This window comes from Rahnella sp. ATs2 (assembly GCF_051851855.1).
Lineage (GTDB): Bacteria > Pseudomonadota > Gammaproteobacteria > Enterobacterales > Enterobacteriaceae > Rahnella > Rahnella variigena.
Map to the genome: position 1 here is coordinate 57672 of NZ_JBLYPL010000004.1, position 113994 is coordinate 171665.

Consider the following 113994-nt stretch of genomic DNA (forward strand, 5'->3'; position numbering starts at 1 on the left):
AGAGCCAAACGCGCGAAGAAAAAGTCAGCAGAAAGCTAAGTCAGACGGGCTGGTATTCTACCCGAAAGCATTCAGGTTGCAGGAAGGCGGCAAACGAAGGAATCCCGATGAGCTTACTCAGGTAAGTGATTCGGGTGACTGAGTGCCGCCAACGCATCTGCAGCATGAATGATGAAGGGTATGATAGAATCGCCCGCAATCCCTGTTAACTTGCAGACAGCTTGCTGTCCGCAAGTCTATTTTAAAGAGCATCATGAGCGAAATTATCTACGGTATCCATTCCGTTAAAGCCTTACTCGATAACGATCCGCAACGCTTTCTGGAAGTCTTCATCCTGAAAGGTCGCGACGATAAACGCCTGAAACCGCTGATCGACGAGCTGGAAGCCAGCGGTATTGTGATCCAGGTGGCGAGCCGTCAGTGGCTGGATGATAAATCCGAAGGCGCCGTGCATCAGGGCATTATTGCGCGCGTGCGTGAAGGTCGTCAGTATCAGGAAAACGACCTGCCTGCATTGCTGGAAAGCCTCGATTGTCCGTTCCTGCTGGTTCTGGACGGCGTCACCGATCCGCATAACCTGGGCGCTTGTCTGCGTACTGCGGATGCAGCCGGTGTTCACGCGGTGATCGTCCCGCGCGACCGTTCTGCCAAACTGAATGCGACCGCCAAAAAAGTCGCCAGCGGCGCAGCTGAAAACGTGCCGTTGATCAACGTGACCAATCTGGCGCGTACCTTGCGCGTGTTGCAGGAACACAATGTCTGGATCGTCGGTACCGCCGGTGAAGCCGATCACGATCTGTTCCAGAGCAAAATGACCGGCCCGATGGCGCTGGTGATGGGCGCAGAGGGCGAAGGTATGCGCCGTCTGACCCGCGAACATTGCGACGAGCTGATCAGCATCCCGATGGCGGGCAGCGTCTCTTCCCTGAACGTTTCCGTCGCGACCGGCGTTTGCCTGTTTGAAGCGGTACGCCAGCGTGGTCTGAAGAAAAGCTGATTTCTGCTTTCTCAGCTGTTGATTAAACGGGAGCCTTTGGGCTCCCGTTTGCATTTCTGCCTTTGTGATCTGTCTGCCTGTTAATTCCCCGATTTTTACCATACTTAGGCCATATCCTTTTAACAGGGAGCAGGCGATGAACTGGGAAACACATCGGGTTTTTAATCAACCCAAGCCACTGAGTAACAGTAACTTATTCCTTTCCGATACACCGCTGCGCGAAGCGGTTTCCCGTCAGCAGGCGGGATGGGATGCTGACGTGCTGGCGTCGCTCGGGCAGCAGTTAGGCTCTGCGGAATCGCTGGAGCTGGGGAGGCTGGCGAATACCAATCCACCGGAGCTTTTACGTTATGACTCCTGCGGTGAGCGTCTGGACGACGTTCGTTTTCATCCCGCCTGGCATCTGCTGATGCAGGGGATGATCGCCAACCGTGTGCATAATTTGCCGTGGCAGGAAGATGCGCGTATCGGTTCGGCAGTAGCCCGAGCAGCGCGATTTATTCTTCACGGTCAGGTTGAAGCGGGAACGTTATGCCCGGTGACCATGACATTCGGCGCGATCCCGTTGCTGCAAAAAACGCTGCCGCCGGAATTCAGCGGCTGGCTGAAACCGCTGTTATCCGATCGTTATGATCCGCATCTGCAATCCGGCGACCAGAAGAAAGGCGTGCTGATCGGCATGGGCATGACCGAGAAGCAGGGCGGCTCTGATGTCCTCAGCAATACCACGCGGGCGATGGCGCTCGAGGGGCGCGGCGGCGGAAAGCCTTATCATCTGGTCGGCCATAAATGGTTTTTCTCTGTGCCGCAAAGCGACGCGCATCTGGTGCTGGCGCAGACTGATGGCGGACTTTCCTGTTTCTTTATGCCGAGAGTTTTGCCAGACGGAACACGCAATGCGATCCGCATTGAGCGGCTGAAAGACAAACTGGGTAACCGTTCGAACGCCAGCAGCGAAGTGGAGTTTCAGAATGCCACCGGCTGGCTGCTGGGCGAAGAGGGCGAGGGCATCCGCCATATCCTGAAAATGGGCGGTCATACGCGCTTTGACTGCGCGCTGGGCAGCCACGCCATGATGCGCCGGGCGTTGTCGGTAGCGCTGTACCACGCCTTCCAGCGGCAGGTTTTTGGTAAACCTCTTATCGAACAACCGCTGATGCGTCAGACGCTGAGCCGGATGGCGCTGCTGCTGGAAGGGCAGACGATGTTGCTGATGCGTCTGGCTGCGGCGTCTGGCGCGCAGGATAATCCGGCAGAACAGTTGCTGTGCCGGTTGATGACACCTGCCGCCAAATTTGAAGTGTGCCGTCAGGGAATGCCGTTTGTGTCTGAGGCGATGGAAGTGCTGGGCGGGATTGGATATTGCGAAGACAGCGAGCTGCCGCGTTTGTATCGTGAAATGCCCGTCAACAGCATCTGGGAAGGCTCGGGGAATGTGATGTGTCTGGATGTGCTGCGCACGTTCAAAAAACTGCCCGCCAGCGGAGAAATGCTGCAACAGATTTTGTATCAGGCGCGCGGCCAAAACCGCATATTCGACCGCGCTTCCCGTCAGTTTTTACAACGTCTGCGTACAGCGGAAGAAGCGCACGGACGCTGGCTGACAGGTCAGTTGTTCAACCTGATGACGGCAACACAAATGCTGGAATTTGCTTCGCCACCGGTGGCAGACGCCTGGTGCAGAATGGTGCTCGATCCGCGCGGCGAAACGCTGTTGCCGGAACGTTTGTGCCAGCTGTTGCTTAACCGCGCGATCGGCGCTGAATAATCAGCGGTAGAGTGTGGCCAGCGAGTACCAGCGGCCGGGAATAATGGTTTCGCTGTTAAACATGATCACGTAGTAATGCGCCCCTGCAGCATCAGCGCGGCGCTGAACTTCTGCTTCTGCATCCATCGGGCTGCCAATCACATCGACCGTGATACTGCCAATTTTCGTGAGTGTTGACGTCTGCGCACGGGTAATTTCCTGCGCTTTGGCTGTCACGGCGGGCGGAGGAACCGGCGTGGTATGCATCAGATTACTGCAACCGCTTAACGCAACGAGTAACAGCAACGCAGCGGAGATTCGGAGGGATTTCATCGTGATATCCGGTAAAAGGGCGATACCCTGAAGTGTAGCCCTTTCACCGGTCTGCTGGCGAGTCCGCGCGGTGTTTATTGACGCGCGAACCGCATTCTATCGTTCGGAAATTTTAAAGACGCTGACCAGTTTTGAGAGATGTCGCCCTTGTTCGCTGAGCGCCGCTGCAGTCTGCTGTGAGTTTTCGACCAGATTGGCGTTTTCCTGCGTTGCTTTGCCAATCTGCATAATGGCGATATTCACCTGCGAAATACCGGAAGATTGTTCGTGCGACGCCACATCAATATCGCTCATCAGCACTTTCACCTGACGGATCCCCTGCAATATATTGCTCATATTCGCCTGCGTTTTAGCAGCACTCTGATGCCCGTCTTCGACTTTGCTCAGGGAATCGGCGACCAGATTTTCAATCTCTTTAACCGCATTAGAACTGCGCTGCGCCAGTGCCCGGACTTCCGAGGCGACTACCGCAAAACCACGGCCATGTTCACCGGCTCTGGCGGCTTCTACGGCGGCGTTAAGTGCCAGAATATTGGTCTGGAAGGCGATGCCTTCGATAACGGTGGTGATATCCGCAATGCGCGTTGAGGCGTGTTTAATGGCCTCCATGCTTTCAACCGACTGATTCACCGCATCAGCGCCAACGGTGGCGGCTTGGTCGGTCTGCTGCACCAGCTGAGTCGCCTGCGTGGCGTTATCCGCCGTATTCTGCACAGTAGCGGTGATCTGCTCCATGCTGGCGGACGTTTCTTCCAGACTGCTGGCCTGCGTGCCGATCTGCTGATTGATCTGCTCGCTGTCGTGCGCCAGTCCTTGCGTGTTGAGCATGATTTCAGACGAAACCTGCCGTACCTCGCCGACAATTTTTTCCAGGCCGTGGCCGATGCCGTCGATGGCGTGCATCAGCGCGCCAATTTCATCCACGCGTTGCGTTTGTGCCCGCGCGCGCAGGTCGCCGCTGGCATATTGCTGCGCGATACTCACGACGTCGCTGAGCGGGCGGCTGACCAGTTTGCGCGTCAGCCAGATAAACAGCGCGGCGAAACAGGCCAGCGCCAGCAGGCTGATCAGCAGGAAGTGATTACGCGTACTGTTCACCTGCTCCATCAGGCTGTCTTTATCCGTGCTGCCGACCACGACCCAGTGCCACGCGGGAACATTCGCGTAGACCATAAATTGCTGGTGATGAGTGGCCGTGTCTGTGTACTCACGCTGGCCTTTCGGCTGCGCCATCACCTGTTGCAGTTCGCCCTCAGGCCACGCTGGCGTTTTTCCTTCATCAGTGGAATGCACCAGATATTTACCGAGATCTTTACCGGGTGCGCTGTTGAGCACAAAGAAATAGCCTTTCTCGCCAATGCGTTTGGACAGGATTTTCTGGCGCATGTCGGCGTATTCCTGCGTGATATCCACACCCACGAACAAAATCCCAATGACGCTGCCCTGCGCATCGCGCACCGGCTCATATTTGGTGATGTATTTTTTGCCGAACAGCGTTGCCAGCCCGCTGAAAGGTTGCCCTGCCATAATTTGCGCATAAGCGGGACTGGTATTGTCGAGCAGGGTGCCGATAGCGCGGTTGCCGTCTTGTTTTTTCAGCGAAGTCGTCACGCGGATAAAGTCATCGCCGCGGCGTGCAAACACGGTGGAAATTGCGCCGGTGCGGGCCAGAAAGTCATCGGGAATTTTGCTGTCGAGATTCAGCGGCAACCCGCCGGCTTTAATGACCGGCGCAGATTGTTCACCGACCATTACCGGATTGGTGGTATCCAGCTCGAAATCTGACGGCAGGAAATGGCGGAACAACCGTGTGTAGCTGTCCACTTCGGCATTCAGGCTGGCGTTGTACATTTCAATCATGTCCACCACACCGGTGACCTGCTCAGAAATGGCGTTGACGGCAAGTGTATTCACCTGCCTTCCGGCGGAGTGAGTCAGTGACAAAGTGAAAATAATAAATAACGAGCCGACCAGTAAAGAGGCGATGCTGGCCAGTTTTGCGCCAATGCTCCAGCGGCGAAAGGCGCGTTTTGATGACGTTTTCATTAAATTTTTCCGTTAGCTTCTGATAGCGCACTAACGGCGAAAAACAGGAAAGGATTAATGATCAAATGTAACTGATTATTTCAATAAAAATTGATCTGAATCAATGAAATAATATTGAATCTATGAATTTGAATTAAGGCCAGTGGTCCTGAAAATCAGAATTAAACATAACGGGTTATAAATTATACGAAAAAGGGAGTGGTTGCCGGTTTGCAGACCCGTAGAATGTCAGAGCACAGTAACGCCATATATTTTTCTAAATGCGCAGGGGAATTCACGATGGTAGAGATGTACGAAGAAACTGTTGAGGGGATCCAGGTGATCCACGCAGTACCCGCCGGGCAGTATCAGCAACAGCTCCCGACGATTTTTTTCTATCACGGTTTTTTGTCATCCAAAGAAATTTATTCCTATTTCGGTTACACGCTGGCAAAAGCGGGTTTTCGCGTGATCTTGCCTGATGCCTTAATGCATGGTGCCCGCGCAGAAAAAGATGAGGCCAGAACCGTGGCGAATTTCTGGGGCATTTTGCAAAACAACATCGATGAGCTGGCAATACTGAAAGATGTGTTTGTCGGACGCGGTCTGGCAGATCCGCAGCGTTTAGGCGTCGGCGGTGTCTCGATGGGCGGAATGACCACCATGGCGGCGCTGGTGAAATTCCCGTGGGTGAAAGTGGCGGCGAACCTGATGGGCTCAGGTTATTTCGCCCGTCTATCGCACTATCTTTTCCCTGCTTACAACGCCGGGGACATCGTATCGCGCGACGTGTTTGAACGCGAAGTCGCCCCTTTACTCAGTCTGGATATCGGCGGAAAAGCGGCGTTAATCGCCGATGTTCCGTTATTTGTCTGGCATGGCGAAGAAGATGATGTCGTCCCCTTTGCTGAAAGCCAGCGGTTGCGGCAGGAACTGTCAGAAAGCGGCGCTGATGCCAATCTGACCTTTATTTCTGAAGCGGGCGCGAAGCATAAAGTCTCGGTTTATGCGCTGGCAGAAGCTACGGCATTCTTCGCGGCGAAGCTGTAGAGAAATTAATCTGCCTTTCTCCTTGAGTTTCCCACAGGCTGTACATATAATTGCGCGTCATTTTTTCGACCGCACACAAACACGTTCCTTGCTTCCATGGGCCGCGGTTGACCCTGACAGGAGGCTGAATAATCCGTAAGGAGCAATTCGATGCGTCATTACGAAATCGTTTTTATGGTTCACCCTGACCAAAGCGAACAGGTTCCGGGCATGATCGAGCGTTACAGTGCAGTAATCACTAACGCTGCTGGTCAGATTCACCGTCTGGAAGACTGGGGCCGCCGTCAACTGGCTTACCCGATCAACAAACTGCACAAAGCTCACTACGTTCTGCTGAACGTTGAAGCTCCGCAGGAAGCGATCGATGAGCTGGAAACTAACTTCCGCTTCAACGACGCCGTTATCCGTAGCATGGTTATGCGTACTAAACACGCGGTAACTGAAGCATCTCCAATGGTTAAAGCTAAAGACGAGCGCCGTGATCGCCGCGAAGATTTTGCTGAAGCTAACGATGATGCTGAAGCTGGGGATTCTGAAGAGTAATTGCCGTGACGGCGAATCGTCTGGTGTTGTCCGGCACAGTGTGCAAGACCCCCATTCGTAAAGTCAGTCCTTCGGGCATTCCACACTGCCAGTTTGTGCTAGAACACAAATCCTCGCAGCAGGAAGCCGGATTTAACCGACAAGCATGGTGCAGAATGCCCGTGGTTGTCAGTGGACAAGCGTCACAAGCATTAACTCACAGTTTAACGGTCGGCACGCAACTCACTGTTACCGGATTCATTAGCTGCCATCAAGGGCGCAATGGACTGAATAAAGTGGTGTTACATGCCGAGCAGATTGATTTGATAGATACTGGAGACTAGCCTAATGGCACGTTATTTCCGTCGTCGCAAGTTCTGCCGTTTCACCGCGGAAGGCGTTGTAGAGATTGATTACAAAGACATCGCTACACTGAAAAACTACATTACCGAAAGCGGTAAAATTGTCCCGAGCCGTATTACCGGTACTCGTGCAAAATACCAGCGTCAGCTCGCTCGTTGCATCAAGCGCGCTCGCTACCTTTCATTGTTGCCATACACTGATCGTCATCAGTAATCGGCACTGTCTATTAACGACTTTGAGAGGATAAAGTAATGCAAGTTATTCTGCTTGATAAAGTAGCAAACCTGGGCAGCCTGGGTGATCAAGTTAACGTTAAAGCGGGCTACGCTCGTAACTTCCTGGTACCACAGGGCAAAGCTGTTCCTGCTACCAAGAAAAACGTTGAGTTCTTCGAAGCACGTCGTGCAGAACTGGAAGCCAAACTGGCTGACGTTCTGAACGCTGCTGAAGCTCGCGCAACTAAAATCAACGAACTGGGTTCAGTAACCATCGCGTCTAAATCAGGCGACGAAGGCAAACTGTTCGGCTCTATCGGTACTCGCGATATCGCTGATGCAGTAACTGCTGCTGGCGTTGAAGTTGCTAAAAGCGAAGTTCGTTTGCCGAATGGCGTTCTGCGTACCACTGGTGAACACGAAGTTGAGTTCCAGGTACACAGCGACGTATTCGCTAAACTGAACGTAGTTGTGGTTGCTGAAGCGTAATAGCGCTGAAGTTAACCTGTGAAACGCCGGCCATGCGCCGGCGTTTTGCTTTTCTGCGTTTGGGAAAGCGGAAAGGTATCGTCTGAAAATCGGGATCAGTTACTGCGCTGGAAACTGCCGTCCGGCTGACGGGTAAATGTCACCGTAACATTCTGATCTGTCGTCACCTGCAAAGCAGTGACAACCCCTTGCGCATCACGTTGAATTTTCACTTCCTGCCCGGTCTTCAGGGTACTCAGCGGTTTTTCTGCGCCTTCAACCCTTGCCATCGAGAACACATCATTGACCGCCATATTGTTATCGCGGAATAACTGCGCCAGCGTCTGACCGGATTGCACCTGATAACTGCGCCATGCGCCGCTGTTGTCATTACTTTGCGGCGAAACAGGATCCGGCTGTGCCATCTGGGTGGTGCGACCCTGATCGTTACGCAAATCAGCCTGCATCGGAATGCTGGTCGGTTGTTGCGGCTGCGCAGGCGCATAGGTATTTTCAGGCGTATAAGGCCACAGCAGTGCCAGAAGGATCACCAGTACCGCAAGAATAATGCCGCGGCGATGCGCATAAGGCAGTGGCGACATCCAGTGGAAATCGTCGCTCAGATGCCAGATTTTATTGAGCAGTGTTTTGCCCCGGCTGACCGCCGGCTTTTCAGTTTCAGCGGTGACGCCGTCCTGAATGTCGCTTTCACTTTCGCTCTGTGCTGACGTGTCTCGCAATGGCCTTTTCATAATGGCAATCCAGGATCTCAACATGGGTTGATAAATACGGATGGCTTTCCTTCTCCTGGGCGGGATTCTGCCCATGACGACCTCTCTTGTTAACTGTCGCAATTTCTACTGGCTGTTGCTGCCTAGTATAGCTGTTTAACTGCTTGATGCGGAAAGGGACAAAGCACAAATATCACCCAAACGATGTGCTAAATGGCGTCAAATGCGAAAAATTTCCCGAAAAGAGGAAGGAACTGCGCCTGCCGTCATGTTGCCTCACAGAGGATTTTACCCAAAAGCCTTGCGCTGCTATGCTGCGCCTTCGACATTTTTAAGAGCTAAGGAAATTTCATGACTACCCCTTCATTTGACAGCGTAGAAGCGCAGGCAAGTTACGGTATCGGCCTGCAGGTCGGTCAACAGTTGCAGGAATCAGGTTTGCAGGGCTTAGAGCCTGACGCACTGCTGGCAGGCTTACGCGACGCGCTGGAAGGGAATACGCCAGCCGTTCCTGTTGATGTGGTTCACCGCGCACTGCGTGAAGTCCACGAACGTGCTGATGCTGTCCGTCGTGAACGTCAGGAAGCTCTGGCTGTTCAGGGTCAGGAATTCCTGGCTGCAAATGCACAGCGCGAAGGCGTGAGCAGCACCGAGTCTGGTCTGCAATTCTCTGTTATCACTCAGGGCGAAGGCACCATCCCGGGCCGTCAGGACCGTGTACGCGTTCACTACACCGGTAAACTGATCGACGGTACTGTGTTCGACAGTTCAGTTCAACGTGGCGAACCGGCTGAATTCCCGGTTAACGGCGTGATCGCAGGCTGGATCGAAGCACTGACCCTGATGCCAGTCGGTTCTAAATGGGAGTTGTACATCCCTCATAACCTGGCTTACGGCGAACGTGGTGCGGGTGCTTCCATCCCTCCATACAGCGCGCTTATCTTTGAAGTTGAGCTGCTGGAAATTCTGTAATTCTTCTCAGAATACAGAAACAAGAAAGGGCGCATATGCGCCCTTTTTTACGTCTGAATCTCAGATTATTTTTGTAAATCGACCTGATAAATCTCGAAACCCACAGCGTCCGGACCTTTAGCCGTCATCGGATACTGGGCGTGAGTTTTGATGAAGTTTGCCGCTTTCTCGCCAGGCGATGTTTCGAAACGAATGTCCAGAGGCTGCGATGCTTTAATCGGTGCCAGCTTCCAGTTGTTATCAGCGGTTGGCGTGACTGCACCCGCTTTTTTCGTTTCGGCACTGATATAGGCCGCGACCACGGAACGGTTTTCATCCGGTGAAGCAAAGGCGATGTGCTTATCGCCGGTACCCGCGAATTTTCCACCGTACGCACGGTAGTTATTCGTGGCGACCAGGAAGGTCGCTTCCAGGTCAATCGGCTTACCGTTGTAGGTCAGGTTTTTGATGCGTTCCGCGTCTTTATTAATCAGCGTACATTCACCGTCGAATTTCGCAGGCTGGCTGACATCAATCTGATAATTCACGCCGTCGATGACGTCAAAATTATAAGTACGGAAACCATCCCAGTTAATCAGTGACTGCGGTTTGGTGCTGTTAACGTCAATCTGATTAAACTGGCCGGCGGAGCATTCCAGCCAGTCTTTGACTTCCTGACCGGTGACTTTCATCACCACCAGCGTATTCGGATACAGATATAAATCCGCCGCGTTACGGAAAGTCAGTTCGCCTTTTTCTACTTCCACAAAGCTGGCCGGATCGTTTTTACGACCGCCGACTTTAAACGGCGCGGCCGCTGAAAGCACCGGCAGATCGGCTAAATCCGGATCACCCTGAATGAAATGCTCGGTATAGGCTTTCTGGGCGTTATTGACGATTTGCACCGTCGGGTCATCCTGAACCAGCGCCAGATAGCTGTACATGTTGTCGTTAGATTTACCGATCGGCTTACTGACAAACTCGCGAGTGGCGTCATGTGACGGCGCCAGAACCTTGACTAAATCCTGATCTTCCGCCGCCAGTGATTTCTTCTGCTCTTTGTCGTAAATCGGGCGCGCTTCGGCTTTGGCTGTCTCGACTTTCCAGTGCCCATCGTCGTTACTGAGCACCATATCGACGACGCCCAGATGGTCGCCCCACATGCCCGGCATCACGGCAGGAACGCCATTCAGCGTACCTTGTTTGATGTCCGCCCCTTTGATACTGGCGAATTCCTCACTCGGGAAAACGGCGTGGGCATGGCCGAACATAATGGCGTCAATGCCTTTTACCTGGCTCAGGTAATAGACCGAGTTTTCCGCCATGGTTTTGTACGGATCGCCCGACAGGCCGGAGTGCGGAATGGCGACAATAATGTCGGCGCCTTGTTTGCGCATTTCCGGTATCCACTTTTTAGCCGTCTCGGTGATATCCGCGACGGTCACTTTGCCCTGCAAATTGGCTTTGTCCCAGACCATGATTTGCGGCGGCACAAAACCGATATAGCCGATGCGCAGATTATGGGATTTACCGTCGCGGTCTTTGACTGCGTTATCGGTGATCAGGAACGGCGTGAACAGCGGCTTCCCGGTTTTATCATCAATCACGTTGGCGTTCACGTAAGGGAATTTCGCCCCGGCCAGTGCTTTTTTCAGGTAATCCAGGCCGTAGTTAAATTCGTGATTGCCCAGGTTACCGACCGCGTAATTCAGCGTATTCATCGCCAGATACACCGGATGAACGTCGCCCTGTTTCAGGCCTTTCGCCGCCATGTAATCGCCCAGCGGGCTGCCCTGAATGATGTCGCCGTTATCGACTAACACTGAGTTGGTGACTTCGCTACGCGCCGCGTGGATCAGGCTGGCGGTGCGCACCAGACCGAATTTATCGGTCGGTTTATCTTTGTAGTAATCGAAGTCCATCATGTTGCTGTGAAGATCCGTGGTTTCCATGATGCGCAGATCCACCTGTGACGCCTGAACGGATGCTGCCGTCAGTGTCGCCAGCAGGGATAACGTCAGATGACGCTTATTCATTGCCTTGCCTCCAGAGAAAGGGATGATGCCCGGAAAAGAAAAACCGGATATGTATCTCAAAATTTGGTGAGAATGTAATCAGTTGTCATAAATAAATGTGAGATGTAACGGCTTTATGACGCGTTAACATGACGGGATGGCTATTCGCGGCAAAAAAAACTAGGCTTGAGGAATGAGAATCAAAGCACTGAGGTAAAAGATGTTAGAGCAAATTTGTCAGTTAGCGCGCGACGCAGGCGATGCGATCATGGCTGTATACGATGGCGAACAGCCGCTGGATGCGCGTCATAAACAGGATGACTCGCCGGTGACCGCCGCCGATATCGCGGCACATAACGTGATTAAAGCAGGTCTGAAAGCACTGGATCCACAAACGCCGATACTGTCGGAAGAAGATCCGCAAAGCTGGAGCGAACGCCAGAACTGGACGCGTTACTGGCTGGTCGATCCGCTGGATGGCACCAAAGAATTCCTCAAGCGTAATGGTGAATTCACGGTAAATATCGCGCTGATCGAAGACGGTGTTCCGGTGCTGGGCGTGGTGTACGTGCCGGTGACCAAAGTGATGTACAGCGCGGCAGAAGGCAAAGCCTGGAAGGAAGAGCAGGGCGCGCGTCAGCAGATTGAAGTGAAAGAAGCGCATCCGCCGCTGGTAGTGGTCAGCCGTTCGCATTTCAGCAATGACCCTGAATTGCAGGATTACCTCGCACAGCTGGGCGAGCATCAGACGGTAGCGATTGGTTCATCGCTGAAATTCTGTCTGGTCGCAGAAGGCGCGGCGCAACTTTATCCGCGCTTCGGGCCAACCAACATCTGGGATACCGGAGCAGGGCACGCGGTTGCGCTGGCCGCCGGCGCACAGGTGCATGACTGGAAAGGTCAGACGCTGACCTACACCCCGCGTGAATCCTTCCTCAATCCGGGCTTCCGGGTCTCTTTATTCTGATGTCATCCCCGGTTTTGCGACCGGGGTTTTCGCGTTTTATTCTTTGACCAGCTTATCTACCAGCGTAATCACCTGCTGAACTTCCTGCGGTGACAACTGGCCATCTTTGGCGAATTTAATTACCCCGTTTTTATCCAGCACCACCACCGCTGAACTTTCCGGTTGCAGTTCCCAGGCCTTTTTTACCGTGCCGTTGCTGTCGATAATTATCTGCGACCACGGGAATTCACGTTTGCCGCTTTCAATGCTTTTACGCACAAACATGCCGGTGCCGATAATGGCGTCGTCGGTATTAACGATGGTGGTCGTCTGATAACGATCATGCGGCAAATTTGCGGCTCTGATGGCGGTGATCAGCGGTTCGTTCAACGCCTTGGCGCTGCTTCTGCCCGCCATGTGCTGCACGATACGCACTTTTCCCGGCAGCTTCGCGCTGTTCCATTTGTTGTAACTGAAGGTGTCATTAACGTCATTCAGTTCGCCTTTGTCGTCTACGCCAACCGGAGCCAGGCGCTGGCCGACGGTAAAATTGTGGGCGGAAGCGAAAAACGAAAATGTCACAAAAGTGATCACAAAAAGACTTCTTAAAAGCATAGATTCTCCGGGGCACAAATGAACGGTTCAGCCAATCATAGGATCGCTGAAGTGGTCTGTCCTGTTGGGATGTTAAAATTGTGTTGCTGGTTACAAAATTGCCACATAAAGCAGGGTTATACTGCTACAGAACGTCAAGACTTAAGACAATACTGAAAAGCAATGTAAAAGCAGTTAAATCCACTGGCAATACCTGACTGCCCTGCTATGTTATAAGTCTCTTCACTGCACTACACTTTTTGGTCCCGGTATCTGTCGCCTTGCGACGTGGCCGGCACATGCAGTGATTTAACGGAGTAAAAGAGAAAAATGAGAATCTTCCAGCGTTACAATCCGATGAAAGTCGCAAAGTACGTTAAGACACTGTTTCGTGGACGTTTGTATATCAAGGACGTCGGCGCATTCGAATTCGACCAAGGCAAGATCCTGTTGCCAAAGGTACGCGATAAGCGCCACTTTAGCGTGATGTCTGAAGTTAACCGGCAGGTTACGCATTTACAGGCAGAAATGGGTTAAACGCCCCGCGCGTTGTCGCTGCCACTTTGCAGCTTGCGCAAAAAAAAACGGCCCCGATGGGGCCGTTAGTGTTTTCAGAATCCGGAACTTTTTACTGAAGGTCTGTTTACCGGGGGGCCGTTTACTGAGCCTGAGCCTTCTGTTCATCTTTAATTTCCTGCGGCGTTTTAGGCAGCAGCGGTGTCGCTGGCTGATCGACAATTCGCGTGACCAGTAGCTGATCAATCTTATAGCTGTCGATATCCACCACTTCAAATTTGTAGCCGGAGAATTTCACGAAGTCCGTACGTTTCGGGATTTTACGCAACATAAACATCATAAAGCCGCCGATGGTTTCGTAGTTGCCGGACTGCGGGAATTCTTCGATATGCAGCACACGCATCACGTCTTCGATGGGTGTACCGCCTTCAATCAGCCAGGAATGCTCGTCACGGGCCACAATCTGTTCTTCCATACCCTGACCGACCAGGTCGCCCATCAGCGTCGTCATCACGTCATTGAGCGTGATAATACCGACCACCAGCGCATATTCGTTCAGGATAACGGCAAAGTCTTCGCCCGCGGCTTTGAAGCTTTCCAGCGCTTCAGAAAGCGTCAGCGTATCCGGCACGATCAGCGCGTTGCGGATTTGCACGCCGCTGCTCAGCATTAAACTCTGATTGCCCAGCACGCGGTTCAGTAAGTCTTTGGAATCGACATACCCGACCACCTGGTCAATATGACCGTCACACACCAGGAATTTCGAATGCGGATGGGTAGCGATTTTCTCTTTGATACTTTCTTCGCTTTCCCGCAGATCAAAATAAATCACGCTTTCACGCGAGGTCATGGAAGAGGGGACGGTACGCGATTCGAGTTCGAATACGTTTTCAATCAGTTCATGTTCCTGCTTACGCAGTACACCCGCCAGAGCGCCGGCTTCAAACACGGCGTAGATGTCGTCAGACGTAATGTCGTCATTACGCACCATCGGCAGTTTAAACAGGCGGAAAATCATGTTCGCCATACCGTTGAAGAACCACACCATCGGGCGGCAAATCATCAGGCAGAAACGCATCGGGTTGACTATACGAACGGCAACCGTCTCAGGTGAAATCATACCGATGCGCTTCGGTGTGAGGTCAGCAAACAGAATGAACAGGCTGGTGACCAGAACGAAGGAACAGATAAAGCTGACTTGATCCGCCATTTCAGGCGACATAAAGCGAATAAAGAACGTCTGGAACGCAGGGGAGAATGCGGCATCACCTACGATACCCCCGAGGATGGCGACGGCATTCAGGCCAATCTGCACCACGGTAAAGAACAGGCCAGGCGTTTCCTGTAATTTCATTACGCGGGAGGCATTGACGTTTCCTTCGTCTGCCAACTGTTTAAGCTTTATTTTGCGGGAAGCGGCCAGCGATATCTCAGACAGCGAGAAAAAGGCACTGATCGCGATAAGTAGAAGAATCAGTAAAATACTGTTTAACATAATCTATCCGTTTAACACCGGGCTGAACCGGCAGGGAAAGGCACTCATTATTTTTGTTGCTTAAATGAACATCATTTTATTAGAACGACTAAAAAGCTGTTCAGAAGAAAAAAGCGTAAGGATGAAAAACAAAGATAATTGCCAGAAAATAGTTTTAAAGGGTCACATTTGTGACCCGCATAGTATAGCAGCAGCACTGAGACCGCCGCCAGCGCTTAAAAATCCCGCATTATTGAGGTGGCAGACAGACGCCAATCCCGCCTAAACCGCAGTAACCTTCCGGGTTTTTAAACAGGTATTGCTGATGTTCGTCCTCAGCATAATAGAACGGCAGGGCTTCGGTGATTTCCGTGGTGATGGTGCGCTTATCGTTCGCTTCGTCCATCGCCTGCTGGAAACTCGCCAGACTGGCCAGCGCCTGATCTTGCTGCTCTGCGCTCAGTACGTACAACCCTGAGCGATATTGCGTGCCGATATCCCCGCCCTGGCGCATGCCCTGAGCCGGATCGTGGTTTTCCCAAAAAATCTGCAACAGCTTCGCATAACTGATCACCGCCGGATCAAACACCACGCGCACCACTTCCGCATGACCGGTCTGGCCGGTACACACTTCGCGGTAGGTCGGATTAGGGGTGAAACCGCCGCTGTAACCGGCTGCTGTGCTGTAAACCCCTTCCTGTTGCCAGAACAAACGCTCTACGCCCCAGAAGCAGCCCATCGCAAAAATCGCGACTTCCATGTTGTCAGGAACATGCGTCATTGAATGTTCATTTACTGCATGAATAGTTGCCACTGGCATCGGGGTTGTACGGCCAGGTAACGCGTCTGCCTGCGTGACAGGCTGCGTTTTATCGGAAAGTTGCACCACGGAAAACTCCAGTTGTTGCTTAAATGAACAAGGTTTGTAACAAAGCGGCCTTAAGAATAACCATGACCAACAGGCCAGTGTTAGTTGTATCTGATTGCGTCTTTGCACACAATACGGGGAACGTTGCTTCGTCGTTGAACATTTTCAGGGGATTAGCACTAAACTGCTTTCATCTGAGCTTCTGAAGATGAATCTGCCAAAGACGAGCAGATATTCTCCGGCGGGCATCTGATATTTTAACAGGACAGTAAAATTAGCAGGAGTGCGTGTGCCACGATATCGTGAACTGGGTTTGTTATTAGTACTGCTGGCCCCCTCACTTTCCATGGCAGCGAAGGTGCGTTTGCAGCTGGAAGGCCTGGATGGCGATTTGGAAAAGAACGTCCGCGTTCGTTTATCTTCGATTCAAAGCGATGAAGTCGGCGCTAATGGCCGGTTCCGTGCGCGTGTCAGTGCGGCGATCCAGCAAGGATTACGGCCGCTGGGCTATTATTCCCCGACGATCGATTTTGATTATCGCGAGACACCCCCGCCGGGGCGTCCGGTTCTGATTGCCAAAGTCACGCCGGGAACACCGGTGAAAATCGCCGGTACCAGCGTGGTGATTGAAGGGCAGGCGGATAAAGATAATGAATTCGAACAGCTTAAAAAGCGTGATGTGCCTGCGGTCGGGACGATTTTAAACCACGGGACTTACGACAATTTTAAAAGCTCGCTGACCGGGATTGCGCTGCGTAAAGGCTATTTTGATGCCAACATGCGCAAGAGCCAGCTGGGCGTGATTGAAGATGAACATAAAGCGTTCTGGGATATTCAGTTCGACAGCGGCGAGCGTTACCACTTCGGCGACGTCCATTATCAGGGATCACAGATCCGCGACGAGTATCTGCAAAATCTGGTGCCATTCCATAAGGGTGATTATTACACCACGGCGCAACTGGCTGAGCTTAACCGCCGCCTGTCCGCAACTGGCTGGTTTAACTCTGTGGTCGTGTCTCCAGATTTTACTGATGCCAAAGCCACCAAAACCTTGCCGCTCAACGCGGTGGTGTCGCCGCGTACCGAAAATACCATTGAAACCGGTGTCGGTTACTCCACGGATATTGGCCCGCGCGTAACGGCCAACTGGAAAAAGCCATGGGTGAACGATCGGGGTCAGAGTTTTGAAACCTCGACCACGCTGTCTGGTCCTGAGCAGTCTTTAGATCTCAGTTATAAAATTCCGCTGCTTAAATCGCCGCTGGAGCAATATTACCTGGTGCAGGGCGGCTTCAAACGCGAAGATCTCAACGATACCAACTCGGATTCTACTACGGTGAATGTGGCGCGTTATTGGGATCTCTCAAGCGGCTGGCAGCATGCAGTGAACCTGCGCTGGAGCCTCGACCACTTTACGCAGGGTAGCGTGACCAACACCACCATGCTGATTTATCCGGGTGTGAGCCTCAACCGTACGCGTCAGCGCGGTGGCCTGATGCCGACCTGGGGCGATTCCCAGCGTTATTCTCTCGATGTGTCTGATACCACGTGGGGATCTGACGTCGATTTCGCCGTGATTCAGGCGCAAAACGTTTGGATCCGCACACTGGCGGATAAACACCGCTTTGTGTTCCGCGGCAATCTCGGCTGGATTGAAACCAATGACTTCGAGCGCGTGCCGCCATCCCTGCGTTTCTTCGCCGGGGGTGACCGCAGTATTCGCGGCTACAAATACAAATCCATTTCCCCGCGTGATGATGAAGGCAAGCTGACCGGTGCGTCCTATCTGGGTACCGGTTCGGTGGAATACCAATACAACGTGACCGGAAAATGGTGGGGCGCGGTGTTTGTCGATTCCGGCGAAGCAGTTAACGACATCACACAAAACGATTTCAAAACCGGCGCGGGTGTGGGTGTGCGCTGGGCTTCACCGATAGGCCCGGTGAAATTAGATGTTGCCGCACCTGTCGGCGACAAAGATGAGCATGGATTGCAGTTTTACATCGGCTTGGGTCCGGAATTATGAGTTTATTTAAGAAAATCTGTCTGGGTTTCCTGATCTTCCTGGTGCTGTTAATCAGCCTGGTGGCTTTCCTTGTCGGGACGCAAACCGGTCTGCATCTGATGATCAACGGCGCGAACCGCTTTGTGCCAGGGCTGAACATCGCCAGCACGGAAGGCGGCTGGCGTGATCTGACGCTCAAAGGCGTACATTACGAAATGCCGGGCGTGGATGTGAAAGCCGGAGAGTTCCACCTTTCCCTCGATTTCTCGTGTCTCAAAAACAGTGCGCTGTGCGTCAATGCGTTGCGGGTAAAAGACGTCAACGTGGTGGTGAACACCAAAGAGATGACGCCAGCTGCGGCTCAACCGGAGCCGGAAACCAGCGAGCCACTGACCAATCTCAGCACACCGTATCCCATCACTCTCCGTCTGCTGACGCTGGATAATATTAATATCACGCTGGATGATCGGGCGATTTCGCTGGCGTCATTCCGCACCGGCGCGCACTGGGAAGGCCGTGCCATTCAGCTGATGCCAACACGTATCGGCGGATTACTGATTGCGTTGCCAAAAACGCCGGTCAATCCGCTGCCGGAAGTGGTGCAGGCCGCGCAGGACAAAGCCGTGGAGAAAGCGACGGGCAAACCGGCTGAGCCGCCGGTGGTGCCGGAGAAACCGCTGGGTGAAACATTGCAGGAGATGTTTGCCAAACCGCTGCTGCCTGATTTACCCGATTTCCGTTTGCCGGTCGATCTGGATATTCAGCAAATCCTCGGTGAAAACTTGCGGCTGACCGGTGATACCGATGTGCTGATCACCCGTTTTGAACTGAAGGCCAGCACGCAGGATCAGCTGGTTAAGCTGGATAAACTGATGGTGCGCTCTGCTCAGGGTTCTGTCGATGGCACGGGGCAGGCGACGCTCAATCAAAACTGGCCGGTGGATCTGACGATTAACACCGCAGTGAATATCGACCCGCTGAAGGGTGAGAAGATCAAACTGAAAGTGGGTGGCGGATTACGCGACAAACTGGATGTCGGCCTGAATCTTTCCGGCCCGGTGCGTGCGCAGCTGGCGCTGGAAACGCAACTGGCAGAAGCCGGTCTGCCGCTGGATCTGAAACTCACCAGCGACGCACTGCAATGGCCGCTGACCGGCACACCGCAGTATCAGGTTAAAGGCTTCAAACTTAATTTCAGCGGTAAAGCGACCGATTATGCGCTTTCGCTGCGTTCAGATTTCAAAGGTGATCAGATCCCACCCGCCACACTGACACTCGACGGTAAAGGCAATGTGGAGCAGTTCAAACTGACGCTGCTGCGCCTTGCAGCGCTGGAAGGGAATACCGATCTGACCGGTGTGGTGGACTGGAGTAAAGCCATCAGCTGGAACAGTGAACTGAAGCTGACCGGCATCAATACCGCGAAACAGTATCCGGACTGGCCTGCGAAGTTGCAGGGCAAGATCACCACACGCGGCAGTCTGTATGGCGGCACGTGGCAGATGCAGGTGCCGGTGCTGGATCTGACCGGGAACGTCAAGCAAAACGCCGTCAAAGCACAAGGTAACGTGCGCGGAAACAGCTACGGGCAGTGGGATATTCCGCAACTGCACCTTGAACTGGGGCGCAATAATCTGGATGTGAAGGGCACGCTCGGCGACACCTGGAACCTCGACGCCAAAGTGGATGCGCCACATCTTGACGGCGCACTGCCGGGACTGGGCGGCGTGGTGAAAGGGATGTTGCAGCTGCGCGGTGATTTTAAAGCACCGAAGCTGCTGGCGGATCTGACCGCCACCGGCCTGAAGTGGCAGGCACTGACGGTGCGTCGCGTGGATATCAAAGGCGACGTCAGCTCAACCGATCAGATCCAGGGCAATCTTGCCGTTCGCGTTCAGCAACTTAAACAGGATGCGCTGGATATCACCGATATTAATCTCGATGCCAAAGGTAACGAGAAGCAGCATCAGCTGACGCTGAAAGTCGATGGTAAACCGGTGTCCGGTCGCCTGGCGTTAAGCGGCAGTTTTGACCGTGCAACCGAAGAGTGGAAAGGCAGTATCACCAATACGTTATTTGATACGCCGGTCGGGCAGTGGCGCCTCAACCGTTCTATTGCGCTGGATTACTTCAACAAAGAACAACGCATCACTGTCGGCCCTCATTGCTGGCAAAACCCGAATGCGGATTTGTGTGTGCCGAAAACCATTGATGCCGGTGCCAGCGGGCAGGCGAGCGTTGTGCTCAACCGCTTTGATCTGGCGATGGTCAAACCTTTCCTCACCGATGATACGCAGCTGAACGGTGTGTTCAGCGGTAAAGCGGATGTGAGCTGGAAAGCCGAGGGCGGTCTGCCACAGGCCAGCGTCTCACTGGTGGGTAAAGGCGTGAAGGTTCAGCAACTGGTGCAGGGCAGTCCGCTGCCTGTCGCCTTCGACACGCTGAACCTGAGTGCCGGGCTGAATAATGGCCGTGCGAATCTCGACTGGTTAATCAGGATAACCAATAACGGCCAGCTGGATGGCAGCATTCAGATTGCCGATCCCCAGGGCAAACGTAATCTTAGCGGCAATGTGAATATCGCCCGCATTTCCATGGCCTTGCTACAACCGGCGCTGATGGACGGCGAAAAAGCGTCGGGTATTCTGAATGCCAATCTGCGGCTCGGCGGGAATGCACAGAAACCGCTGGTGTTCGGCAAGCTGGCGCTGACCGGTGTCGATTTCGACGCGCAGTTTATGCCGTTTGATATCACTGACGCCAATATCGGCATTAATTTCAACGGCATGTCATCCATCATGGAAGGGGTGATTAAAACCGCGCAGGGCCAGCTGGAACTGAACGGTAACGCCGACTGGAGTGAGCTTAATGCCTGGCGGGCGCGTATTGCGGCGCGGGGCAACAAAGTACGTGTTTCGGTGCCGCCGATGGTGCGTCTGGACGTTTCACCGGATTTAGTGTTTGATGCCACACCGCAGCTGTTCTCGCTTAACGGAACCGTTGATATTCCGTGGGCGCGCATTACGGTGCAGGAATTGCCGGAAAGCGCGGTCGGGGTTTCATCGGATGAAGTGATGCTTAACGATCAGCGTCAGCCGATTGCGCCAAAGTCAGCCTCTATTCCGATCAACAGCAACCTGATGGTGAACATTGGGAAAGATGTTCGCCTCGATGCATTCGGTCTGAAAGCGCGTCTTGAAGGCGCACTTAAAGTGGCGCAGGACAGTCGCGGTCTGGGGCTGAACGGACAAATTAATATTCCGTCCGGGCGCTTCCACGCTTACGGGCAAGACTTGATTGTGCGTAAAGGCCAGATGCTGTTCTCCGGACCGGCGGATCAACCGTTGCTGAATCTGGAGGCGATCCGTAACCCGGAAGCGACAGAGAACGACGTGGTGGCGGGGTTGAGGGTTACAGGTGAGGCTGATGCGCCTAAACTTGAAATATTCTCAGATCCGGCGATGTCGCAGCAGGAAGCCTTGTCCTACCTGCTTCGCGGGCAGGGATTAGACAATTCTGGCGGTGACAGTGGCGCAATGACCTCCGCTCTTATCGGGTTAGGGGTTGCGCAAAGTGGTAAACTTGTGGGTAAAATCGGCGAGGCATTCGGTGTGAGCAATCTGGCGCTGGATACTCAGGGCGTAGGAGACAGTTCTCAGGTCGTGGTCAGTGGTTATGTTTTACCAGGATTACAGGTGAAATATGGTGTTGGAATATTCGACTCACTGGCGACTCTGACTCTGCGCTACCGGTTGATGCCAAAGCTTTACCTGCAGGCTGTATCAGGCATCGATCAGGCATTGGATTTGCTCTATCAGTTTGAGTTTTAATTCATGTGACTTTTACTATACGAATATAAACATGCGAATAATTGTTTACGGTAGTCTGCGACGCAAGCAAGGCAACAGTCATTGGATGACGAATGCTCAATGGTTGGGTGACCATGAGCTGGAAGGGTATGCCCTGTATAATCTGGGCCACTATCCTGCTGTTATACCAGGGGAAGGCAAAGTCTATTGCGAAGTTTACCGCATTACCTCGTCAATACTGGCGGAGTTGGATGAGCTTAAAAGTAACACCAAGGATTACCGTCGTGAGCTGATCTCGACACCGTATGGCAGCGCCTGGATTTACCTCTACATTCGCTCACTGGATGGTGTGCCGAGAATAGCAGGTGGAGACTGGGTGAAGCGTAACGAAGTGGTCAGTGAATGATCTGAGCAAGGTCGTTTAAAAAATAATCGTTGTCTGACAACGTTTACTACATAAAAAAACACCGCCATCTGGCGGTGTTTTTTCTTTTAAACGGCAGTTATTCAAACAGCTGAAAGCTTATTTGTTTTTAGCGCGTTCGAAAGAAGTCACGATTTCAGCTTTTGCTGCAGCAGCGTCAGCCCAACCGTCAACTTTTACCCATTTGCCTTTTTCCAGCGCTTTGTATTGCTCGAAGAAGTGGGTGATCTGGCCGCGCAGCAGTTCTGGCAGGTCGTTCACATCTTTGATGTGATCGTATTCTTTACTCAGTTTGGTGTGCGGAACAGCAACCAGTTTCGCATCTTCACCAGCTTCGTCGGTCATTTTCAGCATACCGACAGGGCGGCAGCGGATCACAGAACCTGGTTGCAGCGGGTATGGCGTTGGAACCAGAACGTCAACCGGGTCGCCATCCAGAGACAGAGTGTGGTTGATGTAACCGTAGTTGCACGGATAGAACATCGCAGTCGACATGAAACGGTCTACAAACAGCGCGCCGGTATCTTTATCCACTTCGTACTTGATTGGATCTGCGTTTGCAGGGATTTCGATAACGACATAGATATCTTCTGGCAGTTCTTTGCCCGCCGGGACATTCAGTAAGCTCATTGTTGGTTTCCTTCGTTGAACCAGGAATAGAGTGCCGCACATTATAGCCAACTCTCCCGCGATTTCCCGCCCTTTTCGTCAGAACCTCTTAGCGCTTTTTCCGGCACGACCTGCTGCTGAAGGTCGTCAAAATCCTCAGCGGTGGCAGTAAAATTTACTCATCCGACGCTTTACCGTGTAACTGCCTGTTTTTACTTTTCTTATCAAGAAATTCAGTCCGTTGCCGATAACAATATTCAAACAAAAAATCAGGAATCACCTGATCCCTACCTCACCGGAAGTATCTCTTTTCACCTGAATGGCTGGATAACATCGTATGTTGAATAAGTTGAGCGTAAAAGCCGGTCTGATCGGTTTGCTGGTATTTATGACGTTGATTTTACTGCTGGTTAGCGTGCTGGGTGCCAATGCTATCAGGCAGAGTGCGACTTCCCTGCAAAAGATTAATCAGCTTCAGGGTGATGAACTTGGTTCACTGGCCGACAGCTACAGTTTCTCACTGCGCACGCGCGTCGCCAGCGGTGTGGCCGTACGCCAGCTGGAAATCGGCATGATGGATGATGCCAAAACGACTGCCGATCGCATTGCCGGTTATATCAAACAGGCTGATACCGATCTGGCAAAATTTGTCAGCATTCAGGATGAAACTCAGCAGGGCAGAGATTTATCCGACGCCGTGAAGAAAACCTACGACGCGTATAAAGCTAACGGTTTAGTCCCGATTCTGGCCGCGCTTCAGGCGCAAAGCGCAGACGGTTATTATGATGTGCTGGAAAATAAAATCACGCCTTACAGCAATGCTTACGACAAAGCGCTGGCAGATTTTCGTGCTTATGCGGTCGATAACACCAGCAAGCGCATCGAACAGGCTCGTGCCAATGCACGTATCCAGCTGACGGTGATCGTTGCGGCTTTCGTCATTGCGCTAACGATCGCGGTGCTGGCGTGGTTTGCCTTGCAGAAAATCATCATGCATCCGCTGAATTTCTCTATCGCTCAGCTGGAATTTATCGCCAAAGGCGACCTGACTCATGAGATTGATGATTCCCGCAATAATGAGATGGGGCGTTTGCTGAAAGCGATGAAACAAATGCAGGACTCTCTGGTTGAGTCGGTCGGTCGCGTGCGCGATGCCGGAAATCAGATTGATGTTGGTTCCCGCGAACTGGCTGCCGGTAACGTGCATCTGGCGCAGCGCACGGAAGAATCCGCTGCATCGCTGGAGGAAACCGCAGCAAGTATGGAACAGCTGACATCTACCGTGCGTATGAATGCCGCGAATTCCGAACAGGCGAATCAGCTGGCGCAAAGCGTTTCGGTTATTGCCGGTAAGGGCAGCGAAGTCGTGCATCAGGTCATGGATAAAATGCAGGGCATTACCGACAGCTCGAAACGCATTGGCGATATTATTACTGTTATTGACGGCATCGCATTCCAGACCAATATTCTGGCGCTGAATGCCGCGGTCGAAGCGGCGCGTGCGGGTGAACAGGGGCGTGGTTTTGCCGTGGTAGCCGGTGAAGTGCGCAGCCTGGCGCAACGCAGTGCGCAATCTGCCAAAGAAATTAAAGAGCTGATTGTTGACTCTGAAAGTCGCGTTTCTGAGGGTTCGGATATGGTGAAATCAGCCGCCGATACGATGCTGGAAATTTCCAGCGAAGTGACGCGCGTGACCAGTCTGATGCGCGAAATATCTATCGCAACCACCGAGCAGACTCATGGCATCGAACAGGTGAACGTGGCGATTACCCAAATGGATCAGGTGGCGCAGCAGAATGCGGCACTGGTAGAGCAGGCGACAGCGGCCACGCGTTCTCTGGAAGAACAGGCGCAGTTGCTGGCTGAAAGCATGGCGGTATTTAAGCTGAACCGGGCAGATCAGTTCTGATTTCTGGCCGTCGGGCTGAATAAAGAAAAGGTGGCTGAAAAGCCACCTTTTTACGTTCTGGAGTATTACTAAGTTACAGAGGTATCACGTTCATTCTTTGATGATTTTATTGAGGCAAGTTTGATTATTCATCCGGGAACTGCGCGATAAAGCGTTCTGCATCTTCGACCATTGAACTGTTACCGACAAAGAACGGCGCACGTTCATGCAGTTTTTGCGGAACGATATCCAGAATACGATTTTTACCGTCACTGGCTTTACCACCGGCCTGCTCCGCAAGGAAAGCCATCGGGTTACATTCATACAGCAAACGCAGTTTTCCGTTCGGATGACTGGCGGTGCTTGGGTAAATATAAATGCCGCCTTTCAGCAGGTTACGATGGAAGTCTGCGACCAGCGAGCCGATATAACGTGAAGTGTAAGGACGCTGCGTGGCTTCATCCTGCTCCTGGCAATACTTGATGTATTTTTTAACGCCAAGAGGGAACTTGATGTAATTACCTTCGTTGATCGAGTACATGTTGCCCTTTTTAGGGAAACAGACTTTTTCGTGAGAAAGGCAGAACACACCGAGAGAAGGATCGTAAGTAAAGGCATGAACGCCAGCACCAGTGGTGTACACCAGCATGGTTGAAGAACCATACACGACGTAACCTGCGGCAACCTGACGATTCCCCGGTTGCAGGAAATCAGCTTCAGTAACCGGCTGGCCCAGCTGGGTGGTACGACGGTAAATGGAGAAGATCGTGCCGACGGAGACGTTTACGTCGATGTTGGAGGAGCCATCCAGCGGATCCATCAAAATGACGTATTTTGCATTTTCAGCGCGTTCGCCCTCGAAAATGACGATTTCATCTTCTTCTTCAGATGCGATACCGGCAATTTCACCGCGCGCCTTCATGGCTGCTTTTAGTTTTTCATTTGCGTACAGATCGAGTTTCATCTGCACTTCACCCTGCACATTCTCAGCACCACTGGTGCCCAGAATATCAACCAGACCCGCTTTGTTGATGTCGCGGTGAATGATTTTGGCGCCGAGTTTTATCGCTGAAAGCAACGCTGTCAGTTCACCGGTTGCATGTGGAAAATCCTGCTGCTTTTCAACAATAAATTCGCCTAACGTTTTCATGACACTTTCCCTGAATCGAGGATAGATAACGGTACGTTAATAAAAATTTCACAAGAGCGAAGGCAGTTTAGCCCAAATATATGGACGAATCATAGGCAAATCCATTTCTTCTGGAGGAATCTGAGCGGTAGAATAGCGGCTGACTTAAAGGCATCAATGGAAAATATATGCGCATTCATATTCTTGGGATTTGCGGCACGTTTATGGGCGGGCTGGCGATGCTGGCTCGTGCTCAGGGGCATCAGGTCACCGGTTCGGACGACAACGTTTATCCACCGATGAGTACGCTTCTGGAAAATCAGGGGATCAACCTGATCCAGGGCTACGATCCTGCACAGCTCGATCCGCACCCTGATCTGGTGATTATCGGCAACGCGATGACGCGCGGTAATCCTTGCGTCGAGGCCGTACTGGAGCAGGGGATCCCTTATGTTTCAGGGCCACAATGGTTGCATGACCACGTCCTTCCGGGACGCTGGGTTATTGCGGTGGCGGGTACGCACGGCAAAACGACGACGGCGGGAATGGTCACGTGGATCCTCGAGGCCTGCGGCTATGAGCCGGGTTGTGTCATTGGCGGCGTGCCGGGCAATTTTGAGGTCTCTGCGCGTCTTGGCAACAGTCCGTTTATGGTGCTGGAAGCCGACGAATACGACTGCGCGTTCTTTGATAAACGATCCAAGTTCGTTCATTACAGCCCGCGTACACTGGTGCTCAATAACCTCGAGTTCGATCACGCTGATATCTTCGACGATCTCAAGGCCATTCAGAAACAGTTCCACCATCTGGTGCGTCTGGTGCCGGGCAAAGGCAAAATTATTTTGCCAGAGCACGACACACCACTGAAACAGGTCATGGCGATGGGATGCTGGAGTGAGCAGGAATTTGCCGGTGAAGCTGAAAATTGTGCATGGGATGCGAAAAAACTGACGCCAGACGCCAGCACTTTTGAAGTCTATCTGCACGGCGAAGTGGTCGGTCAGGTTAACTGGAATCTGGTCGGCGAACACAACATGCATAACGGACTGATGGCGATCGCCGCTGCCCGTCATGTTGGCGTTAAGCCGGAAGATGCCTGCAAAGCGCTGGGAGAATTTATCAATGCCCGCCGCCGTCTGGAGCTTCGCGGTGTGGAAAACGGTGTCAGCGTGTACGACGATTTCGCTCACCATCCGACAGCCATTTTGGCCACGCTTTCTGCGTTGCGCAGCAAAGTTGGCGGGACTGCGCGCATTCTTGCGGTTCTCGAACCTCGCTCTAATACCATGAAAATGGGGATGAGTAAGAATGAACTGGCACCGTCCCTGGGTCGTGCTGACGAAGTCTTCCTGTTACAACCGCAGCATATTCCATGGCAGGTGGCTGAAGTGGCTGAACATTGTATTCAGCCAGCGCACTGGAGCGCAGATGTCGATTCGCTGGTTGATATGGTGATCAAGGCTTCCCAGCCGGGCGACCATATTCTGGTGATGAGCAACGGCGGCTTCGGCGGCATTCACGGCAAACTGCTGGCGGCTCTGGTAGCCAAGGCGCAGGCTGTGCAAGAGCTGTAAAACCGTAAATTGATGGAACCAGGCACAGCTCCGGCTGTGCTTTTTTTTGCCTTTTACCGACGGACAGGACTCTTTGAGGCAAAAATTTTGACAAAAAAAAGCCCTCAAAAATTGAGGGCCAAAGGGTGTCGTCGGACAGGACGACGAGGGTATCGTTAGCCGGAGAGCAAGGCAGTGGCAGTGTCAGCTCTCCTTCCAGCCTCAACAGCGCAGTGTATTTTCGCTGTATTTCTTCGAACAGTGGCTGTTGAAACCCGGTAACGCTAATTCAAAATACTCAAACAGTGGCTTTGTATCAGGGACTTACTCAGAGATCTTACTGATAGATTTCTGCGGTTGCATGATAAGCGCCGTCGTTATGGGCTTCTATCACGCGGAAAGATTTAGCGCCTTTACTGTCGGCTTTATCAGACAGTTGCTGGCGGATATCGGTCGGAACACCATCGACGCCGCTGACGCTGATTGTTCCCATAGGCTGTAAATTTTCTGCCTGCTGATTAGTCACCAGCTGAGCGGCGGATGCACCAAAAGAAACAGCAGATAACAGGCTAAGGGCGGCAATAGTAGTAATGATTTTCATGATAATTTCCTGAATTCACTGACGTTGTTAGATTATTTCGAGAGCAACGTCGATTGATGTCTGGATTCATCAGAACTGTGATATCGGGTTCAGGAGTGCGTAAAGCCTACGGGAACGCAGATGATGCAGTGACAAATCCGTCTAGATGCGCATTGCGCGGGCCCGATTCATTCAGGCCCCTTCGCTACGTTTACCCGAACTTATTGGTAAATTTCAGCGGTCGCGTGGTAGTTACCTTCTTCACGAACTTCAATAACACGGAATGCTTTAGCGCCTTTGGCATCGGCTTTGTCTGACAATGCCTGACGGATATCAGAAGGTGCGCCGGCAACGCCGCTCACGCTGATCATGCCAGTTGATTGCAGATTTAAAGCCTGTTTCTGTGTTACAGGTTGTGCTGCAAAAACGCCAAATGACAGGGCAGATAGAATGCTTAATGTTGCGATTGTAGTTTTAACTTTCATGATTTTGACCTCGTCGATTTTATTATGTTTTCAATATCCGGTGCTTCACACCACGGAAATGAGTATACATCTAATAACTGTAAATATTAATAGTTTGCTAATAGTTATTTAGGTTTCTATGTGTGTCCTATGTGTATTTTTAATAACTAAAAAGAATAAAAAACGCGTGAAAAATAGACTTTTTGTGTTAATTTTTCGTAAAATCAATAAATTGGGTGAATGTAGCTATTTGTGCTTATTTTTGCAGTGAATCACATCGTTGAAATCTTTCTGTGACGTGGTTGTGGTGCTTGTTAAGGGATTTAACAGGAATGACTGCGGGTGCTCTTGAAAGGGAACAGTGATTTAGAAAGGAGGTAGTTAAGAGGAGGCCAGAAAGCGTGTTCTTCTGACCTCTGGCACAGAAAAGGTGCTGCAGCAGGTTCAAAATGAGGCGGATTTACAGTTCCTGCTCGAACAGACTGAGTATCGCGTCATGGAGTTGCTTAACGCTAAAGCCGCGGGCGGGTGTCGTGAAGATGGTGTCATCGCCGGCAATCGTGCCGAGGATCCCTTCTGATTTACCCAGGGAGTCAAGTAAACGCGCGATCAGTTGTGCCGCGCCCGGACTGGTGCGGATCACGACAACCGCGTCATTATGATCTATATCCAATACCAGATTTTTCAGCGGGCTGGTGGTGGTGGGCACCCCAATCTCAGCAGGAAGGCAGTACACCATTTCCATCTTCGCATTACGGGTTCTGACAGCACCAAACTTGGTCAGCATCCGTGAGACTTTTGACTGATTGATATTTTCGAAACCGTCATCCTGAAGTGCGGCAACAATTTCCCCCTGAGAACTGAATTTCTCTTCCTTCAACAATGCTTTGAAGGCTTTGATTAAATCTTCCTGTTTAGCAGGATTACGCATTTTGCACCCTGGTCTCTGTATCATAGTTGTGTTGATTATGCAGATAATTGCATTTTTATGCAACAGCGCGAAGAGATGCAGATCCCGAATTATGCATCCGGCAAGGAACACAGGCGTTATGGATAAAAAGGAGAGGTAATGGATATGCCAAAATTGTGCATTACAGCGAGATCAGGCCTTCAATCCTTCCTTAATCTGATGATCTCGATTCAGCTCTCAACATTGGAGCGAATTTAACCATTTATTAACCTGGTGTGTTTTGTGCTGCTACTTTTAATAATGTCGCTTTCCGATAAAAAGTCATAAAAGACCGGAAAAGGTCGTCGTAAAGGTTTTTTTTTACTTTCTAAACGACCAACCTCAGTTTCTCTGCAGGTGAGCAATTGTTTTTAACAGCGTAAGTGATTAAGGTCACACTAAAATAATTCCACGACACTTATAAGTTAATGATAAAAAAGGAGTATAGGATGAAAGTTGCAGTTCTCGGTGCTGCGGGCGGTATCGGTCAAGCCCTCGCGCTTCTGCTCAAGACCCAGCTACCTTCCGGTTCCGAACTCTCATTGTATGATATCGCTCCGGTTACTCCGGGTGTCGCTGTCGATCTCAGTCATATCCCCACCGCAGTCAAAATCAAAGGTTTTTGCGGTGAAGATGCGAAGCCGGCTCTGGTTGGCGCGGACATCGTCCTGATCTCTGCCGGTGTCGCCCGTAAACCCGGCATGGATCGGTCTGATTTGTTCAACGTGAATGCGGGTATTGTTCGCAATCTGATCCAGCAAGTGGCCAGTACATGCCCGAAAGCCTGCATCGGTATCATCACCAATCCTGTTAATACGACCGTTGCGATTGCGGCTGAAGTGTTGAAAAACGCAGGTGTATACGACAAAAACAAACTGTTTGGTGTGACAACGCTAGATGCTATTCGCTCTAACACTTTCGTTGCTGAACTCAAAGGTAAGCAGCCAGAAGACGTTGAAGTGCCGGTCATTGGCGGGCACTCAGGGGTGACTATCCTTCCTCTGTTATCTCAGCTTTCTGAAATCACGTTCAGTGACAGCGAAGTTGAAGCGCTGACAAAGCGTATTCAGAACGCCGGTACGGAAGTTGTAGAAGCTAAAGCGGGTGGCGGTTCCGCCACGCTTTCTATGGGACAAGCCGCCGCACGCTTCGGGCTTTCTCTGGTCCGGGCCTTACAAGGTGAAAGCAATGTGGTTGAATGTGCTTATGTTGAAGGAAAAGGCGAGCATGCCCGTTTCTTTGCGCAGCCTGTTATTCTGGGTAAAGAAGGGGTATCTGAGCTTATCAGTATCGGCAAGCTCAGCCCATTTGAGCAGCAATCCCTGAACTCAATGTTAGATATCCTGCGTAAAGATATCGAGTTAGGCGAGCAGTTCATTAATAAGTAAGTCCTCGTTAAGTCAGACATCAACAAGCAGGCCGTTGAGTCAAAGAGCCGCCAGAGAAATCTGGCGGTTTTTTTCTGAATATTTGATTTTATACGCGCGTATCGGGAGTTGGCCGGCAACGACGTTCGATGATCTTTAATGTTTTTGCATCAAAGTAACGGCTGGGCCAGATGAGCGACGGATGAATACCCAACGCACTGGCAATCAGCAATTCCCCCTTTGGCCACGGTCTTGATAATGCGTTTGAAAGCGTGGAGGAACTCAGCCCTGCAGAGCGCGAAACCGCAGCCAGTGTTGTTCCTTTTTTACGAAGCGCTGCAATGATATCCGCCTGGTGCCAGTCTTTATTATTTGCCGTCATGATCTTTCCTTATGGGTTAAACAGATTATAAGAAGCTATAAGAGGCTATTGCCAAAAATATATATTCCTCGAGTGCTTGTTGTAATTTTAGTTAGTCTCATCAATGTTTCCGAATAATAAGCTATTCTCTTATTTCGAAAATACATTCTTATTATCATTAAAACAAACAAGTAATTTAAATTTGCTTTTTGTGATTTGTCTCGATTTTTAGTGAATTTGTTGAATACATTTTATTAGGATGCGTTATTGGAATGTTGTTATTTTTAGCAATTACATTGGTGTTGGTAATGTATGAATAAATTTTTAAGGGGAAAAGTGATTGATTGCGGGAGGTTAGTATCAGGTCAGGAAAGATTTTTTCTGTAAAGTTATGTTATTAATGATATTTATTGTGGTGATTGCGTTTCTGAAAGAGATTGCTTTCATAACTTTCTGAAAAAGTCCTTTTTATTGGGTTCAACAACTCTTGATGAATATAATTCATGGAAACTTTTTAAAGCAGCAGTAGACGCATTCTGAAAAATTGAATATCTTCTTTTCTTTAAATACCTGTATTCCTAAATGACACGTGTTAATACCATCTTTAAAAAAAACGCTCACCAGCCAGGAAGGACATCATGATTAATTGCATGTCATGAATCTATAACAACAAGCTTTCTTATTCTTATATAAGAAATACAAGGAATGTTATGAAAAAAGAGTGGTTTGCTGCAAAGGAATTGACCGGAAAAGAAGGCCTTCCCACATCCACACAGGGTGTGCATGGAATGGCCCGCCGATTAGGCTGGGTAAAGCGTCGCAGGCGAGGCGTACAGGGGCGGGCGGTGGAATATCACATCGACAGTTTACCGGGCAGTGCGGTGGCGAGTCTGGCCATGAACGAACACTCAGCGGAATATGTGTATACATCTCATCAGGACCCTCTGGCGATTTGGATAGAAAGTTATAAACAACTCAGGGAGCCGGAACGGGAAACGATGATTTCTTTTATCGTGCGGGAAGGTGTGGCGGAAATGCTTAACAGGTTGCGCAAACCGGGAGAGGCTTAATCGCACAAGACCGTCGTACCCGCCTGCTTGCGGGTACGACGGAGTATGTTCAGAAATCGCGTTTTACAGACATATGAGCCAGACCTTCGAGCGCGGCCCGATATTCAGACTCAGGAAGAACCTGCAGTGCCTGAATGGCTTTATCGGCTTCTTCTTCAGCACGCTGACGGGTATACGTCAGTGAGCCCCATTGATGCATCGCGGCAAGAACAGGTTCCAGTAAATGACGTCCGTTTCCTTCTTCGATAGCTTTTCGAATCATGGCCGATTGTTCAGCATTGCCGTGCTTCATTGCATGCAGAAGCGGCAACGTCGGTTTCCCTTCATCAAGATCATCACCAGTGTTTTTGCCCAGTGTTTCACCGTCAGCATCATAATCGAGCAAATCGTCAATCAGCTGAAATGCAGTACCGAGATAACGGCCGTAATCCTGCAACGCTTTAATCTGCTCATCATTCCCGCCAGCCAGCATGGCAGAGGATTGAGATGCCGCTTCAAACAGGCGCGCAGTTTTGCTGTAGATAACCTGCATATAGCTTTCTTCAGTGATGTCGGGATCATTGCAGTTGATCAATTGCTGAACTTCACCTTCTGCAATCACATTCACGGCTTTTGCCATCAGCGCAAGAACAGGGAGCGATTCCAGATCAGTCATCATTTGAAATGCCCGGGTGTAGATAAAATCACCGACAAGCACGCTGGCTGCGTTACCAAATGCGGCATTAGCCGTCGCTTTACCTCGACGCATATCAGACTCATCAACGACGTCGTCATGCAACAGCGTGGCTGTGTGGATAAACTCAATCAGAGCGGCGACTTTTACGTGTTTGTCGCCCTCATAGGATAGTGCTTTGGCTGCCAGTACTGCTATCATCGGGCGGATACGTTTGCCGCCGCCACTGATGATGTAATATCCCAGTTGATTGATGAGAGAAACCTCTGAATTCAACTGTTCAAGGATGGATGCGTTGACTGCAGCCATGTCGTCCTGGGTAAGATCAATAATCTGTTCTAGGTTCATTGTGTTTTTTCGGCTGTTGTTCTCTTCACCGCAATGAGATCTGGCTCACATTGGCACATGGCGCTAACTGTAAAGGGGATTGTACTTGAAAAACAGTGTAGATAAATGCTATCGAAAGAACTGCGCTTTTTTTCTTCTTTTGTAGGCATTGTGCTCTTGTCTTATGCTGATTTTTTGCGTAGAATTCGCGCCCTATTGTGAATATTTATAGCGCCCTCTGGACTATACAAAGTTGAGTGCGCGGAAAGCGGAGTTTTATATGTACGCGGTTTTCCAAAGTGGTGGTAAACAACACCGTGTCAGCGAAGGCCAGACTATTCGTCTGGAGAAGCTGGACGTTGCAACTGGCGAAGCTATCGAATTCGATCAGGTTCTGATGATTGCAAACGGTGAAGAAATCAACATCGGCCTGCCTTTAGTTGCTGGCGGTGTAATTAAAGCTGAAGTCGTTGCTCACGGTCGTGGCGAAAAGGTCAAAATCGTTAAGTTTCGTCGTCGTAAACACTATCGTAAGCAGCAGGGCCACCGTCAGTGGTTCACTGACGTTAAAATCACCGGCATCAGCGCTTAAGATTAGGAGAGCGGAACAATGGCACACAAAAAGGCTGGCGGCTCCACACGTAACGGTCGCGATTCAGAAGCTAAACGTCTGGGCGTAAAACGCTTTGGCGGCGAAGCAGTACTGGCAGGCAGCATCATCGTTCGTCAGCGCGGCACCAAATTCCACGCTGGTATCAACGTGGGTTGCGGCAAGGACCACACTCTGTTTGCTTTGGCTGACGGTAAAGTCAAGTTCGAAGTTAAAGGCCCGAAAAACCGTAAGTACATCAGCATCGAAGCTGAATAAGTTTTTCGCGTCTTAGTAAATAGATGTAAGCCCCGCAATTCGTTGCGGGGCTTTTTACATTCTGGTTAGCCCATTCTGGCGGGATATGGACACGAAATCGCAGGCCCCGGTTGGGATTATGTTGGCGCTGATCACTGCTATGAGTTGGGGATCTTTGCCCATCGCCATGAAGCAGGTTTTAGTGGTGATGGATCCCTTCACGGTAGTCTGGTATCGGTTTTCGATGGCTGCCATTGTGTTGGGTTGTATTCTTGCTGCCAGACGCAGATTGCCGTCGAAAGCGATTTTTAGCCGGCCACGCTGGCTGGTTTTAGTCCTGATTGCCACCTGCGGATTGCTGGGGAACTTTGTTCTTTTTAGTTCTTCCCTGCAATTTCTCAGCCCGACGGCCTCGCAGGTAATCGGTCAGCTTTCTCCTGTCGGTATGATGGTGGCAAGCGTGATCATCCTGAAAGAAAGGATGCGTGTTACGCAGGTCATTGGTGCCAGTATGTTAATCTTCGGGCTAATATTATTTTTTAATACCAGCCTGATTGAGATTTTTACCCGTCTGACGGATTACACCCTGGGTGTGATTTTTGGCGTCGGGGCAGCAACGGTTTGGGTGATATACGGCGTGGCGCAAAAGGTATTGTTGCGTCAACTGGCTTCACCGCAAACCCTGTTTTTGCTGTACACTTTATGTTCTATCGCATTGCTCCCGCTGGCCAGCCCGGCGGTGCTTTCACAGCTCAGCGGCTGGCAGTTTGCCTGTCTGTTGTTTTGCGGCGCGAATACCTTAGTAGGATATGGCGCCTTAGCGGAAGCGATGGCGAGATGGCAGGCTGCTCAGGTCAGTGCTCTTGTGACACTGACCCCGCTGTTTACCCTGCTATTTTCAGATTTATTGGCACTTGCCTGGCCTGACTTTTTTGCTGCACCAGTGCTTAATTTCATTGGTTATCTTGGGGCATTTGTGGTGGTGGCGGGTGCAATGTTTTCCGCAATTGGCCATCGTTGGTGGCCACGTCGGACAGAGCAAAACCTGGTAGCTAAACTTTAGCTGCCCGGCGAATGATTTACGGAGACGGTACAAATGAAGTTTGTTGATGAAGCCACGATTCTGGTTGTGGCCGGTGATGGCGGTAACGGGTGCGTCAGCTTCCGCCGCGAAAAATACATTCCACGTGGCGGCCCTGACGGCGGCGACGGTGGTGATGGCGGCGATGTTTACCTGGTTGCTGATGAGAACCTCAATACGCTGATCGATTTCCGCTTTGTGAAATCTTATCGTGCTGAGCGCGGTACTAACGGTCAGAGCAGCGACTGTACCGGTAAGCGCGGTAAAGATATCACCATTAAAGTGCCTGTCGGAACGCGCGTTCTCGACCAAAGCACGGGTGAAGTCCTGGCCGACATGACCCAAAATGGTCAGGTTAATATGGTCGCGAAAGGTGGTTTCCACGGGCTGGGTAACACCCGCTTTAAATCTTCCGTGAACCGTTCACCGCGTCAGAAAACCATGGGCACCAAAGGTGAAGAGCGCGATATCGCACTCGAACTGATGCTTCTGGCTGATGTTGGTATGCTGGGTCTGCCAAATGCGGGTAAATCTACATTTATCCGTTCAGTGTCTGCGGCGAAACCTAAAGTTGCTGATTATCCGTTTACCACGCTGGTTCCGAGCCTGGGCGTTGTCCGTATGGATCATGAGCAGAGCTTTGTGGTTGCAGATATCCCGGGTCTGATTGAAGGGGCATCTGAAGGCGCCGGTCTGGGTATTCGCTTCCTGAAGCACCTTGAGCGTTGCCGTGTTCTTTTGCATCTGATCGACATCGCACCGATTGATGAATCTGATCCGATCGAAAATGCGAAAGTCATCATCAACGAGTTGAAGCAATACAATGCCAAGCTGGCTGAAAAGCCGCGCTGGTTAGTATTCAACAAAGTTGACCTGATCGAAAAAGAAGAAGCGGAAGCACGTGCAAAAACAATCGCCGATGCTTTGGGTTGGGAAGGTAATTACTATCTGATTTCCGCCGCAAACCGCGAAGGCGTGAATGCGTTGTGCTGGGACGTGATGAAATTCATCAATGAAAATCCTAAGCACATGGCAATCGAAGAAGCTGCGCCAGAGAAAGTTGAGTTCATGTGGGATGACTATCACCGTGAACAACTGGCTGAAGTGGAAGCTGAAGCTGACGACGACTGGGATGATGACTGGGATGAAGATGACGACGAAGGCGTAGAAATCATCTATGAACGTTAATTCCCGTGTATTAGCGTCACATCTCTGAAAGAAAGGCTGCCATTGGCAGCCTTTTTCTTTTTGATCGCGTGTTAATAAGAGCGTGTATTAGCGGGCGTCTGGTGAAAGTGTCAGAGAGCTTTGTAATGCGACATCAGGTAACCAGCATTGCGCGCTGAGGCCAGTGTTGCCAGTGCGGTTTAGCAATGTCAGCCTACCGGCATGCAGGTGCGCTATTCGAACTACAATATTTAATCCCAGACCGCTGCCACCATACCGCTGGTCGCTGCGTTTAAATGCCTGTGTCAGTTCGCTGGCTTTGGTCTCATCAATGCCTGGGCCCGCATCATCTATCTGTATCAGGAAGCCGTTATCTTTTGACGCAATCGTAATTATGATGTCGCTATTTTCCGGACTGTAACGGTAGGCGTTCTCGACCAGATTCCTCACCATCAACCGCAGCAGCACGGCATCTCCCTGAATTTCAGCAAGCGGCGGTAAGTGAATTTTCAGCTTCTGCCCGCGTTCATCGAGCATTTCGCGTAACTCTTCTTCGAGTGGCATCATGACGTTACTGATCAGATCAACTTGCTGATATTCGCCTTTCGCGAAATTTTGTCCGGCGCGGGCCAGCATGAGCAATTGCTCTATGGTGTGCATCAGCAGGTCGATACGACTTATCAACGTATCACTGCCTTCTACGCCATTTTTCTGCATGATTTCCAGGTGCAAGCGTACGCCAGCAAGAGGGGTGCGTAGCTCATGCGCGGCATCGGCAGTGAACAATCGTTCCTGCTGAATAGTGCTGGAGAGACGGGAAAATAGCTGGTTCAGCGCATTGGTGACGGCAACAACTTCCCTGATTTCGCTGTTAAGCGGCAGGGGCGAAAGGTTATCAGCAGAACGGGTTTCAAGACGTTTCTGCAACTGATTGAGCGGGCGGATAATCCAGCTGATCGCCCAGAAGGACAGAACCAGTGTAATACTCATCATCAGCAGCGAAGGCGCAATGAGCGAAGCAATCGCCTCTGCGATTTCTCTCTCAACATGCGCGTTCCGTACTTTTGCAGAAAGCGTGTCATTAACCAGTAAATTAATCTGTTCCTGACTTTCATGCCAGAGCCAGAAAACACTGGTGAGCTGAGTGACGAATAAAATCAATGCCAGCATGACCAGCAGGCGGCGACGCATACTGGTCATTGCAGGATTTCCAGCCGGTAGCCAATGCCACGTACGGTGCGGATGACTTCTTTACCGAGCTTACGACGCAGATTATGAACATGGACTTCGAGCGTGTTGGAACCCAGATCATCCTGCCAGGTGTAGAGATCCTGCTGAAGTAATTCCCGGTTCACGGTTTGCCCCGCACGCATCATCAGGCGCGACAAAATCGCGAACTCTTTGGGAGTGACTTCCACCGGATTGTTGTCGAGATAAGCCTGTTGCGAGGATAAATTGATTTTCAGATTACCCACTGAAATTTGATTGTCGCTTTGTCCCTGATAACGGCGGATAAGCGCCCTCACGCGGGCCTGTAATTCGACCAGTGCAAAAGGTTTGATCAGGTAATCATCAGCGCCGGCATCAAGACCATCGACGCGGTCTTCTAACGCATCCCGGGCGGTAAGGATAAGAACGGGGAGAGCGATATTCTGGCGTCGCCACTCGCGCAGCAACGTTGCCCCGTCTTTGTCTGGCAATCCTAAATCCAGGATCACCAGACTGTACTGGCTGGTTTGAATCAGGCTGTGCGCCTCGGCCGCCGTTGAAGCGCAGTCGCAGGCATAATTTTCACTGGTAAGTGCCAGCATCAACCCCTGCCGTAAGAGTTCATCATCTTCAACGATCAGTAGTTTCATCTTCTGGCACTTCTCCGTGGTTAATTATTTTGGTAGATATCCTTGTAGAGACGGCTTTCAAAGCGTACGAGCGGAGCCCGTCGTGTGCGTTGATCTTCAGGCGGAACCGCATAACCTGAAAGGAACTGGACGAAGGCCATGCGCTGTCCGCTGGCTGTCGTAATAAAGCCTGCAAGGTTGTAGACACCAGACAGCGAGCCGGTTTTCGCAGATACTTTGCCGTCAACGCCTGCTTCATGCAGACCGCCGCGATATTGCAAGGTACCGTCGTGACCCGCTAATGGCAGCATTGAGATAAAGTCTAACTCTTTATCATGCTGCGCGATGTATTGAAGTACCTGCATCATGGTGGCCGGTGACAGCAAGTCATGACGAGAAAGACCGGAACCATCAACCTGAATAGAGTTACCTAAATCCACGCCTGCTTTCTGACGCAAAATCTGACGGACAGCATCCGAACCGGCACGCCACGTTCCCGGCACGCCAAAACGCTGATGGCCAATAGTACGAAATACCGTATCGGCGATCATGTTATCTGATTTCTTCAGCATCTGATGCAACAGGTCATGCAACGGCGCCGACTGGGTTTGTGCCAGAACGGTACCCGCCGGTGTTGGTTGAGTCTGACGCTTCAGCGTGCCATCGATCTGAATATCAGCCTGCAACAGCTCATCTTTTAAAATCGCACCGGCATAACTCGCGCCATCCTGAATAGCGAATGCCAGCGGCAAAGGTTCGCTGCGTTGGGTCAGACAGCCGGTGAGGGTATAGCGGTTGAATTCACCAGGTACGACGTCCAGCTCACAATATTGTGCATCCGGAGAACCTTTTGCCAGAGTGCGTACTTCGCTGAACATATGCACCGGATAGTAAGATGCTACGCGGATAAACGCGTTTTCGTCGGGTTTCGGGGCACTGTACAGTGAGACTGAGAAACAGTTTCTGTCGACAATAGCGGCAGCCGGCGGTGCGCTAAAGCATTGGGTGATGTCGTTCCACGGCCATCCGGGCGCTTTATCATGGCTGGCAAAAACCGAAGTGTTGATAACCACATCGCCGGTAATTTCTTTGACGCCCTGTTTTTTCAACACAGCGACCATATTCCGAATATTCTGACGTTTTAATGTCGGATCGCCGGAAAAACGAGCGACCAAATCACCCTTTAATACGCCATCAGAAACGGAACCCGGTGTTTCAAGTGTGGTGGTGAAACGAAAATCAGGCCCAAGCTGCAGCAAAGCCGCCAGCGCGGTCAGAATCTTCATGGTACTGGCGGGTAGCGCCATTTGAGTACCGTGATAGTCTATAGCCGGCGCAGGCGCGCCAATTTTCTGTACCAGCACAGCCAGATTCGTGCCGTCAGGCAGATATTCTGTGTAATTTTCGATCTGAGCCGCATTTGTATTCAGTACAAACGCGCATGCTAATCCACTGACAATTCGTAAAAAACGCATTATTTTGAGTAAAGGCTCTGGGTAACGGCGGGATAATGTGGTGCCATACTACGATGCTACGAACCTAGGCGCAACGTGGCTGAAACTAAACGATGATCCTCAAGGAACTCTACGTTAAAATACGAATCAAAATGCAAAATGAATCCTGGCCTGGTGGCAACTCCGGGTGAGTTTTTTTTTGCTTTTCGCCAGAGAGTCGGTCAGAAGCGCTGGCTTAATTTCTTACCTGATTCAATCAGGACGGTGTTTACCGAAAGGACCAAGTTAGAGGTAATAAATATATGAAACCGATTCCGATGACATTGCGTGGCGCAGAAAGATTACGTGAAGAACTGGACCATCTGAAAGGTGTCCGTCGCCCGAAAATCATTGCTGATATCGCGACCGCACGTGAACACGGCGATTTGAAAGAGAATGCTGAATACCATGCTGCGCGTGAGCAGCAGGGTTTTTGTGAAGGTCGTATCCAGGAAATCGAAGCCAAGCTGTCGAATGCTCAGGTTATTGATGTGACTAAAATGCCTGCTACTGGCCGCGTGATTTTTGGCGCCACAGTGACAGTGCTGAATCTGGATACTGAAGAAGAGCAGAAATACCGCATTGTCGGCGATGACGAAGCTGATTTTAAACAGAACCTCATTTCTGTTAACTCACCGATTGCACGTGGTTTAATCGGCAAAGAACAGGATGATGTCGTTGTTATCAAAACACCTGGCGGTGATGTTGAGTTTGAAGTATTGAAGGTCGAATACCTCTAAAATCTGCATTAAAAAGGGCGAAACGTGATGTTTCGCCCTGTAATTCTCACATTCATGCAGTGAATTGCTTCACAGTAAATTGAAAACTAAAGTAAAAAGGCCCGCTGAGACCTTCCCCTGAACGTGATTTCGTGGCACCTTTCCGAAAATCTACAGCGCTTTTCGTTAAACCTTAATGGATTAACGCGGTAAGATAATTTTGCGGTCTTCGGTGGAAGGGCGATAAAGTACCAGCATATTGCCGATGACTTGCACATTACACGCCTTGGTTTCACGCACAATCGCGTCTACGATCAAGGTCTTCGTCTCACGTTCTTCTGCCGCGACTTTTACCTTGATCAGTTCGTGATGTTGCAGTGCCTGTTCGATTTCGGCTAACACACCTTCTGTCAGGCCGTTGTTGCCCAGCATAACAACCGGTTTCAGTGGATGTGCCAGACCTTTCAGGTACTGTTTTTGTTTATTGTTAAGATTCATCGTCTTTTTTGCTTAAGTTGGGATTGAAAACGGGTCATTCTACCGCCATCTCATGTATATGACCAACCCGGACTGCTTCGGGAGGTCAATTATACTGACTTAGCCATAGACGCCATGATGCTAACGGCTTGTTCCAAAGGCTCTAACTCAGGGTGGTTGGAAAACTATATGGTTACTAAATAATGTCTAATAAAAAGCGTTCTGCAAGTTCCAGTCGCTGGTTGCAGGAACACTTTAGCGATAAATATGTGCTACAAGCACAGAAAAAAGGGCTGCGCTCCCGTGCCTGGTTTAAACTTGATGAAATACAGCAAAGCGATAAGCTGTTTAAACAAGGTATGACGGTGGTTGATTTAGGTGCAGCGCCTGGCGGTTGGTCACAGTATGTGGCCTCGCAGATCGGTAACAAAGGGCGAATTATTGCTCTTGACCTTTTACCTATGGATCCTATTGTTGGAGTCGACTTCCTTCAGGGGGATTTTCGTGATGAATTAGTTCTCAAAGCGCTGCTCGAACGCGTGGGAGAAAGCAAAGTTCAGGTGGTCATGTCTGACATGGCGCCTAATATGAGCGGTACTCCGGCAGTCGATATTCCAAAATCGATGTATCTGGTTGAATTAGCATTGGATATGTGTCGGGATGTATTAGCACCAGGCGGAAGTTTCCTGGTGAAGGTGTTTCAGGGAGATGGCTTTGATGAATACCTGCGGGAAATTCGCTCCCTGTTTACGAAGGTGAAGATTCGTAAGCCAGACGCTTCCCGAGCACGTTCGCGAGAAGTGTACATCGTAGCGACAGGGCGGAAACTGTAGTTCCCTAACGCTGTTTGTTAACACAGTTGTAATATGAGGTTAATCCCTTGAGTGACATGGCGAAGAACCTGATCCTCTGGTTAGTCATCGCAGTTGTATTGATGTCTGTATTTCAGAGTTTTGGTCCCAGCGAATCTAATGGCAGTAAGGTAGATTACACTACCTTTACAACCGAAGTGGCCCAAGACCAGGTCCGTGAAGTACGTATCAATGGACGTGCGATTGACGTTATCAAAAAAGACAGCAGCAAATACACAACCTATATTCCGGTTAATGATCCTAAATTACTGGATACGCTGCTGAGCAAAAACGTGAAAGTTGTTGGTGAACCGCCTGAACAGCAGAGTTTCCTGGCGACTATCTTCATTTCATGGTTCCCGATGCTGCTTCTGATTGGCGTCTGGATATTCTTTATGCGGCAGATGCAGGGTGGCGGGGGCAAAGGCGCAATGTCCTTTGGTAAAAGCAAAGCCCGCATGCTGACGGAAGACCAAATCAAAACGACGTTTGCTGACGTTGCAGGTTGTGACGAAGCGAAGGAAGAGGTGAGCGAGCTGGTAGATTACCTGCGCGAGCCAAGCCGTTTCCAGAAACTGGGCGGTAAGATTCCTAAAGGCGTTCTGATGGTTGGTCCTCCGGGTACCGGTAAAACCTTGCTGGCGAAAGCCATTGCCGGCGAAGCCAAAGTGCCATTCTTTACGATTTCCGGTTCTGACTTCGTAGAAATGTTCGTGGGTGTCGGTGCATCTCGTGTGCGTGACATGTTTGAACAGGCGAAGAAAGCCGCTCCATGTATCATCTTTATCGATGAGATCGACGCCGTTGGCCGTCAGCGTGGTGCAGGTTTAGGTGGCGGTCACGATGAACGTGAACAGACACTGAACCAGATGTTGGTTGAGATGGATGGCTTTGAAGGTAACGAAGGTATCATCGTAATTGCAGCAACTAACCGTCCTGACGTTCTTGACCCGGCATTACTGCGTCCGGGTCGTTTCGACCGTCAGGTTGTTGTAGGCTTGCCAGACGTACGTGGCCGTGAACAGATCCTGAAAGTTCACATGCGTCGCGTTCCGCTGGCAACTGACGTTGATGCGTCTGTGATTGCCCGTGGTACCCCTGGTTTCTCCGGTGCGGACCTGGCTAACCTGGTGAACGAAGCTGCATTGTTCTCTGCACGTGGTAACAAACGTGTGGTGTCTATGGTTGAGTTCGAAAAAGCCAAAGACAAAATCATGATGGGTGCTGAGCGTCGTTCCATGGTGATGACTGAATCGCAGAAAGAGTCCACTGCCTATCATGAAGCAGGCCACGCCATCATTGGTCGTCTGGTTCCTGAACATGACCCGGTGCATAAAGTGACCATTATTCCTCGTGGCCGTGCATTAGGTGTGACCTTCTTCCTGCCTGAAGGCGATGCTATCAGTGCCAGCCGTCAGAAACTGGAAAGCCAGATTTCTACCTTGTACGGTGGTCGTCTTGCTGAAGAGATCATTTACGGCGTGGAAAAAGTGTCTACCGGTGCGTCGAACGACATTAAGGTTGCCACCTCTATTGCCCGTAACATGGTTACGCAGTGGGGCTTCTCAGAGAAATTAGGTCCGTTACTGTATGCGGAAGAAGAAGGCGAAGTCTTCCTCGGTCGTTCAGTTGCGAAAGCTAAACATATGTCTGATGAAACTGCCCGTATCATCGATCAGGAAGTGAAATCTCTGGTTGAGCGTAACTACATTCGTGCGCGTACGTTGCTGATGGAAAACATGGATATCCTTCATTCAATGAAAGATGCCCTGATGAAATACGAAACCATCGATGCGCCGCAAATTGATGACCTGATGAACCGTACGGAAGTTCGCCCGCCTGCTGGCTGGGATGATGCTAACGGTAAAAACGGCAACAATAATTCTAACGACGGCGGTGCTCCAAAAGCGCCAACGCCAGTTGACGAACCTCGCACGCCAAATCCTGGCAATACGATGTTTGAGCAATTCAGCGGCAAATAAGCAGCTGGTTGGAAAATAACGCAGATAACACTCAACCCCGGGCTTGCCCGGGGTTTTTTATGCGTGCATTCTTTGTGTCGGAATTTGAAACTGCCTCAACGAATGACCAGAAGGGACATGATTTATGCACCTCACAGCCAGAGACTCGATACTGGATCTCACTTTTCCCCAGGTGATGGGGATCCTGAATGTTACCCCGGATTCCTTTTCTGATGGCGGACGACACAACACGCTTGATCTTGCGCTTCGCCACGCTCAGGCGATGGTCGATGCCGGCGCGACAATCCTTGATATTGGCGGCGAATCAACGCGTCCGGGCGCTGCTGAAGTCAGCGAAGAGGAAGAGCTGACCCGTGTGGTACCGGTCGTAGAAGCCATCGCCCGACGTTTTGATGTCTGGATCTCGGTGGATACTTCGAAGGCTTCTGTTATCCGTGAAGCGTCAAATGCCGGTATGCATCTGATTAACGATATTCGCTCGCTTCAGGAGCCAGGGGCATTGCAGGCTGCGGCAGAAACGGGTTTGCCCGTTTGTCTGATGCACATGCAAGGTGACCCGAAAACGATGCAACATGCCCCACATTACGACAACGTCGTTGCGCAGGTAGACCAGTATTTTGTCGAGCAAATTGCACGTTGTGTGAATGCCGGCATTCCGAAAAGCAAATTGTTGCTCGACCCGGGCTTCGGTTTCGGTAAAAATTTAGAGCATAACTACCAGTTACTCGCCAGACTGGCTGAGTTCCATCACTTCGGTTTACCACTTCTTGTGGGGATGTCGAGGAAATCTATGGTAGGGCAGCTACTGCATGTGTCACCGGAGAAACGCGTGACGGGCAGCGTTGCCTGCGCTGTGATTGCTGCCATGCAGGGAGCTCAGATAGTTCGCGTACATGATGTTAAAGAAACCGTCGAAGCGATGCGTATCGTGGAAGCGACACTTTCTGTAAGGGATAAAAAATAATTATGAGCAACCGTAAATACTTTGGTACTGATGGCATACGTGGAAAAGTAGGCGACAGCCCGATCACCCCTGATTTCGTTCTCAAACTGGGCTGGGCTGCAGGCAAAGTATTAGCGCGTCATGGTTCGGGTAAAGTGATTATCGGCAAAGATACCCGTATTTCCGGCTATATGCTGGAATCTGCACTTGAAGCCGGTCTGGCTGCTGCGGGGCTGTCGGCTTCCTTTACCGGCCCGATGCCAACACCCGCGGTTGCGTATCTGACCCGTACATTCCGTGCTGAAGCCGGGATTGTGATTTCTGCATCGCATAACCCGTTCTACGATAACGGCATAAAATTCTTCACTATTGACGGTACAAAGCTGCCGGACGAAGTGGAAGAAGCCATCGAAGCTGAGCTGGAAAAACCTCTTACTTGCGTGGAATCCGCTGCGTTGGGTAAAGCCAGCCGTATTGTGGATGCTGCCGGTCGCTATATCGAATTCTGCAAAGGGACGTTCCCGAGCGAACTGAGCCTGAACGGACTGAAAATCGTTGTGGATTGTGCCAATGGCGCGACTTACCACATTGCGCCAAGCGTTCTGCGGGAACTGGGCGCTAAAGTGATTACTATCGGCTGCGACCCGGATGGGATGAACATTAACGAAGAGTGCGGTGCGACCGACGTCCGTCAGTTACAGCAACGCGTTCTGGCAGAAAAAGCCCATGTCGGGCTGGCATTTGACGGCGACGGCGATCGTCTGATTATGGTCGACCATGAAGGCAATAAAGTCGATGGTGACCAGATCCTTTACATCATTGCTCGTGAAGGCTTGCGTCAGGGCCAGCTGAAAGGCGGCGCCGTCGGCACCCTGATGAGTAATATGGGCCTGGAACTGGCATTAAAACAGCTCGGTATTCCATTTACACGCGCGAAAGTGGGCGACCGTTACGTGCTGGAAAAAATGCAGGAAAAAGGCTGGCGTATTGGTGCTGAGAACTCCGGCCACATTATCTTGCTGGACAAAACCACCACCGGTGACGGCATTGTGGCCGGTTTGCAAGTGCTTACCGCCATGGTTCGCAATCACATGAGCCTACATGATTTGTGCAGCGGTATGAAATTGCTGCCACAAATCCTGATTAACGTCCGTTTTGCTGGCGAACATGATCCGCTGGAATCCGACGAAGTTAAGCAGGTCACGGCCGAAGTTGAAAAACAGTTAGCGGGTCGTGGCCGGGTACTGTTACGTAAATCAGGTACCGAGCCTTTGCTGCGTGTGATGGTAGAAGGCGAAGACGCGGAACTGGTGGAAAAACTGGCTAACCGTATTGCCGATGCGGTAAAAGCAGTCAAAGCGTAACCTGATAAAAAACGGTCAATTTTCATGATATGCGTGGCTGAACAGCGTCCTGTCAGCCACTTTGCTTCAAATTTGCCGTTTTTTTCCGCAAACGAACATTTTGATGAAGATTGCCCTTGCACGGCAATACGGCTTTGGTTAGTATTCACACCCGCTTCAGTGGGTCCTTGAATGACCTGCTAAATGGTGAGAAGCAATTGGCATGCGGTGAACCCGCGAGGATACAGGTACTACTATGTACGACGCTCTTCTGGTGATTTTCCTTATCGTAGCAATCGGGCTTGTTGCTCTGGTTATGCTGCAACAAGGCAAAGGCGCTGATATGGGAGCCTCTTTCGGAGCAGGTGCTTCTGGCACATTGTTCGGTTCGAGTGGTTCCGGTAACTTCATGACCCGTATGACCGGCATCTTGGCAGCACTGTTCTTTATCATTAGTTTGATTCTCGGGAACATGAGCACCAATAAAAGCCAAAAAGGTAGTGAGTGGGAAAACCTGAGTCAGCCAGCGAAAACTGAGCAGACCACTGCACCGGCAGCTCCAGCTGCGCCTAACAGTGACGTTCCTCACTAAGCAGTAACCTTCTTATCGCAAGAAGTGAAAAGTTTTAAACAGTGGCTTGTACTTGGACAGTAGAAGCGATTGTGAAAAAAAAGAGTGCCGAGGTGGTGGAATTGGTAGACACGCTACCTTGAGGTGGTAGTGCCCGAATGGGCTTACGGGTTCAAGTCCCGTCCTCGGTACCAATCTTTGTGATAATTTGCTTTTTAGCGATTATCGGCGTAGTATTTGCCACGTTTTCGGACGCGGGGTGGAGCAGCCTGGTAGCTCGTCGGGCTCATAACCCGAAGGTCGTCGGTTCAAATCCGGCCCCCGCAACCACTTTCCCTAAGTGTTTATTTCAAATAGACTTTCAGTGTCTTCCTGTGATGTTCTGCAGTTCCAATTTGAAAGTTTCTATTTGAAATAACACTTCGCGAAAGTTGTACCGAAGCCGCTATGCGGCGAATAGGGTCCAGTTGCATAAAGCCCCGATTTATCGGGGTTTTTTGTTATTTGGCAACAGAATCACTGGGCTATTTAGCCCTTTTTTTATGTCTTGGGGGTGGGCTTGTCCACATTAGAACAAAAATTAACAGAGCTGATTACAGCACCAGTCGAGGCACTTGGCTTTGAGCTGGTGGGCATCGAGTTCGTTCGGGCTCGCCAATCGACGTTGCGCATCTATATTGATAGTGACGCCGGGATCAATGTTGATGATTGTGCTGATGTCAGCCACCAGGTGAGCGCTGTGCTGGACGTTGAAGATCCAGTCACCGTCGCCTACAACCTGGAAGTTTCCTCTCCAGGCCTTGATCGTCCTATGTTCACCGCTGAACATTATCAACGTTTCCTGGGTGACGAAGTCAGCATTGTTCTGCGTATGGCAGTGCAGAATCGTCGCAAATGGCAGGGCATTATTAAGGCTGTCGAAGGCGAAATGATCACGGTGACAGTGGAAGGGAAAGATGAAGTGTTCGCACTGAGCAACATCCAGAAAGCGAACCTGGTACCCCACTTTTAAAGAGTTTGGAAGAGGCAACTAGGATGAACAAAGAGATTCTGGCTGTTGTAGAAGCAGTTTCTAATGAAAAATCCCTCCCGCGCGAGAAGATTTTTGAAGCGCTGGAAATTGCATTATCAACGGCGACCAAGAAAAAATACGAGCAGGAAATCGAAGTCCGCGTCAGCATTGACCGCAAAACAGGTGACTTCGATACCTTCCGTCGTTGGGTGGCAGTCAACGAAGTGACTCAACCGACCCGCGAAATCACCCTCGAAGCTGCACAATACGAAGATCCGTCAATCGACCTCGGCGGATATATTGAAGATCAAATCGAGTCAGTCACTTTTGACCGCATCACCACGCAAACTGCCAAGCAAGTTATCGTACAGAAAGTACGTGAAGCAGAGCGCGCGATGGTGGTTGATCAATTCCGTGAGCAGCAAGGTGAGATCGTCACCGGCGTGGTTAAGAAAGTTAACCGTGACAGCATCGCTCTGGATTTAGGCAGCAACGCTGAAGCCGTTATTCTGCGTGAAGACATGCTTCCGCGTGAAAACTTCCGCTCCGGCGACCGTATTCGTGGCGTTCTGTATGATGTGCGCCCTGAAGCACGCGGTGCCCAGCTGTTTGTCAGCCGTTCACGTAACGAGATGCTGATTGAGCTGTTCCGCATCGAAGTGCCGGAAATTGGTGAAGAGCTGATTGAGATTAAAGCGGCAGCCCGTGATCCTGGCTCCCGTGCGAAAATTGCAGTAAAAACCAACGACAAACGTATCGACCCGGTCGGTGCTTGTGTCGGCATGCGTGGTGCACGCGTTCAGGCTGTTTCCAGTGAACTGGGCGGTGAACGTATCGATATCATCCTTTGGGATGATAATCCTGCGCAATTCGTTATCAACGCAATGGCACCGGCAGATGTCGCTTCCATCGTGGTTGATGAAGATAAATGCACCATGGATATCGCCGTTGAAGCCAGCAATCTGGCACAGGCGATTGGCCGTAATGGCCAGAACGTGCGTTTGGCCTCCCAATTGTTGAAACAGCATCGTGGTGATGACAAGTGGGAACTGAACGTGATGACAGCAGACGACCTGCAAGCCAAACATCAGGCTGAGGCACACGCTGCGATTGATACCTTCACCAAATACCTGGCCATCGATGAAGATTTCGCCACGGTTCTGGTAGAAGAAGGTTTCTCAACGCTTGAAGAACTGGCTTATGTGCCAGTCAACGAGCTGCTTGAAATCGACGGCCTGGATGAAGACACCGTGGATGCGCTGCGCGAACGTGCAAAAGAAGCGCTGACCACACTGGCTTTAGCTCAGGAAGAAAGTCTCGGTGACAAAAAGCCTGCTGACGATCTGCTTAACCTGGCGGGTCTGGAACGTAGCATGGCATTTAAACTGGCTGCACAAGGGGTTTGTACGCTGGAAGATCTTGCCGAGCAGGGTGTCGACGATCTGGCTGATATTGAAGGTCTTAGTGACGAGCAGGCTGGTGAACTTATCATGGCCGCGCGCAATATCTGCTGGTTTGGCGACAACGCGTAATAAACTGTAGCAGGAAGGAACAGCATGACAGATGTAACTGTAAAAGCGCTGGCGGCAGAGATTCAGACTCCGGTAGATCGCCTGGTACAGCAATTTGCTGATGCAGGGATCTCAAAGTCCGAAACTGACTCTGTGACCCAGCAAGAAAAAGAGACTTTATTGGCGCACCTGAATGGCGGAAATGCCGGTGCGACAAACAAACTGACGTTACAACGCAAAACGCGTAGTACACTGAATATTCCGAGCACCGGCGGGAAGAGTAAATCGGTGCAAATCGAGGTCCGCAAGAAACGCACTTATGTTAAACGTGATATGACCGAGGCAGAAGTTGCCCAGGCCGAAGCGGAAGAGCAGGCGAAGCGTGACGCGGAAGAACAGGCACAGCGTGCAGCAGCGGAGCAAGCCCAGCGCGAAGCTCAGGAAAAAGCCAAACGCGCCGCCGAAGAGCAAGCTAAACGTGAGGCCGCTGATAAAGCTAAGCGTGATGCAGCGGAAAAAGATAAAGTGACCAACCAAAATACCGATGAAGTAACTAAACCAGCTCAGGCAGAGAAAGCACGCCGTGAAGCTGAAGCCGCAGAGCTGAAACGCAAAACGGAAGAAGAAGCCCAGCGTAAGATTGAAGAAAACGCCAAGCGCATCGCCGAAGAAGCCCGTAAAATGGCTGACTCTGGTGTCTGGACTGAAGCTACCGCTCCAAGCGAATCAGAATCTGCTGACTACCATGTCACCACTTCTACCCATGCTCGTGCTGCTGAAGACGAAAATGACGCCAAAGTTGAAGGCGAACGTCGTAGCCGTACTCGCGGTGGCAAAGCGACCAAACAGAAAAAAGGCAACAAGCTCTCCGAATCTAAAGCGGATCGCGAAGAAGCCCGTGCTGTTGGCCGTAACGGTAAAGGTAAGCGTAAGCCAAGTACCTTACAGCAGAGCTTTAACAAGCCTGTTGTTGCCGTTAACCGTGATGTTGTAGTCGGTGAAACCATTACTGTTGCTGAGCTGGCAAACAAAATGGCAGTTAAAGGTTCTCAGGTCATCAAAACCATGATGAAACTGGGCGCCATGGCCACCATCAACCAGGTTATTGATCAGGAAACTGCTCAGCTGGTTGCGGAAGAAATGGGCCACAAAGTCATCCTGCGTCGTGAGAACGAGCTGGAAGAAGCGCTGATGAGCGATCGTGATACCGCTTCTTCTGCTGCCGCTGAGCCACGTGCTCCGGTTGTGACCATCATGGGCCACGTTGACCACGGTAAAACCTCATTGCTTGACTACATTCGTTCAACGAAAGTGGCAGCAGGCGAGGCCGGTGGTATTACCCAGCATATCGGTGCTTACCACGTAGAAACCGAAAACGGCATGATCACCTTCCTGGATACTCCGGGACACGCCGCGTTTACTTCAATGCGTGCTCGTGGTGCTCAGGCAACGGATATCGTTGTACTGGTTGTTTCTGCAGATGATGGCGTAATGCCACAAACCATCGAAGCCGTACAGCATGCGAAAGCTGCTGGCGTGCCAATCGTGGTTGCAGTGAACAAAATTGATAAGCCAGACTCTGATCCGGACCGCGTTCGTACCGAACTCTCTCAGTATGGCGTTATGCCAGAAGAGTGGGGCGGTGAATCTCAGTTCATCCATGTGTCTGCGAAAGTGGGTACCGGTATCGACGATTTGCTGCAAGCTATCTTGCTGCAAGCCGAAGTTCTGGAACTGAAAGCAGTTCGCACCGGCATGGCAAGCGGCGTTGTGATCGAGTCCTTCCTGGACAAAGGTCGTGGCCCGGTTGCAACCGTTCTGGTTCAGGAAGGTACTCTGAACAAAGGCGACATCATTCTGTGTGGCTTCGAATACGGCCGTGTCCGTGCGATGCGTGACGAAATGGGTCGTGACATTACGTCTGCGGGTCCTTCTATTCCTGTCGAAGTTCTGGGTCTGTCCAGCGTTCCGGCTGCGGGTGATGAAGTGACTGTTGTTCGTGACGAGAAGAAAGCGCGTGAAGTTGCTCTGTATCGTCAGGGTAAATTCCGCGAAGTGAAACTGGCTCGTCAGCAGAAATCTAAACTGGAAAACATGTTCGCGAACATGACTGAAGGCGAAGTTTCTGAACTGAACATCGTTCTGAAATCTGACGTTCAGGGTTCTTGCGAAGCGATTTCCGATGCGTTGCAGAATCTGTCTACTGACGAAGTTAAAGTTAAAATCGTCGGTATGGGTGTCGGTGGTATCACCGAGACTGACGCAACACTGGCCGCTGCTTCCAACGCGATCATCCTGGGCTTCAACGTCCGTGCAGATGCTTCTGCCCGCCGTGTCGTAGAAAGCGAAAGCCTGGATCTGCGTTACTATTCCGTTATCTATAACCTGATTGACGAAGTTAAACAGGCGATGAGCGGTATGTTGGCGCCAGAATACAAACAGCAAATCATCGGCCTGGCTGAAGTTCGTGACGTGTTCAAGTCACCGAAATTCGGCGCTATTGCAGGTTGTATGGTGACTGAGGGTATGATCAAGCGTAACAACCCAATCCGTGTACTGCGTGAAAACGTGGTGATCTACGAAGGCGAACTGGAATCCCTGCGTCGCTTCAAAGATGACGTTGCTGAAGTTCGTAACGGCATGGAATGTGGTATCGGCGTTAAGAACTACAACGATGTGCGTACTGGCGATGTGATCGAAGTCTTCGAAATCATCGAGATCAAACGTACTATCGCTTAACGTTTGCGAAGTAGCTGATATCCAGATGGGGGGCCTTGCGCCCCCTTGTTTGTCTGGAGCAAGTGAGGAGAAAAGCATCATGGCAAAAGAATTTAGCCGTACTCAGCGCGTCTCTCAGGAGATGCAGAAAGAAATCGCCATCATCTTACAGCGTGAAGTCAAAGACCCGCGCGTAGGCATGGCGACCGTTTCAGGCGTTGAAGTTTCACGTGACCTGGCCTATGCCAAAGTGTTCGTGACCTTCCTTGACGTGCTGACGACTGACAATCACGATCCTGATCGTGTGAAGAATGGCATCAAAGCTTTGCAGGACGCGTCAGGTTTCATCCGTACGCTGATCGGTAAAGCGATGCGTTTGCGTGTCGTACCAGAACTGACTTTCGCATACGACAACTCTTTGGTTGAAGGTATGCGTATGTCCAATCTGGTGACCAACGTCGTGAAGAACGATGCTGAACGCCGTTCAGCTGCAGGCGATGACGAGGAAGTATAATGAGTCGCCCACGTCGCCGCGGCCGTGATATACACGGTGTTCTGCTACTGGACAAATCTTTAGGCTTGTCTTCTAACGATGCCCTGCAAAAGGTTAAACGCCTTTATAACGCTAACCGGGCAGGACATACCGGCGCGCTCGATCCTTTAGCCACTGGCATGTTGCCGCTGTGCATAGGCGAAGCGACCAAGTTTTCCCGTTTCCTGCTCGATTCTGACAAACGTTATCGCGTGATTGCCCGTATGGGACAACGCACGGATACGTCAGATGCTGAAGGTGCCATCATTTCTGAACGTGAAATGGCCTTCACTCAGCAGCAACTGGACGATGCTCTCGACAGTTTCCGCGGGGAAACCCGGCAAATTCCTTCCATGTATTCAGCATTGAAATATGAAGGGAAAAAGCTGTACGAGTACGCGCGTCAGGGCATCGAAGTTCCGCGAGAATCCCGCAGCATCACCGTGTATGAACTCAAGTTCATCCGCTGGGAAGGCTTCGAGGTTGAATTAGAAATCCACTGTTCCAAAGGCACATATATCCGCACGATTGTGGATGATCTGGGCGAAAAATTGGGCTGTGGTGCGCACGTGACTTATTTGCGTCGTTTGCAGGTGGCAACCTATCCTTCAGAGCGTATGGTCACCATGGAAAAACTCCATGAACTGATCGCTCAGGCAGAAGAGCAGGGCATAGAGCCACGCTTACTGCTGGATCCTTTGTTGTTGCCTATGGACAGCGCGTGTGAAGACTTCCCGGAAGTGAACCTGCTCCCTGTCGTCGCCGGATATGTTAAACAGGGCCAACCTGTTCAGGCATCTGACGCACCGGTCAGTGGTATGGTTCGCATCACTGAAGGCGAAGAACGTAAGTTTATCGGTGTGGGCGAAATTGATGATGATGGCCGCATTGCGCCGCGTCGTCTGGTCGTCGAATACACGGATTAAGCGCTTTCTGCTCACCTTGCGATCACATATAGCAAAGGGTAGAATAGCGCAGCTTATGCATTGGGTTGCTGAATTAGAGATCGGCACCCGTTTAATTATCTATAATATTTTGGAGTAAGATTATGTCTCTAAGCGTTGAAGCTAAAGCTCAAATCGTTTCCGACTTCGGTCGTGGCACAAACGACAGTGGTTCTACCGAAGTTCAGGTTGCTCTGCTGACTGCTCAAATTAACCATCTGCAAGGTCACTTTGCAGAGCACAAAAAAGATCACCACAGCCGTCGTGGTCTGCTGCGTATGGTTTCTCAGCGTCGTAAACTGCTGGACTACCTGAAGCGTAAAGATGTAGCACGTTACACCAGCCTGATCGAACGTCTGGGTCTGCGTCGCTAATCAAGCGAGTTTCAGTGTAAAGGGGCCAATAGGCCCCTTTATTCTAGGAAGCAACGCCAAATCAGGGTACTGTATGGCTGCTGTTTCTGTTGTTATTCTAAGTACATGAACTTCCGTTACAGATGTTTTCGCGCGGCTAATGAGAGACTTTATTACCACATTGCCAGGTATATAAGGATTGTCATTAGTCGCGAGAATGTAGTGAGAAGCTCGGATATTGATCGGCGTGAACTGCTGTCATAACAGCTGCGCGTCATACAAAAGGACATTACATTGCTTAATCCGACTATTCGTAAATTCCAATACGGCCAGCACACCGTTACGCTGGAAACCGGCATGATGGCTCGTCAGGCAACTGCCGCTGTTATGGTTAGCATGGACGACACTGCGGTATTCGTTACCGTTGTTGGCCAGAAAAAAGCTAAACCAGGTCAGAGCTTCTTCCCGCTGACTGTTAACTATCAGGAGCGTACTTACGCTGCTGGTCGTATTCCGGGTAGCTTCTTCCGTCGTGAAGGCCGTCCAAGCGAAGGCGAAACTCTGACTTCACGTCTGATTGACCGTCCGATTCGCCCTCTGTTCCCGGACTCCTTCCTGAATGAAGTTCAGGTTATCGCGACTGTGGTTTCCCTGAACCCACAAGTTAACCCTGACATCGTTGCGATGATCGGTGCGTCTGCTGCCCTGAGCCTGTCTGGTATTCCATTCAACGGCCCAATCGGTGCTGCACGCGTTGGTTACATCAACGACCAGTATGTTCTGAACCCAACCGCAGATGAGCTGAAAACAAGCCGTCTGGACTTGGTTGTTGCCGGTACTCAGGGCGCGGTTCTGATGGTTGAATCTGAAGCTGAAGTGCTGAGCGAAGATCAGATGCTGGGCGCGGTCGTATTCGGCCACGAACAACAACAAATCGTTATCGACAACATCAACTCACTGGTTGCTGAAGCCGGTAAGCCAAAATGGGACTGGCAGCCAGAAGTGGTTAACGCTGAGCTGCATGCTCGCGTGGCTGCACTGTCTGAATCCCGCCTGGGTGATGCGTACCTGATCACCGAGAAACAAGAGCGTTACAACCAGATTAACGTCATCAAATCTGACGTTGTTCAGGCTCTGCAAGCTGAAGACGAAACTCTGGACGCTGGCGAAATCTCTGACATTCTGGGCAGCATCGAGAAGAACGTGGTTCGTAGCCGTGTTCTGCGTGGCGAGCCACGTATCGATGGCCGTGAAAAAGACATGATCCGTGGTCTGGATGTGCGTACTGGTGTTCTGCCACGTACTCACGGTTCAGCGCTGTTCACCCGTGGTGAAACTCAGGCACTGGTTACTGCAACACTGGGTACTGCCCGTGATGCACAGAACCTGGATGAGCTGATGGGCGAGAAAACTGACAGCTTCCTGTTCCACTACAACTTCCCTCCGTACTCTGTTGGTGAGACCGGTATGGTAGGTTCGCCAAAACGTCGTGAGATTGGTCATGGCCGTCTTGCTAAACGTGGCGTACTGGCGATGATGCCAAAACCAGAAGACTTCCCGTACACCGTACGTGTGGTTTCTGAAATCACTGAATCTAACGGTTCATCTTCAATGGCTTCCGTTTGTGGCGCATCTCTGGCCCTGATGGATGCAGGCGTGCCGATTAAAGCCGCTGTTGCGGGTATCGCAATGGGTCTGGTTAAAGAAGGCGAAAGCTTTATCGTTCTGTCCGACATTCTGGGTGACGAAGATCACCTGGGCGACATGGACTTTAAAGTGGCCGGTAGCCGCGACGGTATCACCGCGCTGCAGATGGACATTAAAATCGAAGGTATCACCCGCGAAATCATGCAGGTAGCTCTGAACCAGGCTAAGGGTGCTCGTCTGCACATTCTGGGCGTGATGGAACAGGCTATCAGCACACCACGTGGCGATATCTCTCAGTTTGCTCCACGTATTCACACCATCAAGATCAGCCCGGACAAAATCAAGGATGTGATCGGTAAAGGTGGTTCTGTGATCCGTGCTCTGACTGAAGAAACCGGCACCACTATCGAAATCGAAGATGACGGTACTGTGAAAATCGCAGCTACCGACGGCGAGAAAGCGAAATATGCTATCCGCCGTATCGAAGAGATCACTGCTGAAATCGAAGTTGGCCGTATCTATCAGGGTAAAGTGACCCGTATCGTAGACTTTGGTGCGTTTGTTGCCATCGGCGGCGGTAAAGAAGGTCTGGTACACATCTCTCAGATCGCTGACAAGCGTGTAGAGAAAGCGACTGATTACCTGCAGATGGGCCAGGAAGTTCCGGTTAAAGTTCTCGAAGTTGACCGTCAGGGTCGTGTGCGTCTGAGCATCAAAGAAGCTACCGCACCTACTCAGGACGAAACAACTGAGCAACCTGCAGCAGAATAATCTGTAACAGAAGTTTTACAGCTCCTTTCCACATGGGGAGGAGCTGTTCGTCTCACGGACGCAGGACGCGTTTGTGTTAAGCAAGCGGATGACAGGATGTTCATCCAATGTTTGTCTCCGGGAGTAGAAATGAAGCCTTTCTTGCGCTGGTGTTATGTTGCGACAGCACTTATGTTGGCAGGATGCAGCAACCATGATTGGCGTAAAAACGAAGTTCTGGCGATTCCGTTGCAGCCGACGTTGCAGCAGGAAGTCATCCTGGCACGCATGGAACAAATACTTGCCAGCCGGTCATTAACCGATGATGAGAGAGCACAGCTATTATATGAGCGCGGTGTGCTGTATGATAGTCTCGGGCTAAGAGCACTGGCGCGAAATGATTTTTCACAAGCGCTGTCTATTCGTCCTGATATGCCAGAAGTTTTTAACTACCTGGGGATTTACCTAACGCAGGCAGGCAATTTCGATGCTGCCTATGAAGCGTTTGATTCTGTACTAGAGCTTGATCCAACTTACAACTACGCGCGTTTGAACCGAGGTATCGCCCTGTATTACGGTGGCCGATTCTCGTTAGCGCAGGATGATCTGCAGGCGTTTTATCGAGACGATCCAAATGATCCCTTCCGTTCGTTATGGCTTTATCTTGCGGAGCGAGAAATCAATCCGAAGAATGCCGAAGTAGCGCTCCAGGAACGTTATGACAAAGCGGACAGAGGGCAATGGGGATGGAATATCGTCGAATTCTACCTGGGCAAAATCAGCGAATCTACGCTGATGGAACGCCTCAAGGCAGAAGCAACGGATAACACTTCGCTCGCTGAGCATCTCAGTGAAACTGACTTCTATTTAGGTAAGCATTACCTAAGTCTGGGGGACAAGAACAGCGCCGCGGCACTGTTCAAACTGACGGTAGCTAACAACGTCCATAACTTCGTTGAGCACCGCTATGCATTGTTGGAATTGGCGCTTTTGGGCCATGAGCAAGACGACCTATCAGAATCGGACCAGCAATAGCTGACGACACCAATCAGCCTTTTTAATCATGGTATTTACCATTTTTAAGCGCCTTAACGGGCGAGGGTTGCTTTGTTCGTTTTATAATCTAATTTGAGCCGGTTCACACTTTTCAATGAAAATGACTGAAAATTTTCTCGACGAGTTATGTAGACTGGCTGCCATTATTAATGAGGCACGTGTACATGACTACTGAGCTTGAAACCTCTTTTGCTGACCTGGGGCTGTCTGCTCCGATCATTTCTGCCCTGACTGATTTGGGCTACGAAAAACCTTCACCAATCCAGGCTGAGTGTATTCCTCACCTGTTAAATGGCCGCGACGTTCTGGGCATGGCTCAGACAGGTTCCGGTAAAACAGCTGCATTCTCCTTACCGCTGCTGCATAACATTGATGCTTCACTGAAAGCACCACAAATTCTTGTTCTGGCACCGACCCGCGAACTGGCGGTTCAGGTTGCTGAAGCAATGACTGATTTCTCTAAACACATGCATGGCGTGAATGTGGTTGCCCTTTACGGCGGCCAGCGCTATGACGTTCAGCTGCGCGCACTGCGTCAGGGACCACAAGTTGTTGTGGGTACCCCGGGCCGTCTGCTGGACCACCTGAAACGCGGTACCCTGAACCTCTCAAACCTGAGCGGCCTGGTGCTGGACGAAGCTGATGAAATGCTGCGTATGGGCTTCATCGAAGACGTCGAAACTATCATGGCGCAGATCCCGGCTGAACATCAGACCGCGTTGTTCTCTGCAACCATGCCAGAAGCTATCCGTCGTATTACCCGTCGCTTCATGAAAGAGCCTCAGGAAGTACGTATCCAGTCAAGCGTGACTACCCGTCCAGACATCAGCCAGAGCTACTGGTCTGTCTACGGTCTGCGTAAAAACGAAGCGCTGGTGCGTTTCCTTGAAGCAGAAGATTTTGATGCGGCGATCATCTTCGTTCGTACCAAAAACGCGACACTGGAAGTGGCTGAAGCGCTGGAACGTAGCGGCTACAGCAGCGCTGCACTGAACGGTGACATGAACCAGGCGTTGCGTGAGCAGACTCTGGAACGTCTGAAAGATGGCCGTCTGGACATTCTGATCGCAACCGACGTGGCAGCACGTGGTCTCGACGTAGAACGTATCAGCCTGGTTGTTAACTACGACATCCCGATGGACTCAGAATCTTACGTTCACCGTATCGGTCGTACCGGTCGTGCTGGCCGTGCGGGTCGCGCATTACTGTTCGTTGAGAACCGTGAGCGTCGTCTGCTGCGTAACATTGAACGCACCATGAAGCTGACCATTCCAGAAGTTGAAATCCCAACTGCAGAAGTACTGGGCGAACGTCGTCTGGCTAAATTCGCAGCGAAAGTTCAGCAGCAACTGGAAAGCAGCGATCTGGATCAGTACCGTGGTCTGCTGGCTAAACTGCAACCTGCAGAAGAGCTGGACATCGAAACACTGGCTGCGGCATTGCTGAAAATGGCACAGGGCGAACGTCCTCTGATCGTTGCAGCGGATCCGGTCTTCAAAAGCCGTCCACCACGTCGTGAATTCGAAGATCGTGGCGACCGCGGTGATCGTGGCGATCGTCGTGACCGTCCGGCTCGCAGCAACGACCGTCCTGCACGTGATGGCGACAGCCCACGTCGTGAGCGTCGTGACGCTGGCGAAATGGAACTGTATCGCATCGAAGTGGGTCGTGATGATGGTGTTGAAGTTCGTCACATCGTTGGCGCTATCGCTAACGAAGGCGACATCAGCAGCCGTTACATCGGTAACATCAAGCTGTTCGGTACGCACTCAACTATCGAACTGCCTAAAGGTATGCCGGGCGAGATCCTGTCTCACTTCACCCGTACGCGTATCCTGAACAAACCGATGAACATGCAGCTGATCGGTGATGCAGTGCCACAGGCTCCACGTCGTGATCGTCCGGCCGGTGCTGGCGGTGAGCGTCGTGGTAACGGTGCTCCGCGTCCTTTCAACGGTGAACGTCGTGAAGGTGGCCGTGGTAACGGTGCTCCACGTTCTTTCAGCGGTGATCGTCGTGAAGGTTCTTCAGCAGCTGGCGACCGTCGTCCGCCAAGCCGCGCACCACGTCGTACTACTGACGCATAATCTGAATCCAGCTCGCTGAGTTTCAGATGACTTAACGTCAGAAAATAAAAAACCAGCCTTCATCGGGCTGGTTTTTTTTCGTCTGCAATTTACTTTCGTCTGTAATTTACTACGAGGATCAGCTGATGCGCTGCTCTTTGACCAGATCGCCCTGCAACTGAGACACAATTTCGAACGAATGCAGACGAGCCTGGTGATCAAAAATCTGACCGTTGATCATCAGCTCATCGGCTTCGGTTTCACGCAGGATATTTTGCAGCCCCTGACGCACTGTTTCTTTGTTACCGACCACTGACATGCGCAGCGCGTTATCGACGCCAAAGCGTTCCTGAGCTGACCACAGGCTTTCAATGTTATCGACCGGTGCAGGGAGTTTACCCGGCATTCCGCGGCGCAGATTAATGAACTGCTGCTGATTGGAGGTAAACATCCGGCGCGCTTCTTCATCGGTGTCTGCGGCAATCGCGTTGATGCACACCATCGCATGAGGTTTTTCGAGCTGAGCGGAAGGCTGGAATTTGCTGCGATAAATCGCCAGTGCCTGATACAGCATGTCCGGTGCAAAATGTGAGGCGAAGGCAAATGGCAGGCCAAGAGCCGCCGCCAGTTGCGCGCTGTAAAGGCTTGAACCGAGTAACCAGAGTGGCACATGCAAACCTTGTCCCGGCACGGCCTGTACGGCCTGCTGTGGCTGAACATCGCCGAAATACATCTGCAATTCCTGCACATCCTGCGGGAAGTTATCGATTTCACCGGAAAGATGACGGCGCAGCGCAATCATTGTGCGCTGGTCTGTACCCGGCGCGCGGCCAAGTCCCAGATCTACACGATTTGGATACAGCGTGGCGAGCGTGCCGAACTGTTCAGCAATCACCAGCGGGGAGTGGTTTGGCAGCATCACACCGCCGGAACCTACGCGGATCGTTTTAGTTCCGCCCGCGATGTAACCCAGCAGCACGGAGGTCGCGGCACTGGCGATACCGGTCATGTTGTGATGTTCTGCCATCCAGTAACGCTGGTAGCCCCACTTCTCAGCGTGCTGCGCCAGTTCAAGGGAACACTGGAATGCCCGGGCCGGATCGGCTCCTTGCGGAACCGGCGCCAGATCGAGCACGGAAAGGGGAACGGTGTTTTTATCAGACATAATCACGGCTCACTCATCAAAGGAAAGTGCGGAGAAAGCATTCACTCCGCTCATAATTAGAACGAGTATTACCCAATAACTACTGATTGAATACGGCATTTGTGCCCTTAATTGCCGTTAAAACATCCTTAAAATCGATTTGAGTAACTTAAATTATAGTTTCTATGAATATGTTGTTTTGTGTTAAACAGTCTTTGTTCATCCCGCTATGATTTGACACAAGCGCACACGCGCCTTTAAGAACGGGCGTTGGCGGGAAAGGACAATCATGGAATGGAGAACCAAAAGCCGATGATAAACACAGGCAAACAAAAAGGATGAAGCACCGATGAGTAAACGAATATTATTGACCCTGTTGCTGGTTGCGGCAGCGGTTTCTCTGGCGGTGCTGTTTCGTGCGCACAATCAGGATTTACTGTTACAGGGAGAAGTCGATGCGCCAGAAGTGATTGTGGCGTCGAAATCGAAAGGCCGCGTGATTGAACGTCATGTTGAACGCGGTGACGATGTAAAAGCCGGGCAATTGCTGATAACTCTCGACAGCCCGGAAATGATGGCGCAATTGCGCGCTGCCGAAGCTGCCCGCGATCAGGCAAAAGCGCAGCTCGATCTCTCGGTTAACGGTACCCGCGAAGAAAGTATCCGTAACCTCAAAGCCACCCTGGCGCAGTCTCAGGCAGAATATGTGAACGCCCGCGATCTCTACAACCGCAATGTCAAAGTGGCGGCTAAAGGGTTTATTTCAGCCTCTGATTTAGAAGATTCACGCCGCGCCCGCGACAGCGCATATGCACAAGTTCTGGTCGCTAAAGCCAATCTTGATGAAGGCGTAAACGGCGACCGCGTGGAACAGCGCGATAGCTATGCCGCGCAGCTTCGTCAGGCGGAAGAAGACTTACTGGAAGTGAAAGCGCAAACCGATGACTTACAGGTTAAAGCGCCGGTCGATGGTGAAGTGGGGCCGATCCCGGTAGAAGTCGGCGAACTGGAAAGTGCCAACAGTCCTTTGCTGACATTGGTCCGTCTGCCTGACGCCTATTTCGTCTTTAACCTGCGTGAAGATATTCTGGCTGGCGTGCGCAAAGGCGACAAAGTGCAGATGCGCGTTCCCGCGCTGAATAACCAGATGATTGAAGCCGAAGTTCGCTATATCGCGCCGCTCGGAGACTATGCGACCAAACGCGCCACGCGCGCGACGGGTGACTTCGATTTAAAAACCTTTGAAGTGCGTCTTTACCCTGCGAAACCGGTGCCCGGACTGCGTCAGGGCATGAGTGCATTGTGGCAATGGAAAGCGAAGTGAAGCCGTTAAAAGCGCCACGCAGTGAAAGGGTAAAAGCCGCATGGCGCTGTTTCAGCCGCTCTTTTACCCGTGAAGTGAATCACGCCTTTCGCAAACCGGTGATCCACTGGCTGTGCTGGATTTTCCCTTTGCTTCTGTTTGGTCTTATCAGCAGCAACTTTTCCGAAGGCACGTTGCTGGATTTACCGGTGTCTGTGGTCGATAACGATCACAGCTCATTATCCAAAACGCTTACCCGCAAACTGGACGCCGGTTCACACGCGCATGTGCAGGCGTTCGAAGGCGGTTTACCGGAAGCGGAATACCGCCTGCGTACCGCGCAGGATTATGCGCTGTTGTATATTCCCAATGATTTTGAAGCCGACGTACTGGCTGGAAAACAGCCGAGCGTGGTGCTGTATTACAACGCGTTGTTTTACGGTGCCGGTCTGTATTCCACGCAGGATTTCAGCGGGCTGATCACCGAACTGAATACCAGTTACCGTTCGATTATTGCGACTGAAATCGGCAAAACGCTGCCATCGCTGGCCAGCGTCGATTTATCCTACGGCAGCCTGTTTAACGCCAGCGGCAGCTACATCTATTACCAGCAATTCGCTGCGACGATTCACCTGCTGCAACTGTTTACCGTGACCTGCATGATCTACGTGATGGCACGCAGCCAGGCGTTACTCAGTGCGCCGTCATTTACGCTGGCGCTGCTCGGCAAACTTGCACCCTATACGCTGTGTTTCACCACGTTACTGATGGTGGAAATCGCGATGCTGGTTGGATTCTTTGACGCCCGCGTCAGCGGCAATCCTTTGTATATGGTGGTGATTGGCTTCTTCTATGTGATCGCAGCGCAAAGCCTCGGGCTGTTACTTTTCACCTTCACCAAAACCACCATTACCGCTTACACCATGATGGGGATTTTCGTCAGTATCGCGCTGACTTTCTCCGGAATGGCGGTACCGGTGCTGTCGATGCCGCTGCCAGCGCGCATTATTTCCGGCATTGAGCCGCTCAGTTATGCGCTGGCCGCAATGTTTGACGTCTTCCTGCGCGAAGTCTCGGTGCGCGGTATTCTGATGGTGTGCTGCATCCTGCTCATTTATCCGCTGCTGACCGGCCTGCTGGTGCGCAGACGCCTCTACATGCGGCTTAAACGACAGGAGGCAGGCCAGTGACCCGTCGTGAATGGTTTAAAACCTGGTGGACGACATTCCGCAAAGTGCTCACCGGTTTGCTCGACAAGCCAATGTGGATGATGTTGCTGCTGTCATTGTGCGTGATGAGCCTGGTCTATGCGAACCGCACGGTGTGGGATTTGCCGGTGGCGGTGGTCGATCAGGATCACAGCACCGCCAGCCGGATGCTGACTCGTCAGCTGGACGCCACTTCCAAAGTCGCGACGGTGGCTTACGACAGCCTGGCGCAGGCCGAACACGATCTGGCGCTGCGTAAGCTCTTCGCGGTGATCATCATGCCGGTCGATCTTGAGAAGAAGATCCTCGCGGGGCAGAACATTGTGATCCCGGTGTACGGCGATGCGACCAACCGGCTGGCGAACGGGCAGATCCAGCAGGATGTGCTGTCGGCGTATCAGGCAATTCTCACGCAATACAACACGGATTTGTTGCTGAGCAGCGGCTTCAGTGAGCGGCAGGCCAGCGTGGTGCTTTCGCCGATTGTCGGACAGACGCTGGATGTGTTTAACCCCGGCATCAGCTTTGCGGCAATTATTTTCCCCGGCCTGCTGGTGATGTTATTGCAGCACTCATTATTGATCGCCAGCGTGCGCGTGAGCATTGTGCTCAACAGCGGACCTTCCGGAAAACCGGCGATACCGGCGTTTCTGGGCGGCATTTCGGCGCTGATCCCGGTCTGGCTGTTTCTGTCGATCGTCTTGTTTGTGCTGTGGCCATGGATCCTGGGTTACCGGCAAACGGCCAGCATTCCTGAAATTTTGCTGCTGACCTTCCCGTTCCTGCTGGCAGTGCTGGGGCTCGGGAAACTGGTGACGGAATGCCTGCGCAGCGTCGAACTGATTTACCTGACGCTGGCCTTTATTACCACACCGGTTTTTTATATTTCCGGCACTATCTGGCCGTTGCAGGCGATGCCCGCCTGGGTCAGGGGGGTATCGTCTATGCTGCCTTCAACCTGGGCGACCAAAGCTATTGCCGGTGTGAATCAGATGGGGCTGCCGTTTAAAGATGTGGGCGGCGATATTCTTATGCTGCTGATCTTGTGCCTGTTTTACACCTTTATTGGCATTGCCGTGGGCATGTTGCGCGATGGTGTCCGGCTCAGAGCGATGTTCCGTCCGAAGCACAGAAATTCGTGATAAAAAAGGGAGATGACCGCCAGGTCTTCTCCCTTTTCACTGAACAGGCGCTGTCAGGGGCGCAGTTCCAGCCCGGCGACGCGCTGCCAGTAGCCGTTACAGTCGGCTTTATCGGTGAGTGTCAGTGGCAGCAAACCGCGTTCATTGTTACGGAACGCTTCCAGCGTAGCGAGGGTATCTTTGGTTTCCGGCGACAGGCGCACGATATCGACTAATCCCTGCATTGATACCAGTTCATTGCCGAGGTTATAGCAGTAGCCGCTCTGCGTCTGAATGCCGTTAAGCACGAACACCTGCTGATTTTCCTGCGACAGCATTTTGCGCCCCTGCGGATAACTGATGCAGCAGGTTTCGCATTCATCTTTCGCACGGTTTTCAGAACGAGCCGTGAAACAGCGTGCCGAATAGGCCAGCGGTAAATGTCCGTACGACAGCACTTCCACTTCAAACTTATCGCGGATACCCAGGTCATCGCACTGGTTCAGCAGATTGACCAGCCAGTCGCGGGAAAGCTCGACCGGCATACACCAGCGCATCATGCCCTGTTTTTGCAGGATTTTTAGCGTGACGGCGTTATAGCAGTTCAGCGCATGACCGACGACAAACGGCAGATTGCGTTCGGCTGCCATGTTCACCGCGCCGAAATCGTTAGCTTCCAGCAGAAACTCGCCGTTTTCTACATAGCGTTTCAGTTCATTCAGTTCGGACGGTGCCTGCAACAAGGCCAGCGTGGAAATCACCACCTGTTTACCGGATGCGGCCAGCTGACGCGCGACCTCCATCCAGTCATTCACTTTCATCTCACGGCGTTTGGTACAGACGTTTTCACCGAGATAAATGATATCCGCACTGCTGTCCGCTGCGGCCTGATAAAACTCTTCAACCTGCGTTTTCGGCCAGTAGTAAAGAATGGCCCCTAAAGAATATTTCATCATCGTCTCTTCGATTACTGCCACTTGCGGTGATAAGCACCGAGCGTGGTTTGTGTACCTTCAGACATGGAGCCCAGCGTTTTCATCCAGGCGTCATCGGTTTTGAAGTTTTGCGGATCCGCCATACAGCGGTCGATTGCCGCACGCCATACGCGGGCTACCTGACTGACATACGCCGGGCTGCGCTGACGTCCTTCAATTTTCACGGAGGCGATATTGGCGGCGAACAACTCCGGCAATAACTCCAGCGTATTCAGACTGGTTGGTTCTTCCAGCGCATGATATTTCGCACCATCTACCAGATAACGCCCTTTGCACAGGGTCGGATAACCGGCGTTTTCACCTTCGTCATAACGGTCGATCAGCACGTCGTTGAGGCGGGATTCCATGCCCTGCGCCGTTTGCTGCCAGCGAACAAAACGCGCCGGTGAACAGGCACCCACGGTATTTGGCGATTCACCGGTCAGATAGGAAGAAAGATAGCAGCGGCCTTCGGCCATGATGCACAAGCTGCCAAAGGCGAATACTTCCAGCGGCACGACAGTGGTACGGGAAAGCTGACGCACCTGATGCATCGAAAGCACGCGCGGCAAAACAACGCGGGCGACATCAAAGTTACGTTTATAGAAGCGGATGGCTTCATCGTTGGTGGCCGATGCCTGCACCGACACATGGCGCTCAACGTGAGGATATTTATTCGCGGCGTAATCGAGCATGGCGATATCGGCCAGAATCAGCGCATCTGCGCCGAGCTGTGCGGCCATATCCACTGCGCGTTCCCAGCGCTGATAGCCGTCAGGATGCGCAAACGTATTGATGGCGATATGCAGTTTACGGCGGTGACGGTGAACGTAATCCGCAGCTTCCTGCAATTTTTTATCCGTGAAATTCAGTCCGGCGAAATGGCGTGCATTGGTGTCATCTTTCAGGCCGATATACACCGCGTCTGCGCCATTATCGATCGCCGCTTTCAATGCAGGTAAATTCCCTGCCGGGCAAAGTAGCTCCATTCTCGTTCCTTACTGCAACCGGCCAGCCAGAGCTGAGGTTGGTGGGTGATGAAAAGCCAGTTGCCGACGTCATTCATCAGTCAGGGCTTTGATTGGCGAACTATTTTAGAGAAGCAATGGATGCAATATTTTGATTTGAGGCAGTTTCTGCGGCTTTGGAAGGCATACAGCGCCCGGGGAGGTTGTACGTGATGTTTTTCTGTTGCAGTATTTATTGATGTAGACCGCTGAACGTTCCCGGCAATGTGTCAAAATAGGCGGTATAACTGCCTTAAAACTTGCCGAAAAGTTACCGAAAGGAGTAGTGCCAGTGTTGCAAAAACTACGTGCACGTGTGGTCCGTCAGGGACCATCCCTGTTAAGTCTGCCTTTGAAATTCACGCCTTTTGCGTTGCAACGGCAGGTTTTGCAACAGGTACTGAGCTGGCAGCTTCGTCAGGCGCTGGCCGACGGAGAGCTGGATTTCCTTGAAGGCCGCTGGTTGAAAATTGAGGTCAGCGATCTTAGCCTGACCTGGCTGATGTCAGTGCAGGAGAGCAAACTGGTGATCGCTGAACGTGGCGAAGCCGATGTCAGCTTCAGCGGTAATGCAAACGATCTGATCCTGATCGCTGCCCGTAAAGAAGATCCGGACACGCTGTTCTTCCAGCGCCGTCTTCGTATTGAGGGTGATACCGAACTGGGCTTGTACGTGAAGAATCTGATGGATTCTATCGATCTCGATACTATGCCGCTGCTGCTGAAAAATGGCCTGCTGCGCCTGGCCGATTTTGTCGAAGCGGGTCTGCAAGAGGACCGTGAGCCGCAAGCTCCGGTAGCTGAGCCATGTTAATTCGTACTGAAATTCCGGTAGATGCTGCGGGCATTGACCGTTTGTTACGCGCCTCATTCCCGACGGGCGCAGAAGCGGATCTGGTGCAGGAACTGCGCGAAGATGGCCTGCTGACGCTGGGCGTTGTGGCGACCGACGATGAAGGCGGTGTGGTGGGTTATGTTGCTTTCTGCCCGGTCGATATCCGGGGTGAAGACCGCAACTGGGTCGGGCTCGCGCCGCTGGCAGTAGATGAATCTCTGCGCGGTCAGGGGCTGGGCGAAAAACTGGTTTATGAAGGGTTAGATTCCCTGAATGAGTTCAGCTATGCCGCCGTAGTGGTATTGGGTGATCCGGCGTATTACCAGCGCTTTGGATTCAAACCGGCTGCTGCTCATGACCTGCATTGCCGCTGGCCGGAAACGGAAACGGCTTTCCAGCTGTTCACCTTATCAGACGACGCACTGAAAGATGCCAGCGGAGAAGTGGTTTTCCCGTCGGCGTTTAATCGTTTCTGATATCTCAGGGGCAACTTTTTTGTTCAGATAAAACAAAGGCCGGTTTCCGGCCTTTTTCATTTCCCGCTTTCCGTTGTACCCAGATAACTTTCCAGACATTCCGGTGCATTTCTCACCAGCAACTCTTTCTGCGCTTTGCTCAGTTTTTTGACTTTAATCTCCAGCTTTGAAGCCAGTGAACGGTCGCCAGCCGGACAATGAAATGCCAGCGTCAGCTCACCTTTTCCCCGCAATGATTTTGCCCCTTTTCCGCACTGATGCTGGCCTAAACGCCGTGTCACGTCGGTCGTTATGCCGGTGTAAAGCATCCCGGTCGGGGTTCTCAGCATGTATAAAAACCAGTTGGATGGGGCGGACATAAGCTCTGCGTGTCAGGAAATTTTGTGTCAGTTTACCTGAAAGGCACGATATTTATCTGAAAGGCACAACAGAGTGAGGCAAAACATCAACATGGGGCGGTAAACTGACACAAACCAAAATAAGGCGCATGTGATGAATAACCCTGATGACCTGAAACATATTCTGAAGTTTCTAAATAAACAGCATGTGCTGGCGCTGTGTGCCGTTGCGGACGGCGAGATGTGGAGCGCGAACTGTTTTTACGTCACGGATGCAGAAAGCATGACGTTGTATTTCATGACCGAAATGAAAACCCTGCACGGTACGCTGATGGCGAAATCACCGCATATTGTCGGCACGATTGCTCCACATCCGAAAACCATTGCCCTGATTAAAGGCATTCAGTATCGCGGTGAAGCCACCGTGCTTAGCGGTGAAGAAGAAGCGCATGCGCGACATCTTTATTGCAGGCATTTCCCGGTCGCCATCGCCATGAAAGCGCCGGTCTGGGGACTGAAACTCAGTCACATTAAAATGACCGATAACGCGCTGGGTTTTGGCAAGAAACTGCTATGGGACAGGGAAGTTTGAAGAGAAATCGCCCCTTCCGCAGAAGGGGCGCAAGGCTTATGCCGCCAGAATTTTCAGTGATTCACGGTTAAAGGCGGGCAGATCGTCCGGCGTCCGGCTGGTGACCAGCGTGTTATCGTCAACCACGACTTCTTTATCGTAAAACTCTGCACCGGCGTTTTTAACGTCGACGACTACCGGTTTAACCGTTGTGAGTTTTCGGCCACGTATAACATCGGCGCTGATCAGTAGCTGCGGGCCGTGGCAGATGGCGAAAATGGGTTTGCCGCTTTTCGCAAAATCACGGGTGAAATCGACAAATCTGTCGTCACCACGCAAGGTATCCGGCGAATGTCCGCCAGGTAGCAACAGCGCATCGAAGTCAGCCACGTTGACATCATCAATCGATTTATCAATGGTGACTTTCGCCTTGCCCTGTTTGCCTTTGATCACGTTGCCCGCTTTGTTTTCGATGGTAATAACCTGATGGCCAGCTTTTTTATAGGCCTCGGCGGGTGAAGTGAATTCTGAATCCTCAAATTCATCAGTGATGAGTACCGCTATCTTCTTGCTCATGGTTCCTCCTGCTGAGAATGTGTTTTCGTCATACACTACTAAGCCTACAAGCCAGCGGCGGGCTGATCAAACTGGATTCGTCCGAGTCTGCGAAAGTAACAGGAACTGTCTTATAGCGTGATATTTACATTCAGGTAACACTTCAAATATCTGTTCATGCTTTCATGTTTCAGAACCCGTGTTTCAGAATCCATGTTTCAAAATCGCAGCGCGAAAGCCGTTTTTTAAAAGGAAGTGATATGGCAAAAGTTCTTCTGCTGGGCGGAAGTGGCCTGATCGGGCGTGAGCTCTTACGTCTGTTGCAACTTGATCCACGAGTCAGCCGCATCGTGGCACCCAGCCGTCGTCCGCTGCTGCCAGGGAATAAGCTGTTTAATCCGCTCGGCGACAATCTCACGTCACTGGTGGTCGCACTCGATGAGCCGATTGATTTACTGTTCTGCTGTCTGGGCACCACGCGAAAACAGGCGGGCAGTGCGCAGGCATTCCGGGCGGTGGATTACGATCTGGTGGTGGATTGCGCCAAAGCGGCACGCGAACTGGGCGCACGCCATTGTCTGGCTGTGAGTGCTAACGGCGCCGATGCCCGTTCGCGTTTTCTCTATAACCGCACCAAAGGCGAAATGGAGCTGGCGCTGATGCAGCAGGGATGGCCGTTGCTGACATTAGTCAGGCCTTCGTTATTAGTCGGAAAGCGCCATCCGCCGCGTCTTCTTGAGCAACTCAGTGCGCCGCTGTTTAAAATGCTGCCGGGGAAATGGAAAGCGATTGATTCTGATGTGGTGGCGAAAGCATTGCAGGAGCAGGCATTTAATGCCGGATTAGGCGGCATCACCGTGCTGGAATCCAATGAGATCGCCGCCAGTATCGAAGATCTTTAATTCGCGTGATCCGCTGAGCCGGATCCTTGTGATATGGTATCAGGCAAAAAACGCGAATTTTCCTCAGACTGCTTTCAACTCAATATCACGCCAGATCCCTACAGGTATTTTTCTGCGAAAACGTGCAGATCCCTGAAGTCCGGCATCCTTTCTTTCAGTGTTTCATGATCCCAGTCCCACCAGCGGCTGGCTTCGATCCGCCCGATCATCGTGTCATCAAAGCGCATGCCGATCTTTTTCGCTGCCACGCCCGCGACGATCGAATAAGGCTCAACATCTTTCGTGACCACCGCAGACGTGCCGATCACTGCGCCATTGCCGACTTGCACGCCGGGCATCAGCACCGCGTTATGGCCGATCCACACATCGTTACCTACGGTGACATTATGCTCACGCCGCCAGTCGAAAAATCCCTGATCGTCCTCACCGAGTCCGTAGACAGAACTGCGATAGGTGAAATGATGCTGGGCAACGCGCTGATAGGTCGGATGATTGCCGGGATTGATCCGCACATAGGTGGCGATCGACACAAATTTTCCAATCGTGGCGCAGAAGATCTGATTGTTTCCGGCGGTATAAGAGTAATCGCCGATCTGCGTTTCCTCGATGATCGCGTTGTCGGCAATATGCACATACTGACCCAGCGTTGACCGGTTCAGCTCGACCTGCTGACCGATTTTTGGCCGCGAATAATCCTGCTCGTCAGCCAGCGAAAACGGATGAATGATGTCTGTCATAAAATCGCTCATGATGAAGTGACGGGATAAATAAACGCGCTGACCGGCAAGGCAAGAATGGCCAGCAGATGCTGTAAAGTCTCGTGCAACGCACCGTCATTATTCAGCCGGCAGGCAGGGCGTTTTCGTACTCTCTGGCACGCTGAAGACGACCGGCGATTTGCGTCGTATCTTCACGTCCGCGACGCGTCAGGCGTTCAGTCAGTACCGTTTCAGAAACCTGTAAACAAACCGGTACCAGCCGCTGGCCATAGCGCTGGCGGGCTTTTTCCAGATGTGCGCGCGAGCCGTTGACCACCACGTGAAAACCGAGCTGCATCCAGGTGTCTATCTCAATGCCCACGGCGTACCGGTAATGATGCGCATGCCAGTCCATGGCGAATAAACCGTGCTGGCGACGCTGAATAAATTCGGCTTCGCTCAGAGCAATATGGTTTTCCGAACCCGCATCCGCCGGGCGCGTAATATAACGATGCGCAACGGTGACATCGGTGGGCAAATGCTGGCGCAGCGCGTCCAGAAGACTGTCTTTGCCAGAACCCGAAGCGCCCATCAGATAGAGTAAACGACTCATCTCATCTCCCCTCAGAACACCTGAGTGCCCTGACGCCAGACGTTCTGCACAAAAAAGTGATCGCCATGTGCGCGTGCCAGCACCAGATCCGCGCGTTTGCCTTCGGCGATTTCTCCACGATCTTTCAGACCCAGCGCGTTCGCCGGATTACGGGTCACCAGTTTCACCGCCTGCGGCAAACTGAACGCATTGCTCTCATCGTTGGCAATCCGGAAAACCGCGTCGAGCAGGCTGGCGGGATAGTAATCGGAAGAGAGAATATCCAGCAGGCCAAGCGAAGCCAGATGGTGCGCCGCCACGTTGCCGGAATGCGAACCGCCACGCACGATATTCGGTGCGCCCATCAGCACCTGCAAGCCGCTGTTGTGCGAGGCGCGAGCTGCCTCTTCGGTGGTCGGGAACTCTGCAATCACGCTGCCGAGCGCCAGTGATTCTTCAACGTGGGCGGCGGTGGCATCGTCATGGCTGGCCAGCGAAATATGGCGCTTGCGGCAGTGGGCAGCAATCGCTTCACGGTTTGGCTGCGCCCAGCGCCGGGAGAGGGCGATTTGCTCTTCCTGAAAATCGTCCATTTGCTCGTCGTTCATGTGGTATTTACCCTGATAATACTCACGGTATTTCTGCGGCGTAGCGAACTGGCGCTGGCCCGGCGAATGGTCCATCAGAGAAACCAGTGACAGCACCGAGGTATCCATCAGCTTCTCAAACAGCGGCAACGTGGTTTCGTGCGGCAGTTCGCAGCGCAGATGCAGACGGTGCTCGGCGCGGTTCAGCCCGGCGTTCTGGCTGTTCACAATCGCGTCGATCATCTTTTGCAGATTATCCAGACGATGTCCGCCGTCGCGTACGTCACCGACGGCGACGGCATCCAGCACGGTAGTGATCCCGCTGGCGACCATCAGTGCATCGTGGCTGCTCATGGCAGAATGCGCTGGCCAGTCTACTTTTGGTCGCGGCGTGAAAAACTTATCCAGATTATCCGTGTGCAGTTCGATAAAGCCCGGCAGCAGCCAGCCGCCCTGAGCATCCAGCGCCTGCGGCAGCTGACTGCGGTTGTCAGCAAAGGCGCTGATCACGCCGTTTTGCATCTCAAGCGACCCTTCAACCACCTGATCGTCGAGCACCAGTTTGACGTTATTTATGATCATGCGGACATCTCCGGCGCCGTTTCCGGGCTCATTTCATACAAGCGATCGGCAACGCGTTCGCGCACATCTTCATCATGGAAAATCCCGACCACCGCCGCACCGCGCGCTTTTGCCTGCTCGATCAGTGTGACAACGGCGGCACGGTTGGTGGCGTCCAGCGAAGCGGTCGGTTCATCGAGCAACAGCACCGGATAATCGACCACAAAACCCCGGGCGATATTCACGCGCTGCTGTTCGCCGCCGGAAAACGTGGAGGGCGCGAGATGCCACAGACGTTCCGGTACATTCAGATGGCGGAGCAACGCGCTGGCGCGGGCTTCACTTTGTGCTTTATCCACACCCAGTTCCAGCAGCGGCTGCATCACCAGATTCAGTGCGCTGATGCGCGGAATGACCCGCAGGAACTGGCTGACCCAGCCGACCGTATGGCGGCGAACGGCCAGAATATCCCGTGCTTCGGCGCTGACCATATCAATCTGCTGGCCCTGATGCTCGACCCAGATTTTGCCGCTGTCCGGCAGATAGTTGCCGTATAAAGAACGCAGAAGGGTGGACTTTCCGCTGCCGGAATGGCCGTGCAGCACCACGCATTCCCCGGCATTCACGGTCAGGCTGGCATTGCTGAAAACCGGCAATCTGGCGCTGTTCTGGTTATGCAGAACAAAAGTTTTACTGAGATTTTCGACCCTGAGCTTCGTCGTCATTTTGGTCACTCTTTCTCTGAAATTAGGTTAGGAAAGCACGGAAGAAACGAGCAGTTGCGTATACGGATGATGCGGATCGTCGAGCACGCGGTCGGTTAAGCCACTTTCCACTACCTGACCCTGTTTCATCACCAGCAGACGGTGCGCCAGCAGGCGGGCAACCCCCAAATCGTGGGTGACAATCACCACCGCTAGTTGCATTTCCACCACCAGCGTGCGCAGCAGATCCAGCAGACGTGCCTGAACCGAAACGTCGAGTCCGCCGGTCGGTTCATCCATAAACACCAGACGCGGATGCGTTACCAGATTGCGGGCTATTTGCAGACGTTGCTGCATCCCGCCGGAAAACGTAGTCGGCAGGTCATCGATACGGGAAACCGGAATTTCGACATCTTCCAGCCACTGACCGGCCTTCTTGCGGATATCGCCATAATGACGTTCTCCGACGGCCATCAGGCGCTCGCCGATGTTGCCGCCGGCAGAAACCTGACGGCGCAAACCGTCCATCGGATGCTGATGCACCACGCCCCAGTCGGTGCGCAACAGACGGCGGCGATCGCTTTCCGCCATGTCATACAGCGACTGCGCGGCGGCCTGGCCATTGTTGTAGATGACCTGTCCTTCCTGAGGCGCGAGACGGGCAGAAATCGACTGCAACAGCGTGGTTTTACCCGAGCCGGATTCGCCGACAATACCCAGCACTTCTCCCGGATACAGATTGAACGACACATCGCTAAAGCCTTTGCCCGGCGCATAAAGATGAGTCAGGTTATTCACCGACAGCAGCGGTTCGGCGGCAAGATTTAAGGGAGTGGTCATCAGCGGTTAACCTCGTTGGAAGCCTGTTGCTCAACCTGCTGAGCACAAAAATCGGTGTCGGAGCACACGAACATGCGGTTGCCCTGATCGTCGAGCACCACTTCATCGAGATAGCTGTGGTGCGATCCGCAAATCGCGCACGGCTCATCCCATTGCTGAACGGTGAACGGATGATCATCGAAATCCAGGCTCTCAACTTTGGTGAACGGTGGCAGGGCATAAATGCGTTTTTCGCGTCCGGCTCCGAACAACTGTAATGCGGGCATCATGTTCATTTTCGGGTTATCAAATTTCGGGATCGGCGACGGATCCATCACGTAGCGGTCATTCACTTTCACCGGATACGCATAAGTCGTGGCGATATGGCCGAAGCGCGCGATGTCTTCATACAGCTTCACCTGCATCACGCCGTATTCTTCCAGCGCGTGCATTTTGCGGGTTTCGGTTTCTCGCGGTTCGATAAAGCGCAGCGGTTCCGGGATCGGCACCTGGAAAATCAGGATCTGATCTTCCTGCAACGGCGTTTCCGGAATGCGGTGACGGGTCTGGATCAGGCTGGCTTCCACAGTTTTTTCAGTGGTTTTCACCCCGGCGACACTCTGGAAGAACTTGCGGATCGACACGGCATTGGTGGTGTCATCCGCGCCCTGGTCGATCACTTTCAGCACATCTGTTGTGCCGATAACGCTGGCGGTCAGCTGGATCCCGCCGGTGCCCCAGCCGTATGGCATCGGCATTTCGCGACCGGCGAACGGCACCTGATAACCGGGGATCGCCACGGCTTTGAGGATCCCGCGGCGGATCATGCGTTTCGTCTGCTCGTCGAGATAACCGTGGTTGTAGCCGGTCATCGTTTGGGCGACATTATTGTTCATTGGCTGAGTCCTGTTCTTTCGCAGCGCGCAGGCGTTTTAACAACTCCAGCTCCGCCTGGAAATCGACGTAATGCGGCAATTTAAGATGCGAGACAAAACCGGCAGCTTCGACATTATCGGCGTGGGACAAGACAAATTCTTCGTCCTGCGCCGGGCTGCTAATTTGCTCGTTGTATTCACGGGTTTGCAGTGCGCGATCCACCAGCGACATCGACATCGCCTTGCGTTCGGCGCGGCCAAACACCAGCCCGTAGCCACGGGTAAAGTGCGGCGGCTTGTCTTCAGGGGCGACAAAACCGTTCACCATTTCGCATTCAGTCAGCAGGATCTCGCCGATATCAATGGCAAAACCCAGCTCTTCCGGCACGATCTCGACGGTGAGCCAGCCGGTGCGGATTTCACCGGCAAACGGATGTGTGCGGCCATAGCCGCGCTGGGTGGAATAACTCAGTGACAGCAGAAAACCTTCGTCGCCACGCACCAGCTGTTGCAGACGTGCCGCACGGGACGCCGGAAATACCGGCGGCGTGCGGGTGATGTCTTCCGGTTCGGTACCGTCATCTTCTTCCTGTACCGCCAGCTGTTGTTGCGTCAGCAAATCAAACACATGGCCGCAATCTTCCGGCTGTGGTTCATCGGCAATCGGGGTGAACGGCGCCTCGCCTTCGGCCAGCAGCGCGAAATCCAGCAGGCGGTGGGTGTAATCGTAAGTCGGGCCGAGCACCTGCCCGCCGGGCAAATCTTTGTAGATAGCAGAGATACGGCGTTCGAGGCGCATCGCCTGAGTCTTCAGCGGCTCGCTGGTCGCCAGACGTGGCAGCGTAGTGCGGTAAGCGCGCAGCAGGAAAATCGCTTCGACCAGATCGCCACCGGATTGCTTGATCGCCAGTGCGGCCAGCTCACGGTCGTAAATTCCGCCTTCGCTCATCACCCGGTCAACGGCTAAACCCAGCTGTTGTTCAATCTGTTCGCAGCCGAGTTCATTCACATCGGTATTGCCGCGGCGCTCATGCGCCAGCAGCTGATGGGCGGCGGCAATCGCCTTCTCACCCCCTTTAACGGCGACGTACATCAGCACACCTCCACGCGCGTGGTGCGCGGTACGGCAATCAGTTCTTCGCCACAGGTGAACATAAAGTCCAGACCCAGCGGGAAACGGTGAGGGCGGTTAAGCAGATAATCACGAACAGAATCAGGCAACTGCGGTGAAATCGTGCGGCTGCTCTCGATGCCCGGCCCGCGCAGACGCAGCGGCGTGCCGCCGGTCAGACTTTCCAGCTGCACAATCACGCTGGTCGCCAGCTCCGGCGACATCTCATCACCGCACGGGAAAGCCAGCAGCGTGGCGCTGTCGAGCGCCGGATCGGCCAGCGCAAAACTGACGGCAGAAGGGTCATCGGTGAGCACTGCACCGGTATGGAAGCGCAGGTTCTTGCGCAGGATTTCATCGTTAAGCGAGGCACTCAGCCACAGCGGCGTGTCGTTATCGATAAGCGTCAGCAGCACGCAGGCGCTGGCAGAACCTAACGCCCCGAAGCCGGGCATAACTGGCAACTGCACGCTGACGCCGGGTTCGCTTAACGCTTTGAGAATACGACGAAAACTGTACTGTGCATCCGCAACCGGATGTTGAAAACTGGCAACAAGTGACATGAATTACTCTCCGCGAACCAGGGTAAAGAAATCGACGCGGCTGGAAGCCACTTCACGGGCGCGTTGCTGGCGGCGTTCCTGTTGCAGAGCAGCCAGCGGCGCTATCACACGTTTGTGCAGCAGTTCGTCCATGCCCTGCATTTGCAGCAAGGCATCAATGACCGCGCACAGTTCGGCGTGGGACTTATTGCGCCCGCTGACGTAGCTGTAGCCGTAGATACCGCCGTCTAACTGAATGACGGCGCGGGTGACGGTCATATCGCCCATCACAAAACGTTTGCCTGTGCCGCCCATGCGCCCCTGAAGCTGGGTCAGACCGGTTTCAGCAGCGCGGAGTCGTTCAAATTGCGGGGATAAATTCAGCGGTTGCCAGTGGGCGAGCAGCTCATCGGGACGGCTGTGAGCCAGCACCGACATCCAGCGCTGGCGGGTTTGCAGGTGATCCATTCAGTGCTCCATGGTCAGTTCGATCATGTCGGCACGCGTCAGGCTGACGGAATATTCCGCCACCGAATCGCTGCCTTCACAAATGTTCAGGGTGCGGACACACAGCAGCGGTGCCTGCGGGACGATTTCGAGTAATTTGCTCTCTTTTGCCAGCGCGCGGCGGGCATTAATGCGGGTGGTACGGCGGCTGAGTTTTTGCTTAATCTCTTCGCGGATAAAATCGTGCAGCGAGCCGTTATGGAAGTTTTGCAATGCAGGCCACCAGTCGAGATCGGGCAGATAGTGATCAATCACGCAGACCGGCACGCCGTTCACGCGGCGCAGGGTACGCAGATGAATAACGGTGTCGCCTTCCTGACGCGACAGCGCCGCCGCGACGTGATCGGTGGCCGGACGCAGCACCGCCAGCAGACGTTCGCTTGTCGGATGGCTGCCCTGATCCAGCAGGTTCTGGCTGAAACGCGCCTGCGAATGCAGCGGATAATCGTAAGGACGCATCAGCACCAGCGTGCCAATACCCTGACGGCGTTGCAGCCAGCCGCGATCGACCAGCTCATCCACCGCACGGCGCAACGTATGGCGGTTCACCTGAAAACGTTCGGCAAGCTGTTGTTCCGGCGGCAGATAATCGCCGCAGCGGTAACCGTTACGCAGTTCCTGTTCCAGTTCGGCAGCGATTTGCTGATACACCGTGGTGTGACTGGTCGGATGTCTAGATAAGTTCATCACAATGAATACCTCGCACGGGACAAACGGGCAGTGACAGAGAAAAGTTGAAAGCGGTATGAAAGAGCCATGATGTAAACCTCAGTGTGGCGTTGGCTTCATCTTGGGCGTGCTAAATGACAATTGGGTGAAGCTCTGGTTGCAGGAAAATGAAGAGTTGGAAGGCGTCTCGCAAGAATGAAAGAGGGGGATTTACGGGATGAACAGTACAAATTACACTCTGGTTGTCGGATGTTTTTTTAAACATTAATTACAAAAGGACTTTATATGTCAGAAGCACTCAATCGTGAATTCAATGATTTACCTGTTACGTTAATACCCGAAACACCTGCGCAGAAATGGAGGCGTGAAAATCAAAAAGGAATTGAGGCGATAAATAAATACGTCGAAGAACATGGTTCGTTTTCTGATTATCAGCGTGCATTTTGATGGAGCAATACGCTGTTTATGAAAACAAAGGAGACGGAAAGGTAGCGTATCCTTTTTTGCTGAATATCCATCATTCGGCTGCGAGTGGGTTCGGTAATACGGTAATGATTCCGTTGGTGCCACTGCTCGAATTAATAGACTTTCCGCCAAAAAAACTTTGTCCTTTGCTTAAGATTGAGCAAGAGCAGTATGTGGCAATGACGCATATGCTGGGGGGCGTTAAGTCACGAGAAATTGGCGATCAGGTCAGGCAGCTCGACGGGGAAATCTATGAAGTGAAAAATGCCTTTGATTTTTTACTGAATGGAATTTGAACCGGATGTGAGGGGAATAATTTCCCCTCTGAAAGCATTAACGCAAATAATGGATCACCTGATTATCGCTGCCGCGCCAGATAAGTGCAGGGTCTTTCAGTTCCTGCACAAATTTCCCGTCGACCAGCACGTTGATTAACGCCACGACTTCCCGCTGTTCAGCGCTCAGTTCCCCGAGCGTATAACCCGTCCACATCCACACATCTTTGCCCGGACACTCTGCCTGCACGCGTAACAATAGCTGGCGCACCGCAGAAAGATTTTGCGGATGCAGCGGATCGCCGCCGGACAGCGTTAAACCCTGACGCGGGATCACCGTGTTTTGCAGATCGGCGATAATGCGGTTTTCGTCTTCCTGCGTAAAAGGTTTGCCGGAGTCCAGCCGCCAGGTGCTTTTGTTATAGCACCCGCGGCATTCGTGGACGCAGCCGGAAACGAACAGCACGCAGCGTGTTCCCGGCCCGTTCACCACATCAATCGGGTAATACTGATGGAAGTTCAAAGTATTAACCCAGCTGACCGTTACCCAGATGTTTAATCCGGCGCTTCACTTCTTCCTGCTTACCGGCGTTAAACGGACGGGCATCCGGGCTGCCGAGATAACCACACACGCGGCGGGTGACTGACACGCGGGAAGGTTCGTGATTGCCGCATTTCGGGCAGGTGAATCCTTTGCTGGTGCATTCGAATTCGCCGGTATAGCCGCAGTCGTAGCATTCATCGATTGGCGTGTTGGTGCCGTAATACGGCACGCGGGTATAACTGTAATCCCACACGTCTTCCAGCGCTTTCAGATTGTGTTGCAGGTTAGGGTATTCGCCATAGCAGATGAAACCGCCGTTGCTGAGTGGCGGATACGGCGCTTCGAAGTCGAGTTTTTCGTACGGATTTACTTTCTTCTCGACGTCCAGATGGAAGCTGTTGGTGTAGTAACCTTTATCAGTCACACCGGCCACCAGCCCGAATTCGGCTTTATCCAGACGACAGAAGCGGTCGCACAGGTTTTCGCTCGGCGTGCTGTACAGGCTGAAACCGTAGCCCGTTTCGTCTTTCCAGCTTTCGGTTGCCGCTTTCAGACGAGCCACAATCGCCTCGGCTTTTTCGCGTAACTGGCTGGCGTCGAACACGTGGGTCTGGTTGCCGAACAGCGCGTTAATGGTTTCATGCACGCCAATGTATCCGAGCGAAATCGAGGCACGACCATTTTTGAAGATGCCGGAAATATCGTCGTCAGCTTTCAGGCGCACACCGCACGCACCTTCCATGTACAGGATTGGCGCCACGCGGGCTTTGATGCCTTCCAGACGTGCAATACGGGTCATCAGGGCTTTCTTCGCCAGCAGTAAACGCTCGTCGAGCAGTGTCCAGAACGCCGCTTCGTCGCGGTTCGCTTCCAGCGCGATGCGCGGCAGGTTCAGGCTGATCACGCCGATATTATTGCGGCCCTCGTGGATCATCTCGCCATTTTCTTCATACACGCCCAGGAAACTGCGGCAGCCCATCGGCGTTTTGAACGAACCGGTGACTTTCACCACCTGATCATAATTGAGGATGTCCGGGTACATACGCTTGCTGGCGCATTCCAGTGCCAGTTGCTTAATGTCGTAGTTGGCGTCACCGGCTTTATGATTCAGGCCGTCACGGATGGCAAATACCAGTTTCGGGAATACAGCGGTTTTGCGATTTTTGCCCAGTCCGGCAATGCGGTTACGCAGAATTGATTGCTGGATCAGGCGCGATTCCCACGATGTGCCGAGGCCAAAACCGAAGGTGACAAACGGCGTCTGGCCGTTGGCGGTGTGCAGGGTATTGACCTCATATTCCAGCGACTGGAAGGCGTCATAACACTCTTTTTCGGTACGGCTGTGAGCAAAGCCATCCGCATCCGCAATCTGCCACTCTTCGGCAGTCTGACGATGTTTATTGAAGCTGGCGGTGACGAACGGTGCCAGGACTTCATCAATACGGTTAATGGTCGTGCCGCCGTAAATATGGCTGGCGACCTGCGCGATAATCTGCGCGGTGACAGCCGTAGCGGTAGAAATAGACTTTGGCGTGTCAATTTCCGCATTACCCATTTTGAAACCGTGATTCAGCATGCCTTTAAGGTCGATCAGCATGCAGTTAAACATCGGGAAGAACGGGGAATAATCGAGGTCATGATAATGGATTTCGCCACGCTCATGCGCCAGCACGACATCACGCGGTAAAATATGCTGTTTGGCGTAATGCTTGGCGACAATACCCGCCAGCAGGTCACGCTGGGTCGGGATCACTTTGCTGTCTTTGTTGGCATTCTCGTTGAGCAGCGCCATGTTGCTTTGTTCAACCAGACCGCGGATTTCCTGATTCAGGCGGCCACGCATTTCACGTTTCACATCGCGGTCATGGCGGTATTCGATATAAGCGCGTGCCAGCTTTTTATGCGGACCTGCCATCAGCTGATTTTCAACCGCATCCTGAATATCGTGGATATCTACACGAGCCTGATCTTGCAGACTTTCCGCCACCACGCGGGCAACCTGAGCGCAATAATCCACGCTGTCGATACCGGCAGCAGCAGCCGCGCGTTGCACGGCTTGTTTAATCAGAACTTCATCGAAAGGGACCTGGCAACCATCCCGCTTGATCACGATGGGCTGCATTGTTGTGGATTTTGCGGGTACGGTTTCCAGTCTGTCTGCCTTCACAATGTCACTCCTATTGGGCGGATCCCGCGCCCCACAAGGCTTACAGGCCGGTTGTGTGGCTTTTGCAGAAAACCGCTATATATTGGGTTGGGTGTGTACTATACACACTAGATGTAGCATTCACGCGAGTGATAATTCCCGTTTTATTGACCTGAAACAAAGAATTTTTTTGGCGGAAGAATTGATGACCAACTGTAAGTTCTGGCCTGAGTTTTGCGTGTTGTTTTATAAGGAGATGCATAAAAAACAAACGGGCCAGACACGAATGTGACTGACCCGGCAGAACAGAAATTTCAGATTATTCGGTGAGCTGCCAGAGGGATTCGTACGGACGAAGCGTTCCGGAAACCGCAGGGGATGCGTAATTACTCAGCAGCGTGCTGCCGGGGAATTCCGGCAATGTGAAGGCCTGATCCTGTGCGCTCATGTTTGCCATCACCCGCAGGGTTTTGCCGTCTGCCGTGCGGGTATAGCACCAGAGTTGCGGATGCTCCGGCAGCAAATCCTGATAATCGCCCCCGGTCAGTACCGGCAGCGTTTTGCGCAGTCGGATCAGTTGCTGATAGAGATAAAAGACCGAGTCTTTATCCGCCAGTGCCTGTTCGGTATTGATGTCCTGCGCGTTGTGGCTGACGGAAATCCACGGTGTGCCGGTGGTAAATCCGGCCTGTTCTCCGGCGTTCCATTGCATCGGCGTGCGCGAATTATCCCGTGATTTCTTCGCCAGAATGCGTAACAGCTCTTCGTTGCTGCGCCCGTCGGATTTCAGTTCGGCAAACATATTCAGACTTTCCACATCGCGATATTGTTCGAGATGTTTAAAGCCAGGATTGGTCATGCCGATTTCTTCGCCCTGATAGATATACGGCGTGCCCTGCAAACCGTGCAGCACCATCGCCAGCATTTTGGCAGACGTCGTGCGCAGTGCCCCTTCATCACCAAAGCGCGACACAATGCGCGGCTGATCGTGATTACACCAGAACAGCGCATTCCACGCATGCCCGTGCATTCCCTGCTGCCATTCGCGGAAAATCTGCTTGAGCTGGACGAAATCCGGCGGCGCATCCGTCCATTTTTCGCCGTTCGGATAATCCACTTTCAGATGATGAAAGTTAAAGGTCATCGACAGTTCGCTGCCGTCGTTAGCGGCGTAGCGGCGGCAATGCTCAAGCTTCGTTGAAGACATCTCGCCGACCGTCATCAGCCCGAGCGGTTTGAACACATCGCGGCTGAACTCCTGCAGGAACTCATGAATGCGCGGGCCGTCGGTATAAAAACGGCGGCCATCACCGGCATCGTCGGACGGGAAGTCCTGCTGTTTTGAAACCAGATTAATCACGTCCAGACGCAGTCCGTCGACGCCTTTATCCGCCCAGAACTGGCAGACTTTTTTCAGCGCCTCGCGCACCGGCGGGTATTCCCAGTTGAGATCCGCCTGCTCGGTAGCGAACAGATGCAGATAATACTGCCCGCTGGTTTCATGCCACTGCCAGGCGCCACCACCGAATTTAGAACGCCAGTTATTCGGCGGGCCGCCTTCGGTCGCGCTGTCACGCCAGATATAAAACGGGCGGAACGGACTGCCCGGATCCTGCGACTGGCGGAACCATTCGTGGTGCGTCGAAGTATGGTTAAACACCATATCCATTACGATGCGGATCCCGCGCTGATGCGCCTCTGCGGTCAGCCGCTCGAAGTCTTCCAGCGTGCCGAAAGCCGGGTCAATCTCGCAGTAATCCGCTACGTCGTAGCCGTTATCAATCTGCGGCGACAGGTACATCGGCGTCAGCCACAGGGCATCGACGCCCAGTGTTTTCAGGTAATCCAGACGTTGCGTAATACCGTTGATATCACCGGTGCCGCTGCCCGTAGTGTCCTGAAAGCTCTTTGGGTAAATCTGGTAAATCACGCCGTTTTTCCACCACGGCAATTCGCTGTTCATTCCATTTTCCTTCTTAAATTTCTTACACCACTGCCAGTTCGCCACGGCGGGCTTTGCGCTGATAAACCAGCACGGTCAGGATAATCGGCACCACAATCGCCACCAGCATGGCCAGTGCGTAGATGCTCCAGAACTGCGGTTTGATGGACAGAATGCCCGGCAATCCGCCGACGCCAATACCGTTAGCCGTGACGTGGAACAGGCCGCAAATCAGACCGGCAAACGCCGAGCCGATCATCGCGCACAGCATCGGGAAGCGGTATTTCAGGTTGATCCCGTACATCGCCGGTTCAGTTACGCCGAGGAAGGCTGAGATGGCGGCGGGCACGGAAATCTCACGTTCGTTGTGTTTACGGCTGACGATAATCACGCCGACGACTGCGGCTGCCTGCGCAATGTTGGAGAGGGCGATCAGCGGCCAGACCGGCGTTCCGCCAGTGCTTTGTACCATCTGCATATCGATGGCGAGTGTGGTCTGATGCACGCCGGTAATGACCAGCGGCGCATAGAGGAAACCAAACAGCGCGGCACCGATCGGCGCGAGGCTGCCGGTCATGATGAATTTCACTGCGAAAGCCACGCCGTCGCCAATCATGCGGCCAAACGGCCCGATCAGCGTGTGCGCCAGGAACACGGCAATAATCAGTGAGCTGACCGGAACAATCACCAGATAAAGGTAATTAGGGATAATGCGTTTCAGGCCATTTTCGATGACCGCCAGCGCCATACCCGCCAGAACGGAAGGAATGACCTGCGCCTGATAACCCACTTTTTCGATGGTGAACCAGCCGAAATTCCACACTTCAGGGATTTGCTGCCCGAGGTTGTAGGAGTTCATTAACTGCGGCGACACCAGCGTGATACCGAGCACGATGCCGAGGATTTCGGTACCGCCCATTTTTCTGACCGTTGACCAGCAGACCGCCACCGGCAGGAACATAAACACAGCTTCGCCGAGCAGCCACAGGAAATCGTAAATCGACTGCCACAACGGGTGCATCTGCGCCAGCGTCTGGCCATCGCTCATCGGGATTTCACCGATAACGTTACGGAAACCGAGAATCAAACCGCCGCTGATCAGCGCCGGTAACAGCGGGAAGAAGATTTCAGCGAAATGAGAAATGCTGCGCTCAAACCAGCTCATATTCTGGCGGGCGGCGACTTTTGCCTGTTCTTTTCCGGCCGCACTTTTACCGGTGCTGGCAATCAGGACTTTATAGTAATCATCCACTTCCGGCCCGATAACGACCTGGAACTGACCGGCATTGGTAAAGCAGCCTTTGACCATCGGCAGGGCTTCGAGACCTTTCGGGTCGGCTTTGGACGGGTCATTGAGGACAAAACGAAGACGCGTAATGCAGTGAGTCACCATCGCGATATTGTCGCTGCCGCCAACGAGGGCGATCAGCTGATCAACATCCTGTTGCTTAACTTTGCTCATAGGGAATGGCCTGTGATTTTGCGTAAGTGTGTAGGGTACGGTTCAAGCATAGCGAAGGTGATGGGAACTTGTCCGGGAACGTTCCCGGTTTTGCCGGAACGATCACAAAGTTTCTGCTTTTGGGAAAGGCAAGGTCAGAAAATTGGGGGATTCAGAAAGCAAGCTTTCCGGGGATGATCAGCTGCTGCACGGCCGCAGATACGCTGAGCTGTGCCAGCAGTTGTTTAGCCGCCGCTTCGCCGCCTGCGCCATAACCGAGTTCTACGGAATACGATTCCGGGAACAGGAAATGCAGCAGCGGGTTGTTACCGATACCGCATACCTGGATGTCGCGGATTTGCTGCTGTTGCAGGTATTTCTGTGCGCCGATAGCGATAGTATCGGAGGCACAAATTACCGCCTGGACATTGCTTTTCAGCAATTGCGGGATCAGATCAAAACCGCTCTGATAGGTGAGTTCACCCAGCGCAATGTGCGGTGTCAGGCCGTTCTCCTGACAAAATGCCCGGTAGGCTTCGCTGCGGCGCTGGCCCGTCGTGGTGTCCTGCGGGGAAACGCCAATAAAGCCAATGTTGCGCAGGTTATGTGCCATCAGCTTTTGCATCAGCAACTGCACCGCCCCCGCATCGTCGTAACACACGGACGACAGCCCCGGCATATCACGTGCCAGCATCACCATTTTGTCCTGCCACGGCGTCAGCATCTGCGCCGATAAACCGGTAAAACCAAACAACACCACGCCGTCGATATTGCGCTGTTTCAGCACCTGCAAATGCTCTTTAACACGTTCGGTGCTGAACTGACTTTCCAGCACAATCGGATCGTAACCTTGCTGATAAAACAGTGGCAGCATGGCGCGGACGGCCTGATTTTCTGACGGAGAGTCGAGGCGTGAAACAATGATCGCCACGATTTTATCGCTGAACCCGCGCATTGCCCGCGCTGATTTCGACGGGCTGAAATGTTCCTGCTCAATCACCTGTAATACCCGTTCGCGGGTTTGCGGACTGACATTGCCTTCGTTATTCAGGACGCGGGAAACTGTGGATTTACCGACGCCGCTCAGGCGCGCAATGTCATTTATGGTCAGGCGATTTTGCATAGTTATTTTGTATGGTTAAGTGAGATCAGGTTTAAGTTCGGTTGTAGTAAACAGGTTTATAATCCGCGGAAAATACGCCTGAGGCGTAGTTAACAGCTCTACCCTAACGGATTTTTATACCCGATGCGTATGAATTTCCAGACCGTTCCTTACCGGAGGTGAAAACCCATGGAACCCGACCCCAATTCTGTAGGTCCGTTGTGATCCGGTAAGCACCCGCTTTTGCTGCTGCTTACCGTGACATTAAATGTTATCAGGTAAGCGGTGGTGTACGTCTGTTCGTTCGCCCCTGTTTTGTTATAACCCTTTTGCCCGTCTGCGGTCGTTTTGCCGTGGGCGCAATAAGGTGCGAATGATGTTCAAAGATTTCACCTCCCGGCTGCTCAGCGCGCTCAGCCGCAACTTACCGCGCCGTTTAGTCCGTCGCGATCCGATGCTCGAAAACGTGCCAGGCCGCGCTGCACAGGCTGTTCCTGCGGCGATGGCTGCACATTGTCAGGCGTGTGCCCGCGCCACCGAAGACCAGCTGTACCTGCAATTTGCCAGCCATCCGGAAGGGCTGACCGCGCAGGAAGCTGACGCGATCCGCGACGTTTCAGGCCTCAATCAGACCGGCGATCAGCAGCCTGCACCGTGGTGGCTGCACCTGTGGCACTGCTACCGCAATCCGTTCAACCTGCTGCTGACTGTGCTCGGGCTGGTGTCTTACGCCACCGACGATTTAACGGCGGCGCTGGTGATTGGCGCGATGGTGTTTATTTCCACCTTTATGCATTTCATTCAGGAAGCGCGCTCCAACAAAGCTGCCGATGCGCTAAAAGCCATGGTCAGCAACACCGCCACGGTGTTGCGCAGTGACGCGCAAACCGGGCGCAGCGAAACGGTAGAAACCCCGATCAGCCAGCTGGTGCCGGGTGACCTGATCAAGCTTTCTGCGGGGGATATGATCCCGGCAGATTTGCGCATTCTCTCCGCCAAAGACTTGTTTATCAGCCAGGCGGCGCTGACCGGTGAATCGCTGCCGGTCGAAAAACACGCCTGCGAGAAAAAACCGGTTGCGGCGGATCCGCTCGAACTGAACACGCTGTGCTTTATGGGCACCAACGTGGTCAGCGGTACGGCGATTGCGATGGTGATCGCCACCGGCGGCAAAACCTGGTTCGGTCAGCTGGCCGAACGCGTGGTGCAGGAAGATACCCAGCCGAATGCGTTCCAGGCAGGTATCAGCAAAGTCAGCTGGCTGCTGATCCGCTTTATGATGGTGATGACGCCGGTGGTACTGGTGATCAACGGCTACACCAAAGGCGACTGGTGGGAAGCAGCGCTGTTTGCGCTCTCCGTGGCGGTCGGGCTGACGCCTGAAATGCTGCCGATGATTGTTACCTCGACGCTGGCGAAGGGCGCGGTGAAACTCTCCCGCCAGAAAGTGATCGTCAAACGTCTGGACGCTATCCAGAACTTTGGCGCGATGGACATCCTCTGCACCGATAAAACCGGCACGCTGACGCAGGATAAAATTGTGCTTGAGCGCCACACTGACGTCCTCGGTGTGACCAGCAACGACGTGCTGCATCTGGCGTGGCTGAACAGCCATTACCAGACCGGCCTGAAAAACCTGCTGGATGTTGCCGTGCTGGAAGCGGGCGATGCCGGTCCGGTGCATAACTCGCTGAAAGTGGATGAAATTCCGTTTGATTTCGACCGTCGCCGCATGTCCGTGGTGGTCGCCGAAAACGATCATAATCACCGCCTGATTTGCAAAGGCGCGCTGGAAGAAATGCTGTCGATATGCACGCTGGTGCAGCTCAACGTTGAGATTGTGCCGCTGACCGATGTACTGCTCGCGCGCATCCGCCGCATTACTGATGACCTGAATCAGCAGGGGCTGCGCGTGGTGGCGGTGGCACATAAAGTGATGCCATCACGCACGCAGGGGTACGGCGTGACCGATGAATCCAGCCTGATTCTGGCCGGGTATATCGCGTTCCTCGATCCGCCAAAAGAAAGCACCGCACCGGCGCTGGAAGCGTTGCAGCGTAAAGGCGTCACCGTGAAAATTCTCACCGGCGATAACCCGCTGGTGGCGCGTAAGGTCTGCAAAGATGTCGGATTACATGCAGAAACGGTTCTGATCGGCAGCGATATCGATGCACTCGACGATGTGCAACTGCTGAACGTCGCCCGCGAAACCACGGTGTTTGCCAAACTGACGCCGATGCACAAAGAACGCATTGTGCGCGTGCTGCGCGGTGAAGGGCATGTGGTCGGCTTTATGGGCGACGGCATTAACGATGCACCGGCGCTGCGCGCGGCAGACATTGGCATTTCCGTGGATTCGGCGGTGGATATCGCCAAAGAAGCGGCGGACATTATTCTGCTGGAAAAAAGCCTGATGGTGCTGGAGCAGGGCGTGACAGAAGGGCGCAGAACCTTTGCCAACATGCTGAAATACATCAAGATGACCGCCAGTTCTAACTTCGGTAATGTGTTCAGTGTGCTGGTGGCCAGCGCCTTCCTGCCGTTCCTGCCGATGTTGCCGCTGCATCTGCTGATCCAGAATCTTATCTACGATGTGTCACAGGTAGCGATTCCGTTTGATAACGTTGATGAGGAGCAACTGGCAAAACCGCAGCGCTGGAATGCGGGTGACATTGGCCGTTTTATGGTGTTCTTCGGGCCAATCAGTTCCGTGTTCGACATCCTGACCTTCAGCCTGATGTGGTGGGTGTTCCAGGCCAATACGGTGGAGGCGCAGACGCTGTTCCAGTCCGGCTGGTTCATTGAAGGGCTGCTGTCGCAGACGCTGATTGTGCATATGATCCGCACCCGCAAAGTGCCGTTTATTCAGAGCCGCGCCTCCTGGCCGTTGTGCATCATGACGCTGATGGTGGTAGTCACCGGTATCGCGTTGATCTACTCGCCCGTTGCCGGATTCCTGCAATTGCAGGCGCTGCCGCTGAGCTATTTCCCGTGGCTGATCGCGATTCTTGCGGGCTACATGGTGCTGACGCAGTGCGTGAAAGGCTGGTTCGTGCGTCGTTACGGCTGGCAGTAATCGTTTCGCGTTAAATATTAATCATACAGGCGGTGATTGTTAACTCAGTCACCGCCTTTATTTTATCCAGCGACTATAGTAATTCCTTTAGCTTCAGCGGGCTAAGATGGTGCGCTTTTTACTCTGAGGAATTTCACCGATGTTATTGCCTTTCCGTCGTACCCTTCTGGCTTCATCCCTGTTTCTCACCTTTTCCGCTTTTGCCGCGCCAGCCGGGGATTTACCGCTGATGCCATGGCCGGATATCAAACTCTAATGCAAGTGATTTATTTTATATGTTTCGTTTAAAGAAATTCTAATAAGTGTGTATTTTACACAATAAGTGAACTTTCAAATAACAAAAATCAAGAACAAGTAATGTCAGGTTAGTCAGTAACGAGTGAGTAATGTGATTGAATGCTTGTTGGTGAAAAAGGGTTGAGGGAAGGCAATAGTATAGTAAGGCGTACAGACCGAAGTCCGCGTAATGAATTTCCGTTCCTTGGCTACGCCATCACTCATAAGCATTTTTGTAAAACGTTGGTAGATGTATACGCCGTATGAATTAATATATCAAAACGAGTGATTCAGTATTAATTGGTGCCCGACTAAACTGGGCTTTTTTGCCAGAACTCCATTGTAAGTAAAAAATCTAGTGCGTACGTGTATAATGCAATACCATTAGGATGGGAATGAATCATAACTAAGGGACTAATATGGCTGACATTGATGATATATCCACGCGCATTGCTGGGATTATTCTTTCCCCCGAATCAGTAAATGGCCTCATAAACGGTGCGTTCACCGTGCCGCTTGATATGGGCTATATGGTATATGGTGTGTTTGATACAGGCTCACGGTTCAGGCGTGAAACAGCTAGAATTAGAATGGCTGGCGCTATAAGAAACGATATCTTGAATTATGACCATATCATAGATGCGATTAAGATAATTTTAACATCTACGTTACCGAAACAGAGCAGGATAATATTTATAGAGGCGTAATTACATCATTTGTGGGAAGGATGGGGACTAATACAATCATGGCTATGATAACGGCTGCAGTATTAGAAAGAGTTTCTTTTATCTCAGCTACATTTAAATCAAAACCCAAAGCTGTATTAACTGGAACGTTGTTAATTGGTGGTATGACTGAGCGCTCAATACGAACCTCTGAACGGTTGGAGGCTGAGAACCCAGAAATATATAATTTATTGAGTGCGAAAGACTATGACCTCCTTTACTTCTTATTTGAGCCATCCGTTCAACCTTTTGTAGATGCGATGCATATCAGAATAACGCAAGGCGAACCTACATTCAGAAAAATAATTGAGTTGGTGAGGAAGAAAATAAATGCCTAAAGACGGGGTGTTTTTTAAAGTCATTAATATGATTCTTACTGCAACCGAAAAAATAGTTGCTTTTATAATTTATTATTTATTTGAGTTCGCATTTGCACCCTTGATGATATTTGGGCCAATACTTTGCATTATATACATCGAGCCGTGGCCGATGAAGTTTGTAGGTATAGGAGCCTGGCTAATATTTCTATACATCTTGTACAAAGTGATTGATAAAATCACAGGCAGAGAAAAACGTAATAATTAACTTTATAAGGATATAACATGTCAATTCCAGCTTATTTATTTCTAACAGATGAAAATAATTCTCCGATTATTGGCGGCTCGTTGGTTTCTGGCCGCGTGGGTGCCATTGAGTTGAAATCGTTTGCTCACCACCTTTCTATACCCTGCTGCGGGCACACGGGGAGACTGACGGGTACACGCGTACATGAGCCCATCAACATTCAAAAAGAGTTCGATAAAGTCACCCCGTTGCTATACCGCGCTCTCACAAATAACCTGGTATTGAAATCTGCAACAATAAAGATGTATCAAATAATGGATTCAGGCATGGAACATGAGTATTTCAATATTCTGTTAGAGAACGTGAAGATCACTGCGATCACTCCAACGCTCCATCCTGGCGGCACAACGGGAACGCATCTGGAAAACATTCAGCTACGTTATGAGGCGATTAACTGGAAGCACTGCGACGGTAATATCATACACAAAGATAAATGGAATGAGAGGGCCACAGCGTAGCATTGCCTGCCAAAGCTCATCTTTGGTCAGTTGGACGGGCTCGTAATCGGAGTGGAGGTATGCCGATGGAAATAAGCTTTGATAATCTTCATTGAAAATAAACAGGTAAAATAATGAATGGACGTGATATCCGCCCATTCATTATTCCTGATTAATGCTATGACTTTCGCGTATTGTTTAGATCGTTACGACGGTTCACCCAGGTGTTAATCAGCAGGGTGATGATCAGAATCGACGCAATCACACCCAGCGAAATCCCTACCGGAATGTGGAACACGTCGAGCAGCAGCATTTTGATACCGATGAAAATCAGGATCACCGCCAGACCGTATTTCAGCATTGAGAAACGTTCCGCCACGCCTGCCAGAAGGAAGTACATCGCACGCAGGCCGAGGATCGCAAACAGGTTAGACGTCAGCACAATGAACGGGTCGGTGGTCACGGCGAAGATAGCCGGGATACTGTCGACCGCGAAAATCACGTCGCTCAGCTCGACCATAATCAGCACCAGCAACAGCGGGGTGGCGAACAGAATACCGTTGCGGCGTACGAAGAATTTCTCGCCCTGCAAATCGTCGGTCATACGCATTTTACTGCGCAGCCAGCGGATCATCGGTTTCTCGCCCACTTCTCCGTCGTCATCTTTCGCCAGTGCCATCTTGATACCGGTGAACAGCAGGAACGCGCCGAACACGTACAAGATCCAGCTGAATTGCCCCACCAGCCAGCTACCCGCGAAAATCATACCGGTACGCAGGACGATGGCGCCAAGTACGCCGTAGACCAGCACGCGGCGTTGCAGGTTGGCCGGAATGGAGAAGTAGCTGAACAGGATCAGCCAGACGAAGACGTTATCGACCGCCAGGGCTTTTTCCAGCAGATAGCCGGTCAGGAACATCGTGGCTTTGGCGTCGGCGACTTCACGGCCAAATTCGCCGTTGAGATACCACCAGAAGCCGAAGTTGAACAGCAGCGACAGGCCAATCCACACCAGCGACCACATCGCGGCACTTTTCATACTCATGGTTTGCGCGCCTTTGCGACCCTGCAACAGCAGGTCGAACGCGAGCATAATTATCACTACCACGGCAAAAGAGCCCCATAAAATCGGGTTGCCTACGGAGTTCATCATTACGGTATCCTCGAAAAAACATCAAAAAAAAACGGCCAGCGTCGGAAGACGTTAGCCGCTCATTTTTTGAGCTGTGAGCAAACCTCGCCGTCCGGCAAGGTCTCACTTACAACCCGTTTCCCCTTCATCCTTCGAGCCGCAGGGTTGTTGGCTGCGTTCGCTCACCCGAATCACTGACCTGTGTCAGCTCATCGGGATTCGTTCGCTTGCCGCCTACCTGCAACCCGAATTATTCGGGTAAACATTAATTAGTGGGTTGTCCCGGTAACCGGGTGGCTGAGACGGCGCTGCGTGAGCGCGGGTCCAGACACCGTAATGACGATTATCCGGCGAAGAAGTTACTCCCCTTTGCACTTTGCAAACTAATGCAAAATGTGTCCGGTGTCAAACATTCAGAAACATTATAGTGCATTAACCCGCCAGCGCCTGACGTTTGCCGAGTGCGCCGACAAAGGCCAGCAGCAGCCCCTGACTGAGCGGTGTTTCGCTAAGTTGCTGAGCCTGATGAGTAAAGTCCACCGAATCGTCTTCGGCGAGGGATCCCAGCCATGACAGATACGTTTTCATCACCGCCAGAGTGAATTCCGGATGGAACTGGGTGCTGACAGCATTCGGGCCATAACGCAGGATCTGATGCGGGTCGTGCAGCGTTTTCGCCAGCACCGTCGCCGTCGCAGGCGGCGTAATAACAGTTTGCAGATGGATCAGATTGGCCGCGAACTGTGCCGGAAGCTGCGACACCAGCGGGTCAAGATGCCCGGCAGGCGTCAGCGTGACTTCATGGGTGCCCACTTCAATCCCTTGCGGGTGATAATCTACCTCGCCGCCCAGCGCATACGCCATCAGCTGATGACCGTAGCAGGCGCCGAACATCGGTAACTCCTGCAACATGCCCAGACGTACCCAGTCCGCCGCGTCTTCACTCCACGCCAGATGTTCTGTCACCATGCTGCGCGACCCGGTAATGATCGCCCCGCAATAGTTTTCCGGCGGCAGCGGGCGTTCACCCGCCTGCAAATCGACAATCACGACCTGCTGCGGGTCGATATCCCCCTGGCGGATAAACATCTGCGGGAAGTTATCGTGTGCGCGGCGGATAGGCTCCGGCGCGTGACCGGTCTGTAAAATCAACAGCGGTTTCTGGCTGGGTGCAATCATCTGTTACTCCCGATACTTACGGAACATTAAGGCTGATTATCGGCCGGAAACACCACGCCGGTCTGACGACGGATTTCCGTCAGCACTTTGGCGGTGATGCGCGAGACTTCCAGCCCCGGGTGCGCGACAAACTGGCTGTCGACCAGAATCGCAAATGTTTCTGCTTCATACAGCATGGTGTTGATGTGCTGCGGTTGCGTCAGGTCCAGTTTCTGGCTGCCGCGTGGCGTCAGGCTGAGCGTCTGGCATTCAGACAGTTTTTCCATCTGCAGGGTGCCGTCTTCGCCCTGAATTTCGCTTGGCAGCAGGGAGTCGCTGATCTTGGAATGGTTGATCACCACTTCAAAATTATCCGCATAAGACAAAATCACCGTGCCCTGACCGTCGACGCCGCTTTCCAGCAACGTTGCAGTGGCTTTTACCGTTTCCGGTTCGCCAAACAGCGAAATGGCGCTGGCCAGACAGTAATAGCCAATATCCATGATTGAGCCGTTGGAAAACGCCGGGTTAAAGGTGTTCGGGTTTTCACCCGCCAGATAGCGCGGATAACGTGAGGAATACTGACAGTAGTTCAGAATGGCTTTACGCAGTTTACCGATACGGTTCAGCGCGCCTTTCATATGCAGGTAATTCGGCAGATAGGCGGTTTTAAACGCTTCGAACAGCACCACGTTGTTCTCTTTCGCGCAGGCGATCAGGCTTTCGGCTTCTTGCAGATTAGATGCCAGCGGCTTCTCGCAAATCACGTGCTTTTTATGGCTGAGGAACAACAGCGATTGTGGGGCATGTAGTGAATTCGGGCTGGCAATGTAGACGGCATCAATCAGGTCAGATGCGGCCATTGCTTCAAGGGAATCAAAATAATGTTCAACCGGATAATCCTCACCGAGCTTTTTAGCGCCTTCCAGCGTGCGGGAGTAAATCGCGGTTAACTTCATCTTACCGCTCTCGTGTGCGGCATCAATAAAACGCTGGGTGATCCAGTTGGTGCCGACGACTGCAAAGCGAATCATATGTATTCCCTATAGATAAGTGGACAATGAATTATTGGTATAACTTGCCGAATATTTCCAGATGCGTCAGGTACATGCGCGTGTCGAATTCTAACTGATGATAGTCGGGCGTCATATGACAGCACAGGCTGTAGAAAGCTTTGTTGTGTTCTTTTTCTTTCAGGTGCGCGAGTTCGTGAACCACAATCATTTTCAGAAACGCTTCCGGCGCGCTTTTAAATACCGTCGCGACGCGGATTTCCGCTTTGGCTTTCAGCTTGCCGCCCTGAATGCGCGATATGGCGGTATGCAGCCCCAGCGCGTGCTTCATCACGTGGATTTTATTGTCATAAGCGACTTTGCTTAACGGCGATGAACTGCGCAAAAACTGGTTTTTCAGGTCCAGCGTATACTGATAGAGCGATTTGTCAGTGGTCAGCTCGTGCGGCTCGGGGTATCGCGTCAGCAACACTTTACCTAAACGTTCCTGTTCGATTAACTGGCGAACCTGAGCCTGAAGATTCTCGGGATAGCCTTGCAGATAGGTCAATTCAGGCATAACTGTTTGCTTTGTCTCTTTATTGACGGGGAAAAGATGCCATACCGGTTAGCGGTGTTTTCGTCACGATCGCGCCAGTCCGGCAGATAAACCCCTTTTTAACTGAAAAAACGTTTTACTGATAGACCAAATTAAGGGATAAACAGCGCAAATTGAATATAGAGGAGGGCCAATGAGCCAATTCGAAACCGAAACAGGTGGTCAGTTATTGCAACTGCGTCTGGAACGTTATCCGCTGGAAGAAGCGGCAACGCAGTTACAGGCATGGGAAGCGGCTGATGAGTATCTGCTGCAAAACCTGAACACCGACGCGCTCAACGGCCGTCCGCTGCTGATTTTCAACGATGCTTTTGGCACGCTGGCCTGCGCCTTGCAGCCGCACAACCCGACCAGCATCAATGACTCTTTCATGAGTCAGCTGGCGATGCGCCATAACCTGCGTCTTAACGGATTTGACGAAGACAGCGTGGCGGCGCAAAGCAGCCTGGTGCCGTTGCCTATCAATCCGGGTCTGGTCATCATCAAAGTGCCAAAAACGCTGGCGCTGCTGGAACAACAACTGCTGGCGCTGCGTGAAGTGGTGACGCCGGACACGCAGATTATCGCCGGCGCGAAAGCCCGTGATATCCACACCTCTACGTTGCAGTTGTTCGAGAAAATCCTCGGGCCAACCAAAACCAGCCTGGCATGGAAAAAAGCCCGTCTGATCCATTGTGAAGCGACTCTGCCAGCGCAAACCGCTGAGCCGGTGATTTCCGAATGGGCGCTGGATGACAGCGAATTCCGTATTTCCAACCATGCGAACGTGTTCTCTCGCGGCGGTCTGGATATCGGCGCACGCTTCTTCATGCAGCATCTGCCGGAAGGTATCGAAGGGCGCATGGCGGATCTGGGTTGCGGTAACGGCGTGATCGGCATGACCGCTCTGGCGCTGAATCCGGATGCAGAAATGCTGTTCGTCGATGAATCTTATATGGCGGTAGAATCGAGCCGTATTAACGTCGAAAACAATTTGCCGCAAGATGTCAGCCGCTGTCATTTCGAAGTGAACAATATGCTGGCCGGGGTCGAGCGCGAAACCCTGCACGCCGTGTTGTGTAACCCGCCGTTCCACCAGGGCACCGTGGTCAGTGATGACACCGCGTGGCGCATGTTCTGCGACGCCAAACGTTGCCTGCAAACCGGCGGCGAACTGCGCATCGTCGGCAACCGCCATCTGGATTACTACCAGAAACTGCGCCGCCTGTTCGGCAACTGCACGACGATCGCCACCAACCAGAAGTTTGTGATCCTGCGTGCGGTGAAAACGGCGTCGCATCACTGATCGCTGAATTGCTGACATGAAAAAGCCGCTTATCGCGGCTTTTTTTTCGTCTGCAGTTTTCTAATCCAATGTTTATATCTTCAGCGCCAGCCGCGTGCCCTGATCGATAGCCCGACGGGCATCCAGTTCGACGGCGACGTCTGCACCGCCGATCAGATGCACGGTTTTTCCGGCATCCTGCAAGGGCTGATACAGGGCGCGCTGCGGTTCCTGTCCGGCGCAGATAATTACGTTATCCACTTCCAGACACAGCGGCTCGCCGTTCATGATCAGATGCAAACCCGCATCGTCGATGCGTTCGTAGCTGACGCCGCTTTGCATCTTCACGCCACGCTGCAGCAGGCTGGCGCGGTGGATCCAGCCGGTGGTTTTCCCCAGTCCTGCGCCGACTTTGGTGGTTTTGCGTTGCAGCAGAACGATCTCCCGCGCCGCCGGTTCTGGCTGCGGTCCCTGCGGTGCCAGACCGCCGCGATGCGTCAGACTCTGGTCGATTCCCCATTCGTGGCTGAAGGCCTGAGTACTCAGGCTTGATGACACGCCTTTATGCACCAGATATTCGGCGGTATCAAAACCGATACCGCCCGCGCCAATAATGGCGACGCGCTGGCCGACCGGTTTTTTATCGCGCAGCACGTCGAGGTAAGTCAGTACGCTCGGGTGATCAATGCCAGTAATATCCGGCAGGCGTGGTGAAATACCGCAGGCGAGGATCACTTCGTCATAACCCGTTAACTGGCTGGCGGTGACGGTTTCACCCAGACGCAGCGTGACGCCCAGTAATGTCAGCTGACGCGAGTAATAACGCAGCGTCTGATAAAACTCTTCTTTGCCGGGGATCTGTTTGGCGACATTAAACTGCCCGCCGATTTCATTGTGTGCATCAAATAATGTGACGTGATGTCCGCGGCTGGCGGCAGTGGTGGCAAATGCCAGTCCGGCTGGCCCGGAGCCGACCACGGCCAGGCGTTTGGTGACTTCCGCACGGGTTAGGGGTAACTGCGTTTCACGGCAGGCGCGGGGATTCACCAGGCAGGAAGTGACTTCACCGGCGAATATCTGATCCAGACAGGCCTGATTACAGCCGATGCAGGTATTGATTTCATCAGCACGCCCTTGTGCGGCTTTTTCGACAAACGCCGGATCGGCGAGGAACGGGCGCGCCATCGACACCATATCCGCGCAACCTTCGGCGAGAATTTTCTCCGCCACGTCGGGATCGTTAATGCGGTTGGTGGTGATCAGCGGAATACCGACTTTGCCCATCAGTTTTTGCGTCACCCAGCTGAACGCCGCGCGGGGAACCATCGTGGCGATGGTCGGAATGCGTGCTTCATGCCAGCCGATGCCGGTGTTAATAATGCTCGCGCCAGCCTGCTCGATGCGTTGCGCCAGAGTCTCGACTTCCTGCCAGTCCGAGCCTTCCTCGACCAGATCCAGCATGGATAAGCGATAAATAATGATGAACTCCCTGCCACAGGTTTCGCGCACGCGGCGCACGGCTTCTGTCGCAAACCGCATACGGTTATCGGCGGAACCGCCCCAGTCGTCCGTGCGCTGATTGGTGCGCGCGGTCAGAAACTGGTTTATCAGATAACCTTCGGAGCCCATGATTTCCACACCGTCATAGCCGGATGCCTTGGCGAGTTGCGCACAGCGGGCAAAATCCGCCAGCGTTGATTCGATTTCTTCTTCGCTGAGAGCGTGAGGTGTAAAGCGGTTAATCGGTGCCTGAAGTGCTGAAGGCGCGACGGGGTGGGGCTGATAGCTGTAACGCCCTGCATGAAGAATTTGCAGCGCAATTTTTCCCCCGGCGGCATGAACGGCATCGGTCACCACGCGGTGATGCGTGATGTGCTCCTGTTCTGCGAGGATTGAACCACCCTGATACACCACGCCCTGCGCGTTGGGGGAAATGCCGCCGGTGACAATCAGCCCGACACCAGCGGCGGCGCGTTCGGCATAAAAGGCCGCCAGACGTTCAGGCCCGTCCTCCAGTTCTTCCAGTCCGGTGTGCATAGAACCCATCAGCACGCGATTTTTCAGTTGTGTAAAACCTAAATCCAGCGGCGCCAGCAGGTGCGGATAAAACAGCGAAGCGCGTTCAGTCATGGAATTCTCTTAAGTGGTCGGAGGAGATGAGTTCAATTTAGCGGGTGGCAGAGCAATTGGAAAGTCAGCGTGCAATGACTGTGATATGCGTCACTTTGGGGAAATCCCTGAGAGTTAATTAACTATTACGCATATTATTAATCGCCAAACATTAATTATGGCGGATTATTTTTTGCGGAAGTCTGGTCGTCTGAAGTCGCGGATAAAAACATTATTTCTTTGTTTTTACACAATATTGATTGGTTGCAGGTTGTTTATTTTAAACATTTTTTTATTACGTTTATGCGCTTAGGATTATTTTTATAAAACAATCTCGAATCGATTCAGTTCAGGTTAGAGCTGGACTAGGCTGGAGCTGCTTCACCCTAAAAAATTCATTTCTAACCTGGATATATACTATGAATCTTATTGACCATACAGCCTGCCGCCCGTTTACCGAAGCCGGGCATTTGTCCCAGATTGCAGCCTATTATGAAGAAGGCCGTAATGTCATGTGGATGATGCTCAGGTCTTATCCACGTCCCTGTTTTAATCAGGAGCTTATTGAAGACATCATGACGCTGACCTATGCAGCAAAGGCGTCGGGGCTGCGTTTTGATTTTTGGGTCACCGGTTCTTTGGTACCCAATATGTACAATGTGGGAGGTGATCTGAGTTTCTTTGTCGACTCTATCGTCAATAACAAGCGCGAGGCTTTGCGCGCCTACGCCAGAGCCTGTGTGGACTGTGTCCATGCTGCAGCGCGTGGATTCGATGTGGGAGCTATCAGCTTGTCGATGATTGAAGGTACGGCACTGGGCGGCGGATTCGAAGCGGCGCTGGCGCACCATTATGTGCTGGCGCAAAACACGGCCCGGATGGGATTTCCGGAAATCGCCTTTAACCTCTTTCCGGGAATGGGCGGTTATTCGCTGGTCTCGCGCAAAGCGGGCATGAAGCTGGCGGAGGAACTGATTTCCACCGGTGAGTCTCATACGGCGGAATGGTTTGAAAGCCGCGGGCTGGTGGATGTGTTATTCCAGCCGGGTGAGGCGTTCAACGCTACGCGTACGTTTATGGATGTGCTGCGGCCAAAACTTAACGGGATCCGCGCCATGATCCGCGCACGTCAGCGTGTGCTGCAACTTTCACGTTCCGAGCTGATGGATATTACGGAGGATTGGGTGGATGCCGCGTTTACGCTGGAGGAGAAAGACCTGAGTTATATGGAACGTCTGGTCATGCTGCAAAACCGGCATACGGCATCACTGCGTAAAACCGGCTAGCAGCGGGCAGAAAGAGCCCGTCACTGGCGCTATTTCTGTTTTGCTTTAGGTTTAAAAATATTGGGTGAAGCAATCATTTTTTCTTCAAGCCAGTGCTCGAGTTCCGTTGCGGGCATTGGCCTGGCGTAAAGAAAGCCCTGTTTGCTGTCCACACCAATCTCGTCAATTAACTTCTCTTCTTCAGCCGTTTCCACCCCTTCCGCCACCACGGTCAGTTGCAGGGTTTTCGCCACTGCCACAATCGCCCGCACCAGCGCCTGGGAAACCGGATTGTCATTGATCCCACGGACAAAACTCTGGTCGAGCTTAATGCAGTCGAGCGGAATGCGTGCCAGCTGGGACAGGGAAGAATAACCGGTACCGAAATCATCCAGATGCACCTGCGCGCCGAGTTTATGCAACTGGTTAATCATGGCGACAGCTGCGCCCTCGTCTTCCACCAGGCAGCTTTCGGTCAGTTCAAAATCGAGCAGACACCCTTTCATGCCGGCTTTTTTCATGGCGTCAGACAGCGTCGTGATAAACGAGCCATTATTCAGCTGGCGTCCGGAAAGATTCACGGCCACGCGCAGATTCAGCCCCTTTTTCTGCCACTCAGTCGCCTGACGGGTGGCGGTTTCGATCACCCATTTGCCGATGGGTGTAATCAGGCCAGATTCTTCGGCATAAGGGATAAAACTTTGTGGCTGGATAAGACCGCGTTCCGGCGAATTCCAGCGCAACAGCGCTTCGACACTTTGCACAGTGCCATAAAGTGACACTTTCGGCTGATAGTGCAAAACCAGCTGGTCTTTTTCCGCCAGCGCTTTGCGTAAATGCGTATCCAGCCACATGTATTCTGAGGCTTTTTCATTCATGCCCGGCGAGAAAACGCAGTGCGCATTTTTGCCTTTTTCCTTCGCCACATACATGGCGGTATCGGCGTTTTGCAGCAGCGTATCGCCGTCAGTGCCGTGTTCCGGACAGATAGCAATGCCGCCGGAACAGCCGGTATAGACTTCAATGAGACCGATACGAAATGGCAGGCTCAGGCGGCGCAACACGCGCTGGCTCAGTGCCTCCAGTGCGCTCAGTTCTGCATGGATACTGAGGATAATGAATTCATCGCCGCCGAGGCGCGCGAGCTTATCGTTAGGCGACAGACAATCCTGAATAGCGTCGGATACCGCCCGCAACAGGTGATCGCCAAACATATGGCCGTAGGCGTCGTTCACCTTTTTGAAGTTATCCAGATCCAGATAAATCAGCCCGACTTTGTTTTCGCCGCGCTCGAGAAGGGCTCTGGCCAGAGATTCCTGTAACGCGTTGCGGTTGGCGAAACCGGTGACCAGATCGGTGTTGGCCAGCACGCGCAGACGTTCATGCGCTTTGCGCTCGTCCGTGATGTCAGAACCCGAACAGATCAGATATTTTTGCTGTTTACCGCTGCCGCTGTGGACGAATTTATTGCGAAACAGGAACAGCCGCTGACCTTTAACCGTATTGATCCAGCGTTCGACTTCGTAGGATTGCTGATGCTGAAAAAAACCGTTGATGTTCTGGCGTGACGCCAGACCTTCTTCCATCGACATGAATAAATCGTAGGCGCTGCGGCCAATGACATCTTCTTCGCGCAGGCCGGTATATTCTTCGCTCAGCCGGTTAAAACGATGGATTTTGCCTTCCTGGTCGATGATCACAATCACGGAGTTGGCTTCGGAAACCACCTGTTCAGCGAAAGTCAGACCGACTTCAAGATCGTGCGCGACGGATTCAGTGTCCTGATATGCCGATGCCGTGCCAGCCCAGGCTTTGCTGTCAATTTTTCGGCCGACAAGATAAAGGCGTACAGGGGAGCCGAACAGGGTGATGTCCAGCGTGAAACTTGAGGTGATCCCGGTCAGTTGCCTGATTTTTCCCGCCTGCCATTGGGTCAGGGAGATAGCAACATTAACAACGCCTTTCTCTGCGGACAGCTCCAGTGCATTGCTGTCAGAACCCACTCGCCAGTATGGGCGGGGCGTACCAAAATGCAGGTACAGGATGGACGCATCTTGAGAATCGACCATGAATGTTTCTCCGAAAAGAACGCTATACGCCGCCAGTGTGGCGACATGGCGATAGTCAGCACAGACGGAGTTTACTCTGCTCAGCACACCCGCACCGCTCCGCAACTATCGGATACAGAGCCGGAAGGCGTAACACATTGAATTTAAGGTTAGCAACTGTCGGTTATATATCCAGTCACCGGACAGAAATTACTGCTCAGAACAGGCGGGTTCCGTTGCCGGGATCCCGCCTGAGAGAGAACGTGCTGACTGCATATCGGGCCTGGTTTCAGACCCGATATGTTATTTCAGCAGGAAGCTGGTTTTCTTCACATCCTGAGAATCTAACCCGACGAATACGTTGAACTTACCGGGTTCAGAGGCCCATTTCAGCTTGTCATTGTAGAAACGTAAATCTCTTTCATTGATAGCAAATGTCACGGTTTTCTCTTCACCCGGCTGGAGGGTGATCTTCTCAAAGTTCTTCAGCTCTTTCACCGGACGACTGATCGACGCGGTGACATCCTGCAGATACAGCTGGACGATCGTCGCGCCACTGACTTTGCCGGTGTTTTTCACCGTGACACTGGCTGTCAGCGGATGTTTCGCATCCATGGTTGTGGATGAAAGGCTCACGTCAGACACGCTGAAACGGGTGTAGCTCAGGCCATAACCAAACGGGAACAGCGGCCCGTTGGTGATATCGAAATAACGGGTTGTGTATTTATCCGGATGCTGCGGATTGAACGGACGACCGGTATTCAGCACGCTGTTATACAAAGGAATTTGCCCGACCGAACGCGGGAAGGTCATCGGCAGTTTGCCTGACGGGTTGTAATCGCCAAACAGAACGTCGGCAATCGCGTGACCGCCTTCGGTGCCGGCGAACCAGGTTTCCAGCATGGCATCAGAGATGTCATTTTCCCACGTCAGTGTCAGAGGACGACCATTCATCAGCACAATCACCAGCGGCTTACCGGTGGCTTTCAGCGCCTTGAGCAGGTCACGCTGGCTTTGCGGAATGCTGATATCTGAACGGCTGGAGGCTTCATGCGCCATACCCTGTGCTTCACCGACCACAGCCACCACGACATCTGATTTCTCAGCTGTTTTCACCGCTTCATCAATCATGTCCTGCGGTTTACGCGGGTCGTTGATCACCTGCTTGTCGTAGGAATTAAGGAAATCGACCATCCCCTGATCGTCGGTGATGTTAGCACCGCGTGCATATAACAATGTGCCTTTGTCACCGAGGACATCTTTCATCCCCTGCAAGACAGTCACGGTCTGAGCGGCTTTACCGGCGGCAGACCAGCTGCCCATCACATCGCGTTTGCTGTCAGCCAGCGGGCCAATCACGGCAATGGTGCCTTTTTTCTGTAACGGCAGCGTCTCGTTGGTGTTTTTCAGCAACACGAGGGACGTGCGCGCGACTTCGCGGGCTTCGGTGCGGTGCAGACGGCTTTCGGCATTGGTGTCCGCCGGGTCGCTCGACTGCGGACCTAAATGACGGTATTCATCGACAAACAGCCCCATGTCCCATTTGGCAGCCAGAACGTCACGCACGGCACGGTCAATATCCTGCTGACTCACCAGACCGTCGGCGAGCAATCCTTTCAGATACTTACCGTACATATTGTCGGCCATGTCCATATCGACACCGGCTTTCAGCGCCATCGCAGCCGCCTGACGATCATCTTCGGCCACGCCGTGTTTGACCAGACCGCCAATAGCGCCGTGGTCACTCACTGTCAGACCTTTGAACTGCCAGTCATCGCGCAGAATATCTTTCAGCAACCAGGTATTTGACGTCGCGGGAATGCCGTTAACACTGTTGAGGGCAACCATCACGCCACCGGCACCGGCATCTACCGCCGCTTTATACGGTGGCATGTAATCGTTGAACATGCGGGTCAGGCTCATGTCCACGGTGTTGTATTCGCGACCGCCTTCCACCGCGCCGTACAGCGCGTAGTGTTTGACGTTAGCCATCACGGCGTCGGGTGCGGAAGGGTCTTTGCCCTGATAACCCGTGACCATTTCATGTGCCAGGCGGGACGTCAGGTAGGTGTCTTCGCCAAAACCTTCGGAGACACGGCCCCAGCGCGGATCACGGGTAATATCGACCATTGGCGAGAAGGTCATATTCAGGCCATCAGCTGCGGTTTCCAGTGCGGAAATACGTGCGCTGGTGTTGACGGCCAGCATATCCCAGCTGGCGGCAAGGCCAAGGCTGATAGGGAAAATAGTGCGCTGACCATGCACCACGTCATAGGCATAAAACGGGGGGATCTTCAGGCGGCTTTCTTTGACCTGATCCTGCATACGGCGAATATCAGGTTTAGTGACGGTATTAAACACGCCACCGACTTTACCGGCGCGGATGTCAGCCATAATGGCTTCTTTCTGATAGTCCGGCCCCACAGTGACCAGATTCAGCTGACCGATTTTTTCATCAATGGTCATTTTTTTCATCAGGTCAGCAATAAACGCATTGCGCTCTTTTACCTGATCCTGGGGAATGCCCGTCGTTTCAACGGCGAGCGAAGAAGCAGAACTTACCAGTAACACTAACGCGCCAAGCACGTGATGCGTATTCATCGGAATTCCTTCAGCCATAAGCAGGGGTGCCAAACCGGTGAAAATTCAGCAGCCTGAAGCAAACAAAGCAATGATCATTCTAAGAAAAGTATCTAAGAAAAGTATGGGTGAGAATCTAATACGACCCTTCAACTATTAGCAATGAATAGTTTATGCCCTGCGCACAATATCGTTTTACATTGCGGAGCAGACTGCAATTTACAGGTAATCAGAAACTCACGTACAAAAAGACCTCAGATACGCCACGCATTTTTCTAAATTTAGGATTAAATGATATGCAGGTGAACAAATAATCAGCAAGCTGGCCTGAATGTTCATTATCAGGGCAATAAAAAAGGCAGAACATCATGTTCTGCCTTTCTTTCATCTGTTCTCAACGACACGCGGTGAGCGAATCGGATTAATAGTAATAAGACATATCGGTCGGGGTTTTGCTCATCACATCAAAGAAAACGTCTTTCGTGTTTGCCCAGAACTGCGCGACGGCGGCGGCATCATAATTCATGCCCATCAGGCTCATGACGAAGAAACAGGTCACGGTCAGGCCGAGACCGCTGCAAACAAAGGCCATGGTATTGCGGCTGGACTGGCGGCAAACAATATTAAGCTGGCTGGTGCAGAACATCAAAAAGGCGCTCAGCAATTCCCAGCGCATCATGACAATCCCTGCAGTTAAAGTACCCATCGATAAAATCCTTACTCACTACAGCCGTTTACACAAAGCCAAAATCAGCCGGATGGCTGTTATAACAGGTTGGCAGCGGGCTTTTCTGAAGAAATGGTGAATTACAATAGTGTGACGAAGGTCACATTATATCACCGGATTTTATTTTTGAGCAAAATATGTTCGCTAATGAAAAATAGGCATAACACATCAACTTATTTTGATGATGTGTTATGAAAAGAGAAGTGCGCGATAACGGAAGTGCGCGTTGCCTTACCCGGTGAATCAGGCGCCGTAGCCCATCACCTGCAATAAATGTTGTGCCTGCTGGACAGCTTCCTGACGGTGTGCCACGCCCAGTTTCTGGTACAAATTGCGGATATGCGTTTTGATGGTGGTGGACGCGACATCGAGTTCACCGGCGATCTGATCGTTGCTGTAACCGGAGTAAATCAGCCCGAGAACCTGCCATTCGCGCTGGGTCAGCGGACTGGTGCGGATCAGTTCCGGCACCTGCGGATGGGTCAGCAGTTTATTGACGAACCCTTCGTCGAAGTGCGCGAACTTATGACGATGGTGCTGGTTAATTTCACGCAGAATTTGCTGAGCACGGCGCTGTTCCAGTTCCGGCAGCAGATTGAGTTGCAGCAACTGACGCAACTGCTGCGCCATCATTTCCCCTTCGATGACGAAATGACTGACAAAACCCGTACGGTTCGCCAGCCCCAGCGCTTCGATCAACACCCGCTGCGCATCATTTTTACGGCCGGTATGCCAGTAAAGCAGATTGCTGAGCAGCAGATTGCGGTTGAGATCGCTGGTCAGGCGCAACTGACGCGCATTCTGATTCAGCTCATCGAGCACCACTTCGGCTTCATCAAACTGTTCCAGCAAAATCTGCACGCGGGCGATATTACGCCACTGGCCTTGCTGGAAATGGTTGTCGGCCATGTCGGGTTTACGCGCCTGTTGCAGCCACTGGCGGGCAGCGGCTTTGTCGCCGATCATCTGCCAGTAAATCACCCGTGGCTTGTCGGTATTGGTCAGCCAGTCGATGTGATACTGACCGGTTTTGAGCAGGCTTTCACAGCGCTGTAAATGGTGATGTGCGTTATCGAGCTGACCGCGGGCCAGAGAACATTTCGCCAGCATCGCCAGACACTGCAACTGCTGTTGCGGCTGGAAGTTGGTCAGCACGTCGAGCCCCTGACGGGCGGCGTCTTCGGCATCATCGAGCCGCGACCACGACCACAGCAATTGCGAGCGCAGACGCAGTAGAAATTCGTGCATCGGCAGCTGTTCCAGATGCTGTTCACGCACCAGTTCAAAAGCGCGATCCTGCATCTCAAACGCCGCCTGCAAAAAGCCCTGCGCAATCAGGATTTCACTCTGTTGCAGCAATGCCCATAACGCGTAGTGATAGGCTTCATAACGGCGGGCAATCTGTTCGGTTTGCTGCATCAGCGGCAGCGCGCGGGTCAGATCACCTTTGCAGTGCTGGATTTCGCCGGTGACTGAGGTCGCCACAATCCGGCTGTAATAGCTTTCATACGGCAGATATTTCAGGGCGTCGGCGGCCAGTTTTTCAGCTTCATCCTGACGGCCATCGTTAATCGCCACCTGCGCCCGCAGGGCATCAAATTCCGCCGCGAGTTCCTGTTCCATGACGATATTGCGCTGCTGCATTTCGCTTTCGGCGCGCAACAGTAACGTTTCCACTTCGGCATAACGGTGCTGACTTTGTGCCAGCCACGCCTGCAACAGCACCAGTTTAGGATTCTGGATCAGGCGGTCATACGGCAGCGCGGCCAGACATTCTTCCAGCAACGCCAGTTCGCTCTGATTGAACAGTGCCCAGGCGTGTTGCAGCAGAATATCGCGCAGCATATTGATGTCTTCCGCCCCCAGCGCATGATGGATAGCTTCGGCTGGAAAACCTTGCGCCAGCCAGCCTTCGGCAGCGGCACGGTGAATCGCCGGCAGTTCTGTCGACAGTTCCCACTGACACCGCTGGCGCAGGAAAGTGGCAAACAGCGGATGGAAGTTAAACCATTCGCCGGTGTCATCCATGCGGTGAATGAAAAGCCCCTGACGTTCCAGTTCCTCGAGGCGCTGCTGGCCGTTTTCGCTGCCGGTCAGGCGCACAATCAGCGCATCGTTCATTGACCGCAGCAGTGAGCAGCGCAGCAAAAAGTCTCGTGTCGGCGCATCCACGCGATCCAGCACTTCATCCACCAGATATTCTGAAAGATGGCTGGCATTCAGCCCGGCCAGTTTGCGGGCGGACTGCTGCGTAGACTGCTGCGACGACGTGGTGGACTGACGTGCGGATAACGCGATCAGCTGGAGTGCCGTTGCCCAGCCAGCCACTTCGTCGCACAGACGGCCACTGTCGGCCTGATCGATGGGGTCTTTCAGCCGGTTGTCGAAAAATTGCTGGGTTTCCGGGTGCGTAAAGGCCAGATGCGTGGCGTTAAGTTCCAGCAACTGATCGCGGACACGCATATTGGCGATACCCAGCGGTGGCAGGGTGCGCGAAAGGACCACCAGCGACAGATTTTCCGGCTGATGACGCAGGAAAAAACGCATCCCTTCATGGATGGCGTCGTTAGAAATCAGGTGATAATCGTCGATAACCAGCAGCAGCGGACGGTGCCAGTCGGAAAGCTCAACAAACAGCTGAGCAAACAGCGCCGATAAACTGGCGTACTGGTGTTTCTGACTCAGTGCTTCACTTTTGACGCAATGACCGCCGCAGGCCTGTTGTACCGCCGCAATCAGATAGCTGGCAAAACGCTCCGGCTGATTGTCACTTTCATCCAGCGAATACCAGCCGAGATCGCTTTTGCCCGCCGCCCAATGTGCGACCAGCGTCGTTTTCCCATAGCCCGCCGGACTGGCGACCAGGGTCAGACGGTAATTTGGCGCAGTCGAGAGCTTCGTCAGCAGACGATCGCGAACCACTGTATTTTGCTGCCGCACCGGGCGGCTCAATTTCGACGGGATCAGCATTTTTTTCGATTCTTTTGACGGTAGTCAGGAGGCGTAATAATTATTTCGCAGCGTGTAATTAATCACTTTTTCTAAAGTCCTCCTTTGAAACATTGATTGCAAGAATGTTACGTTTTTACATGCCGTTAAGTTGCTCTGCATCACACTTCTAAATACAAATTTTCAGAGCTTCCCCCTGATCCCCCGTTTCCTCCGGCTACGCCCCGTTTCTCCTCCCTGCCTAATCTTTGGCAGGATGATGCTGCTCACAGGCACAAGCGTCAGCATAGTGATAATCAACATCAGACTTCCCTACAAATTCCAGGATAAAGAGGCATGTGATGCAGGTGACTTTGGATAAGACGCAGTTTTTAGCCGCGCTAAAACGCCAGTGGCAGGGGTTCGGTTTGCAACAGGCAAAGGATATGACACCGCATCAGTGGTGGCAGGCCACCAGTGCCGCGCTGTCCGAACAGCTGAGTGCGCAGCCTGCGCCTAAAGCGACAAAACAGCCGCAACGGCACGTAAACTATATTTCGATGGAATTTCTGATCGGGCGCCTGACCGCGAATAACCTGATCAACCTCGGCTGGTATGAAACCGTCAACCAGGCGCTGAAAGAGCAAGGCGTTGAGCTGGCCGATGTGCTGGAGCAGGAAACCGATCCGGCGCTGGGTAATGGCGGATTAGGGCGTCTGGCGGCCTGTTTCCTTGATTCGATGGCGACCGTCGGACAACCGGCAACCGGCTACGGCCTGAATTATCAGTACGGTCTGTTCCGTCAGTCGTTCAGCGAAGGCAAACAGCAGGAAGCGCCGGATAACTGGCATCGCGAAAGCTATCCGTGGTTCAGCCACAACAGTTCGCTGTCTGTTGACGTGGCGTTTGGCGGCAAACTGACCAGGAACGAGAATGGCGAAGAACAATGGCATCCGGCGTTCTCCCTGCGCGGTGAAGCCTGGGATTTGCCGGTGGTCGGCTATAAAAATGGCGTCACCCAGCCACTGCGTTTGTGGCAGGCGACTGATGTGCATCCGTTTGATCTGACCTTGTTCAACGACGGTGAATTTCTCAAAGCTGAGCAAAAAGGCATTGATGCGGCGAAGCTCACCAAAGTGTTGTATCCGAATGACAACCACGACGCCGGTAAACGCCTGCGCCTGATGCAGCAGTATTTCCAGTGCGCCTGTTCGGTAGGCGATATCCTGCGTCGTCATCATTTCCTCGGTCGCAAAATTGAGGATTTACCGAAATTCGAAGTCATCCAGCTCAACGACACGCACCCGACCATTGCCATTCCTGAACTGCTGCGTATTTTGCTCGACGAGCATCAGCTGGACTGGGACGCTGCCTGGGCAATCACCAGCCAGACCTTCGCGTATACCAACCACACGCTGATGCCTGAAGCGCTGGAATGCTGGGACGAAAAACTGGTGCGCAGCCTGTTACCGCGCCACTTCTCGCTGATCAAAGCCATTAACACCCGCTTCAAGAAAGTGGTCGAAAAGCAGTGGCCGGGCGATAAAGCGGTGTGGGAAAAACTGTCTGTTCACCAGAACAAACAAGTCCGTATGGCCAACCTGTGCGTAGTCAGTGGTTTTGCGGTGAACGGCGTGGCGGCGTTGCACTCCGAACTGGTGGTGAAAGATCTGTTCCCGGAATATCACCAGCTGTGGCCGAACAAATTCCATAACGTCACCAACGGTATTACGCCGCGCCGCTGGCTGAAACAGTGTAATCCGGCCCTGTCTGCGCTGATTGACGACACGCTGAAAACCGAATGGGTTAACGATCTGGATGCCCTGAAAGGGCTGGAAAGTTTCGCCGACGATAAAAAATTCCGTCAGCGTTACCAGACGATTAAGCGCGAGAATAAAATCAAACTGGCGCACTACGTGAAAAGCGTTATGGGGCTGACGCTCAATCCTGACGCCATTTTCGATGTGCAGATCAAACGCCTGCACGAATACAAACGTCAGCATCTTAACCTGCTGCACATTCTGTCCCTTTACCGTCAGCTGCGTGATAACCCGGAAATGGACATGGTGCCACGCGTCTTCCTGTTCGGCGCGAAAGCGGCACCGGGTTATTACCTGGCGAAAAACATCATCTACGCTATTAACAAAGTGGCGGAAAAAGTGAATAACGACCCGCTGGTGCGCGACCGCATCAAAGTGGTGTTTATCCCGGATTACCGCGTTTCTGTCGCTGAGTTGATGATCCCGGCCGCGGACGTTTCCGAGCAGATTTCGACCGCCGGGAAAGAAGCCTCAGGCACCGGTAACATGAAGCTGGCGCTGAACGGCGCGCTGACCGTCGGCACGCTCGACGGCGCGAATGTCGAGATTGCTGAAGAAGTCGGGGAAGACAATATCTTCATCTTTGGCAACACGGTTGATCAGGTCAAAGCGTTGCAGGCGAAAGGCTACGATCCGCTCAAGATCCGCAAAAAAGACAAGCACCTGGATAAGATCCTCAAAGAGCTGGAAAACGGCTTCTTCAGCGATGGCGACAAACAGGCCTTCAGCCTGATGCTCGACAGTTTGCTGGGGGGCGGTGATCCTTATCTGGTGCTGGCGGACTTTGCTGATTATTGCGCTGCACAGCAAAAAGTTGATGTGCTGTATCGTGACCAGGAAGACTGGACGCGCAAAACCATTCTCAACACGGCGCGTGTTGGGATGTTCAGTTCCGACCGCTCGATCCGCGATTACCAGCAGCGGATCTGGCAGGCGAAACGTTAAGGAGCCCGCATGGAGAACAAAGCACTGGAGCAGGCCGCCAGGGAGGCGGGTATTTCCTCTGGTTTTATCAACGCGCACGGTAAGCAGCAGGCGATTGCGCCTGAAACTAAGCGTGAACTGTTAGCCGCAATGGGCTGGGTGGCGGAAAGCCGCCCGGTTGTTATGCCGGTTCCTGCGGTGAAAGTGTTCGTTTCCGGCAGCCGTCTGGCATTGCCGGTCGGGGGGGAAGGTGAATATGCCTGGACACTCAAACTGGAAAGCGGCGCAATTCAGCAAGGGCGAATCAGCGGTAAAATGACCCTGGCGCTGCCGGGTAAAATCCCTGCCGGTTATCACCAGCTGACGCTGACACAGGATGCGCAGCAGTGGGATTGCCGGGTGATTGTCGCCCCGAAACGCTGCTATGAACCTGATGCATTGCTGGCGGGCAAAAAGCTGTGGGGCGCGTGCGTACAACTTTATACGCTGCGTTCAGAAAATAACTGGGGGATTGGCGATTTCGGCGATCTCCGGTTGTTGCTGAAAAAGGTCGCTGAGCGTGGCGGTGCGTTTGTCGGGCTGAATCCTATTCATGCGCTGTATCCGGCCAATCCGGTGGCGGCCAGCCCTTACAGTCCGTCGTCGCGCCGCTGGCTGAACGTGATTTATATCGACGTCAGTGCCGTCGACGATTTCAGGCTGAGCCAGGCCGCCCAACAGTGGTGGAATCTGCCGCTGACGCAGCAACGGTTACAGGCCGTGCGCGCCAGCGACTGGGTGGATTACGGTGAAGTGATGCCGCTCAAACTCGAAGGATTACGGCTGGCCTACGCGCAATTCCTGAAGCGTAAAGTGCAGGATGCGCAGGTGAAATCGCTGGCGGCTTTTGTGAAGCAGGGCGGGGAAAGTCTGTATCTGCAGGCGGCGTTTGACGCGTTATACGAACATCTGGCGAAAGAGACGGATGTTGCACTCGGATGGAACCGCTGGCCGGAGCAATATCATAATGCGCGTGGCCCTGCAGTGCGCGCTTTCTGTGAACAACATGCGCAGGATGTGGAGTTTTACCTCTGGCTGCAATGGCTGGCAGAAACGCAATTTTCACAATGCTACGAGGTCAGCCAGCAGGGCGACATGCCGATCGGTTTATACCGCGATCTGGCCGTCGGTGTGGTGGAAGGTGGCTCGGAAACCTGGGGCGATGGCGAGCTGTACTGCCTGAAAGCCTCGGTCGGCGCACCGCCGGATATCCTCGGGCCGCTGGGTCAGAACTGGGATCTGCGCCCGATGGATCCACACGTGATGGTGAAACGCGGTTATCAGCCGTTTATCGATCTGCTGCGTTCAAACATGACCAGCTGTGGCGCGTTGCGTATTGATCACGTGATGACGTTATTGCGTTTATGGTGGATCCCGGCGGGTGAAACGGCGGATAAAGGCGCATATGTGCAATATCCGGTAGACGATCTGCTGGCTATTCTGGCGCTGGAAAGTCAGCGTCACCGCTGCATGGTGATTGGTGAAGATCTGGGCACCGTCCCGGTAGAGATCGTCAGTAAGCTGCGCGAAGGCGGGGTGTATTCCTACAAAGTGCTGTATTTCGAGCGTGATGAGGAAAACAACTTCCGTGCGCCGCAGTCGTATCCGGTTCAGGCGATGGCGACGATCACCACGCATGACCTGCCGACGCTGCGCGGATACTGGCAAAGTGACGATCTGGCGCTGGGTAAATCGCTGGGACTGTACCGCGATGAAGATGTGTTGCAGGAGCTGTACGCCGACCGCGCCCGTGCGCGTCAGGGGCTGCTTGACGGCTTACACCATTACGACTGCATCCCTAAAAAAACCGGACGTAAAGCGGCATTGATGGAGATGACGCCGGTGCTCAACCGTGGTCTGCAACGCTACGTCGCTGACAGCGCCTGTGCTTTGCTCGGCCTGCAACCAGAAGACTGGTTAGACATGGACGCGCCGGTCAACGTGCCCGGCACCAGCGACGAATACCCGAACTGGCGCCGTAAACTGTCCACCTCCCTCGAAGAGATGTTCGCCGACGAGCAGGTGAATAAGCTAATTAAAGACCTCGATAAACGCCGCCGGAAAGTTTCGGTAAGCTGAGGTTTAAAAAAGAAGTGAAAAGGGAGTGCTGCCGTGAGGGAGTGCTCCTTTTTTATTTGTGTGTATAAATCAACCAATAACAAAACCCTGATATAGACTGCGGTCAGGCTTTCCGCAGCACTTCAAACTTTATCTTGCTTAGTTTTCGTTGCACCTTAAAGTAATCACTAATGACATAATGTTTATTTTAAGGTGCAATATGAAGCGTTCTCAATCTTTGCTGGTATCGGAAAATCTTTTGCAGCAACTCCGCGAAATGGGACGCTTGCTCGCTGAAAGCCGGATCGCGCGAAAGATGACGCAATCCGAAGCAGCGGTGCGAGCTAACCTTGGCAGAAATACTGTCAGCAGGATTGAGAATGGAGATACAAGTGTCGCAATAGGACAAATTCTGCGTTATCTCGATGCCATTCGTCCGGGGGTAACTTTGGCCGACCTCTTATCAGGGGAAGACAATGTCGTACATTCGATGAATGAGAAAATCAGGCCTCAGCGCGCCCGTGCATTATCCGAGAGGGAACTTAAAGATTATGACTTCTGAAAGCACTTTACTGGTTCACGCCTTTTTACCCGGAGCCTCACAAGCTGTTCCGGCAGGAAAACTTAAAATGACTCAAGCTGGAGCCGAAGTACTCTCCTGTAGTTTCATTTACGGTTTGAAGTATTTGAAAAGAAACGGCGCGATTGAAATTGATCCGATATCGTTGAATTTTCTGAATGGTCGGGATGTTTCCCGAATGGAGCTTTTCCCTGCCAATACCTCATTATTTGGTGGGATCCGCGATGCTGCACCAGACTCCTGGGGGCGGCGAGTGATAGAAGCTAAAAACCGGATGCCAGCCAATTCTTTGCCAGAGTCTGTTTACTTGCTGGAGGCAGGAGCTAATCGGGTTGGTGCTCTGGATATTACCGCTGATGGTGAGGCCACCAGAGCACTGACTCAATCCAGTGATATTCGCTCGCTTGGGTATATTCAGGATGCATTCGACCGGGTTGAACAAGGGCTTCCGGTACCGGCAAACTTACACAATCTTCTTGATGCGGGTTCAAGTATGGGGGGAATGCGTCCAAAAGCTACCCTTTTGGATGATGACGAAACACATTGGCTGGCCAAATTTTCATCCCCAAATGATCGTGGGCTTAACATTCCTACGGTGGAAAGAGCAACGCTGGAGCTGGCACGTGTTGCCGGCCTGAATGTTCCCCCTACACAATTGAAAGAAGTGGGTGATAACCGTTTTGCCATGCTGATAAAGCGCTTTGACCGGGTGGGGAGTGGTGAGTTTGTCGGACGACGACATTTTAATTCCGCGCTGACATTCATGGACTTACATGAGATGGACTCGCCGAAAAGCAGTTATGCGGATATGGCTGATGCCATGAGAATGCATCTGAACGCAAAGTTTCTTCAGCAGGATTTAACTGAGCTGTTTAAACGAATGATATTTAACATTTTAATTAACAACGACGATGATCATTTAAGAAATCATGGTTTTATTCTGATAGATGATCCTGCTCAGTTAGCAGTTTGTGCGTCTCAGGAACCCCCGCAATCTGTTTCTCTGGCATGGCGTCTCAGCCCTTTATATGACGTTGTTCCGCGCCCAAGTGGCACTTACTCTCGTCTTCTTCATTTAGGTGTGGGCCAGTTTGGCCGGGAAGCAACGTTGATTAATGCGGTTTCCTGGTCTGAGCGTTTTGGCCTTAGCCGCCAGCTGGCTATCAATGAAATTGATTCTGTGTGGAAAGCAGTTCGCGAATGGCGAAATTGTTTCGAGGAATTTGCGGTAGGCGGGCAGGATATTGATTCGGTAAAAAGTGCCTTCAGGCATATTCGTGAAATCGGAGGAAAAGAGCTTGGACTTTGCGAATAAGTCTTATAAATGATTGAGTTCATTATTAGAATTTAGAGAATGTAATAAAAAAAGGCGGCTTATTCAGCCGCCTAAGACACAGGTAATTGATCAAGTACTACAAAGCGCATTAGCCTTACATTTAACCTTTCACACCGCCTGCCGTTAAGCCGCCGACCAGCCAGCGTTGGGCGATCAGGAATACTGCCGTAATCGGGATGGCGGACAATATGGCCGCCGCCGCGAAATCGCCCCACAGGTAGTTTTGCGGGTTCAGATATTGCTGCATGCCGACCGCCAGGGTGTAGCTGTTCACGTCACGCAGCAGTAAAGATGCCACCGGCACTTCGGTGATGGCTGCGATGAACGACAGAATGAACA

General features: G+C 52.3%; 103 protein-coding genes, 2 tRNA genes and 1 pseudogene (2 of these 106 running past the window's edge). 58 read left to right on the forward strand and 48 right to left on the reverse strand.

The annotated features are described in order from the left end of the window. From rnr to ACJY2G_RS04830, 3 genes are all read left to right on the forward strand, one after another. A protein-coding gene (gene rnr / locus ACJY2G_RS04820; RefSeq protein ID WP_112286825.1) for a ribonuclease R crosses the window boundary here: on the forward strand, nt 1-39 show its 3' portion. 2460 nt of this gene lie to the left of the window's left edge; 39 of the gene's 2499 nt are visible here — the last part of the coding sequence; its start codon lies beyond the left edge, outside the window; the stop codon is at nt 37-39. 214 nt (nt 40-253) lie between these two features. Then, complete coding sequence (gene rlmB, locus ACJY2G_RS04825) at nt 254-997, forward strand: 23S rRNA (guanosine(2251)-2'-O)-methyltransferase RlmB (protein ID WP_095923693.1); 744 nt, start codon at nt 254-256, stop codon at nt 995-997. A 136-nt stretch (nt 998-1133) separates the two neighbouring features. Then, nucleotides 1134-2765 (forward strand): isovaleryl-CoA dehydrogenase, encoded by a 1632-nt coding sequence (locus tag ACJY2G_RS04830; protein WP_430320058.1) that lies wholly within the window; start codon nt 1134-1136, stop codon nt 2763-2765. Here ACJY2G_RS04830 and bsmA read toward each other — a convergent pair whose 3' ends face one another. Both bsmA and ACJY2G_RS04840 read right to left on the reverse strand, forming a co-directional pair. After that, nucleotides 2766-3077 (reverse strand): biofilm peroxide resistance protein BsmA, encoded by a 312-nt coding sequence (gene bsmA, locus ACJY2G_RS04835; protein ID WP_430320057.1) that lies wholly within the window; start codon nt 3075-3077, stop codon nt 2766-2768. Between the two features lie 96 nt (nt 3078-3173). Then, nucleotides 3174-5123, reverse strand: coding sequence for a methyl-accepting chemotaxis protein (locus ACJY2G_RS04840; RefSeq protein ID WP_439291418.1), 1950 nt, complete (start codon nt 5121-5123; stop codon nt 3174-3176). 279 nt (nt 5124-5402) lie between these two features. Between ACJY2G_RS04840 and yjfP the strand changes: the two genes are divergently transcribed. The 5 genes from yjfP (at nt 5403) to rplI (ending at nt 7741) form a co-directional block, all read left to right on the forward strand. After that, the gene (yjfP, locus tag ACJY2G_RS04845) at nt 5403-6152 is read left to right on the forward strand and encodes an esterase (RefSeq protein WP_430320055.1); all 750 of its coding nucleotides are present in this window, start codon (nt 5403-5405) and stop codon (nt 6150-6152) included. A gap of 150 nt (nt 6153-6302) precedes the next feature. Then, nucleotides 6303-6695: a 30S ribosomal protein S6 gene (gene rpsF, locus ACJY2G_RS04850; protein WP_013573776.1), complete on the forward strand. Its 393-nt coding sequence runs from the start codon at nt 6303-6305 to the stop codon at nt 6693-6695. 5 nt (nt 6696-6700) lie between these two features. Beyond that, the gene (gene priB, locus ACJY2G_RS04855) at nt 6701-7018 is read left to right on the forward strand and encodes a primosomal replication protein N (protein ID WP_095923688.1); all 318 of its coding nucleotides are present in this window, start codon (nt 6701-6703) and stop codon (nt 7016-7018) included. Nucleotides 7019-7022: 4 nt separating this feature from the next. Further along, entirely contained in the window at nt 7023-7250 is a 228-nt protein-coding gene (gene rpsR, locus ACJY2G_RS04860; RefSeq protein ID WP_002210155.1) for a 30S ribosomal protein S18, read from the forward strand. A 38-nt stretch (nt 7251-7288) separates the two neighbouring features. Continuing rightward, nucleotides 7289-7741: a 50S ribosomal protein L9 gene (gene rplI, locus ACJY2G_RS04865; RefSeq protein ID WP_013573778.1), complete on the forward strand. Its 453-nt coding sequence runs from the start codon at nt 7289-7291 to the stop codon at nt 7739-7741. Between the two features lie 95 nt (nt 7742-7836). Here the strand turns inward: rplI and ACJY2G_RS04870 are convergent, their stop codons facing one another. Further along, nucleotides 7837-8547, reverse strand: a complete 711-nt coding sequence (locus tag ACJY2G_RS04870) for a LysM-like peptidoglycan-binding domain-containing protein (RefSeq protein WP_430320054.1) — start codon at nt 8545-8547, stop codon at nt 7837-7839. A gap of 255 nt (nt 8548-8802) precedes the next feature. On the opposite strand from ACJY2G_RS04870, the gene fklB reads away from it, so the two are divergent. After that, a complete protein-coding gene (fklB, locus tag ACJY2G_RS04875) occupies nt 8803-9423 on the forward strand; it encodes an FKBP-type peptidyl-prolyl cis-trans isomerase (protein ID WP_037034256.1) in 621 nt (206 codons plus the stop codon). 65 nt (nt 9424-9488) lie between these two features. Here the strand turns inward: fklB and ACJY2G_RS04880 are convergent, their stop codons facing one another. Beyond that, the gene (locus tag ACJY2G_RS04880) at nt 9489-11438 is read right to left on the reverse strand and encodes a bifunctional 2',3'-cyclic-nucleotide 2'-phosphodiesterase/3'-nucleotidase (protein ID WP_430320053.1); all 1950 of its coding nucleotides are present in this window, start codon (nt 11436-11438) and stop codon (nt 9489-9491) included. 199 nt (nt 11439-11637) lie between these two features. On the opposite strand from ACJY2G_RS04880, the gene cysQ reads away from it, so the two are divergent. Beyond that, a complete protein-coding gene (cysQ, locus tag ACJY2G_RS04885) occupies nt 11638-12384 on the forward strand; it encodes a 3'(2'),5'-bisphosphate nucleotidase CysQ (RefSeq protein ID WP_430320052.1) in 747 nt (248 codons plus the stop codon). Nucleotides 12385-12420: 36 nt separating this feature from the next. Here cysQ and ACJY2G_RS04890 read toward each other — a convergent pair whose 3' ends face one another. Then, complete coding sequence (locus ACJY2G_RS04890) at nt 12421-12978, reverse strand: YtfJ family protein (RefSeq protein ID WP_120162412.1); 558 nt, start codon at nt 12976-12978, stop codon at nt 12421-12423. A 309-nt stretch (nt 12979-13287) separates the two neighbouring features. On the opposite strand from ACJY2G_RS04890, the gene ACJY2G_RS04895 reads away from it, so the two are divergent. Then, on the forward strand, nt 13288-13494 hold the full coding sequence (locus ACJY2G_RS04895; RefSeq protein WP_013573785.1) for a DUF1107 domain-containing protein: 207 nt from the start codon (nt 13288-13290) through the stop codon (nt 13492-13494). Nucleotides 13495-13615: 121 nt separating this feature from the next. Here ACJY2G_RS04895 and ACJY2G_RS04900 read toward each other — a convergent pair whose 3' ends face one another. Next, nucleotides 13616-14968: a hemolysin family protein gene (locus tag ACJY2G_RS04900; RefSeq protein ID WP_112286816.1), complete on the reverse strand. Its 1353-nt coding sequence runs from the start codon at nt 14966-14968 to the stop codon at nt 13616-13618. Between the two features lie 229 nt (nt 14969-15197). Next, nucleotides 15198-15833: a peptide-methionine (S)-S-oxide reductase MsrA gene (gene msrA / locus ACJY2G_RS04905; RefSeq protein ID WP_153062839.1), complete on the reverse strand. Its 636-nt coding sequence runs from the start codon at nt 15831-15833 to the stop codon at nt 15198-15200. A 328-nt stretch (nt 15834-16161) separates the two neighbouring features. Between msrA and tamA the strand changes: the two genes are divergently transcribed. From tamA to ACJY2G_RS04920, 3 genes are read left to right on the forward strand one after another with little or no spacing between them, the layout of a single operon-like run. Continuing rightward, the gene (gene tamA, locus ACJY2G_RS04910; protein ID WP_276320313.1) at nt 16162-17841 is read left to right on the forward strand and encodes an autotransporter assembly complex protein TamA; all 1680 of its coding nucleotides are present in this window, start codon (nt 16162-16164) and stop codon (nt 17839-17841) included. Next, nucleotides 17838-21650: an autotransporter assembly complex protein TamB gene (gene tamB, locus ACJY2G_RS04915; RefSeq protein ID WP_430320051.1), complete on the forward strand. Its 3813-nt coding sequence runs from the start codon at nt 17838-17840 to the stop codon at nt 21648-21650. Before tamA ends, tamB begins: the two co-directional genes overlap by 4 nt. Nucleotides 21651-21681: 31 nt before the next feature. Further along, the gene (locus ACJY2G_RS04920) at nt 21682-22035 is read left to right on the forward strand and encodes a gamma-glutamylcyclotransferase family protein (protein ID WP_113877099.1); all 354 of its coding nucleotides are present in this window, start codon (nt 21682-21684) and stop codon (nt 22033-22035) included. Nucleotides 22036-22152: 117 nt separating this feature from the next. Here the strand turns inward: ACJY2G_RS04920 and ppa are convergent, their stop codons facing one another. Continuing rightward, nucleotides 22153-22683, reverse strand: a complete 531-nt coding sequence (gene ppa, locus ACJY2G_RS04925; protein ID WP_013573791.1) for an inorganic diphosphatase — start codon at nt 22681-22683, stop codon at nt 22153-22155. A 316-nt stretch (nt 22684-22999) separates the two neighbouring features. Here ppa and ACJY2G_RS04930 point away from each other — a divergent pair, with 316 nt between their 5' ends. Then, nucleotides 23000-24571 carry a methyl-accepting chemotaxis protein gene (locus ACJY2G_RS04930; protein WP_129639333.1) on the forward strand — a complete coding sequence of 524 codons (1572 nt, stop codon included), beginning with the start codon at nt 23000-23002 and terminating at the stop codon, nt 24569-24571. A gap of 124 nt (nt 24572-24695) precedes the next feature. On the opposite strand, the gene fbp is transcribed toward ACJY2G_RS04930, so the two are convergent. Then, nucleotides 24696-25700 carry a class 1 fructose-bisphosphatase gene (gene fbp, locus ACJY2G_RS04935; RefSeq protein ID WP_430320050.1) on the reverse strand — a complete coding sequence of 335 codons (1005 nt, stop codon included), beginning with the start codon at nt 25698-25700 and terminating at the stop codon, nt 24696-24698. Between the two features lie 167 nt (nt 25701-25867). On the opposite strand from fbp, the gene mpl reads away from it, so the two are divergent. Further along, nucleotides 25868-27253 (forward strand): UDP-N-acetylmuramate:L-alanyl-gamma-D-glutamyl-meso-diaminopimelate ligase, encoded by a 1386-nt coding sequence (gene mpl / locus ACJY2G_RS04940; RefSeq protein WP_439291421.1) that lies wholly within the window; start codon nt 25868-25870, stop codon nt 27251-27253. 316 nt (nt 27254-27569) lie between these two features. Here mpl and yhcN (ACJY2G_RS04945) read toward each other — a convergent pair whose 3' ends face one another. The 3 genes from yhcN (ACJY2G_RS04945) to argR all read right to left on the reverse strand — a co-directional run bounded on the left by yhcN (ACJY2G_RS04945) (nt 27570) and on the right by argR (nt 29207). Further along, on the reverse strand, nt 27570-27833 hold the full coding sequence (gene yhcN / locus ACJY2G_RS04945; RefSeq protein WP_112286809.1) for a peroxide/acid stress response protein YhcN: 264 nt from the start codon (nt 27831-27833) through the stop codon (nt 27570-27572). Between the two features lie 200 nt (nt 27834-28033). After that, nucleotides 28034-28297 carry a peroxide/acid stress response protein YhcN gene (gene yhcN, locus ACJY2G_RS04950; RefSeq protein ID WP_430320048.1) on the reverse strand — a complete coding sequence of 88 codons (264 nt, stop codon included), beginning with the start codon at nt 28295-28297 and terminating at the stop codon, nt 28034-28036. 439 nt (nt 28298-28736) lie between these two features. Beyond that, nucleotides 28737-29207 (reverse strand): transcriptional regulator ArgR, encoded by a 471-nt coding sequence (argR, locus tag ACJY2G_RS04955; RefSeq protein WP_112286807.1) that lies wholly within the window; start codon nt 29205-29207, stop codon nt 28737-28739. 467 nt (nt 29208-29674) lie between these two features. On the opposite strand from argR, the gene mdh reads away from it, so the two are divergent. Next, nucleotides 29675-30613 (forward strand): malate dehydrogenase, encoded by a 939-nt coding sequence (mdh, locus tag ACJY2G_RS04960; RefSeq protein ID WP_430320047.1) that lies wholly within the window; start codon nt 29675-29677, stop codon nt 30611-30613. 88 nt (nt 30614-30701) lie between these two features. Here mdh and ACJY2G_RS04965 read toward each other — a convergent pair whose 3' ends face one another. Further along, nucleotides 30702-30974 carry a helix-turn-helix domain-containing protein gene (locus ACJY2G_RS04965; RefSeq protein WP_120162405.1) on the reverse strand — a complete coding sequence of 91 codons (273 nt, stop codon included), beginning with the start codon at nt 30972-30974 and terminating at the stop codon, nt 30702-30704. Nucleotides 30975-31663: 689 nt separating this feature from the next. Between ACJY2G_RS04965 and ACJY2G_RS04970 the strand changes: the two genes are divergently transcribed. After that, complete coding sequence (locus ACJY2G_RS04970) at nt 31664-32023, forward strand: DNA-binding protein (RefSeq protein WP_112286804.1); 360 nt, start codon at nt 31664-31666, stop codon at nt 32021-32023. Between the two features lie 49 nt (nt 32024-32072). On the opposite strand, the gene ispB is transcribed toward ACJY2G_RS04970, so the two are convergent. Further along, on the reverse strand, nt 32073-33044 hold the full coding sequence (ispB, locus tag ACJY2G_RS04975; RefSeq protein WP_112286803.1) for an octaprenyl diphosphate synthase: 972 nt from the start codon (nt 33042-33044) through the stop codon (nt 32073-32075). A 259-nt stretch (nt 33045-33303) separates the two neighbouring features. On the opposite strand from ispB, the gene rplU reads away from it, so the two are divergent. The 4 genes from rplU to cgtA all read left to right on the forward strand — a co-directional run bounded on the left by rplU (nt 33304) and on the right by cgtA (nt 36139). Next, entirely contained in the window at nt 33304-33615 is a 312-nt protein-coding gene (gene rplU, locus ACJY2G_RS04980) for a 50S ribosomal protein L21 (RefSeq protein ID WP_013573804.1), read from the forward strand. 18 nt (nt 33616-33633) lie between these two features. Beyond that, nucleotides 33634-33891 (forward strand): 50S ribosomal protein L27, encoded by a 258-nt coding sequence (gene rpmA, locus ACJY2G_RS04985; protein ID WP_013573805.1) that lies wholly within the window; start codon nt 33634-33636, stop codon nt 33889-33891. 85 nt (nt 33892-33976) lie between these two features. After that, nucleotides 33977-34933, forward strand: coding sequence for a DMT family transporter (locus tag ACJY2G_RS04990; protein ID WP_439291424.1), 957 nt, complete (start codon nt 33977-33979; stop codon nt 34931-34933). A gap of 33 nt (nt 34934-34966) precedes the next feature. Continuing rightward, complete coding sequence (cgtA, locus tag ACJY2G_RS04995) at nt 34967-36139, forward strand: Obg family GTPase CgtA (RefSeq protein ID WP_120162403.1); 1173 nt, start codon at nt 34967-34969, stop codon at nt 36137-36139. Between the two features lie 87 nt (nt 36140-36226). On the opposite strand, the gene pmrB is transcribed toward cgtA, so the two are convergent. From pmrB to dacB, 3 genes are read right to left on the reverse strand one after another with little or no spacing between them, the layout of a single operon-like run. Then, on the reverse strand, nt 36227-37318 hold the full coding sequence (gene pmrB / locus ACJY2G_RS05000) for a two-component system sensor histidine kinase PmrB (RefSeq protein ID WP_430320045.1): 1092 nt from the start codon (nt 37316-37318) through the stop codon (nt 36227-36229). Then, complete coding sequence (pmrA, locus tag ACJY2G_RS05005) at nt 37315-37977, reverse strand: two-component system response regulator PmrA (RefSeq protein WP_113877107.1); 663 nt, start codon at nt 37975-37977, stop codon at nt 37315-37317. The genes pmrB and pmrA overlap by 4 nt, the downstream gene beginning before the upstream one ends. Nucleotides 37978-37997: 20 nt before the next feature. Next, entirely contained in the window at nt 37998-39431 is a 1434-nt protein-coding gene (gene dacB, locus ACJY2G_RS05010; protein ID WP_113877108.1) for a serine-type D-Ala-D-Ala carboxypeptidase, read from the reverse strand. 281 nt (nt 39432-39712) lie between these two features. Between dacB and greA the strand changes: the two genes are divergently transcribed. Further along, complete coding sequence (greA, locus tag ACJY2G_RS05015) at nt 39713-40189, forward strand: transcription elongation factor GreA (RefSeq protein ID WP_112286797.1); 477 nt, start codon at nt 39713-39715, stop codon at nt 40187-40189. Between the two features lie 180 nt (nt 40190-40369). Here the strand turns inward: greA and yhbY are convergent, their stop codons facing one another. Next, a complete protein-coding gene (gene yhbY, locus ACJY2G_RS05020; protein ID WP_095923662.1) occupies nt 40370-40666 on the reverse strand; it encodes a ribosome assembly RNA-binding protein YhbY in 297 nt (98 codons plus the stop codon). Nucleotides 40667-40848: 182 nt separating this feature from the next. Between yhbY and rlmE the strand changes: the two genes are divergently transcribed. From rlmE to ACJY2G_RS05105, 17 genes are all read left to right on the forward strand, one after another. Beyond that, nucleotides 40849-41478, forward strand: coding sequence for a 23S rRNA (uridine(2552)-2'-O)-methyltransferase RlmE (gene rlmE, locus ACJY2G_RS05025; RefSeq protein WP_112286796.1), 630 nt, complete (start codon nt 40849-40851; stop codon nt 41476-41478). Between the two features lie 56 nt (nt 41479-41534). Further along, nucleotides 41535-43478, forward strand: coding sequence for an ATP-dependent zinc metalloprotease FtsH (gene ftsH / locus ACJY2G_RS05030; protein ID WP_112286795.1), 1944 nt, complete (start codon nt 41535-41537; stop codon nt 43476-43478). Between the two features lie 124 nt (nt 43479-43602). Beyond that, nucleotides 43603-44442, forward strand: a complete 840-nt coding sequence (folP, locus tag ACJY2G_RS05035; protein ID WP_430320044.1) for a dihydropteroate synthase — start codon at nt 43603-43605, stop codon at nt 44440-44442. A gap of 2 nt (nt 44443-44444) precedes the next feature. Then, nucleotides 44445-45785 (forward strand): phosphoglucosamine mutase, encoded by a 1341-nt coding sequence (gene glmM, locus ACJY2G_RS05040; RefSeq protein WP_430320043.1) that lies wholly within the window; start codon nt 44445-44447, stop codon nt 45783-45785. A gap of 235 nt (nt 45786-46020) precedes the next feature. Further along, nucleotides 46021-46356 (forward strand): preprotein translocase subunit SecG, encoded by a 336-nt coding sequence (gene secG, locus ACJY2G_RS05045; protein WP_113877110.1) that lies wholly within the window; start codon nt 46021-46023, stop codon nt 46354-46356. 86 nt (nt 46357-46442) lie between these two features. Then, nucleotides 46443-46529: transfer RNA gene (locus tag ACJY2G_RS05050), tRNA-Leu, on the forward strand. Between the two features lie 59 nt (nt 46530-46588). Next, a tRNA-Met gene (locus ACJY2G_RS05055) sits at nt 46589-46665 on the forward strand. 229 nt (nt 46666-46894) lie between these two features. Then, entirely contained in the window at nt 46895-47347 is a 453-nt protein-coding gene (rimP, locus tag ACJY2G_RS05060; protein ID WP_147243271.1) for a ribosome maturation factor RimP, read from the forward strand. Between the two features lie 23 nt (nt 47348-47370). Next, nucleotides 47371-48879 (forward strand): transcription termination factor NusA, encoded by a 1509-nt coding sequence (gene nusA / locus ACJY2G_RS05065; RefSeq protein ID WP_112286790.1) that lies wholly within the window; start codon nt 47371-47373, stop codon nt 48877-48879. Nucleotides 48880-48903: 24 nt separating this feature from the next. Further along, the gene (gene infB, locus ACJY2G_RS05070; protein WP_112286789.1) at nt 48904-51597 is read left to right on the forward strand and encodes a translation initiation factor IF-2; all 2694 of its coding nucleotides are present in this window, start codon (nt 48904-48906) and stop codon (nt 51595-51597) included. A 79-nt stretch (nt 51598-51676) separates the two neighbouring features. After that, entirely contained in the window at nt 51677-52090 is a 414-nt protein-coding gene (gene rbfA / locus ACJY2G_RS05075) for a 30S ribosome-binding factor RbfA (protein ID WP_101078324.1), read from the forward strand. Continuing rightward, on the forward strand, nt 52090-53034 hold the full coding sequence (gene truB, locus ACJY2G_RS05080; RefSeq protein WP_439291429.1) for a tRNA pseudouridine(55) synthase TruB: 945 nt from the start codon (nt 52090-52092) through the stop codon (nt 53032-53034). The genes rbfA and truB overlap by 1 nt, the downstream gene beginning before the upstream one ends. A gap of 122 nt (nt 53035-53156) precedes the next feature. Further along, nucleotides 53157-53426 carry a 30S ribosomal protein S15 gene (gene rpsO / locus ACJY2G_RS05085; protein WP_014333706.1) on the forward strand — a complete coding sequence of 90 codons (270 nt, stop codon included), beginning with the start codon at nt 53157-53159 and terminating at the stop codon, nt 53424-53426. Nucleotides 53427-53699: 273 nt separating this feature from the next. After that, nucleotides 53700-55823 carry a polyribonucleotide nucleotidyltransferase gene (gene pnp / locus ACJY2G_RS05090; RefSeq protein ID WP_439291431.1) on the forward strand — a complete coding sequence of 708 codons (2124 nt, stop codon included), beginning with the start codon at nt 53700-53702 and terminating at the stop codon, nt 55821-55823. 129 nt (nt 55824-55952) lie between these two features. Further along, nucleotides 55953-56837: a lipoprotein NlpI gene (nlpI, locus tag ACJY2G_RS05095; protein ID WP_112286786.1), complete on the forward strand. Its 885-nt coding sequence runs from the start codon at nt 55953-55955 to the stop codon at nt 56835-56837. Nucleotides 56838-56958: 121 nt separating this feature from the next. Beyond that, entirely contained in the window at nt 56959-57033 is a 75-nt protein-coding gene (gene yrbN / locus ACJY2G_RS05100; protein WP_223499600.1) for a protein YrbN, read from the forward strand. Further along, a complete protein-coding gene (locus ACJY2G_RS05105) occupies nt 57023-58945 on the forward strand; it encodes a DEAD/DEAH family ATP-dependent RNA helicase (RefSeq protein WP_113877113.1) in 1923 nt (640 codons plus the stop codon). The genes yrbN and ACJY2G_RS05105 overlap by 11 nt, the downstream gene beginning before the upstream one ends. 118 nt (nt 58946-59063) lie before the next feature. Here ACJY2G_RS05105 and ACJY2G_RS05110 read toward each other — a convergent pair whose 3' ends face one another. Further along, nucleotides 59064-60089: a luciferase-like monooxygenase gene (locus tag ACJY2G_RS05110; RefSeq protein ID WP_112286784.1), complete on the reverse strand. Its 1026-nt coding sequence runs from the start codon at nt 60087-60089 to the stop codon at nt 59064-59066. 328 nt (nt 60090-60417) lie between these two features. Between ACJY2G_RS05110 and ACJY2G_RS05115 the strand changes: the two genes are divergently transcribed. The 3 genes from ACJY2G_RS05115 to ACJY2G_RS05125 all read left to right on the forward strand — a co-directional run bounded on the left by ACJY2G_RS05115 (nt 60418) and on the right by ACJY2G_RS05125 (nt 63721). Further along, nucleotides 60418-61392, forward strand: a complete 975-nt coding sequence (locus ACJY2G_RS05115) for an HlyD family secretion protein (RefSeq protein WP_120162393.1) — start codon at nt 60418-60420, stop codon at nt 61390-61392. Then, nucleotides 61377-62561 (forward strand): ABC transporter permease, encoded by a 1185-nt coding sequence (locus ACJY2G_RS05120; protein ID WP_430320087.1) that lies wholly within the window; start codon nt 61377-61379, stop codon nt 62559-62561. Before ACJY2G_RS05115 ends, ACJY2G_RS05120 begins: the two co-directional genes overlap by 16 nt. 71 nt (nt 62562-62632) lie before the next feature. Further along, a complete protein-coding gene (locus ACJY2G_RS05125; RefSeq protein WP_430320086.1) occupies nt 62633-63721 on the forward strand; it encodes an ABC transporter permease in 1089 nt (362 codons plus the stop codon). A 53-nt stretch (nt 63722-63774) separates the two neighbouring features. Here the strand turns inward: ACJY2G_RS05125 and ACJY2G_RS05130 are convergent, their stop codons facing one another. Together ACJY2G_RS05130 and ubiU are read right to left on the reverse strand one after the other, a co-directional pair. Further along, complete coding sequence (locus ACJY2G_RS05130; RefSeq protein WP_430320085.1) at nt 63775-64653, reverse strand: U32 family peptidase; 879 nt, start codon at nt 64651-64653, stop codon at nt 63775-63777. A gap of 14 nt (nt 64654-64667) precedes the next feature. Beyond that, the gene (gene ubiU, locus ACJY2G_RS05135; RefSeq protein ID WP_112286781.1) at nt 64668-65663 is read right to left on the reverse strand and encodes a ubiquinone anaerobic biosynthesis protein UbiU; all 996 of its coding nucleotides are present in this window, start codon (nt 65661-65663) and stop codon (nt 64668-64670) included. A 310-nt stretch (nt 65664-65973) separates the two neighbouring features. Here ubiU and ubiT point away from each other — a divergent pair, with 310 nt between their 5' ends. Together ubiT and ACJY2G_RS05145 are read left to right on the forward strand one after the other, a co-directional pair. Continuing rightward, the gene (gene ubiT / locus ACJY2G_RS05140; RefSeq protein WP_430320041.1) at nt 65974-66495 is read left to right on the forward strand and encodes a ubiquinone anaerobic biosynthesis accessory factor UbiT; all 522 of its coding nucleotides are present in this window, start codon (nt 65974-65976) and stop codon (nt 66493-66495) included. Next, entirely contained in the window at nt 66489-66992 is a 504-nt protein-coding gene (locus ACJY2G_RS05145; protein WP_113877118.1) for a GNAT family N-acetyltransferase, read from the forward strand. Before ubiT ends, ACJY2G_RS05145 begins: the two co-directional genes overlap by 7 nt. Nucleotides 66993-67048: 56 nt before the next feature. On the opposite strand, the gene ACJY2G_RS05150 is transcribed toward ACJY2G_RS05145, so the two are convergent. After that, nucleotides 67049-67351 (reverse strand): GIY-YIG nuclease family protein, encoded by a 303-nt coding sequence (locus tag ACJY2G_RS05150; protein WP_430320040.1) that lies wholly within the window; start codon nt 67349-67351, stop codon nt 67049-67051. Nucleotides 67352-67484: 133 nt separating this feature from the next. Between ACJY2G_RS05150 and ACJY2G_RS05155 the strand changes: the two genes are divergently transcribed. After that, nucleotides 67485-67922 carry a YhbP family protein gene (locus ACJY2G_RS05155; RefSeq protein ID WP_120162390.1) on the forward strand — a complete coding sequence of 146 codons (438 nt, stop codon included), beginning with the start codon at nt 67485-67487 and terminating at the stop codon, nt 67920-67922. Nucleotides 67923-67958: 36 nt separating this feature from the next. Here the strand turns inward: ACJY2G_RS05155 and ACJY2G_RS05160 are convergent, their stop codons facing one another. Then, nucleotides 67959-68477, reverse strand: coding sequence for a type 1 glutamine amidotransferase domain-containing protein (locus tag ACJY2G_RS05160; RefSeq protein ID WP_112286776.1), 519 nt, complete (start codon nt 68475-68477; stop codon nt 67959-67961). Nucleotides 68478-68716: 239 nt separating this feature from the next. Between ACJY2G_RS05160 and ACJY2G_RS05165 the strand changes: the two genes are divergently transcribed. Further along, on the forward strand, nt 68717-69358 hold the full coding sequence (locus ACJY2G_RS05165) for a hypothetical protein (protein WP_112286840.1): 642 nt from the start codon (nt 68717-68719) through the stop codon (nt 69356-69358). Nucleotides 69359-69456: 98 nt separating this feature from the next. Here ACJY2G_RS05165 and ACJY2G_RS05170 read toward each other — a convergent pair whose 3' ends face one another. The 10 genes from ACJY2G_RS05170 to phnF form a co-directional block, all read right to left on the reverse strand. Further along, nucleotides 69457-70095, reverse strand: coding sequence for an acetyltransferase (locus ACJY2G_RS05170; protein WP_430320039.1), 639 nt, complete (start codon nt 70093-70095; stop codon nt 69457-69459). A gap of 103 nt (nt 70096-70198) precedes the next feature. After that, nucleotides 70199-70669 (reverse strand): ribose 1,5-bisphosphokinase, encoded by a 471-nt coding sequence (gene phnN / locus ACJY2G_RS05175; protein WP_439291435.1) that lies wholly within the window; start codon nt 70667-70669, stop codon nt 70199-70201. Between the two features lie 11 nt (nt 70670-70680). Continuing rightward, nucleotides 70681-71817, reverse strand: a complete 1137-nt coding sequence (gene phnM / locus ACJY2G_RS05180; RefSeq protein ID WP_430320037.1) for an alpha-D-ribose 1-methylphosphonate 5-triphosphate diphosphatase — start codon at nt 71815-71817, stop codon at nt 70681-70683. Further along, entirely contained in the window at nt 71814-72521 is a 708-nt protein-coding gene (phnL, locus tag ACJY2G_RS05185; protein WP_112286773.1) for a phosphonate C-P lyase system protein PhnL, read from the reverse strand. The genes phnM and phnL overlap by 4 nt, the downstream gene beginning before the upstream one ends. Before the next feature lie 27 nt (nt 72522-72548). Further along, a complete protein-coding gene (gene phnK, locus ACJY2G_RS05190) occupies nt 72549-73340 on the reverse strand; it encodes a phosphonate C-P lyase system protein PhnK (RefSeq protein WP_120162387.1) in 792 nt (263 codons plus the stop codon). Next, nucleotides 73340-74215 carry an alpha-D-ribose 1-methylphosphonate 5-phosphate C-P-lyase PhnJ gene (locus tag ACJY2G_RS05195; RefSeq protein ID WP_120162386.1) on the reverse strand — a complete coding sequence of 292 codons (876 nt, stop codon included), beginning with the start codon at nt 74213-74215 and terminating at the stop codon, nt 73340-73342. The genes phnK and ACJY2G_RS05195 overlap by 1 nt, the downstream gene beginning before the upstream one ends. Continuing rightward, entirely contained in the window at nt 74205-75287 is a 1083-nt protein-coding gene (locus ACJY2G_RS05200; protein ID WP_120162385.1) for a carbon-phosphorus lyase complex subunit PhnI, read from the reverse strand. Before ACJY2G_RS05200 ends, ACJY2G_RS05195 begins: the two co-directional genes overlap by 11 nt. After that, on the reverse strand, nt 75287-75868 hold the full coding sequence (phnH, locus tag ACJY2G_RS05205) for a phosphonate C-P lyase system protein PhnH (protein ID WP_430320036.1): 582 nt from the start codon (nt 75866-75868) through the stop codon (nt 75287-75289). The genes ACJY2G_RS05200 and phnH overlap by 1 nt, the downstream gene beginning before the upstream one ends. A 3-nt stretch (nt 75869-75871) precedes the next feature. After that, complete coding sequence (phnG, locus tag ACJY2G_RS05210; protein WP_430320035.1) at nt 75872-76315, reverse strand: phosphonate C-P lyase system protein PhnG; 444 nt, start codon at nt 76313-76315, stop codon at nt 75872-75874. Continuing rightward, the gene (phnF, locus tag ACJY2G_RS05215) at nt 76316-77041 is read right to left on the reverse strand and encodes a phosphonate metabolism transcriptional regulator PhnF (RefSeq protein ID WP_120162382.1); all 726 of its coding nucleotides are present in this window, start codon (nt 77039-77041) and stop codon (nt 76316-76318) included. It abuts the gene before it with no gap. 267 nt (nt 77042-77308) lie between these two features. On the opposite strand from phnF, the gene ACJY2G_RS05220 reads away from it, so the two are divergent. Together ACJY2G_RS05220 and ACJY2G_RS05225 are read left to right on the forward strand one after the other, a co-directional pair. Further along, nucleotides 77309-77470 carry a type II toxin-antitoxin system CcdA family antitoxin gene (locus tag ACJY2G_RS05220; RefSeq protein WP_112152055.1) on the forward strand — a complete coding sequence of 54 codons (162 nt, stop codon included), beginning with the start codon at nt 77309-77311 and terminating at the stop codon, nt 77468-77470. After that, complete coding sequence (locus ACJY2G_RS05225; RefSeq protein WP_430320034.1) at nt 77470-77784, forward strand: CcdB family protein; 315 nt, start codon at nt 77470-77472, stop codon at nt 77782-77784. The genes ACJY2G_RS05220 and ACJY2G_RS05225 overlap by 1 nt, the downstream gene beginning before the upstream one ends. A gap of 37 nt (nt 77785-77821) precedes the next feature. On the opposite strand, the gene nrdG is transcribed toward ACJY2G_RS05225, so the two are convergent. From nrdG to treR, 5 genes are all read right to left on the reverse strand, one after another. Continuing rightward, entirely contained in the window at nt 77822-78286 is a 465-nt protein-coding gene (gene nrdG, locus ACJY2G_RS05230) for an anaerobic ribonucleoside-triphosphate reductase-activating protein (RefSeq protein WP_279919538.1), read from the reverse strand. Between the two features lie 4 nt (nt 78287-78290). Further along, on the reverse strand, nt 78291-80429 hold the full coding sequence (gene nrdD / locus ACJY2G_RS05235; RefSeq protein ID WP_132965909.1) for an anaerobic ribonucleoside-triphosphate reductase: 2139 nt from the start codon (nt 80427-80429) through the stop codon (nt 78291-78293). A 343-nt stretch (nt 80430-80772) separates the two neighbouring features. After that, on the reverse strand, nt 80773-82416 hold the full coding sequence (treC, locus tag ACJY2G_RS05240) for an alpha,alpha-phosphotrehalase (protein ID WP_430320033.1): 1644 nt from the start codon (nt 82414-82416) through the stop codon (nt 80773-80775). Nucleotides 82417-82438: 22 nt separating this feature from the next. Then, nucleotides 82439-83857 carry a PTS trehalose transporter subunit IIBC gene (gene treB / locus ACJY2G_RS05245; protein WP_112286761.1) on the reverse strand — a complete coding sequence of 473 codons (1419 nt, stop codon included), beginning with the start codon at nt 83855-83857 and terminating at the stop codon, nt 82439-82441. 151 nt (nt 83858-84008) lie between these two features. Further along, entirely contained in the window at nt 84009-84959 is a 951-nt protein-coding gene (treR, locus tag ACJY2G_RS05250) for a trehalose operon repressor TreR (protein ID WP_430320032.1), read from the reverse strand. 352 nt (nt 84960-85311) lie between these two features. Here treR and mgtA point away from each other — a divergent pair, with 352 nt between their 5' ends. From mgtA to ACJY2G_RS05265, 3 genes and pseudogenes are all read left to right on the forward strand, one after another. After that, entirely contained in the window at nt 85312-88014 is a 2703-nt protein-coding gene (gene mgtA, locus ACJY2G_RS05255; RefSeq protein WP_439291440.1) for a magnesium-translocating P-type ATPase, read from the forward strand. A 695-nt stretch (nt 88015-88709) separates the two neighbouring features. Then, nucleotides 88710-89353: pseudogene (locus ACJY2G_RS05260) on the forward strand (hypothetical protein). Nucleotides 89354-89617: 264 nt separating this feature from the next. Further along, nucleotides 89618-90097 (forward strand): Hcp family type VI secretion system effector, encoded by a 480-nt coding sequence (locus ACJY2G_RS05265; protein ID WP_430320030.1) that lies wholly within the window; start codon nt 89618-89620, stop codon nt 90095-90097. 157 nt (nt 90098-90254) lie between these two features. On the opposite strand, the gene ACJY2G_RS05270 is transcribed toward ACJY2G_RS05265, so the two are convergent. The 4 genes from ACJY2G_RS05270 to ACJY2G_RS05285 all read right to left on the reverse strand — a co-directional run bounded on the left by ACJY2G_RS05270 (nt 90255) and on the right by ACJY2G_RS05285 (nt 93938). Then, nucleotides 90255-91226 carry a TerC family protein gene (locus ACJY2G_RS05270; RefSeq protein ID WP_112286838.1) on the reverse strand — a complete coding sequence of 324 codons (972 nt, stop codon included), beginning with the start codon at nt 91224-91226 and terminating at the stop codon, nt 90255-90257. A gap of 414 nt (nt 91227-91640) precedes the next feature. After that, nucleotides 91641-92387 (reverse strand): glutamine amidotransferase, encoded by a 747-nt coding sequence (locus ACJY2G_RS05275; protein ID WP_120162370.1) that lies wholly within the window; start codon nt 92385-92387, stop codon nt 91641-91643. Between the two features lie 26 nt (nt 92388-92413). Then, complete coding sequence (locus ACJY2G_RS05280) at nt 92414-93400, reverse strand: Gfo/Idh/MocA family protein (RefSeq protein ID WP_430320029.1); 987 nt, start codon at nt 93398-93400, stop codon at nt 92414-92416. Between the two features lie 31 nt (nt 93401-93431). Then, nucleotides 93432-93938 (reverse strand): M48 metallopeptidase family protein, encoded by a 507-nt coding sequence (locus tag ACJY2G_RS05285; protein WP_112286754.1) that lies wholly within the window; start codon nt 93936-93938, stop codon nt 93432-93434. 172 nt (nt 93939-94110) lie between these two features. On the opposite strand from ACJY2G_RS05285, the gene rlmG reads away from it, so the two are divergent. Then, nucleotides 94111-95262 (forward strand): 23S rRNA (guanine(1835)-N(2))-methyltransferase RlmG, encoded by a 1152-nt coding sequence (gene rlmG / locus ACJY2G_RS05290; protein WP_120162368.1) that lies wholly within the window; start codon nt 94111-94113, stop codon nt 95260-95262. A gap of 72 nt (nt 95263-95334) precedes the next feature. Here the strand turns inward: rlmG and ACJY2G_RS05295 are convergent, their stop codons facing one another. Continuing rightward, nucleotides 95335-97371, reverse strand: a complete 2037-nt coding sequence (locus ACJY2G_RS05295; RefSeq protein WP_430320028.1) for an oxidoreductase — start codon at nt 97369-97371, stop codon at nt 95335-95337. Nucleotides 97372-97769: 398 nt separating this feature from the next. Between ACJY2G_RS05295 and ACJY2G_RS05300 the strand changes: the two genes are divergently transcribed. Beyond that, nucleotides 97770-98636, forward strand: coding sequence for a crotonase/enoyl-CoA hydratase family protein (locus ACJY2G_RS05300; RefSeq protein ID WP_113877142.1), 867 nt, complete (start codon nt 97770-97772; stop codon nt 98634-98636). Between the two features lie 29 nt (nt 98637-98665). On the opposite strand, the gene pdeR is transcribed toward ACJY2G_RS05300, so the two are convergent. The 4 genes from pdeR to malT form a co-directional block, all read right to left on the reverse strand. Further along, entirely contained in the window at nt 98666-100684 is a 2019-nt protein-coding gene (gene pdeR / locus ACJY2G_RS05305) for a cyclic di-GMP phosphodiesterase (protein ID WP_430320084.1), read from the reverse strand. Between the two features lie 282 nt (nt 100685-100966). After that, nucleotides 100967-103264, reverse strand: coding sequence for a beta-glucosidase BglX (gene bglX / locus ACJY2G_RS05310; protein ID WP_439291444.1), 2298 nt, complete (start codon nt 103262-103264; stop codon nt 100967-100969). Between the two features lie 400 nt (nt 103265-103664). Further along, nucleotides 103665-103949: a YjcB family protein gene (locus ACJY2G_RS05315; protein WP_112286748.1), complete on the reverse strand. Its 285-nt coding sequence runs from the start codon at nt 103947-103949 to the stop codon at nt 103665-103667. A gap of 264 nt (nt 103950-104213) precedes the next feature. Continuing rightward, the gene (gene malT, locus ACJY2G_RS05320) at nt 104214-106940 is read right to left on the reverse strand and encodes an HTH-type transcriptional regulator MalT (protein ID WP_120162365.1); all 2727 of its coding nucleotides are present in this window, start codon (nt 106938-106940) and stop codon (nt 104214-104216) included. A 320-nt stretch (nt 106941-107260) separates the two neighbouring features. On the opposite strand from malT, the gene malP reads away from it, so the two are divergent. The 4 genes from malP (at nt 107261) to ACJY2G_RS05340 (ending at nt 113634) form a co-directional block, all read left to right on the forward strand. Beyond that, the gene (gene malP, locus ACJY2G_RS05325) at nt 107261-109663 is read left to right on the forward strand and encodes a maltodextrin phosphorylase (protein ID WP_430320026.1); all 2403 of its coding nucleotides are present in this window, start codon (nt 107261-107263) and stop codon (nt 109661-109663) included. A 9-nt stretch (nt 109664-109672) separates the two neighbouring features. Beyond that, nucleotides 109673-111760 (forward strand): 4-alpha-glucanotransferase, encoded by a 2088-nt coding sequence (malQ, locus tag ACJY2G_RS05330; protein ID WP_439291446.1) that lies wholly within the window; start codon nt 109673-109675, stop codon nt 111758-111760. A gap of 199 nt (nt 111761-111959) precedes the next feature. Next, nucleotides 111960-112301 carry a helix-turn-helix domain-containing protein gene (locus ACJY2G_RS05335; protein ID WP_014333772.1) on the forward strand — a complete coding sequence of 114 codons (342 nt, stop codon included), beginning with the start codon at nt 111960-111962 and terminating at the stop codon, nt 112299-112301. Then, nucleotides 112291-113634, forward strand: coding sequence for a type II toxin-antitoxin system HipA family toxin (locus ACJY2G_RS05340; protein WP_430320024.1), 1344 nt, complete (start codon nt 112291-112293; stop codon nt 113632-113634). Before ACJY2G_RS05335 ends, ACJY2G_RS05340 begins: the two co-directional genes overlap by 11 nt. 121 nt (nt 113635-113755) lie before the next feature. On the opposite strand, the gene malG is transcribed toward ACJY2G_RS05340, so the two are convergent. After that, on the reverse strand, nt 113756-113994 hold the end of the coding sequence (malG, locus tag ACJY2G_RS05345; RefSeq protein ID WP_112286742.1) for a maltose ABC transporter permease MalG. 652 nt of this gene lie beyond the right edge of the window; the window shows 239 of its 891 coding nt (coding positions 653-891); its start codon lies beyond the right edge, outside the window — the gene reads right to left on this strand; its stop codon occupies nt 113756-113758.

What these genes read in the sequence shown, in the direction of transcription:
- rlmB (WP_095923693.1), top strand. Translation starts at nt 254, where the DNA reads ATGAGCGAAATTATCTACGGTATCCATTCCGTTAAAGCCTTACTCGAT.
- ACJY2G_RS04830 (WP_430320058.1), top strand. Translation starts at nt 1,134, where the DNA reads ATGAACTGGGAAACACATCGGGTTTTTAATCAACCCAAGCCACTGAGT.
- bsmA (WP_430320057.1), bottom strand. Translation starts at nt 3,077, where the DNA reads ATGAAATCCCTCCGAATCTCCGCTGCGTTGCTGTTACTCGTTGCGTTA.
- ACJY2G_RS04840 (WP_439291418.1), bottom strand. Translation starts at nt 5,123, where the DNA reads ATGAAAACGTCATCAAAACGCGCCTTTCGCCGCTGGAGCATTGGCGCA.
- yjfP (WP_430320055.1), top strand. Translation starts at nt 5,403, where the DNA reads ATGGTAGAGATGTACGAAGAAACTGTTGAGGGGATCCAGGTGATCCAC.
- rpsF (WP_013573776.1), top strand. Translation starts at nt 6,303, where the DNA reads ATGCGTCATTACGAAATCGTTTTTATGGTTCACCCTGACCAAAGCGAA.
- rpsR (WP_002210155.1), top strand. Translation starts at nt 7,023, where the DNA reads ATGGCACGTTATTTCCGTCGTCGCAAGTTCTGCCGTTTCACCGCGGAA.
- rplI (WP_013573778.1), top strand. Translation starts at nt 7,289, where the DNA reads ATGCAAGTTATTCTGCTTGATAAAGTAGCAAACCTGGGCAGCCTGGGT.
- ACJY2G_RS04870 (WP_430320054.1), bottom strand. Translation starts at nt 8,547, where the DNA reads ATGGGCAGAATCCCGCCCAGGAGAAGGAAAGCCATCCGTATTTATCAA.
- fklB (WP_037034256.1), top strand. Translation starts at nt 8,803, where the DNA reads ATGACTACCCCTTCATTTGACAGCGTAGAAGCGCAGGCAAGTTACGGT.
- ACJY2G_RS04880 (WP_430320053.1), bottom strand. Translation starts at nt 11,438, where the DNA reads ATGAATAAGCGTCATCTGACGTTATCCCTGCTGGCGACACTGACGGCA.
- cysQ (WP_430320052.1), top strand. Translation starts at nt 11,638, where the DNA reads ATGTTAGAGCAAATTTGTCAGTTAGCGCGCGACGCAGGCGATGCGATC.
- ACJY2G_RS04890 (WP_120162412.1), bottom strand. Translation starts at nt 12,978, where the DNA reads ATGCTTTTAAGAAGTCTTTTTGTGATCACTTTTGTGACATTTTCGTTT.
- ACJY2G_RS04895 (WP_013573785.1), top strand. Translation starts at nt 13,288, where the DNA reads ATGAGAATCTTCCAGCGTTACAATCCGATGAAAGTCGCAAAGTACGTT.
- ACJY2G_RS04900 (WP_112286816.1), bottom strand. Translation starts at nt 14,968, where the DNA reads ATGTTAAACAGTATTTTACTGATTCTTCTACTTATCGCGATCAGTGCC.
- tamA (WP_276320313.1), top strand. Translation starts at nt 16,162, where the DNA reads ATGGCAGCGAAGGTGCGTTTGCAGCTGGAAGGCCTGGATGGCGATTTG.
- tamB (WP_430320051.1), top strand. Translation starts at nt 17,838, where the DNA reads ATGAGTTTATTTAAGAAAATCTGTCTGGGTTTCCTGATCTTCCTGGTG.
- ACJY2G_RS04920 (WP_113877099.1), top strand. Translation starts at nt 21,682, where the DNA reads ATGCGAATAATTGTTTACGGTAGTCTGCGACGCAAGCAAGGCAACAGT.
- ppa (WP_013573791.1), bottom strand. Translation starts at nt 22,683, where the DNA reads ATGAGCTTACTGAATGTCCCGGCGGGCAAAGAACTGCCAGAAGATATC.
- ACJY2G_RS04930 (WP_129639333.1), top strand. Translation starts at nt 23,000, where the DNA reads ATGTTGAATAAGTTGAGCGTAAAAGCCGGTCTGATCGGTTTGCTGGTA.
- fbp (WP_430320050.1), bottom strand. Translation starts at nt 25,700, where the DNA reads ATGAAAACGTTAGGCGAATTTATTGTTGAAAAGCAGCAGGATTTTCCA.
- mpl (WP_439291421.1), top strand. Translation starts at nt 25,868, where the DNA reads ATGCGCATTCATATTCTTGGGATTTGCGGCACGTTTATGGGCGGGCTG.
- yhcN (WP_112286809.1), bottom strand. Translation starts at nt 27,833, where the DNA reads ATGAAAATCATTACTACTATTGCCGCCCTTAGCCTGTTATCTGCTGTT.
- yhcN (WP_430320048.1), bottom strand. Translation starts at nt 28,297, where the DNA reads ATGAAAGTTAAAACTACAATCGCAACATTAAGCATTCTATCTGCCCTG.
- argR (WP_112286807.1), bottom strand. Translation starts at nt 29,207, where the DNA reads ATGCGTAATCCTGCTAAACAGGAAGATTTAATCAAAGCCTTCAAAGCA.
- mdh (WP_430320047.1), top strand. Translation starts at nt 29,675, where the DNA reads ATGAAAGTTGCAGTTCTCGGTGCTGCGGGCGGTATCGGTCAAGCCCTC.
- ACJY2G_RS04965 (WP_120162405.1), bottom strand. Translation starts at nt 30,974, where the DNA reads ATGACGGCAAATAATAAAGACTGGCACCAGGCGGATATCATTGCAGCG.
- ACJY2G_RS04970 (WP_112286804.1), top strand. Translation starts at nt 31,664, where the DNA reads ATGAAAAAAGAGTGGTTTGCTGCAAAGGAATTGACCGGAAAAGAAGGC.
- ispB (WP_112286803.1), bottom strand. Translation starts at nt 33,044, where the DNA reads ATGAACCTAGAACAGATTATTGATCTTACCCAGGACGACATGGCTGCA.
- rplU (WP_013573804.1), top strand. Translation starts at nt 33,304, where the DNA reads ATGTACGCGGTTTTCCAAAGTGGTGGTAAACAACACCGTGTCAGCGAA.
- rpmA (WP_013573805.1), top strand. Translation starts at nt 33,634, where the DNA reads ATGGCACACAAAAAGGCTGGCGGCTCCACACGTAACGGTCGCGATTCA.
- ACJY2G_RS04990 (WP_439291424.1), top strand. Translation starts at nt 33,977, where the DNA reads ATGGACACGAAATCGCAGGCCCCGGTTGGGATTATGTTGGCGCTGATC.
- cgtA (WP_120162403.1), top strand. Translation starts at nt 34,967, where the DNA reads ATGAAGTTTGTTGATGAAGCCACGATTCTGGTTGTGGCCGGTGATGGC.
- pmrB (WP_430320045.1), bottom strand. Translation starts at nt 37,318, where the DNA reads ATGACCAGTATGCGTCGCCGCCTGCTGGTCATGCTGGCATTGATTTTA.
- pmrA (WP_113877107.1), bottom strand. Translation starts at nt 37,977, where the DNA reads ATGAAACTACTGATCGTTGAAGATGATGAACTCTTACGGCAGGGGTTG.
- dacB (WP_113877108.1), bottom strand. Translation starts at nt 39,431, where the DNA reads ATGCGTTTTTTACGAATTGTCAGTGGATTAGCATGCGCGTTTGTACTG.
- greA (WP_112286797.1), top strand. Translation starts at nt 39,713, where the DNA reads ATGAAACCGATTCCGATGACATTGCGTGGCGCAGAAAGATTACGTGAA.
- yhbY (WP_095923662.1), bottom strand. Translation starts at nt 40,666, where the DNA reads ATGAATCTTAACAATAAACAAAAACAGTACCTGAAAGGTCTGGCACAT.
- rlmE (WP_112286796.1), top strand. Translation starts at nt 40,849, where the DNA reads ATGTCTAATAAAAAGCGTTCTGCAAGTTCCAGTCGCTGGTTGCAGGAA.
- ftsH (WP_112286795.1), top strand. Translation starts at nt 41,535, where the DNA reads ATGGCGAAGAACCTGATCCTCTGGTTAGTCATCGCAGTTGTATTGATG.
- folP (WP_430320044.1), top strand. Translation starts at nt 43,603, where the DNA reads ATGCACCTCACAGCCAGAGACTCGATACTGGATCTCACTTTTCCCCAG.
- glmM (WP_430320043.1), top strand. Translation starts at nt 44,445, where the DNA reads ATGAGCAACCGTAAATACTTTGGTACTGATGGCATACGTGGAAAAGTA.
- secG (WP_113877110.1), top strand. Translation starts at nt 46,021, where the DNA reads ATGTACGACGCTCTTCTGGTGATTTTCCTTATCGTAGCAATCGGGCTT.
- nusA (WP_112286790.1), top strand. Translation starts at nt 47,371, where the DNA reads ATGAACAAAGAGATTCTGGCTGTTGTAGAAGCAGTTTCTAATGAAAAA.
- infB (WP_112286789.1), top strand. Translation starts at nt 48,904, where the DNA reads ATGACAGATGTAACTGTAAAAGCGCTGGCGGCAGAGATTCAGACTCCG.
- rbfA (WP_101078324.1), top strand. Translation starts at nt 51,677, where the DNA reads ATGGCAAAAGAATTTAGCCGTACTCAGCGCGTCTCTCAGGAGATGCAG.
- truB (WP_439291429.1), top strand. Translation starts at nt 52,090, where the DNA reads ATGAGTCGCCCACGTCGCCGCGGCCGTGATATACACGGTGTTCTGCTA.
- rpsO (WP_014333706.1), top strand. Translation starts at nt 53,157, where the DNA reads ATGTCTCTAAGCGTTGAAGCTAAAGCTCAAATCGTTTCCGACTTCGGT.
- nlpI (WP_112286786.1), top strand. Translation starts at nt 55,953, where the DNA reads ATGAAGCCTTTCTTGCGCTGGTGTTATGTTGCGACAGCACTTATGTTG.
- ACJY2G_RS05105 (WP_113877113.1), top strand. Translation starts at nt 57,023, where the DNA reads ATGACTACTGAGCTTGAAACCTCTTTTGCTGACCTGGGGCTGTCTGCT.
- ACJY2G_RS05110 (WP_112286784.1), bottom strand. Translation starts at nt 60,089, where the DNA reads ATGTCTGATAAAAACACCGTTCCCCTTTCCGTGCTCGATCTGGCGCCG.
- ACJY2G_RS05115 (WP_120162393.1), top strand. Translation starts at nt 60,418, where the DNA reads ATGAGTAAACGAATATTATTGACCCTGTTGCTGGTTGCGGCAGCGGTT.
- ACJY2G_RS05120 (WP_430320087.1), top strand. Translation starts at nt 61,377, where the DNA reads ATGGAAAGCGAAGTGAAGCCGTTAAAAGCGCCACGCAGTGAAAGGGTA.
- ACJY2G_RS05125 (WP_430320086.1), top strand. Translation starts at nt 62,633, where the DNA reads ATGTGGATGATGTTGCTGCTGTCATTGTGCGTGATGAGCCTGGTCTAT.
- ACJY2G_RS05130 (WP_430320085.1), bottom strand. Translation starts at nt 64,653, where the DNA reads ATGAAATATTCTTTAGGGGCCATTCTTTACTACTGGCCGAAAACGCAG.
- ubiU (WP_112286781.1), bottom strand. Translation starts at nt 65,663, where the DNA reads ATGGAGCTACTTTGCCCGGCAGGGAATTTACCTGCATTGAAAGCGGCG.
- ACJY2G_RS05145 (WP_113877118.1), top strand. Translation starts at nt 66,489, where the DNA reads ATGTTAATTCGTACTGAAATTCCGGTAGATGCTGCGGGCATTGACCGT.
- ACJY2G_RS05150 (WP_430320040.1), bottom strand. Translation starts at nt 67,351, where the DNA reads ATGTCCGCCCCATCCAACTGGTTTTTATACATGCTGAGAACCCCGACC.
- ACJY2G_RS05155 (WP_120162390.1), top strand. Translation starts at nt 67,485, where the DNA reads ATGAATAACCCTGATGACCTGAAACATATTCTGAAGTTTCTAAATAAA.
- ACJY2G_RS05160 (WP_112286776.1), bottom strand. Translation starts at nt 68,477, where the DNA reads ATGAGCAAGAAGATAGCGGTACTCATCACTGATGAATTTGAGGATTCA.
- ACJY2G_RS05165 (WP_112286840.1), top strand. Translation starts at nt 68,717, where the DNA reads ATGGCAAAAGTTCTTCTGCTGGGCGGAAGTGGCCTGATCGGGCGTGAG.
- ACJY2G_RS05170 (WP_430320039.1), bottom strand. Translation starts at nt 70,095, where the DNA reads ATGACAGACATCATTCATCCGTTTTCGCTGGCTGACGAGCAGGATTAT.
- phnN (WP_439291435.1), bottom strand. Translation starts at nt 70,669, where the DNA reads ATGAGTCGTTTACTCTATCTGATGGGCGCTTCGGGTTCTGGCAAAGAC.
- phnM (WP_430320037.1), bottom strand. Translation starts at nt 71,817, where the DNA reads ATGATCATAAATAACGTCAAACTGGTGCTCGACGATCAGGTGGTTGAA.
- phnL (WP_112286773.1), bottom strand. Translation starts at nt 72,521, where the DNA reads ATGACGACGAAGCTCAGGGTCGAAAATCTCAGTAAAACTTTTGTTCTG.
- phnK (WP_120162387.1), bottom strand. Translation starts at nt 73,340, where the DNA reads ATGACCACTCCCTTAAATCTTGCCGCCGAACCGCTGCTGTCGGTGAAT.
- ACJY2G_RS05195 (WP_120162386.1), bottom strand. Translation starts at nt 74,215, where the DNA reads ATGAACAATAATGTCGCCCAAACGATGACCGGCTACAACCACGGTTAT.
- ACJY2G_RS05200 (WP_120162385.1), bottom strand. Translation starts at nt 75,287, where the DNA reads ATGTACGTCGCCGTTAAAGGGGGTGAGAAGGCGATTGCCGCCGCCCAT.
- phnH (WP_430320036.1), bottom strand. Translation starts at nt 75,868, where the DNA reads ATGTCACTTGTTGCCAGTTTTCAACATCCGGTTGCGGATGCACAGTAC.
- phnG (WP_430320035.1), bottom strand. Translation starts at nt 76,315, where the DNA reads ATGGATCACCTGCAAACCCGCCAGCGCTGGATGTCGGTGCTGGCTCAC.
- phnF (WP_120162382.1), bottom strand. Translation starts at nt 77,041, where the DNA reads ATGAACTTATCTAGACATCCGACCAGTCACACCACGGTGTATCAGCAA.
- ACJY2G_RS05220 (WP_112152055.1), top strand. Translation starts at nt 77,309, where the DNA reads ATGTCAGAAGCACTCAATCGTGAATTCAATGATTTACCTGTTACGTTA.
- ACJY2G_RS05225 (WP_430320034.1), top strand. Translation starts at nt 77,470, where the DNA reads ATGGAGCAATACGCTGTTTATGAAAACAAAGGAGACGGAAAGGTAGCG.
- nrdD (WP_132965909.1), bottom strand. Translation starts at nt 80,429, where the DNA reads ATGCAGCCCATCGTGATCAAGCGGGATGGTTGCCAGGTCCCTTTCGAT.
- treC (WP_430320033.1), bottom strand. Translation starts at nt 82,416, where the DNA reads ATGAACAGCGAATTGCCGTGGTGGAAAAACGGCGTGATTTACCAGATT.
- treB (WP_112286761.1), bottom strand. Translation starts at nt 83,857, where the DNA reads ATGAGCAAAGTTAAGCAACAGGATGTTGATCAGCTGATCGCCCTCGTT.
- treR (WP_430320032.1), bottom strand. Translation starts at nt 84,959, where the DNA reads ATGCAAAATCGCCTGACCATAAATGACATTGCGCGCCTGAGCGGCGTC.
- mgtA (WP_439291440.1), top strand. Translation starts at nt 85,312, where the DNA reads ATGATGTTCAAAGATTTCACCTCCCGGCTGCTCAGCGCGCTCAGCCGC.
- ACJY2G_RS05265 (WP_430320030.1), top strand. Translation starts at nt 89,618, where the DNA reads ATGTCAATTCCAGCTTATTTATTTCTAACAGATGAAAATAATTCTCCG.
- ACJY2G_RS05270 (WP_112286838.1), bottom strand. Translation starts at nt 91,226, where the DNA reads ATGAACTCCGTAGGCAACCCGATTTTATGGGGCTCTTTTGCCGTGGTA.
- ACJY2G_RS05275 (WP_120162370.1), bottom strand. Translation starts at nt 92,387, where the DNA reads ATGATTGCACCCAGCCAGAAACCGCTGTTGATTTTACAGACCGGTCAC.
- ACJY2G_RS05280 (WP_430320029.1), bottom strand. Translation starts at nt 93,400, where the DNA reads ATGATTCGCTTTGCAGTCGTCGGCACCAACTGGATCACCCAGCGTTTT.
- ACJY2G_RS05285 (WP_112286754.1), bottom strand. Translation starts at nt 93,938, where the DNA reads ATGCCTGAATTGACCTATCTGCAAGGCTATCCCGAGAATCTTCAGGCT.
- rlmG (WP_120162368.1), top strand. Translation starts at nt 94,111, where the DNA reads ATGAGCCAATTCGAAACCGAAACAGGTGGTCAGTTATTGCAACTGCGT.
- ACJY2G_RS05295 (WP_430320028.1), bottom strand. Translation starts at nt 97,371, where the DNA reads ATGACTGAACGCGCTTCGCTGTTTTATCCGCACCTGCTGGCGCCGCTG.
- ACJY2G_RS05300 (WP_113877142.1), top strand. Translation starts at nt 97,770, where the DNA reads ATGAATCTTATTGACCATACAGCCTGCCGCCCGTTTACCGAAGCCGGG.
- pdeR (WP_430320084.1), bottom strand. Translation starts at nt 100,684, where the DNA reads ATGGTCGATTCTCAAGATGCGTCCATCCTGTACCTGCATTTTGGTACG.
- bglX (WP_439291444.1), bottom strand. Translation starts at nt 103,264, where the DNA reads ATGAATACGCATCACGTGCTTGGCGCGTTAGTGTTACTGGTAAGTTCT.
- ACJY2G_RS05315 (WP_112286748.1), bottom strand. Translation starts at nt 103,949, where the DNA reads ATGGGTACTTTAACTGCAGGGATTGTCATGATGCGCTGGGAATTGCTG.
- malT (WP_120162365.1), bottom strand. Translation starts at nt 106,940, where the DNA reads ATGCTGATCCCGTCGAAATTGAGCCGCCCGGTGCGGCAGCAAAATACA.
- malP (WP_430320026.1), top strand. Translation starts at nt 107,261, where the DNA reads ATGCAGGTGACTTTGGATAAGACGCAGTTTTTAGCCGCGCTAAAACGC.
- malQ (WP_439291446.1), top strand. Translation starts at nt 109,673, where the DNA reads ATGGAGAACAAAGCACTGGAGCAGGCCGCCAGGGAGGCGGGTATTTCC.
- ACJY2G_RS05335 (WP_014333772.1), top strand. Translation starts at nt 111,960, where the DNA reads ATGAAGCGTTCTCAATCTTTGCTGGTATCGGAAAATCTTTTGCAGCAA.
- ACJY2G_RS05340 (WP_430320024.1), top strand. Translation starts at nt 112,291, where the DNA reads ATGACTTCTGAAAGCACTTTACTGGTTCACGCCTTTTTACCCGGAGCC.